Genomic DNA, 113,854 nt, shown 5'->3' with positions numbered 1-113,854 from the left:
CGTGCGTATAGGAGAAATACACGGATCTATCAAATAGATAATTCTAATAAATTATTCCGCATCAATCTGCCAAAAGAAATTGCACAATTATCAAATTACGATAAAGTAGCAAAAAAGGAGGCGGTAATCATGAGCGGTGCGAGTGTCTTGCTGGAGGCCCTGCGCGAGCAGGGCGTGGAAGTCTGTTTCGCCAATCCCGGCACGACCGAGCTGGATCTGGTGCGTGCAATGGAAGAGGTGCCGGGCCTGCGCTGCGTCGTGGGCTTGCAGGAGAACGTATGCACCGGCGCCGCCGACGGGTATGGCCGCCTGGCGGGCAAGCCGGCCGCGACCTTGTTGCACCTGGGGCCGGGCTTTGCCAACGGCATCGCAAATCTGCACAACGCGCGCCGCGCCCGGACTCCCATCGTCAACATCATCGGCGACCACGCCAGCTGGCATCTGGAGTGCGACGCGCCCCTGACATCGGATATCGAATCGCTGGCGCGCCCGGTGTCAGGGTGGGTGCGGCGCATCGCGTCTGCCCAGGACGCGGCTGGCGCTGCGCGCGCCGCCGTGCAGGCCAGCCTTGCCGACGGCGGGCAGGGCGCGACCCTGATCTTTCCGGCGGATTTCCAAGCCGAGAACGTAGCGCAGGAGCCGGCCGGCGCCGCTGCATGCGACGCCGTCCCGGGCTCGGATGAGTTCGATGCCGCCGCTGCATGGCAGCAGTTGCGCCGCGCGAAAAATCCGCTGTTCCTGCTAGGTGGGGGCGGGCCGTCCAGCGGCCTGGGTGGGCGAGCCCAAATCGCCGCCGCGCGCTTGTGCGGCCTATTGGGAGGCAAGGCGTATGCCGAGACCTTCCCCGCGAGGTCGGAGCGCGGCCGCGGCCTGCCGGATTTTGACCGGCTGCCGTATTTTCCCGAACCCGCGCGCGCCACGCTGGACGCCGCCGATCTGGTGGTGCTGGTCGGCGCCTTGCCGCCGGTGACGTATTTCGGTTATGCCGGCCATCCCAGCCGGCTGGTGCCGCAAGAGCGCTTGCTGATGCTCGCCGCGCCTGGCCAGGACGCCGCGTCGAGGCTGGAAGCGCTGGCCGAATTGGCCGGGGCGCCGGCCGCCGATGTTGCCCCGGCGGCGCTGCCCCAAGCCGCGCCGGGCCTCTTGACGCCGCAGTCCATTGCCGCCGTGGTAGCGCGGGCCTTGCCCGAAGACGCCATCGTGTCGGTCGAGGGCGGCACTTGCGGATATCCGCTATACGCGGCGTCCGCGGGCGCGGCGCGCCACACCGTGCTGACCAATACCGGCGGCGCAATCGGCCAGGGCTTGCCGGTTGCCATGGGGGCGGCAATCGCCTGCCCGGACCGCCGCGTCGTGGCGGTGCTTTCCGACGGCAGCACGCAATACACGATCCAGACGCTGTGGTCGCTGGCGCATGAAAACCTGCCGGTCACGGTGCTGATCGCCGCCAATCACCAGTACGCCATCCTGCGCAACGAGCTGCGCCGCGGCAATGCCGTGCTGGGGGAGCGCGCCGCTGAGCTTACCGCCCTGGACCGCCCGCGTATCGACTGGGTGGGGCTGGCCTCTAGCTATGGCGTGCAGGCCAGCCGCGCCGCCACCTCGGAAGAACTGGCCGCGCAGCTGGAATCGGCACTGCGGCAGCCGGGACCTGTCCTGATCGAGATGGCGCTGTAGGCGCGGCGATCCATCCCTCTATATATAAGGAGCATTACAGAATGGACTTGCAACTCAAGGGGAAAGTGGCTGTGGTCACCGGCGGCAGCCTGGGCATCGGACGCGCGGTTACGGAGGCCCTGGCGGCCGAAGGCGTGCGGGTGGCGATCGTGGCGCGCCGCCAGGCGCAGCTGGACGAAGTGGCGGCTGAAATCACCCGGGCCACAGGCGTGGAGGTATTGGGCGTGGCGGCCGACGTGTCGGACACGGAGCAGGTCAACGCGATGATGCAACGCGTGGCGGAGCATTTCGGCCGCGTCGACATCCTGGTCAACGGCGCGGCCCATCCGGGCGGGCTGGTGCGCAGCGAGATCGACGAAGCGGATCCCGAGGGCCTGCTGGAGGACATCAACATCAAGGTGGTGGGCTACATGCGCTGCGCCAAAGCCGCTGCGCCGCACATGCGCCGTGGCGGCTTCGGGCGCATCGTCAACATTGGCGGCCTCACCGGACGCGGCAGCAAGCAACTGTCGGGCATGCGCAACGTGGCCATTTGCCATATGACGAAGACGCTGTCGGACCAGCTTGGTCCGCACGGCATCACGGTCAACGTGATCCATCCGGGCGTGGTCGAAACGCCCCACATCCATGAACTTTACGAAAAGGAAGCCGCCAGGCAGGGGCTGACCCCCGCCCAGGTCGAGGCCAACTATGCCAAGGCCACGCCCATCCGCAGGGTGCTGCAGCCGGCGGAGATCGCCGATGCGGTGCTGTTCCTGGCATCGCCCCGGGCAGGCGCCATTACCGGCGAGTCGCTGGGGGTGGACGGGGGCATCACGCGCGGCATCTTTCTTTGAAACGCTAACCCTCTTTCGGGGAGTCTGGATATGCAAGGCACGATACTGGTCGGCACGGCCGGCCAAGGAATTCTGCGCAGCGTCGACGATGGCGCCACCTGGCACCGCCTGGGCCTCAAGGAAGCCATCGAATTCGACGGCACGGTGCGCAGCCTGGCCGTGGACCCGGCAGATCCGCGCCGCGTGTTCGCCGGGGCCGACGCCGGCATGTGCATCAGCACCGATGGCGGCGCGCACTTCTCGCGGGTGGACAGCCCGATGAACGGCATGACCGTCTGGGCGATCGCCATTGACGCCAAGGATCCACGGCGTCTGTACGCGGGCACCGGCGCGCCGTCGCGCGCGGCCATGTTCCGCTCGGTGGATGGCGGCGCGAGCTGGGAGCGGCTGTCGCCCGAACTGCCGGAGTTTTGCCGCGGCGTGAACCGCCCGCGCATCCTGTCCGTCTGCGTGGACCCGGATGACAGCCGCGAGGTCTGGTTCGGCGTCGAGGAAGGCGGGCTGTGGCGCAGCCGCGATGGCGGCGACACCTGGACGCGCGAGGACGAGGAGGGCAACGCCGCGGCTATCTCCAACCCCGACATCCACTGCGTCGCGGTGCTGCCGGCCACGGCAGCAGCGCCCAAGACCACCATGGTGCTGACCGTGAACTCCGTCTACCTCAGCGAAGACGGCGGCCGGCGCTGGGAGGGCGTGGCGTCCAAATCGCGTTTCGACGGCATGTACTACACCCGCTCGGTGCAGGCATTGCCAGACGATCCCGACACCGTGCTGCTGGCCATAGGCGACGGCACGCCGGGCACGCGCAGCAAGATCTACCGATCGTCCGACCGGGGCCGCAGTTGGCAGCCCGCGTTACTGCATACCGCGCCGAACTCCACGTTCTGGGCCTTCGGCGTGCACGCGGCGGACCCGCGGCTGGCCTTCGCCGGCACCAAATACGGCCATCTGTTCCGCTCCACGGACGGCGGACGCAGCTGGTTCAAGGAGTGGCGCGATTTCAGTGAAATCACCGCGGTGGCCTGGACGCCATACGCCGCGCCCGTGACCGCGCATCCCCAGTCCATCAACTGATACGCACTTCGAGACCGCCATGTCCACGATCACCACGCCCGCGCCGGCCGACCGCCGCCCGCGCATCGCCCGCACCCATCTGGCCCTGTTCGTGCGGGACCCTTACGCTTCGGCGCCCTGGTACGAATCCGTGCTGGGCATGCAGGAAACCGCGCGCGGCGAGCAGTGGGTGTTCCTGTCCTTCGGACGCAAGCACCACGACATCGCCCTGATCCGCGCGGCGGACGGGGAACCGGCCCGCGGCCCTATCAACATGCAGCACTACGGCCTGGAGATCGAGGGCGACGTGGATGAGCTGCGCCGCCTTTACGGCATGTTGCTGGCCAAGGGAGTGGACGTGGTGAAGATCACCGACCACAAAGTGGGCTACGGCCTGTACTTCACGGACCCCGACGGCCACCGCTTCGAGTTCTTCTGCGAAACCGTGCATGGCGACGAAGAGGGCAAGCGGGTCCTGCACGACCACAACGCGCCCAGCGTGCCCATGACGCTGGACCCGCTTTGAGCCCTCCGGGCGCCAACCGATTCCTGATTTCCCATTGACTGGAGCATTCATGAGCAACACCAACTTCGGCCCCTATCGCATCCGCAAATGGTATTTGCAGATCGACGACACCCTGGCCACGGAAACCGGCGAGCCGGCTGACGGCGAACCGCTGCGCAGGATCGTCATCGCGGCGGCCCTGCACAACCCCTACGCGGGTCGCTTCGAGCGCGACCTGTCAGCCTACATCGAGCCTTCGGCCATGCTGGGTGAGGAGTTCGGGCGCCGCATCATCGAGGCAGCGGGAGGGCGCCCGCTGGAAAGCTACGGTAAAGCCTGCTTGGTCGGCACGGACGGCGAGTACGAACACGGCAACGCGCTGCTGACCACCGTCTTCGCCGAACCGGTGCGCGCGGCGCTGGGCGGCGGCAAGGCCTGGGTGCCTTCGACCGGCAAGCGCGGCGGTCCCGGCACCGCGATCGACATTCCGCTGGCGCACAAGGACGCGCTCTACGTCCGTTCGCATTACGACAGCGTGACAGCGCTGTTCGGCGACGCGCCCAATCGCGACGAGGTGCTGATTGCGTTTGCCTTCGCTACGCGCGGCCGTCTGCATGCGCGCCTGGGCGGCCTGAAAGCCAGCGAGATCGCGGGCAAAGACGGACTCTGCTGAAGGAAGCCGCCATGCAACGCCGCGACACCGACATCGCCGTCAATGGCATGAGCCTGCGCCTGACCGAATGGGGCCCCGGGGAGGGGCGGCCGCTGTTCATGCTGCACGGCATCCGTGGCTACGCCGAGACCTTCGCCGGCATCGCGCAGGCGTTGCAGCCGGACTTCCGCGTCCTGGCCTATGACCAGCGTGGCCGTGGCGCCAGCAGTTGGGATCCGGGGCGCAATTACTACACCGACGCCTATGTCGACGACCTGGCCGGCGTGGCCGACGCGCTGGGCGTGGACAATTTCGATTTGCTGGGCCATTCGATGGGAGGCATCGCGGCCATCGTCTTTGCCGCCAGATATCCGGCGCGCGTGCGGCGCCTGATCGTGGAGGACGCCGGGCCCGCCGCCTTCGAGGGCAGCGCGGGTGCTGCGCGCATCCAGCGCGAATTGCGGGAGACGCCGGAGTCCTTTACCGACCTGGCCGCGGCGCGCGCGTACCTGCGCGCCTTGCGGCCCAGCGTTACCGAAGCCGCCCGCGAGGAAAGGTTGCGCCACATGCTGAAAGAGGATGGGGCGGGCGGCTGGACCTGGCGCCATGACCATGCCGGCATCGCCGCCACCCGCCTGAACCCGGACCCGGCGCGCGTGGTGGACCTGTGGCCGCAGGTCGCGGCGCTGGCCTGTCCGACCTTGGTCGTGCGCGGCGGGCGTTCCGATTACTTGCAGGCGCAGACCGCCCGCGAGATGGCGGCGCGCAACCCCAACGTGGAATGGATCGAGATCGAGGGCGCGGGCCACTACATCCACGACGACTGCCCGGCCGCTTTTGCACAGGCCGTCGGCGGCTTTCTGCGGGGCGCATGAGGCGCAATCCGCGGAACGACAACAAGAATCCAAGGGAGAGCCGAGATGGCGCATATCGTAGAAGTGCCGGTGCTCGTGGTGGGCGCCGGGCCGGTCGGCGTGACGCTGGCCAATCTGCTGGGCAACTATGGCGTGAACACGCTGGTGCTGGAGCGCAACCAGGACGTGCTGGATTATCCGCGCGCGGTGGGCCTGGACGATGAGGCCATGCGCACCTTCCAGAGCGCAGGCCTGGCCGACGACATGCTGCGCGACATGATCCAGAACGTGCCCATGCGCATGTACACGCGGACCAAGCGCTGCTATGCCGAGATTCTGCCCGCCACGCGCGAATTCGGCTGGTATCGCCGCAATCTGTTTTCCCAGCCCTTGGGCGAGCGCACGCTGCGCGCCGGCTTGCAGCGCTTTCCCCATGTGACATTGGAACTGGGCACCGAACTGCTGGCGCTGGACCAGGACGCGCGCGGCGTCACGGCGCGGGTCCGCGAGGCCGGCGGAGCGGAGCGCGAGATCCGCGCCCAGTATCTGCTGGCCGCCGACGGCGGGCGCAGCACCGTGCGCGAGCGGTTGCTGCAGCTGCCGTTCGACGGCAATACCCATCCACGCAAATGGGTAGTCATCGAATGCGACCAGGATCCGCTGGACGCGCCTTACACCGCGCTGCACTGCGAGCCGCGCCGGCCCTACGTCTGCCTGCGCCTGCCGTACGGCCTGCGACGCTGGGAATTCATGTTGTTTCCGGGCGAGGACGGCGAGCAGATGCTGCGTCCGGAAAAAGTGCAGGAACTGCTGCGCCACCACGTGGCCGATCCGGCCCGGCTCAATGTCATCCGCGCCCGCGTCTATACCCACAATTCACGGGTTGCGCGTACTTTCGTATCGGGCCGTGTCTGCCTGGCGGGAGACGCCGCGCACCTGACCCCGCCCTGGATCGGGCAGGGCCTGAACGCCGGCCTGCGCGATGCCTTCAACCTGGCCTGGAAGGTGGCCTGGATCGTGCAAGGCCGGCTGGCTCCGGCGGCCTTGCAGAGCTATCACGACGAACGTCACAGCCACGCGCGGGCCATGATCTCGCTGGCCGACATGTTCGGCGCCATGCTGTCGCAGACCAACCCCATCCTGGCAGCGTTGCGCGACACGTTTTTCCTGTCCATCCGGAATATTCCGAAGATCCGGGACTACGTGTTGCAGATGAAGTTCAAGCCCATGCCGCGCTACAGCAGCGGGGTGGTGGGGGACAGCGCGGAGAAGGTCCAGCGCGAGTGCATCGGCCGCATGTTCATCCAGCCGCTGGTCGAATGCGAAAACGGCGCCACCCTGCGCATGGACGAGGCGTTGGGTGCGGGCTTTGCCCTGATCGGCTGGCGCCGGGATCCGCGCGCCGGGCTGCCGCCGGCCTTGCGGGCGCAGCTGGACAAGCTGGGCTGCCGCTACGTCGCCGTGCAGCGCTCGCGTAGCGGCTGTCCTCCCGAGGATCTGCAGGCAGGCGCTTTGCCTGTGCTGCAAGACACGGAAAACGCATTGCACTTCTGGTTCCAGCGTACCCGCGCCGACTGGGTCCTGGTGCGGCCGGACCGCTATGTCGCCGCGTTGGGCCGGCGCGAAGACGCCGCAGATGCCCTGGGCCGCTTTGCCGCCCGTTTCGTGCCGGGCGCGACGCCAGGCGCGAGCCAGCCGGTGGCGCACCTTGCAGACGCGGTGCATACGGCAGGCGCCTTCCTGAACGGGGCGCAGCCATGAACGCGGCCGCCCACAGCGCAAGCCCCCAGGTGCGCAATGTGTTGTTCATCATGTGCGATCAGCTGCGCGCGGACCATCTGTCCTGCTATGGCGGCGCGGGCGCTTTGCGCACGCCCAATATCGGCCGGTTGGCGCGCATGGGGGTGCAGTACGACCGGGCTTACGTCACTTCCGCGGTTTGCGGCCCGTCGCGCGCGTCCTATTACACCGGACGCTATCCCTTGTCGCACCGCGTGACGTGGAACCGGGTGCCGCATCCGGTGGACGAATGGTGCCTCGGCGAATACCTGGCCCAGGCCGGGTTGCCGCTGCACTTGCTGGGCAAGACGCACTTCGTGCCGGACCGTGACGGCTTGCGTGCAAAAGGCTATGCCCCCGAAGACGAGCAACGTTTCCTGCAGGGCGGATTCGTGCCCATCGAGCGCTACGACGGCCATTTCGAGCTGTCCAAGGACAGCCCGTACCGACGCTACCTGCGCGAACGCGGCTACGACAGCGAACGGCCATGGGAAGACTATGTGGTGGGCAGCCAGGCGGCCGACGGCAGCATCGCCAGCGGCTGGTTGATGCGCAACGCGCCGCTGCCCGCCCGGGTGGATGCCGCCGATTCGGAAACGGCCTACCTCACGGACCGCGCCCTGGATTTCATGCGGGGGCAGGGCGAAAAGCCCTGGGCGCTGCATCTGTCCTATATCAAGCCGCATTGGCCCTACAAGGCGCCGGCTCCCTACCACGCGATGTTCGGGCCCGAGGACTGCGCGCCGGTGGTGCGTACACAGGCGGAGCGGGACCATCCGCATCCGGTGCACGCGGCCTACCAGCGGCTGGAGGAGTCGGTCTCTTTCGCGCGCGATGAGGTCTGGCGCGGCATCCGTCCGGTCTACATGGGACTGGTCAGGCAGATCGACGACCAGATCGGCCGGCTGCTGGATTTCCTGGAGCGCAGTGGCCGGCTCAAGGACACCTTGATCCTGTTCACCTCCGACCATGGCGATCACCTCGGCGACCACTGGCTGGGCGAGAAGGAGTATTTCTACGACAGCGCCATGCGCGTGCCCTGCCTGGTCTACGACCCGGCGTCCTCCGCCGACGCGACCCGTGGTACCCGCAGCGACGCCTTCGTGGAGTGCATCGATATCGTTCCCACGGTGCTGGAGGCGCTGGAGCTGCCGGCCGAGGCGCACCGTATCGAGGGCCGCTCGTTGCTGCCCGGGATCCGCGGCGCGTCGGACACCGGGCCACCCGCGCGCGAATATGTGGTGGGCAGCCTGGACTACGCCTACCGCGAAGCGCGCCTGTTCCTGGGGCGCGGCGTGCGCGAATGCACGGGCCTGATGCTGCGCGACGAGCGCTACAAGTACCTGCACTGGCAAGGCTACCGGGGGCAGCTGTTCGACTTGCGCGACGATCCGGGCGAGTTGCGCGACCTGGGCGCCGATCCGGGCATGGCGCCCGTGGTCGATCGCATGCGGTCCGCCTTGCTGGACTGGCACCAGGGTTTGAAGCGTCGCGCCAGCGAAACCGACGCGCAGGTGCGCGAGCGCACCCATGCACACGAACGGATGATGGGCATTCTGATCGGCCGCTGGTGAAGCGCGCTGGTCCTGATCTGGATTTCCAGCCGTGCGGGGTCTTCCGACTCCAGACGGCAAATCAGTCGCCGGACCTGACCGGAACGACAAATACAAGGGGAAGTACCATGGGATCGCCGTACCGTTGTTGTTTTCAACCTGTATTGTGGGCCGCGCTCGCGCTGCTGCCGGCCGGGCAGGCTGCGGCCCAGGCCTGGCCGTCGGACACGGTGAAAATCGTGGTCCCGTATCCGCCAGGGACCGAGCCCGACGTGCTGGCGCGCGATCTGGGCAACCGCCTGTTCAAGGAAAGCGGCAAGACCGTGGTGGTCGAGAACCGCCCCGGCGCCAACGCCATCATCGGCAGCGACTACGTGGCAAAGGCGGCCGGCGACGGCAATACCTTGCTGATGGTGGACCGCCTGGCGCTGGAAACCAATCCCTTCCTGTACGCCAAGGTGCCATATCGGTGGCAGGAGGACTTCAAGCCCGTCACCGACCTGGGGCAGGTCCAGCTCTATGTCGCGGTCAGCAATGCCTTCCCGGCCAAGACGTACAGGGAATTCATCGACTACGCCCGCGCCAATCCGCAACGCATCAATGTGGGCACCGGCGGCCAGGGGCACGTGAATCACCTGGGCATGGCCATGCTGGCCAGCGCCGAGGGCGTGCAATTCACCTATGTCCCGTTCAAGGGCGTGGCGCCGGCCATGACCGCGACCATGGCCGGCGATGTGGACAGCGTGATGGCGGGCGGCCTGGCCGTGTCGGAGCAATACAAGGCGGGCAAGATCCGGGTGCTGGTGGCAGGGGCGGCGCAGCGGGCCGCCATGATGCCCGATGTGCCCACCTTGCAGGAGGCCGGCGGCAAGGCAGGCAGCATACCGTCCACGGTCTTTACCCTGTTCGCCCCGGGCAAGACACCGGACGCCCTGGTGGCGCAGATCAACCGGGCGGTGACGGCGGTCACCGCCGACCCGTCGTTCCGCAAGGCTTACGAGGCTCGCGGCCTCCTGGTGCGCGGATCCAGCCCCGAAGCGACCCTGGCCGCCATGAAAGAGGAGGCAGGCCGCTACGAAAGCCTGATCAAATCCGCTGGCATCAAGCCGGATTGACGCGGCTTGCGGGCGCGGCCCTCAGTCCGGAATGACGGCGGTGACGTCGATTTCCACCAGCCATTCCGGCCGGGCCAGCGCCGACACGATAATGCCGGTGGACACTGGAAACACGCCCTTGAGCCACCGGCCCACCACCTTGTAGACATCTTCGCGATAGCGCACGTCGATGAGGTACACGGTGAGCTTGCAGATGTGCGAAAGCTCGCTGCCGCATTCCTGCAGCAGCATGGCGACGTTGGCCATGGCTTTTTCGGCCTGGGCGGCGACATCGCCCACGCCGACCGATTCCCGGGTGTCCAGGTCCTGGCCGATCTGGCCACGCAGGAAAACGGTGTTGCCGGCGATCACGGCCTGGCACAGGTCGTTGTCCAGCCGTTGTTCGGGGTAGGTGTCGCGGGTATTGAATTTGCGGATGCGGGTGTGTGCCATGTTCGGGTCCTGGTCGTGGCGGATGGGTCTGCCGGCTATCGAGCCGTTCAGTGAGGAAGAATCTTGGAAAGAAAGCGGCGCGCCTGCGGGCTGGCCGCGTCGCGGAAGAAGCGGTCCGTCGGACTGTCCTCGATGATGGCGCCGTCTTCCATGAAGACCACGCGATTGGCCACGCGGCGCGCGAAGCCCATCTCGTGCGTGACGACCATCATCGTCATGCCTTCCTCGGCCAGCTCCACCATCACGTCCAGCACCTCATTGACCATCTCGGGGTCCAGCGCGGACGTCGGTTCGTCGAACAGCATGGCCATCGGATCCATCGACAGCGCGCGCGCGATCGCCACACGCTGTTGCTGGCCACCCGACAGCTGCCCGGGATGCTTGCCCGCATGGGCGGAAAGCCCGACGCGTTCGAGCAATGCGCCGGCCTTGGCGCGGGCGGAGCCGATGTCCCGGCCCAGCACGATCTGCTGCGCCAGGGTCAGGTTGCGCATGATGTCCAGGTGCGGAAACAGCTCGAAATGCTGGAACACCATGCCGACCTTGGTCCGCAGCTTGGGCAGGTCCGTGGCCCCCGTCACCGAGGCGCCATCGATCAGGATATCGCCTGCCTGGATGGGTTCCAGCGCGTTGACGGTCTTGATAAGGGTGGATTTGCCTGAGCCGGACGGCCCGCAGACCACGACGATCTCGCCACGGTTCACGCGCGTCGAGCATTGCTTGAGCACGTGGTGGCTGCCGTAGAACTTGTCCACGCCGCGGATTTCGATGATGGGGGCGGGCGCGTTCATTTGTCGTAGTGCCCCGCGCGGATGGACGCGCCGATCAGGTTCAGGATCAGCCGGCCCGCCGTGATGCAGGAAATCTGGTTCAGATCTTTCTCGGGCTGGATTTCGACGATGTCCATGCCCACCACGCGCCCCTTGCGTACCAGGCCGTGGATCAGCTTGCGTGCCTGCACGAAGGTGACGCCCCCGGGGGCGGGGCCGGCGACAGCCGGCATGGTGGCGGGATCCATGCCGTCGGCGTCGATGGTCAGGTAGTAGTTGCCGCCATCCGGAATGCGCGCCAGCACGGCATCCATGCCGATGTCATGCAGTTCGTAGGCGGTGACCAGTTCGGCGCCATAGGCGCGGGCCGCATCGAGTTCTTCCGGGCGGCCGCTGCCCTGGGCGCGCAGGCCGATCTGGATGATGCGGTCCACGTGCGGCATTTCCGAGGCGCGCCGGATGGGGCTGGACAGCCCGTCGCGCACGCCATTGACGTCGTCGCGCCAGTCCAGGTGGGCGTCTATGTGGACCAGCGTGATGGGGCCTTTCTGGTCCAGGCCGCGCAGGATGGGCGTGGTGATGCCGTGATCGCCGCCCAGCACGATGGGGACCGCGCCGGCGGCGGCGATGCGGCGCACCGCGGCTTCGGCGCGTTCGTAGTGTTCGCCTCGGGGCCGGGCCAGGTCGGGAATGATGTCGCCGCAATCCACGAAGCGGATGTCGTCGCGGCCTTGCAGCAGCGGCCCGTCGATGTCGAAGTCGTAATGGCCCGGGCGGCGCACCACGCGATCGGTCGCCTGGCGGATGGCCGTGGGCGCATTGGTCTGGTCATTGCTGAAATCCGCGGCGGAATAGGGTGATCCATAGGGCATGCCCAGGACGGCGATATCCGCCTGCAGGTTGTCCAGGTCCAGCGCCAGCGTGGAGTACAGCAGGGTCGGATGGCCGGTGCGGGGAGGGACCGTATAGGTGCTCATGTTCTCGTTTCCTTGGTGGAGGGAGGGTCAGGCCTGGCGCGCCTTGCGGCGGACCAGGGTTTCCAGGCGGCGGCCCGCGCCGGCCATCAGCACGCTGCACACCCAGTAGAGCAGGGCGGTAGTGCCGAGCACTTCGAGGTAGGCGAAGGTGTTGGCCGTGAGCAGGTTGCTCTGGTAAGTCATTTCCGGCAGGCTCATCACCGAGAAAATCGCCGAGTCCTTGAACATCATGATGACGAGGCTGGTGGTGGGCGGGATGAGGAAGCCGAACAGTTGGGGCACCACGATGTGGCGCTGCGCCTGCCAATAGGTCATGCCCAGGGACAGGGCCGCGCTGCTTTGGCCCCGTGGCACGCTCTTGAGCGCGGCGCGCAGCACTTCGCAGAAATAGCCGCCTGTGTAGAAGGCGGTGCAACCGATGGCGACCGACATGGCGGTGGCCGGAACCCCCAGCTTGGGCAGCCCGAAGAACGACAGGTAGACGAGGATCAGGTACGGAATGTTGCGCACCAGTTCCACGTAGGCCAGCGCCACGGGCCGCAGCAGCGTGCGGGATTGCGCTGCATACGCCGCGATCGTGCCGATCAGTATGCCCAGGGGAATGCCGATGAGGCTGACCAGGGCCGTGATCCGCAAGCCCTTGAGCAGGACCGGCAAGGACTGCCCGACGAGAGAGAAATCAATGGGCATTGGGCAGCATCCTCGACACGCGGCGCTCGCACAGGCGCGAGGCGGCCGACAGGCAGAAAAGAATGATGAAGTACACGGCGGCGGTGACCGTGAACACTTGCAGCGGCAGATCGCTTTGCAGGGTGGCGTTGCGCGCGACGGTGGCCAGTTCCGGAACCGCGATGATGGACATCAGGGACGATGCCTTGAGCAAAATGGTGAGTTCGCTCGTCAGCGGCGGGATGGCGCGGTAGAACACCTGCGGCAGCAGCACGTGCCGCCAGATCTGCCGGCTGCGCATGCCCAGGGCGCGGGCGGCCGCCACCTGGCCGGGCGACAGCGTGCCCAGCGCCCCTCGCAGGATCTCCACGATGTAGGCGCTGGTGTTACAGGCCAGCGCCCCGATCCCGGCCGCAAGCGGCGACACGGAGATACCCAGCAAGGGCGGCACCACGTAATAGGCGATCAGCATATGGATGAGCGCGGGCGTGCCGCGTATGGCGCTGACCCAAAGCATGACCAGCCCGCGCAATGGCGCGTAGGGAGACAGGCGCGCCAGCAGCAGCGCGACACCCAGGCCGATCCCGATGGCGAATGCCGCCACCGACGCCGCCAGGGTGATCGCCGTGCCCGAGACGACACCGTGCAGGAACGGCGCGAGGGCGCCGTTCTGATTCAACCATTCCAGCATGGGAGGTCCGCCTAGATGGCGCCGTCAGGCAGGTAGTTTGTGCGCGGCGTATCCATCGGGGCACCGAACCACTTCTTCTGCAGTTCCAGCAATTGATTGCTGGCGCGCAGTTCGTCAAAGGTGTCATTGATGAACTGGCGGATCTCCAGGTCCTTGGGATTGGCCACCCAGGCCAGCAGCTTGGCCTGGCCGATTTCCCCGGCGATGCGGAAGGCGCCCGGCTGCTTGCGCATCTGGACGGCCGCAATGTTCGAAGGCATCAGCGCTACGTCCACGGTCTTGTTGGCCAGCGCGTTGGAGACGTCGGGATACGCCTGGAACAGCTTGGTGTCGGCGTAGCCCTTGCCGTTCTTCTCTTTCAAGCGCTTTTCGAACTCTTCGGCCACCGGCTGGGAGGAGGATCCCATCTGCGTCCCGATGATCTTGCCGGCGATGTCCATGTCCTGCTTGATGGAGGCATCGTCCACCCGCACCATCAGCACCGAACGGACCACTCCCACGGGCTGGGTGAAGGCGAAGCGCCGGGCGCGTTCGGGGGTAATGCCCACGCTGGTGGCGACGAAGTCGAACTTGCGTGACATCAGGCCGGGCAACAGGCCCTGGAATGGCAGGTTCATCTGTTCCAGCTCGACGCCGAGCTTGGCCGCCATGAGTTGGAGCACATCGTGGCCATAACCCACGACCTTGCCGTTCTCGACGAACTCGAACGGTTCGTAGGCGGCCTCGGTGCCTACGGTCAGCTTGCCGCGCTTCTTGATGTCGGCCAGCGATCCGCCTTCGGCGAATGACAGCGAGGGCAGGGCCAACGCGGCTCCGGCTGCGAGCGTGGTCGCGACAAAACGCCTTCTGGACAGGTTCTGCATGATTTTTCCCTTGTATATCGTCATGGTTCCCGCACTGGGCCGGCAGGTCTGCGCTGACGGAGCGGCCGGGGTCTACGCCCCTTGGCGCCAGTGCTGGACCCACTGTATCCGTGGGGTTGGGTTGTGAAAAATGATTTTTTTAGTGGTATGGTTTCAAAAAACGATACCTTTCAAGAGCCAGCACTGTGTCCCGTCCAGCGTTCACCGAGCGCGATCTGCGTTCCCTGCGCATCTTCTGCGCCGTGGCCCAGGCCAACGGCTTCGCTGCCGCGGAAAAACAGCTGCATATGTCCAAGGCGTCCATCAGCCGACATGTGCGCGAGGTCGAGGAAACCCTGGGGGTGCGGCTCTGCGACCGCGGCCCCTCGGGCTTCGAACTTACCCAGGCGGGCAAGGTGGCGCTTGAACTGGCGCGCGACGCGTTGAAATCGCTGGAGCGGATCCGCCCCGAGATTGACGCGATCCGGGGGGTGTTGTCAGGCACCTTGTCCATCGGCATGGTCGAGCACGTCATCACGGACGCCGACTGCCATATCCCCGAGGCGCTGGCGGCCATGCGGGCAGAGGCGCCCGACGTGAAGGTGGAACTGACCGTCATGACCTTCAACGAGCTGGACCAGGCGCTGCGCGAGCGCCGGGTGCAGGTCGCCATCCGGGGCATGTACCGGCGCGAAAGCGGTTTCAACTACCAGCGGCTTTTCATCGAACGGCACGAGATCTTCGTGGCGCGCGGCAGCGTGCGCCAGGCCCGGGACCTGCCCTTGATATACCGGTCGCACCCCTTCGTGCACGACGCGCTGGGCGCCTATGGATTCGCGCGCGGGCCGGAGGCCACCGGGCTGGAGGCCATCGCCATGCTGGTCTCGTCCGGCCATTGCGTGGGGTTGCTGCCTGCGCACTATGCCGATTCCGTCTCGCGCCGCCATGCCCTGACGCGTCTGCCGGGCGGGCCCATCTACGAAAACACCATTTGCGCGATTACCGAGGCGTCGCGCCCGGGATCGCGCGCCGTGGAACTGTTCCTGCGCCTGCTGGAGCGTTTCCACCCGGCGCAATAGCGGGGCGCAGCCCCCAGCCCATGCCCCGTGCCGGCAGGGGCGCTAAAATACCGGCTCGCGGCTTTTTGACTGGCCATTCCGGCATTCTTTATTCTGCGCCCGGCGCATCCATAACGATGAAAAAACTGACAGCTGTACTCCTCGCTTCCGCAACCGCGCTGCTGACCGCCTGCGGCCCCAGCGACAATGCGCCCGCCGCCGCCGGCGCGCAGGCGCCTGCCGCCGCCAAGAAGGTCGTGGTCGGCCTGGACGACAACTTCCCGCCCATGGGTTTCCGCGACGCGAACAACCAGATCGTCGGTTTTGACATCGATATGGCCAAGGAAGCCAGCAAGCGCCTGGGCCTGGAAGTGGAATTCAAGCCCATCGACTGGAGCGCCAAGGAGGCCGAGCTCAACGGCAAGCGCGTCGACGTGCTGTGGAACGGCCTGACCATCACCGAAGAGCGCAAGAAGAACATCAGCTTCACCGCGCCCTACATGGCCAACCACCAGATCATCATCGTGGGCACGGAATCGCCCGTGAAGGCCAAGGCGGATCTGGCCGGCAAGGTCGTGGGCGCCCAGGACGGCAGCAGCGCCACCGACGCCATTGCCAAGGATCCGGTCGCGGCCCAGATCAAGGAAGTCAAGAAGTTCGGGGACAACGTCACCGCGCTGATGGACCTGGCCGCCGGCCGCCTGGACGCCATCGTCGTGGACGAAGTGGTGGGCCGTTACCTGATCAGCAAGCGCGCCGGTGAATACCGCGTGCTGGACGAGAACTTCGGCACGGAAGACTACGGCGTCGGCGTGCGCAAGGACGACACCGAACTGCTGGGCAAGCTGGACAAGACCCTGGATTCGATGAAGCAGGACGGCACCGCCGGCCGCATCGCCACCCAGTGGTTCGGCGCCAACATCATCAAGTAAGGGGGCAGCGGCGCCCGCGGCCGGCCGGCCCGGGCGCCCGGCCCTGTATTCCGCACAGCCCGCCGAGGCGCCGACGCGCCAGGCGGGCTTACTCATGAATCGATCTTGCCTTGGCGCCTCTTGCAGGCCCTGACGGCGCGAACCCACCGCATGGACTACGTACTCTCCCTATTGGGACCCTTGGCGCAAGGCGCAAAAGTCACCTTGACGCTGTTTTTCATCACGCTGGCGCTGGCGGTCCCGCTGGGGCTGGTGCTGGCGCTGGTACGGATCTCGAAATGGCGGCTGGCGAGCAATCTGGTCAACGGCTACATCTGGCTCATGCGCGGCACGCCGTTGATGCTGCAGATGCTGTTCATCTACTTTGCGCTGCCGTTCGTGCCCGTCATCGGCGTGCGCCTGCCGGATTTCCCGGCAGCCGTAGTGGCTTTCGCGCTGAACTATGCCGCCTATTTCGCCGAGATCTTCCGCGCGGGCATCCAGTCGGTGGACCGTGGCCAATACGAAGGCAGCAAGGTCTTGGGCATGACCTATCTGCAGACCCTGCGCCGCATCGTGCTGCCGCAGATGGTGCAGCGGGTACTGCCGCCCATGAGCAACGAGACCATCACCCTGGTCAAGGATACGTCGCTCATTTACGTGCTGGCGCTCAACGACATCCTGCGCACGGCGCGCGGCATCGTGCAGCGTGATTTCACCACCACGCCGTTCCTGGTCGCCGCCGCCTTCTATCTCATCATGACGCTGGTCCTGACGTGGTTCTTCCAGCATATGGAAAAGCGCTATGCCAAATATGACCAGTAATTCCCCGTCCACGCGCCCCGTCATGATCGAGGCGCGCGACATCATCAAGTCGTTCGGCTCCAACCGCGTGCTGGACCGGGTTTCTCTTACCCTGGGCCAAGGCGAAGTGGTCGCCGTGATCGGACCGTCCGGTTCCGGCAAGAGCACCTTCCTGCGTTGCCTGAACCACCTGGAAACCATAGACGAAGGCAGCATCGAGATCGAAGGCGAAGCCATGGCCCGGGCCGTGGCCGGCGGGCGCAGCCAGTACGCCAGCGACGCGGACGTGCGCCGCATCTGCCGCAAAATGGGCATGGTGTTCCAGTCGTTCAACCTGTTCCCGCACATGACCGTGCTGCAGAACATCATCGAAGCGCCGGTCACCGTGAAGGGTATGACGCGCGCGCAGATCATTCCCAAGGCGGAGGAACTGCTGCGCAAGGTCGGCTTGCTGAACAAGCGCGACAACTATCCGACGCGCCTGTCCGGCGGCCAGAAGCAGCGGGTGGCGATCGCCCGCGCGCTGGCCATGGAGCCCGACATCATGTTGTTCGACGAGCCCACCTCGGCGCTGGACCCCGAACTGACGGGCGAAGTCCTGCGCACCATGAAGCAGTTGGCCGACGAGCGCATGACCATGTTGGTCGTCACCCATGAAATGGGCTTCGCGCGCGAAGTCGCGCACCGGGTCATTTTCATGGACGAGGGCCGCATCATCGAGGAAGCGCCCTCGGCCGACTTCTTCCGCGCGCCGCGCGAGGCTCGCAGCCGCGAGTTCCTGGCGCACATGCTCTGAGGCGCCGGCCTTGCAGGGAACAGCCCGCTCAGGCGGGCTTTTTCATTTCACGGCCGTTCCGGTCACTACGGGACGATGCCCAAGGAAGAGCGGACCGTCTCCGCAATAAGCGGAAGAGGCAGCTTCTGGGCGCCGCGCGGGAGCTTGACGGCACTGAAGCCCTCAGCCAGCCAGCCCTGCACGACCTGGTCCGGACGCTCCTGCGGAGAGGCCGCTGCCATTGCCTTGGGTATGAAGATGGCAATCAACAAGGACTCTTTCTTCGCGTAGTACCTGGCGGTGGAGGTAAAGCCCTCTGGTCCGTAGTCGGTTATGCTGCCGCCGATCCACAATTCGACGTCGGATGCTGCGGCCGGCAGGCAGGGCGGCGTGCCGGCGGATTCCCCGATCAGTACTGCGCTCGGAGCGTCAGCATAACGTTGCGCGGCGCCCCCCACCAACCCTGGCTGAAAAAGCCGATCTGGTCGTAGTACTTCTTGTCGAACAGGTTGTTCACGTTGAGCGTGGCCGAGACTTGCTTGCTGAACTCGTACCGCGCCATCAGGTTCACGAGCATGTAGCTCCCTTGCTGGACCTCCACGTTGCCGCGCGGGCTGGGGGCGGACTGGTACATGCGGCTCTGCCAGTCCATGCCGCCGCCTACCGTCAGGCGGTTCAGGTTACCGGGCAGGCGATAGGTGCTATAGAGTTTGAAGAGGCTGCGCGGATGGCTGGTGTTGATGGCCTTGCCGTCGGCGTCCTTGGCGGTGAAGTGCGTGTAGCTGGCCGCGATGTTCCAGTTGGGCATGATCTGCCCGGTGGTTTCCAGTTCGACGCCTTCGACCTTAGCGCCAGATGCCGCGCGATAGGCCTGCGTGCCAGGCATGCCTATCACCGATACGCCGGGAATGGCCTGGGCCAGGTTGTTCTGACGCGTCTGGTACAGCGACACGGCCGCGTCCAGCAGACCGTCCAGGTAGGAAGCCTTCAGGCCGATCTCGTAACTCTTGCCGTCGATGGGCGGCAGAATGGAACCGCTGGGCGAACGCGCATTCTGCGGCTGGAAAATCTCGGTATAGCTGGCGTAGGCGGTGTACGTCTCGTCGATGTCGTAGATCAGGCCTGCGTACGGCGTGAACTGGTCGTTGATCTTGTACTGGCGCTTGGTGCCGAAGTAGGTCTGGTTCGTCTCCCAATTGCTCCAGCGTCCGCCCACGATCAGATGCAGCGGATCGGCCAGCGAAAATCGACCCACGGCGTAGGTTCCGGTCTGCTTGACCCGCATGTCGTCCGCTGGCGTCTTGCGACTGGACCAGCTCGGTTCGGCGATATGGTCCTGGCGCCAGTCGAAGAAGCTGCCGATGGCGGGCTTGGCGCCGGTCATGAGGTATTGGCCGATGTCGCTGTGGTCGTCCACGCTCATCCAGCCCAGGGCTAGTTCGTGCTTGCGGCCGAACAGCTGGAACGGGCCCGACAGTGTCAGGTTGATATCGTCGCGCGAGCGCTCTCCGTCATAGTTGTTGAAGCTGCTGCTCATGCCCGTGCCCGTGGTCCGGTCCGGATAGCCGCCGCGGTAAAGCTGCTTCATGCGGTACTCGCCGTCGTTGTGGCTATAGGCGGCGCGCGCCGTCCAGTCATTGGCGAAGCGGTGGCTCAGGTCCACGAAGGTGGTGGTCGATTCGGTATCGATGCGCGCCCAGCGCGTGTTGTTGGCCACCGACCGGTTGAAGTCGGTGCGCGAGCCATCCGAATAGAACAACGGGAAGCCGCTGCCGAAGCCGTTGCTCTGGTTGCGCATGTACTCCATGCCGACGGTGAGCTGCGTGTCGGGCGTGAGATCGGCGCTGATGACGCCGTATAGCGTGCGTTTGCGCGAATCCAGGAACGTGACGTAGCTGTCGCCCTGGCTGTAGGCGGCAACGAAGCGCGAGCGGATGCGTCCATTTTCCGTCAACGACACAGAGAGGTCGGCGTCGCCGCGCACGTAGTCCCAACTGCCGGCGCTGGCGCTGCCCGCCAGCGTGAATTCGCGCAGGGGCTTCTTGCGGACGAAGTTGACTGCGGCGGAGGGGTTGCCCGAGCCGGTCATCAGGCCGGTGGCGCCGCGCACGATTTCCACGCGATCGTAGATGGCGGCATCGATGTCGGTGGAACCGTAGTTCCATTGGCTGAGGATGGGCGCATTCAGGCCGTCGAACTGGAAATTGTCGATCGCGAAGCCGCGCGAGGAGAAGGACAGGCGATTGCTGTCGCTGCGCGTGACGGAAATGCCGGGGGCGCTGCCCAGGATGGAACCGGTGTCCTGCAAGCCCTGGTCTTCGATCTGCTGCCGCGTCACCACGCTGACCGATTGCGGCGTTTCCCGCGGTGACAGCGTCAGGCCGGTTGCGGTGCTCATGGCCTCGGTGTTGTAGGCGTGGGTGCCTTCGGTGGTGCCAGGTAGGCCGGCGCCCCTGACCGTGACGGCTGGGAGTTCGGCGGCCTCTGGCTGGGCGGACGCGGTCTGGGCGGCCGAAGCTGCGGACTGTGCGCTGCCGGCGGTGTGGTATGTCAGCGGCGAGGACAGCAGGGAGGCCTGGAGGGCCAGGGCAAGCATATTCGCCCGGCGCATGAGCGCGCGTGGCGGGGGAGGCACAAAGGGCATGACGACGAACTCCAGCTGAAAGATCTAGCAATGAGAATTATTGTTTTTGCTGAAGGCTTGAACGTATGCGGGAGGATGCGATGCGTATGCTGAATGCCGCCGGCGCGTGCGCGCGGCGCAACGCTGCTCAGCCCAGGTCGCTGGGAGCGACGCCATAGCGCTCGCGGAACGCCGTGGCAAAGTTGGTGGCGTGCCGGTAACCCGCGCAATGGGCCACCTGCTGCACGCTGCAGCCCCGCGCCAATTGCTCGCGGGCGACCTCCAGGCGGCGTTCGCGCAGCCAGGAAAATACGGAGCACTGATAGGCGGCGCGGAACTTGGCGCGCAGGGTGCTGGGACTCATGCAGGCGAGTTTTGCCAATTCGTCCAGCGTGTGTTCCTCGCCCGGCGCGCTGTGCAGCCGTTCGCGCACGCGCTCCAGCAAGCGGCGGTCGCGCGGCGATACCGCGCCGATTTCGGGCGTTCGCTGGTCCATCGCAGCCAATGCATGCGCGAGCAGTTGCGCGCCCACGGCCTCGCGCAACATGGCGCGCAGCGGATCGTCCCAGCGGCATTCCAGCAAGTGCTCAAGCGCCTGCGCCAGGTGCGCCTGCACCTGCCATGGCCGCAGCCGGAAGGCGGGGGTGCGCAGGGCCTTGCGGATCTGGTCGCTGATCGGATCGTCGTCCGCGTCATCTGGTTCGCGCAATGACAGGTTGACGCTGCGCAGCCGCTGCCCGGCATGATGACTGCCGTTCATGGCCACCGTATCGCCATATGCGGCGCTGACGCCGCCCTGGGCGACGAGTCGGAGGTCGTCGTGGCGCCCAACGCGCGCCCGGGCCTGTCCTTGCAGCATGACGATGGCCGAGAAGCGGGGCGTCATGATGGAGGTCGATTCGTAGTGGTGATGCACCAGCACGTCGGACAAGACCAGCGTTTGGCCCGCGCGGATCGCATGCTCCTCGACGCGGCCTTCGGCGATGCAGAAGGCTTCGGGGTCGACGCCCGCCGCATCGAACCCCGGCAGACGGTAGTGGAAACCGTTGGAACTGCCCAGGCGGTTGAAATCGGCGATCGTGAACCGTACGGCAGGGAAGGATGAATTCAAGGGCGTGGCTCGCGCTGCGGGTTGAATCCCCGAAGGTCTGGGTGCGGGGAGGAGCCATATTTTAGATGAGAATAGAACATATTCGCATTTATTTAATGCGTCGGCGCGGTCATTGTGAACGTTCATGGCGGCAAATGCCGGTCTAAGATCTGTACCCATGCCGAACATCACTACCGACGCGCACCCGTTGCTCCGGCTGCGCGGTATCTACAGCGAACGGCTGGCGCCTGCCAGCTTGGACCTAGCCGCCGGCGAATGCGCCGCCATCATGGGGCCATCCGGATCCGGCAAATCCCTGTTCCTGCGGCAGGTCGCGGATCTGGACCCAGGGCATGGCGAGGCTTTGTTGGACGGGCGGCCGCGTTCCGGCATGCGAGGTTATGCGTGGCGCCGCAAGGTCATCTATTGCCAGGCCGAGGCGGGCTGGTGGGAGGACGCGGTGGCGCCGCATTTCGCGGACCGCGCCAAGGCGGCGGCCATCATGCAACGGCTGGGGCTGTCCGTCGATAAGCTGGACGCGCTGGTGAATGAACTTTCCACCGGAGAGCGCCAGCGCCTGGGTCTTGCGCGCGCGCTGGCGTTGGCGCCGCGCGTGCTGCTGCTGGACGAACCGACGGCCGCGCTGGACCAGGCCGCCACCGACAAGGTCGAAGCCGAGGTGCGGCGCTATCTGGACAGCGGCGCGGCCGTGCTGATGGTGACCCATAGCCCGGCCCAGGCTGAGCGCCTGGCGCGCCGTTCCTGGCGCATGGAGCAGGGCAGGCTGGAGCCGTTATGGACGTGATCAAGCTGCAGGCCTCCGATCTGGCCATCGCTTCGCTGCTGGTGCTGCTCAGCGCGGGCATTTCCTTTGCCTTGCGCCTGAACTTGCAGCGCCAGGTGCTGTGGGCGGCGGTGCGCACCGTGGTGCAACTGCTGCTGGTGGGCCACATCCTGCGCATCGTGTTCGCGCACGCCGCCCCCTGGCTGACTGCGCTGGTGGTGGCGGTGATGATGGCGCTGGCGGCCAGGGAAGTGGCGGCGCGTCCCAAGGCCAGGTTGACGCAGCATGGCAATGGCTGGGTCGGCGCCATCGCGGTGGCCGGCACCACGGTCATCACCGTGCTGTTCATTCTGAATACCGCGCTGCGTCCCGATCCCTGGTACGACCCCCGCTACACCATTGCGCTTATCGGCATCGTGCTGGGCAGCGTGCTCAACGCCGCCAGTCTGGCGCTGGACGGGGTGCTGTCCGGCGCCCGGCGCGAGAAGCTGGCGATCGAGGCGCGGCTGGCGCTGGGCGCGACCGTGCGCGAGGCGTTTTCCTCCCTGCTGAAAGAGTCCGTGCGGCGAGGGATCGTTCCCAGCATCAACCAGATGTCGGCCGCCGGCATCATCACGCTACCCGGCATCATGACCGGACAGATCATTGCCGGCATGGATCCGATAGACGCCGCGAAGTACCAGATCCTGCTGATGTTCCTGCTGTGCGGCGCCAGCGGCATGGCGGCCATGGCCGCGGCCTACGGCGCGATGCGCCGGCTGACGGACGAGCGCGGGCGGCTCAGGTTGGACCGCCTGCATCCGGCGTAGCGGCCGCGGTTTTTTGCGGAAATTTCATGAAAGCTTGACGCGCGCCTGGCGATACTGCCCGGAAATTTGCATTTTCCCGAGCTATTTCCGGATTCCCATGTCGCTTGTGTTTAGTTTTGCAGTGCCCGCCCACCCTGTGGCCAGCGTCCAGCGCCGCCTCGCGCCGCGGGAGGATCGGGCATGAGCGTCCCCATGACCGCATCCATGGCGCCGGCGGCCCGGCGCGCGGCCTGGCCCGGCTGGCTGGTGTTGGGAGGCCTGGCACTGTGGCTGGGGGCGCTGGCCTGGGCGCGCTGGCTGACCCTGCCCGACGAGGGGCGCTACGCAGGGGTAGCCTGGGAGATGCTGCGTAGCGGCTCGCCCATGGTGCCGTTGCTGGATGGCATGCCGTATTTCCACAAGCCACCGCTGTACTACTGGCTGGCCCAGATCAGCTACGCCTTGTTCGGCGTGCACGAATTCAGCGCGCGCCTGCCGTCGCTGCTGGGCGCGTGGAGCGCGGGCGCCGGCCTATACGCATTTGTGTCGCGTTATCGCAGTACCGCGCAGGCACGCTGGGCGGTGGCGATACTGGGGCTGATGCCGCTCTTTTTCGGCGCCGCCCAGTTCGCCAACATGGACATGCTGGTGGCCAGCATGATTACGTTGTGCGTGCTGGCCGCAGCCGACACTGCCTTGCGGCGCGCCGAGGGGCGCCCGTTCCGCGCCATGTCGGTGGCGACCGGCGTACTCGCGGCGCTGGCGGTGCTGGCCAAGGGGCTGATCGGCCTGGCGCTGCCGGGCTCCATTGTGCTGGCCTGGCTGCTGCTGCGGCGCGATTGGCCCGGCGTGCGCGCCTTGCTGTGGCTGCCAGCCTTGCTGGTCTTCGCCGTAGTGGCCGTGCCCTGGTTCTGGCTGATGGAGCTGCGCTATCCCGGCTTCAACCAGTATTTCTTCGTCTATCAGCAATTCGAGCGCTTTTCGCAGGGGGGCTTCAACAACGCGCAGCCTTTCTGGTTCTATCTGCCCATTGTGGCGGGCTTGGCGCTGCCTTGGTCGATCTGGGCGGTGCCGCTGTTCAAGCCAGCGTGGTGGCGCGAGTCCGACCCGCAGGGGCTGCGTCGGCTTGCGGCCATCTGGATTGCGGTCGTGGTGGTGTTCTTTTCTATTCCGCATTCCAAGCTCATCGGCTATGTGTTGCCGGTGTTCCCGCCCTTGGCGTTCCTGATCAGCGAACGGGTCGCGCCTGCATGGGCCGCGGGCAAGCGCCGCGGCGCCGGCATCGCCGTTGGGGTGGCCGCCGTCATCTGCGTGGGGGCGATCATCGTGGCGGCAATCAATCCCCGCGGCAGCGCGGGGCCGGCAACGGCTGAGCTGCGCGCGGAGATGCGGCCGCGGGACATTCATATCGCGCTGCACAGTCTGCCCTTCGACCTGGGGTTCTATACCGGCGCGCAAGAGCCCGCCTGGATCGTCGATGATTGGCAGAATCCCGAAATACCCACGCGGGACAACTGGCGCAAGGAGCTGTACGACGCGGCGAAGTTCGATCCTGCGACCGGCAAGCGCGTGCTGATCGGTGAGCAGGACCTGCGCGTTCGCCTCTGCCAGGCCCAGGACGGAGCGCGATTCTGGATATGGGGCCAGAAGGATGACGCCACGCGCTACCCCGTTCTTGCGGGCATGGCGCCAAGGATTGCAGGCGACAAACGGACAATATGGCGCATCGATATCGATCCGGCGTTGCGCCAGCGCATGTGCGGGGAGGGAGGCCCCGCAGCATCCGCCCCGTCGCCGCGTTGAGCTCGTGAAAAAAAGGCCGGCAGCCCGAGGGTTGCCGGCCTTTTCGTAGCCGCGATGCGCGGCGGGCGCTTAGCCGATCGAGGCCAGGGCCTGGTTCAGCGTGGGGCTGGGGCGCATGGCCTGGCTGGCGCGGGCTTCGTCGGGCTGGTAGTAGCCGCCGATGTCCACGGGCTTGCCTTGGGCTGCCTTCAGTTCGGCCAGGATCTTGTCCTCGCCGTCAGCCAGCGCGCGGGCGGGCGCCGCGAACAGGGCTGCCAGCTCGGCGTCGTCCGTCTGCGCGGCAACGGCCTGCGCCCAATACATGGCCAGGTAGTAGTGGCTGCCGCGGTTGTCCAGGCCGCCGACCTTGCGCTCGGGCGACTTGTTTTCGTCCAGGAACTTGGCGGTCGCCTGGTCCAGCGTCTTGGCCAGGACCTGGGCGCGGGCGTTGCCGTAGGTGCGGCCCAGGTGGTCCAGCGATTCGGCCAGGGCCATGAACTCGCCCAGCGAGTCCCAGCGCAGGAAACCTTCTTCCAGGAATTGCTGGACGTGCTTGGGCGCGGAACCGCCGGCGCCCGTTTCAAACAGGCCGCCGCCTGCGACCAGCGGCACGATCGACAGCATCTTGGCGCTGGTGCCCAGTTCCATGATGGGGAACAGGTCGGTCAGGTAGTCGCGCAGCACGTTGCCCGTGACCGAGATGGTGTCCAGGCCTTCGCGGATGCGCTTGAGCGAGAACTTGGTGGCTTCGACCGGGCTCAGAATGCGCAGATCCAGGCCGCTGGTGTCGTGGTCCTTCAGGTACTGCTTGACCTTGGCGATGATCTGCGCGTCGTGGGCGCGGTTCTCGTCCAGCCAGAACACGGCGGGGGTCTTGGTGGCGCGGGCGCGGGCGACGGCGAGCTTGACCCAGTCCTGGATCGCGGCGTCCTTGGTCTGGCACATGCGCCAGAGGTCGCCGGCTTCGACGGCTTGTTCCAGCAGGACCTTGCCCGAGGCGTCCGTGACGCGCACGGTACCCGCGGCGGGGATGACGAAGGTCTTGTTGTGCGAGCCGTATTCCTCGGCGGCCTGGGCCATCAGGCCGACGTTGGGCACGCTGCCCATCGTGACCGGGTTGAAGGCGCCGTTGCGCTTGCAGTCTTCGATGACGGCCTGGTAGACGCCAGCGTAGCTGCGGTCGGGGATGACGGCCTTGGCATCCTGCAGGACGCCTTCGGCGTTCCACATCTTGCCCGAATCGCGGATCATGGCGGGCATGGACGCGTCGACGATGACGTCGCTGGGCACGTGCAGGTTGGTGATGCCGCGGTCGGAATTCACCATGGCCAGCTGCGGCAGGGTCTTGTAGGCGGCGTCGATGTCGGCGGTGATCTCGGCCTGCTTGTCGGCGGGCAGGGACTGGATCTTGGCGTACAGGTCGCCGATACCGTTGTTGGGATCGAAGCCGGCTTGCTTGAGCGCGTCGGCGTGCTTGGCCAGCACGTCCTTGTAGAACACGGACACGACGTGGCCGAAGATGACCGGGTCGGAGACCTTCATCATCGTGGCCTTCAGGTGCACCGAGAACAGCACGCCGGTGGCGCGGGCGTCGTCGATCTGCGCTTGCAGGAAGGATTTCAGCTTGGCGGCCGACAGCACGGCGGCGTCGATGATTTCGCCGGCCTTGACCGGGGTCTTTTCCTTCAGGACGGTCTTGGAGCCGTCGGCGGCGGTCAGTTCGATCTTGACGTCGCCGGCATCGGCGATCAGGGCCGACTTTTCGGTGCCGTAGAAGTCGCCTTCGCTCATGTGGGCCACGTGCGACTTGGAGTCAGCCGACCAGGCGCCCATCTTGTGCGGGTGCTTGCGAGCGTAGTTCTTGACCGACAGGGGCGCGCGGCGGTCGGAGTTGCCTTCGCGCAGGACCGGGTTAACGGCGCTGCCCTTGACCTTGTCGTAGCGGGCCTTGACGTCGCGCTCGGTGTCGTTGGCGGGGGCGTCCGGGTAGTCGGGCAGCTTGTAGCCCTGTTCCTGGAGTTCCTTGATGGCGGCCTTCAGCTGCGGCATCGACGCGCTGATGTTGGGCAGCTTGATGATGTTGGCTTCGGGTTGGACGGCGAGGGCGCCGAGTTCCGACAGGGCATCGCCCAGCTTCTGGCTGTCTTCGAGGTAGTCGGGGAAGACCGAGATGATGCGGCCGGCCAGCGAGATGTCGCGGGTCTCGACCGTGATGCCTGCGGGCTTTGCGAAAGCCTGGACGATGGGCAGCAGCGAACGGGTTGCAAGCGCCGGAGCTTCATCGGTGAGGGTATAGATAATCTTCGGAGTAAGAGACATGATCCTTGAATCTGTTCGGCAGGCGCTAGGCGCAAACCCGAACATGCTATGCGGCCAGAAGCCGGTAGATGTTGTCGGAGAGTGGGTTCGTATGGGCAGGCGCGCGGACGCGTCCAAAGAGAAGGCCGGCAGGCGTCTGTCCAACATGGCCGGCGCCCGCCCTTTTTTATCTGGCCGGCCGGGGCGCGCCGGTCATGCCGGAGCGATTCTGGTCCGCCTAGGGAAGTGCGACTGCCACGAACCTTACATTGTAATACCGTGCTATGCCTGCTGCGCGGCAAAACCCGAGGATTCGGCCGGGATATGGGCACAATCGCACGCAAATTAAACAGGGACGTATTGAGTTGGGCCGTTTTGAGTCCGCGACGCGTTTGACAAAGCGGCTCACAAGGAGGAAGCTACGTCCCCATGAATTTCCGCGCCGTCCGCATTTCGCTGATTATTACCATCATTCCTGGAATGGTGGGTTAGCGCGCGACCGCAACAGTCACAGCCACCCGCCCCACGAGGCGGGTTTTTTGTGGCCGCCTCTGCCGGGCAAGCACACCGAAGCAGAGAGCCAGATGCACCATACCCCGCAAGTCACTCAGCAAACCGCAACCACCGCGGCCGCCTCCGCATTCCAGGACGGCAAGGCCTCGCCGATGGAATACCTGAGGCAGATCCTGACCGCCCGGATCTACGACATCGCCCGGGAAACGGAACTGGATCGCGCCCGCGGGCTGTCGGCCAGGCTGGGTAATCCGGTCTACTTCAAGCGCGAAGACAATCAGCCGGTTTTTTCCTTCAAGGTGCGCGGCGCCTACAACAAGATGCGCAACACGCCGCAGGCAGCGTTGGAGCGGGGCGTGATCACGGCCTCCGCCGGCAACCACGCGCAAGGGGTCGCAATCTCGGCCGCCAAGATGGGCGTGCGGGCCATCATTGTGGTGCCGCAGACCACGCCGCAGGTGAAAGTGGACGCGGTAAAGGCGCATGGCGGCCCCACGGTGACGGTGGTGCAGGCAGGGGATTCCTATAGCGACGCCTATGGCCACGCGCAGAAGCTGGCGAGCGCGCAGGACCTGACCTTCATTCCGGCATTCGACGATCCCTACGTGATTGCCGGTCAGGGCACGGTGGGCATGGAGATCCTGCGCCAGCATGCAGGCCCTTTGCATGCCGTCTTTGTGCCGATCGGCGGTGGCGGGCTGGCGGCGGGGGTGGCGACCTACATCAAGGCAGTGGACCCGGCCGTCAAGGTCATCGGCGTGCAGACCGAGGATTCCTGCGCCATGTCGCTGTCCATGCAGGTGGGAGAGCGGGTCAATCTGCCCGAAATCGGCCTGTTTTCGGACGGCACGGCGGTCAAGCTGGTCGGCGAGGAAACCTTTCGGCTATGCCGGGAATATCTGGACGAGATCATTCTTGTGGATACGGACGCGGTCTGCGCGGCGATCAAGGATGTGTTCCTGGATACCCGCAGCGTGCTGGAACCGGCGGGCGCGCTGGCGGTGGCCGGGCTGAAGAAATACGTGGAGCGCGAAGGTGTGCAAGGTCTGCCCATGGTGGCGGTGACCTCCGGCGCCAATATGAACTTCGACCGCTTGCGCTTCGTTGCCGACCGTGCCGAGGTCGGCGAAGCGCGCGAGGCGGTCTTCGCCGTGACGGTGCCGGAGGAACGCGGCAGTTTCCGTCGCTTTTGCAGCGTGATCGGACAGCGTAGCGTGACCGAATTCAACTACCGCATTGCCGACGCGCGCACCGCGCACATCTTTGTCAGCATGCAGATTTCCCGGCGCGGCGACGCGGCGGAGATCATGGCGGCGTTGCAGGAGCAGGGATTCTCCGTCGGCGACCTGAGCAATAACGAAGTGTCCAAGCAGCACATCCGCTACATGGTTGGCGGGCGCTCGCCGCTGGCCGCCGGCGAACGCTTGTTCCGCTTCGAATTCCCCGAGCGCCCGGGCGCGCTGATGAAATTCCTGTCCGAAATGGCGCCCAACTGGAACATCAGCCTGTTCCACTATCGCAACCAGGGCACGGAATTCAGTTCCGCGCTGGTCGGCATCCAGGCGCCGCTGGCCGACAGCGCGGCGCTGGATGCGTTCCTGCGGCAGTTGGGCTACGCCCACACCGAGGAAACCGGCAACGAGGCGTACCGCCAGTTCCTGATCTGAAGAGGCGGTCCGCGTTCAGCCCGGTGCGCAATCGGGCTTGCGCGGCAGGCTCACGCCTGGCTGCAGGCGCAAAGCGGCGCGCCCCCCCTGTGCCTGGGTCAACTGCAACGTGCTGGCCCGCCATGCCGGCACCTCGTCGAACGCCACCTCGGGCGCGGCCGATGAGCGGGACAGGGCATCCGGCGGGTCGAACTGAATCGCCGGCAGCCGCAGGCAGGTGTCCTTGAAATCCAGGCGCGCGAGCTCATGGCCGTCGCTCATGCGCACCGCGCGGAACGCCAGCGGGGTGTCGACGAATTTGGTGATGGCGGGAACGATCTGCAGGTAGCCGTCCGCATCCTTGATCCGTTTGGTGGGTTCGATCTCGACCACGTCCCGGCCGGGCGGAACGGCCAGGTACGCCACGCCATCCGCCACGTCCAACAGTTTGCCCCGGCCCAGGTTCAGGGCGGCAAGCGGCGCATGGCGGATCATTACGGTTTCGTTCCAGGACGTGTATACCCGCGTCCAGCCAGGCTGCCGGGCGTCCTCGAAGCGGGTGACGGAAATCCGGTCGCGGTCGGGATCGGTGGACAGGCTCAGGCGGTTGACGCGCAGCGCGCCGTCGACCACGCGCAAGTGCGCCAGCACCGTATTGGCGCTGGAGCTGGTGAAGTAGGCAAGCACGGCATCGGTTTCCAACGCCTTGGCCGTGGATGCGCAGAAGAAGGCGCGCGCCTCGATGCGTTGCCGGCCGGGATAGAGCAGGGCGCCCACATCCTTGCCGCACAGCGGCTTGCCTTGATATGTGATGGTGGTGCTGCGGGTGGTTTGCCGCTGGCCGGTGTTCCAGTCGTTGCGGCTGCCGCTGGCAGCTTCGACCACCAGGCCATGGTTGTCGTAGACGACGGCCGCGCCCGCAGGGGCGGCCAGCATGCAAAACAGAAACGCGAGGCTGCGACGGCTCGCCATCGGGGGCTCCCTGGTGTGGCTGGACCGGCCTATATATACCACTGCCAGGGCGCGCGCTTTACTGAGGGCCGAGCTTGCGGATCAGGGCGTCCAGCATTTCCAGTTCGTTGGCTTGCAGGTCCGTCAGGGGCGCGCGCACGGGGCCGGCATCGTGGCCGACCAGTTTGGCGCCAGCCTTGACGATGCTGACGGCATACCCGGGGACGCGGTTGCGGATTTCCAGGTAGGGCAGGAAGAAGTCATCCAGCAGGCGATTGGTGGTGTCGTGGTCGCCCGCGGCAATGGCCCGGTAGAAGTCCATGGCCGTCCTGGGCACGAAATTGAAGACGGCAGATGAATAGACCGGCACGCCCAGCGCCCGGTAGGCCGCGGCATAGACCTCGGCCGTGGGCAAGCCGCCCAGGTAGGAGAACCGGTCGCCCAGCTTGCGGCGGATGCGCACCATGGCTTCGATGTCGCCCACGCCGTCCTTGAACCCCACCAGGTTGGGGCAGCGTTCGGCCAGTTGGGCCAGGCTGTCGGCCGACAACCGGGATTGCGCGCGGTTGTAGACGATGACGCCGATCTTGACGGATTTGCAGACCTGTTCGACGTGTGCGGCGATGCCTTGTTGTGACGCTTCGGTCAGGTAATGGGGCAGCAGCAGGATGCCCTTGGCGCCCAGGCGCTCGGCCTCTTGCGCATAAGCGATGGCCGTGCGGGTCGGGCCGCCCGCGCCAGCCAGGATGGGGACCTTGCCTGCGCAGGTCTGCACCGCAGTGCGGATGACGTCCGCGTACTCCTCGGGCGCCAACGAAAAGAACTCTCCCGTGCCGCCTGCGGCGAACAGGGCAGTGGCGCCATAGGGGGCCAGCCATTCCAGGCGCTGCGCATAGCCTCTGGCGTTGAAGTCGCCGTTCGAGTCGAAGTCGGTGACGGGAAAGGATAGCAGTCCTTCCGAAACGATCTGCTTGAGTTCCTGCGGGGTGGTCATGTTGCGCGCATCCGTATGGTTGCCTCAATGGGCGGAATTTGCCATCTGCCTGTCACGGCTTTGGCGGGCAAGTCATCGTACAACATGAGATAAGCCGAATTCAAGCGAAATACCGCGTGTTATCAGGGGATTATAGGGGCATACCCGATAAGACAAGGGTTCTGCTTTCCAAATATATTTTCACGGTTGTACGATGACATGCGCAGAACCGGGATCCGGTCATTGCGGGCGTGCCCAGGGATTCCCGTGGGTGGACCGCCCGCGCCGGCGCTCAGGGCCGTACGCGAAAAAATTCGAAAGGAGACTCCATGGACCTTAGCAAAAGACATTTCCTGGGCGGCGCCGCGGCGCTTTGCCTGTCGTCATGGCTGCCGGCGTGGGCACAGTCGGGCGACTGGCCGACGCGTCCGGTTCGCATCATCGTGCCGTACCCGCCCGGAGGCTCCTCGGACATCATTGCCCGCATTCTGGCGCCGCGGCTCAGCGACGCCCTGAAGCAGACCGTGGTGGTGGAGAACAAGCCCGGCGCCAACGGCAATCTTGGGGCTGGCCTGGTAGTGCAGGCCGCGCAGGAAGGCCATACGGTGCTGCTGTGCGACGTGGGCGCCCTGGCGATCAGCCCGTCCGTGTACACCAAGCTGTCGTTCGATCCCTCCAAGGATCTGCGCGCGGTAGGCATGCTGGCCTATTCGCCCCATGTGCTCGCCGTGCACCCGGACGTGCCGGCCAAGACCGTGCCGGAACTGGTGGCGATTTCGAAGCAGCGCCGCCTGAATTTCGCTGTGACCGCCATCGGCAGCGCGCCGCACCTGGCCGCCGTGGCCGTGCAGCAGGCCACGGGGGCACGCTGGGAGTACGTGCCATACAAAGGCGGGTCGCAGGCGGTGACCGACACCATAGGCGGACAGACCCAGGTCATCATGAACGGATTGCTGGCCACGCTGCCGCATATCAAGGCGGGCAAGCTCAGGCCGATCGCCATCTCCAAGCGTGAGCGCATGCAACTGGTGCCTGACATTCCAACCATTTCCGAGCAGGGCGTGGCAGGCTTTGAATCCGGCACCTGGCAAGGCGTGATGGCGCCCGCCACCACGACCGACCCGGTTGCGCTGCGCTTGTCGGAACTGATGGCACAGATCGTCAGCCAGCCGGACGTGAAGGCGCAGCTTAACGAGCAAGGCGCTGAAATCGTCACCCGCAATCCTGTCGAGCTGGCGCAATTTTTCAACAGCGAACGCGCGCGCTGGGCCTCGGTGGTGAAAAGCGCGGACATCAGGCTGGACTGACGCGGGGCCTTTCTGGACAGCCGATGACGCTGGGGGGCACACTGGAGCCGTCCCGCGCCCGCCCAGGCCCCGGCGTGGCGCGGACAGCACCCGCGGAAACCCTTACACAGGCCGCGGCGATCCAGGGGCAGGGGTTGCAGCCATGAAAACGCTATGGACGGTCGCGGTGCTGGCGTCGTTTTGGGGGCAAGCCGGCGCGCAAGGCGGCACACCCGCCGTGCCGCCACCGCCGCCATCGGCCCGCGTCATACCGGACGCCTGCGTCGGCGCGTCCTGCCCGCGGCTGGTCAATCCCGGCACCGCCCAGGAACCGTGCCTGGGCACGGGATGCGCCACCGCGGGCAGGCCGCCCGGACCGCCAGCGCCGCCCTCCAGCGGACCCAGCCGCCAACCAGGATGGATGAGCCCCGCGCCGTCACGTCTGCCGCCCATGCCGGCGCCGCGCGGGGTTCCGGCAGGCCCCCTGACCCCGGCGCCGCCGTTGCCGGTGCCGAGGTAAGGTCAAGGGAAATTCACCCAGCCCCGCTGCACGCGCCGGTCATCCGCATGTATGAGCGATAGGGCTCTGCCCGGACCATGTCTTGCAGCAGTTCGCGCAGGATGTCCTGCACGAGCTTCACTGCCTGCGTCAACGGCCGGTTGGATGCGGTGGCCAGCATCAGGCGGGTGCACAGCGCCGGGTTGACGATTCTGCGGGCGACGAGCCGGCCGGACGCGAGTTCACCCACCACTGCGGGCAAGGCCAGCACGGTGTGGGCCAGGCCTTCCAGCACGATTTCCTTCATCAGTTCCAGCGCATCCATTTCGAATACCACGTTCAAGGGTCGGTCCGCCTGGGCGGCCGCCTGCTCCAAGGTGCGGCGCAGGCCATGGCTGCGTGTGGGCAGCGCCAGTGGCAGATCGCCCAATTGCGCGAAATCAATGGTGGACCGGGCGCGCGCGGCGGGCGACAGGTTCTGTGCCGGCGAGACCAGCGCCAGGTCCAGCTCGGCCAGGGGATCGACCACCACATGCTGCGAGCGCCGCGCGTCGTGCAGTACGGCGATGTCGACGCGGGCGTTGGCCAGCCATTCGTGCACATAGCCGCTATAGCCCGTAATGACGTTCAACTGGATGCGGGGATGGCGCTTCCATACTTCCGCCACCAGCGGCATGCCGACCATATGGGAAAGCGTGGGAGTAAGGCCCAGCGTAACCTGTCCGGAAGGGGACTTCTGCTCGTCGTGGAATTCGGTCACGACCTGCGTCATTTGTGTCAGCAAGGGGCGCAGGCGGTCCAGGAGTTTCTCGCCCTCCGGTGTCAGGGACACGCCGCGGCCGTTGCGATAGAGCAGGGCGCAGCCGCATTCGTCCTCAAGTTTTCTGACCTGGCGGCCCAGCGCGGACTGCGCAATTCCCAGCACCGACGCGGCCTTGGAGAAGCTGCCCGAATCGGCCACGTGGATCAGGTTCTCGATCTTGCGTAGGTCCATCGCGATGTCTCGCCGCCCGCGCGGGCGGACGCTCCCTGTGTGCGTTTTTTGTATATCTGATAGGCACAGTATGCCTACATGGCATCGTGCCAGCCACCCTAGAATTCCTGCGTATCCGACCCGCGCTTGTGCGCCTTTTCCTGGTTTTCGGCCATCCATGACGCCTGCTTCCGAATTGAATACGTCTTCCCACGCCTTGCTCGGGGTCTTCGCCCGCAATGGCATCGATCGCGTTTTTCTCGTGCCCGGTGAAAGCTATCTGGGCGTGCTGGACGCTCTGCACGACTTTCCCGGCATCGACGTGGTGACCTGCCGGCACGAAGGCGGGGCGAGCTTCATGGCTGGTGCCGACGGCCGGCTGACGGGCCGGCCGGGCGTGGTCATGGTGTCCCGCGGCCCCGGCGCGGCCAATGCCGCCATCGGCGTCCATGCCGCGCAACAGGATGGCGTGCCGATGATCCTCCTGATCGGACAGGTGCCGCGCAAGGACCTGCGCAAGCAAGCCTTCCAGGAGATCGACTATCAGAAGATGTTCGGTTCCATCGCCAAGTGGGTGCATGAGGTGGCCGCGCCCGAGGATCTGGCCTGGGCCGCCTTCAAGGCACTGCGGGTGGCTACCTCCGGCACGCCGGGGCCGGTCGTGCTGGTGGTGCCCGAGGACGTGCAGCAGGCGACGGCGTCCCGGCCTGAGTGGACGATGGCGCCCTGCAGTCCAAGCCAGCCAGCGCCCGATACGCTGGAGCGGCTGCGCGCCTTGCTGCAATCCGCCAGCCGGCCGTTGATCATCGCTGGCGGGGCGTTTAATGCGCCGGGCGGCCGCGACGCCTTGCGCCTGTTGGCAGAGCGGCATGGCGTGCCGGTGGCGGTATCGTTCCGCCAGCACGACATCTTTCCGAATACGCACCCGCTGTACGCGGGCGACCTGGATCTGGCGACGCAAGCGGCACAGGTGGCGGCCTTTGACTCCAGCGACCTGATCCTGGCCCTGGGCACGCGCCTGGGAGACATCACTACGCAGGGCTACACGTTGCCGGTCTATCCCAGGCCGTCGCAGACCTTGGTGCATTGCCACGTCGACGCGCATACCGTGAACCAGCATTTCGCGGCTGACGTAGGTCTCGTCGCAGACCCGGTCGCCACCGCGCAGGCACTGGCGGCCTTGCCGCCGACGGGCGGCGCGGCGCGCGGCGACTGGGCAGCCTCCTTGCGCGCCATCCGGGAGCGCGTGGCCGCCTGGCCGAGTCCAAAGACGGATGATGGCGTGCCGTTTGTGTCCGTGGTGCGCGCACTGGCTGAACAGGCGCCCGCGGATCTCATGGTCTGCCTGGATGCGGGTACTTTCGCGGCCCCCGTTTACCGTCATTTTCCTTTTGCCTACCCCCAGCGGCTGATGGCGTCGCAGTCCGGCGCCATGGGCTATGGCACGCCGGCGGCGATCGCGTCGCAGCTGCGCAACCCGCAAAGCAAGGTGGTGTGCCTGGTGGGCGACGGCGGCTTCATGATGACCGGCAACGAAATGATGGCCGCGGCCGAACGTGGCTTGCCGGTGTTCTTCATCGTGTCCAACAACAACTGTTATGGGTCGATCCGCGTGCACCAGGCGCGCACCTATCCCGGACGCTACGTGGGCACCAACCTCGCCAGCCCCGATTTCACGATGATGGCCCGCGCGTTTGGCATGCAGACCGAGCATGTCACCCGCCAGGACCAGGTGGACGCGGCCATCGCCCGAGGGCTGGCCGCGACGGCCCCGTATTTCCTGGAGGTCAAGACCAGTCTTGCCGCCATCCTGCCGGACGGCGCGGACAGCGAGGCCGGCGTCGACCTCCTTGGACGGGCGACAGCGCCGACGCTTCACTCCCGGTAGCTCGGATCTTTCCTGTCCATCAGGCGCAACATGGCCGGCCATTCCAGTTCGCCGAAGGGCCGGCGCGTGGTCGGTTGGTACAGGTGCCAGGTCTTTTCGATCACTTCCGGTGGCGGCAGGCACAGCTCGCGGTTGGCGGCCAGGGCATCCACTTGCGCCTTGCATGCCATTTCCAGCCAATACAGCGTATTGAACGCCTGCGCGATGCTCGGGCCCGCCGCCAGCAGGCCATGGTTGCGCAGGATCATCGCCTCGGACTGACCCAGGTCCGCCACCAGGCGCTCGCGCTCGTCCAGGTCGATGGCCACGCTTTCGTAGTCGTGGTACGGAATCTTGGCGAAGCGCATGGCGGTCTGGGTCAGCGGCAGCAAGCCGCACTTCAGCGCGGACACCGCCATGCCGGCGCGGGTGTGCGTGTGGATGACGCATTGCACATCGTGGCGCGCGCCGTGCACCGCGCTATGGATCACGTAGCCGGCCGCGTTGATGCCGTAGTCGCCCTGGTTGCCCAGCACGTTGCCGTCCAGGTCTATCTTCACCAGGCTGGACGCGGTGATTTCGTCGTACATCATGCCGTAGGGGTTGATCAGGAGGTGGCCCTCGGGTCCCGGGATGCGCGCGGTGATGTGGTTGTAGATGAGATCGCTCATGCCGAAGTGGGACACCAGCCGGTAGCAGGCGGCCAGCTGGACGCGGGTGTCGCGTTCTGCAGGGCTCATGGTGGTGGAGGTATGCATCGCTCTGGTTTCCTGTTCAGTCAGTCGCTTTGACGTTGAATTCGCGGACTACCTTGCCCCACGACTCATACTCGGATTTCATCAGCGCGCCGAATTCGGCGGGCGTGGCGGTGGTGCGGACCTGGGCGCCCAGCTCTGCAAGTTTGTCTCGCACGGCCGGGTCCGCCAGCACGGTGTTGAGCTCGGCCGCCAGCTTTTGCTGGATATCGGGCGGGATGCCGGCGGGAGCGATAAGGCCCAGCCAGGCGCCCATGTCGAAACCGGGGAAGCCCTGTTCGGAGACGGTGGGCACGTCCGGCAGGGTCGCCACCCGTTGCGGTGTGCTGACGGCGATGGCCTTCAGGCGGCCGGCCTTCACCAGGGCCAGCGAGGACACCATGGTGTCGAACGTGGCGTAGGTGCGTCCTCCCACGATATCGGTCTGTGCCTGGCTGCTGCCCTTGTAAGGCACGTGGATCATGCTGGCGCCCGCCTTGGAAAGCAGGACCGAAGTTACAAGGTGGCTGGTAGTGCCCACGCCGGTGGTGGCGTAGGTGTATTGGCCAGGCTTGGCCTTTACGGCCGCGAGAAAGTCGCGCAGGTTGTTGGCCGGGTTCTCGGGGCTGACGACAAACAGATAGGGCAGCCAGGTCAAAAGCCCGATGGGCGCGAAATCCTTGCGCGCGTCGTAGTTCAGATTGGGATAGACGTGGGGGTTGATCGCCTGGGGCGCGGAAGCGCCGATCATGAGTGTGTAACCATCGGCCTTGGCTCGGGCACCCAGGCCCGCCGCGATGGAGCCACCCGCACCGGGCTTGTTCTCGACGATGAACTGCTGGCCCAGGCGCTGGCCAAGGCGGTCGCCGACCATCCGCGCTACCGTGTCCGTTGCAGTGCCAGGGGGAAAACCGACCAGGATGGTCACCGGCTTGGAAGGATAGGGGTCTTGCGCGCACGCAGGACCCGCCGCGGCCCAGGCGCAGCCGGCCAGCAGGGCCGCCAGCGTGGCCCGCCGCAATGTTGATGAGACCGTCCCGGGGGCGGATTGCATTCCGCCTCGCTTTATTGCCTTGCGCATCGTTGTCTCCAGTCATTGTTCTGATGGCGGGAGAGCGCCTGCGCCTGCCCGCAACGGCGCCCGCTGGGCAGTCCGTCGCCGTTCAAGGTCGCACAAGGACCGGCCGCCTTCAATGGCGCGCGCGGCCAAGCAGATAGCGCGAAATGGCATGTATGGCGGACGCCGCGCAGGCGTCCGCCGGGAGGGGTCAAGCGGTCAGGCTGATCCAGGTGGTCTTCAGGTCGCTGTACTTGTCCAGCGCATGCAGCGATTTGTCGCGGCCGAAGCCGGACTGCTTGACGCCGCCGAACGGTACGGTGATGTCGCCGTCGGCATAGCAGTTGACCCAGACCAGGCCGGCGCGCAGGCGGCGCGAAAGACGGTGGGCGCGAGACAGGTTGGCGGTCCAGAGGCCGGCGCCCAGGCCGTAGATCGAATCGTTGGCCAGCCGCACCGCATCGTCCTCGGTGGCGAAGCGCTGCGCAGCCAGTACCGGTCCGAAGATTTCCTCGCGCACGAGGCTGCCATTCTGGTCGGCGCAATCGAAGATGGTCGGTTCGATGTAGTAGCCGCCCGTGGCGCTGCGGGCCTGGCGGCCGCCCAGCCGCAGACGGGCGCCTTCCGCGGCGCCGGCTTCAATGCGGGCGAGCACACCGCGCATCTGGCGTTCGTCGACCATGGCGCCCATCGCCGTGGCGGGGTCCAGCGGATCTCCTGGCTGCAGCGTCGCGGCGTAGTCCGCAACCTTGGCCATGAAGGCGTCGTAGATGCCGTCCTGCACGTACAGGCGCGAGCCGGCGATGCAGACTTCTCCCTGGTTGGAAAAGATGGCGAGCGCGGCGGCCTGGGCGGCACGGTCCAGGTCCGGGCAGTCTTCGAACACGATATGCGGCGACTTGCCGCCGCATTCCAGCCAGACGCGTTTCAGGTTCGATTGTCCTGAATATTCCATGAAGCGCTTGCCGGTGGCGGTGGATCCGGTGAAGGCGATGCAATCGACGTCAGGATGCAGGCCCAGCGCCTGGCCGGCCTGGGCGCCCAGGCCCGGCACCACGCTGAAGACGCCGGCAGGGATGCCGGCTTCCTCGGCCAGCGCCGCCAACCGGATCGCCGACAGTGAAGCCTGTTCGGCCGGCTTGAGGATGACGCTGTTGCCGGCGGCCAGCGCCGGCGCGACCTTCCAGGCGGCCATCATCAGGGGGTAGTTCCACGGCACCACCGCGGCCACCACGCCCAGCGCTTCGCGCGTGATGGTGGCCAGCGCGTCGGGGCCGGTGGGGGCGATCTCGTCGTAGATTTTATCGATGGCTTCGGCGTACCAGGCGTAACAACGCGCGGTTTCCGGCACGTCGAAGGCGAGCGCATCGCGTATCGGCTTGCCCATGTCCAGGGTCTCGAGCAACGCGAGTTCCTCGCGGTGCGTGTCGATCAGCGCCGCCAGGCGCAGCAGGCGTTGCTTGCGCTGGCGCGGCGCCAGGCCGCTCCAGACGCCGGCTTCGAAGGCACGCCGGGCGGCCTGCACGGCGCGGTCCACGTCGGCTGCCGAGCAGGCGGCCACGTCCGCCAGCTTGCGCCCGTCGATGGGGCTGGTGGCCGGGAAGGTGGCGCCATCGGCCGCGCCGCAGTAGGCGCCGTCGATGTAGGCCTGGCCGTTGAAGGCGAGCGCGGCGGCGCGGGCGTGCCAGTAGGCGGAATCTGGGTTCATGGCCGGGCCTCGGGAGCGTTGGCTCGCGCCACCATGGCGTCGAGCAATACATTGCAGCCCGCTTCCAGGTCGGCGGGCTTGGCGTCCTCGATCTCGTTGTGGCTGACGCCATCCTTGCACGGCACGAAGATCATGGCGGTGGGGGTGACGGCAGCCATGTAGACCGCGTCGTGGCCGGCGCCGGTGACGATGTCCATGGCAGCCAGGCCGCGGCGGGCGGCGCCGTCGCGTACCTTGCCCACCAGGTCCGGATCGAACGGCGTGGGCGGGAAATACTGCACGTGCTTCACGTCCACGTCGACGTTGTGGCGCCGCGCGATCTCGGCGCAGGTGTCGCGCCAGCGCTGGTCCATCTGCGTGAGCGTGGCCTCGTCTTCGTGGCGCAGGTCCACCGTGAAGCGCACCTGGCCCGGGATGACGTTGCGCGAACCGGGGTGCGCATAGATTTCGCCCACGGTGCCGCGGCCGTGCGGCTGGTTATCGTTGGCGATATCCACGACCGCCTGCAGCAGGTAGCTGGCGGCGTACAGCGCGTCGCGACGGATCGGCATGGGCGTGGGGCCGGCATGCATTTCCATGCCGGTCACCGTCACGTCATACCAGCGCAGGCCCAGCGATCCGGTTACTACGCCGACGACCTTTTCTTCGTGCTCCAGGATCGGACCCTGTTCGATATGTGCCTCGAAATACGCGCCCACGGGGCGGCCGCCCACGGCGTCCGTCCCGGCATAGCCGATGGCAGCCAGTTCCTCGGCCACCGACTTGCCATCGCGGTCGGTCGCGGACAGCGCCACTTCCAGGGGGAATTTGCCGGCGAATACGCCCGAACCCATCATCACGGGCACGAAACGCGAGCCTTCCTCGTTGGTCCAGATGGCCACTTCCAGCGGCGCTTCCGTCACCACGCCATGATCGTTCAGGGTGCGCATGACCTCCAGGCCGGCCAGCACGCCATAGCAGCCGTCGAACTTGCCGCCCGTGGGCTGGGTATCGATATGGCTGCCTGTCATGACCGGCGGCAGGTCATTGTTGCGGCCCGCGCGGCGGGCGAAGATGTTGCCCACCTGGTCCACGCGCAGCGTCAGGCCTGCGTCACGCATCCAGCCGGTGACCAGGTCGCGGCCCTGGCCGTCCAGCGCGGTCAGCGCCAGGCGGCAGTTGCCGCCCTTGGGCGTCGCGCCGATGCGGGCCAGGTCCATCAGCGACTGCCAGAGCCGCTGTCCGTTGATAGAGAGTGTCGTCGTCATGGGGGTTACCTATCTGTCAGTGGCCGGCAGCGGCGTTGCGGGCCAATGCCGCTTCGCGGATGCCCATCAGGGTTTCGCCCGGCGAAATGCCGTTGGCGTCGTAGCGGATTTCCAGCAGGGCGGGCAGGCTCTCGCGCTCGGCGAACGCCAGGGCGCGCTCGAACGCCGGGCCGAAGCTGGCGGTGTCTTCCACGGCTTCGCCATAACCGCCGTAGCCGCGGATGAGCTGGGTGAAATCCGGGTTCTCGAACGACAGCGCGATGGGACGTGCGGGAAACTCGCGTTCCTGATGCGCGCGTATCGTGCCCCAGATGCCGTTGTTGAACACCAGCACGACCACGCCCAGGCGGTACTGCAGCGCCACGCCGAGTTCCTGCATGTTCATCTGGAAGCAGCCGTCGCCGGCGTAGCAGACCACCGTGCGCTTGCGGTCTTCGAGTTTGGCCGAAATGGCCGCCGGCAGTCCGTAGCCCATGGAGCCCACGGTGGGGGTAAGGCTGGTGCCCGGTCCCGCATAGCGCCGATAGCGGTGGGGATATAGCGCATAGTTGCCCGCGCCCACGGTAATGCAGGCGTCGGGGGGAACATGCGCGTCGACGTAGGCGGCGGCCTGGTCCAGGCTCAGCGGCCCGGGCGAGGGCAACGGCTGAAGGCTGTCGACCAATTCCTGGTGCGCGGCACGCACCGCGGCGCCGCGCGCAATCTTGTGGCCGGGAACCAGGTCCGCCACGCTGGCGGCGAAGCTGGCCACGTCGGCGACGATGGCCTGGGTCGGGGAAAACACGCGGCCCAGCTCGGCGGCATCCGGATACACGTGGATCAGCTTCTGGCGCGGCAATGGGCTTTCGATGACGGTGTAGCCTTCGGTCGTGGCCTCGCCCATGCGCGTGCCTACGGCCAGCACCAGGTCGGCGTCACGCAGGCGTTGGCGCAGCTCTGGCGTCATGGCCCAGCCGACGTGGCCAGCGGCGTTGGGGTGGCGCTGGTCGAAGCATTCCAGGCGGCGCCAGGCGGTGCCCACGGGCAGTTCGAAACGCTCGGCGAAGCCGGCGATCTGGTCCATCGCGGTCTGGTGCCAGCCATTGCCGCCCAGCAGCAGGAAGGGGCGCTCGGCGGCGTCCAGCAATTGCGTCATGCAGGCCAGGTCGGCGGCGCCGGGATGGCTGTGCACGCGGGGGTAGCGCGGCAGATCGGCCACGCGGGCGCGGCCCCACAGCGTGTCTTCGGGCAAGGCCAGCACCACGGGGCCGGGACGGCCGCTGGTCGCGACCGCGAACGCGCGCGAGATGTACTCGGGAATGCGGTCGGTGCGGTCGATCTGCGCCACCCACTTGGCCATCTGGCCGAACATGCGGCGGTAGTCGATCTCCTGGAAGGCTTCGCGCTCCATGAAGTCGTTGCCCACCTGGCCCACGAACAGGATCATCGGGGTGGAGTCCTGGAAGGCGGTGTGCACGCCGATGCTGGCGTTGGTGGCGCCCGGCCCGCGCGTGACGAAACAGATGCCGGGTTCGCCCGTCAGCTTGCCATAGGCCTCGGCCATGTAGGCGGCGCCGCTTTCCTGGCGGCAGACGATGGCTTCGATGGCATCGGTATGGTCGTTCAGCGCGTCGATGCAGGGCAGGTAGCTTTCGCCGGGAATCATGAACACGCGGCGCGCGCCATGGATGCGCAATTGCTGCATCAGGATTTGCCCGCCATTGCGTTCGGGAATTGCTGCTGACGTCATGCGGAGTCTCCTTGTTGCGGGACGGCCTGCGCGCGGCGCTCGGCGGCCCATCGTTCGAATTGGTGATGGCGCGCCAGCAGGCGGCGCGCGGTGTTGTAGACAGGCGGATCGATGCGCTCGGCATCGTGGCGGCCGGCGCGCTGGGCTTCATAGCGGGCGACGCAATCATGCGCGGCCGCGACTTCGTCCGGGGCGGGCGTGAACACGGCATGGATCAGCTTGACCTGGTCGGCCACGGTGGCGCACTTGGACTTCAAACCGAGGCGGCGAGCCCAGCGCACGTCGGCTTCCAGCGCCGGCATGTCGCGGTAGTTGAAGGGGCAATCGATGGGCAGGCAACCCGCCGCCGTGCAGTCCAGCAGGAAGCGGGCGCGCAGGTGGTGCAGTTCAATGCCATCCTTGCCGCGTTCGGCGCCCAGGCTGGCGGTCAGGTCCTCGGCCGCCAGCAGGCAGGCGGACACGCGCGGGCTGGCGGTCAGGATGTCATAGGCGCGGTGCACGCCCAACGCGGATTCCAGCGTGGGCACGATCTCGGTGCTGCCGGCTGGCAGGCCAAGTTCGGCCTCCAGCGCGGTGATCGCCTGGTCCAGCGCGGCGATCTGCGCCGGGCTTTCGGCATGCGGCAGGAACACCGCATCGGGCGCGCCGGGCATCACGCCGCGCAGGTCCGCCATGCCGTCGTCCTCCAGCTTGTTGATACGGACGGCGGCAACCACGCCCTGGGCGCGGCAGCTGGCGAACAGTTCGGCGATGCGCGGGCGCGCGGCCGGGCGGTCCGCCGCCGCGGTGAACTCTTCCAGGTCCGCCACCAGCGCGTCGGCGCCGCTGGCCAGGCCGTCGGCCTGCGCGGCGGCGTCCAGGCCGGGAACGAACATCCAGCTGCGGCGCAGAAAGGGGGGACGGCGGGAGGGAGTGATAGGAGTCATTGCACGTGCCTCGGCAGGAACAGCACCAGTTCAGGTACGAAAGTCAGCAGCAGCATGACCGCGGTCATGGCCAGCATCATCCAGGACAGCGGACGCAAGGTCTGCATCATGTTGATGCCGCCGATCTTGCACGCGGCCATCAGGTCGACGCCGACGGGAGGCGTGTTGGCGCCGATGGCCATGTTGATCGACAGGAGGATGCCGAAGTGCACCGGATCGATGTTGTAGTGCGCCAGCACCGGCATGACGACCGGGGCCACGATGATGATGACCGGGATCGCTTCCATGAAGGTGCCCAGGAGCAATAGCACCACGGTCAGCAACAGCAGGACGGCGATCTTGCTGTCGGTCCAGTCCACCAGCAGTGTCGACAGCGCCTGCGGCACCTGTTCGGCCACCAGCACCCAGGCGAACAGGCCCGATGCGCCGATGATGAGCAGGATGGATGCGCTGCTTTCACCGGTGGACTTCAGGTTGTCCCACAGAGACTTCAGGCTCAGCGTGCGGTACCAGAAGAAACCGATCAGCAAGGCATAGATGATGGCGCTGGATGCGGCCTCGGTGGCGGTGAAGATGCCGAACCGGATACCGCCGATGATCAGCACGGGAACCATCAGGGCGGGCAGCGCATCGACAGCGGCGGCGCGCAGCTCGGGCCAGCTGAACGGCTGGCCGCCAGCCCAGTTGTGCTTGCGCGATTGCCAGATGGCCACGCCGATCAGCGACAGCCCGAGCAGAATGCCTGGAATGATGCCGGCCACGAACAGCTTGCCCACCGACGTGTCGGTGATGGTGCCGTAGACGATCAGCACGATGCTGGGCGGGATGATGGTGGAGGTGGCGCCGGCGCTGCCGACCAGGGCGCAGGAAAAGCCCTTGTCGTAGCCGCTGCGGGCCATGGCGGGCAGCAGCAGGCTGCCGATGGCCACCACGTCGGCCACGCCCGAGCCGGACAGCGCGCCGAACATCAGGCAGGCCAGCACCGCCACCACGGCCAGGCCGCCTTTGATGTCGCCAACGATGGCGGCGCACAGACGCACGATGCGCTGCGTCAGGCCGGCGCCGTTCATCAGCTGCGCGGCCAGGATGAAGAGCGGAATCGCCAGCAGCGTGAAGCTGTCCAGCCCCACCACGTACTGCTGCGCCGCCACCATCATGGGCGCGGAATCATAGACCGCCAGATAGGCCAGGCAGGAAAGCACCAGGCCGAAAGCGATGGGCATGTCGATCACCACCGTGACCGCGAACACGCCCATCAGGAAGAGAGCACCCGTAGACATCGTGTTAATCCTTTACAGCGGCGGGAGCGGGGGAGAACAACTGCGCCAGGTGCACCACGATGGTGATGGCGCACGCGAAGGGCAGTGCCAGGTACACCGTGCCGGCCGACACGTCCAGCGCGGGCAGCGTCTGGTCCATGGTCAGCTCGGCCAGTTGCCAGCCGGCGTAGCCCAGGGCCGCCAGGCCGACGATGATGAGAGCCTGGTTGACGCGCTCCACCGCGTTCAGGACTCGCGGGTTGCGCACGACAAAGGGCAGCAGCCCGGCCATCAGGTGCGAGCGCTCGTAGCTGCACGTGACGCCGCCAATGAAGGCCGACCACACCAGCACCAGGCGCGGCAATTCCTCCGCCCAATGCGGCGTGGTGTGCGTGACGAAGCGGGCGAACACCACATAGGAGATCAGGATCGCCAGCAAGGCCACCGCCAGGGCGGCGAAGGCCTTGCTGATGCCCGACAGGATCGCGGACAGTCGATTGAGCATTACTTGGCCTCGCGGTACTTCTGGACCAGCGCCATCAGCTCGGGACCGTAGGTGACCGAGTAGGTCTTCCAGACCGGCTCGACCGCGGCGGCAAAGGCGGGCTTGTCGACCTCGTTGACCTGCATGCCCTTTTCTTTCAACTGGGCGATGAACTGCTGGTCGCCGTCAGTGATCATCTTGCGCTGGGCGTCGCGCCACTTGTCGGCGGCAGCCTGCACGATCTTCTTGTCATCCGCCGAGATGCGGTTCCACACCGGCTTGGAGATGATCAGGTTGGCGGGACCCCAGACGTGGCCGGTCAGCGACAGGTACTTCTGCACTTCGAAGAAGGACGAGGTGTAGATAATGGACAGCGGGTTTTCCTGGGCGTCGAACACCTTCTGCTGCAGTGCCGAATACAGCTCGCCAAAAGCCAGGGGCGCGGGATTGGCGCCCAGGGCGGTGAACGTGTCCAGGCGCATCTTGTCGGGAGTGACGCGGGTCTTCAGCCCGGCCAGGTCGGCGGGTTTGGCGACGGCGCCGCGGTTGTTGGTGACGTGGCGAAAGCCGTTCTCCCACCAGGAGATGATGGTCAGGTTTTTCTTGTCGGCCAGCTTGGCCAGCGCCTCGCCCAGTTCTCCGTCGTACGCCTTGTAGGCTTGCTGGGACGTGGACCAGGTGTAGGGCAGTTCCACCACGCCGAACTTGGGCTCGATGGGCTGCAGCGAGCCCGAGCCGATGATGGCCGCGCCCTGGCTGCCGATCTGCAGGCCTTCCAGCATGGTCTTCTCGTTCCCCAGCTGGCCGCTGGGGAACAACACGAAATTGACGCGGCCGGCGGTCTTTTCCTTGACTTCGGCGGCGAAGCCCTCGGCGGCCTTGTTCCAGCTGTGGCTGGGCGCCAGCACGTGGCCCAGCTTGATGTCCAGGGCGTGGGCCGACAAGGGCGCCAATCCGGCCAGGCAGAGCACGGCGGCGGCGAGCAGGGTCTGTTTCTTTTGAGGAGCGGTGGTCATGGTGGAACTCCGGGAGCAGGGGTAGGGTGGGTTCGGGTGGGCAGGGCGGGTCAATAGGACTGGGCGCGCATCGAGGCGGGCCGTCCGGGCAGGGAAATGCGGGTGCCGGTGTCGGTCAGGCCGGCGTCGTCGACGGCGAGCACCTGCATCTCGGCATCCAGGAAATTGCCGACATACAGGTAGCGGCTGTCGGGGCTGAAGGCCAGGCCTTCGGGCAGCGCGCCGACTTCGATGGCGCCGGCCCGGGTCACGGACTGGCCGGAAATGCGCAGCAGCACGATCTGGCCGCGCGGGTGGTGGAACCATGCGCTGGACGGATTGTTGGAGCCCTGCACGATGGCAACCGCCGCGTAGCGGCCGTCGGGACTGATGGCGATGCCTTCCGGGCCGTCCTCGACCATCACGCGGTCGATCACGCGGGGCGGGTCGGCGCGCAAGTCCACCACGCTGACCGAGTCCGCGTGTCCGTCGGACGCGGTCGGGCTGCCCATGTCCACCACCAGCGCCAAAGCGCCATCGGGGGAGACCACCAGGTTGAACGGCACCAGACCCGTGGTCAGGTCCTCGGCGGGGTCGTGGCTCACGCGCGGAATTGCGCCGTGCTCGTCGATATGCAGCACGCCGAGGCGATGGCTGTCGGTCTTGACCACAAAGGCGCGGCGGCCGTCGGCGGCAAAGGACACGGCCACCACGGGCGTGCCCATGTCCACCTCGCCGCAAAACTCGACATGCTTGCCGTCGATGCGCAGCACCGATACGGAGCAGCCGGCTTTGTTGGCCACCAGCGCCAGCGTGCCGGCGCGGTTGATCGACAGCCCCGAAGGCTGCAGCCCCAGGTCCAGGCGCTGCAGGATGGTCGGCGGACTGGCTTCCAGGTCGATCACGTACAGGCCGCGGCCCGGCTCGGGCTGCCAGCCGCCGTCAGCGCGCTCGCGCCAGTCCATGGAGTCCGCGACCAAGCCCAGGCGCTGGTCGGGAGTCACGGCCAGGTTGACGGGAGGGCCGAACAGCGAATTGGGCAGGGGCAAGGTGGCGACGAGCCTCGGCGCCGCGGGATCGGCTCCCGCGTCATAGACGCACAGGCTGTCGTTGCCGGGCGCCAGGAACTGGATCTGGCCGTCGTTCCAGGTGACTTTCTGGTCATTGCCGACCAGCAGGAAATGGCGCGCGCCTTGCGGGGTCATGCCGCGAGCTCCTGCGCCTGCGGCACCGCCAGGGTGGCGCCGATCAACTGCCGCGTATAGGGATGGACGGGTTCGAAGTACACCTGGGCGGCGGGTCCGCGCTCCACCACGCGGCCGCCTTGCAGCACCACGATCTCGTCGGCGATGTGCTGCACCACGGCCAGGTTGTGGCTGATGAATAGATAGCCCAGGCCGCGTTCGCGCTGCAGCTCCATCAGGAGGTTCAGGATCTGGGCCTGCACCGATACGTCCAGCGCTGAAGTGGGTTCGTCGCAGATAAGCAGCTGCGGTTCCAGCATCAGCGCGCGGGCAATGGCCACGCGCTGGCGCTGGCCGCCCGAGAGCTCCCGGGGGTAGCGGGCCGCGAAGGCGGGCACCAGGCCCACCGCGTCCATCATGCGGCGCACCGAGGCGGCCTGCGACGCGGCATTGCCGATGCCGTGCACGCGCAGCGGGGCGGTCAGGATCTCGTTGATGGTGCGGCGCGGGTTGAGCGAGGAATAGGGGTCCTGGAACACCATCTGGATGCGGCGGGCGCGGGCGCGCGCCGGCATTGCAGCCAGTGGCTTGCCGTCCAGCAGGGCTTCGCCCTGCGTGGGCGCCAGCAGTCCCAGCATCAGCTTGGCGATGGTGGACTTGCCGCTGCCGGATTCCCCCACCAGACCGATGGTCTGGCCGGCGGGCACGTGCAGGTCTATGTCGTGCAGGATGCGCGGGGCGGGCCGGCGAGAAAACAGGCCGGCGCGGCCGTATTGGAAGTTCAGCCCGTTCAGGCTGATGCTGGCGGCGGGCATCGTTCTGCTGCTCATGCCATGACTCCTGGGCGCAAGGCGCCGGGTTTGATGCAGAGGCAGCGGTGTTGGCCCTGCACGCGCGCGGGGAAAGGCTGGGCGCAGCGGGGCTCGGCCGCCGGGCAGCGTTCGCGGAAGGCGCAGCCGACGATGGCCGTGTCCAGCGAGGGCACAGCGCCCGCGATGGTGGGCAGTTCGGCGCGCGGCGCCGTGTGTCCGGGCTGAGGAATGCAGTTCAGCAGCATGGCGGTATAGGGATGGCTGGGATGCTCCAGCACCTCGCGCACGCTGCCGCCCTCGACGATGTCGCCCGCATACATGACGATGACGTGATCCGCAATGCGTGCCACCAGGCCCATGTCGTGCGAAATGAACACCATCCCCAGGCCGAACTCGGCCTGGATGTCGCGCAACAGGTCCAGCAGCTCGGCCTGCACCGTCACGTCCAGCGCCGTGGTCGGTTCGTCGGCGATCAGCAGCTCCGGACCGCACATCAGCGCCATCGCGATCATCACGCGCTGGCGCAGTCCGCCGGACAGCTCGAAGGGATACTGCCGCATGCGTTCACGCGGGTTGGCGATGCCGACGCGGCGCAGCAGGTACTCCGCGCGCTCCTCGGCCGCCCGGCGGCTGACGCGCTTGTGGCGGCGGAGCACGTCCACGAGCTGGGTCCCGATGGGAAACACCGGATTCAGCGAAGTCATCGGATCCTGGAAGATCATGGCGATGCGCGCACCGCGCAGTTGCGCCAGGGCTGCCGGCGAAAGCGAGGCCAGGTCCTGGCCCGCGAATTCCAGCCGGGCTACGCGGCGGCGCGCGGCCGCGGGCAGCAAGTCCAGCAGGGCCAGCGCCGTCAGCGACTTGCCGCAGCCCGATTCGCCGACGATGCAGAGCGTCTTGCCGCGTTCCAGGCTGAAGTCCACCGCGCGCACCACGTGCTTGACGTGCGTGGGCGTGTGGATATCGATGTGCAGGTCCTGGACCCGCAGCAGGGGATGGCTGTGGTCGGTCATGGGATCAGCCCTTCTTCATTTGCACGGCGCGCAGCGATTCGCCCGCGCGGTTCACGCACAGCACCAGCACGAACAGCACCACGCTCGGAATCACGACCAGCGAGGGCTGGAACAGCATGTTTTCCTTGCCCTCGGCAATCATCAGGCCGAGAGACGGCATGGGCGCCGGTACGCCCAGGCCCAGGAAAGACAGTGAGGCTTCCAGCGTGATGGCCATGGCGGCGTCCACCGTGCCGATGATGAGCAGGTTGCCTACCAGGTTGGGCAGGATGTCGCGCCAGATGATCTGCAAGTGGGTGCAGCCCTGCAGGCGGGAGGCCGTGACGAATTCCGCGTTGCGCAGGCCGGCAGCCATGGTCCGGGCCACGAGCGCATAGCGTTCCCACAGCAGCAGCCCCAGCACCAGCACGACTACAGTGAGCGAGGCGCCCACCACGGACACCACGGCCAACGCCACCAGGATGATGGGCAGCGCCAGGCGCGCGGTGATCAGGAAGGACACGGCGCGGTCCACCGCGCCGCCGAAGTACCCCGCGGCCACGCCCAGCGTGGTGCCGATCAGGCCGCCCATCAGCGCGACCGACAAACCGATCAGCGCCGACACGCGCACACCGTAGAGCGCGCGCGCCAGGACGTCGCGGCCCAGCTGGTCGGTGCCCAGGATGTGGTTCCAGCTGCCGTCTTCACCCCAGACGGGTTCCTGCAGCCGGGCCAGCAGGTCCTGCGTGTACGGATCGTGCGGAACCAGGTAGGGGCCCAGCAGGCCGGCCAGCACCAGCAGCGCCAGCACGGCCAATCCGAAGCCGCGGCCGAGGCGCGCTGCGCGTTCGCCGCGCGAGCGGACGGGAAAAGAGGAGGCGATGACGCTGCTCATGAGGAAACTCGCACGCGGGGGTCCAGCCAACCGTTGATCAGGTCGGCGACCAGGGTCAGGACGATGTAGATCAGGGCGAAGATCAGGATCAGCGCCTGCATCGTGGGAAAGTCGCCGCGCAGGATCGAGGTCCAGGCCAGCAGGCCCGCGCCGTTGATCGCGAACACGGTCTCGATGACGACGGAGCCGGCCAGCAGCGTGCCCATTTGCGCGGCCGCCAATGACACCAGCGGCCGCAAGGCGTTGCGCAGCGCATACTTCAGCACCACGCTTGGGCCTCCCAGCCCCATGGCGCGGGCGGTGCGGATGTAGTCGGTGGCCAGGACGGTTTCCATTTCGGACTTCATCAGCCGCAGCATTGCCGGCATGGCGAACAGGCCCAGCGCGGTCACCGGCATCACGTAGTGCTTCCAGCTGTCGAAGCCGGACGCGGGCAGCCATTGGTTGCGCACACTGAAGATGATGATGAGCAGGAAGGCCAGGCAGAACGGCGGCATGGCCTGGGCGCAGGCCGAGAGCAGCATGGTGGCGCGGTCGATCAGCGAACCCTTGCGCAGCCCGGCCAGCACGCCCAGCGGTATCGCCAGCAGCAGCGCGAACAGCATCGCGGCCAGGCCCAGCTTGGCGGTGGCGGGGAAATGCTGGGTCAGCAATTCGGCCACGGGACGGCTGAAGTACAGGCTGTCGCCGAAGTCGCCACGGGCGACGCCAGCCAGCCAACGGCCGTACTGCACGAGGATGGGGTCATCGAAGCCGTGCAGCTGCGCCAGCCGCGCCGCGTCGGCGGCGCTGCCTTCGCCGGCCAGGCGCGCCGCCGGATTGCCCGAGGCGAACACCAGCGAGAAGCTGATCAGCGAGACGAACACCACCAGCAGCGCGGACACCACCAGGCGGCGGAACAGGAATGTAATCATGGGGCTACCTATGACGGTGTGCGCCGCAACGGCCGCCGCTCCCGCCCGCTGGGGGCTGGGATAGCGGCCATGCTGGCGCGGCGGTCAGTTCCAGCGAGCCTTGTAGAAGCGCGGGAACTCGTCGCCGTCGACCGAGAAATTCAGGTCCTTGGACTGCACGGCGTTGAGCGAGTGGTTCCACAGCGGCACCCAGTACGCCTGCTCCGCCACGATCTTCTGGGCGGCGGCGTAGTTCTTGGCGCGCAGGTCGCGGTCCACGGAGGTGTCTGCGGCTTCCAGGTATTTGATGACTTCGGGGTTGCGCGCCTGGTCGTCCGGCCCGCCGCGGAAGAAGTTGCTGGTCGACAACGCCGCGTCGGCAATGCCGTAGGACCCCCAGTTGGACGACAGCATGGCAATCTTGCCCTCGCGCCAATTGGTCATGGCGGTGCCGTATTGCTGCTCGACCAGGTTCAGTTTGATGCCGGCCTGCGCCATCTGCGCGGCGGCCGCGTCCAGGATGGCGCGCGGCGGCGCCGAGATCACCAAGTCCAGCGTCACGCCGTTGGGGTAGCCGGCCTGGGCCAGCAACTGCTTGGCGCGGGCGGGGTCGAACTTGTAGGTCTGCACATCGGCCGCGCAGCCGAACTGCGCCGGATTGCAGGCTGCGTTGATCACCTTGGATGCGCCGCCGACCAGTGCCTTGCGGATGGCTTCACGGTCGATGGCGTAGTTGATGGCCTGGCGCACTTCCTGTTTGGCCAGCGGCGACTTGCCGTCGTCCGCGCGCGGGTTCAGCGAGATGTAGCTGATGCGCATGATGCTGCTGCTCTTGACCGTGACGGCGGGCTGCTTCTCCATGCGCTTGGCCACGTCCGGCGGCACGCGCCAGATCCAGTCCAGGCCGCCGGAAAGCAGTTCGGCGTATTGCGTGTTGGCGTCGGGCAGCACGCGCACCACCAGCTTCTGCACGGCAGGCTTGGGGCCGAAGTAATCCTCGAAGCGCTCATACACGTAGCGGCTGCCCGGCTGGCTCTCGACCAGGCGATACGGGCCGGTGCCAATGGGCTTGGCGCCCATGTCGGACTGGTTGGCCTCGTAATACTTGCGCGGGTAGATCGGCAGGTTTTCCGACAGCATCTCCAGCGCCAGCGGGTAGGGCGTCTTCATCTTGATGCGCACGGTGTCGTCGGAAGCCTTTTCGGCGCTGGCGATCCAGGCGACCTGGTTCTGGAAGCGCGCCTTGTAGCCTTCGGAAGACACCAGGTTCAGCGTGTACAGCACGTCGTCCATGGTCAGCAGCGAGCCGTCATGGAACTTCACGTCTTTGCGGATCGGCAGTTCGATAGTGGTGTCGTCCACGAACTTGTAGCCGGTGGCGATGGCGGGGCCGAACTCGCCCGTATCCTGGTTTTTCTGCAGCAGCCCCGAGAAGACCATGCGCGCCAGCGCCAGGCCGGGACGGTCCGATTCCTTATAGGCGTCCAGCGTGGCGGGCGCCGCGTCGAAGGCGATGTTGAGGGAGTTGTCAGCCTTGTTGGCCTGGGCGGCTTGGGCGCCAAGCGCCAATAGCGCCGCGCTCAATAGCTTCACGGTACGGGTCAGCTGCATGTTTTCACCTTGATATGTTTTAGGTATTTGACTTACGGGCACTGCGGGTCTTGCGGGTCTTGCAGGGGACTGCGGAACTACGGTTTGCGTTGCGGCGGGCAAGCCGCTCCCCTTGCCGCAGGCGGCGCGCTGTCGCGCCGGCGGTGCTTCGCTAGGTCGGTAAGGGAAGGGGCCTGGGCGTCAGGCCAGGGTTCAGGCGTTCATCAAATCATCGGATCCCAGCGCTGCCGAAGTCTTCCCGCAAGCGGGCCAGGATGCCGACCAGATGGTCGTGCATGGCATGGCGCGCGCGGATGGGATCGCGGTCGGAAATGGCCGCGAGGATGCGTTCGTGTTCCTGCTGGGCTTCGCTCCACACCTTGGTGGTCACGAAGTGCTCTTCAAGGCGGTTGAACACCGGGCTCAGCGTGCTGAGGTGCCAGATATGGGAGATCGCCGCGGCCAGCGCCGCGTTGCCGCAGGCCGCGCCGATCGCGCTGTGAAAGGCGCGGTCATGCACGCTGGGCGACTCGGTCAGGGACATGCTTTCGTGTGCCGCGCGGATTGCCGCGATCTGGGCCGGCGAGGCCTTTTGCGCCGCCAGGGCCGCGCACTCGGGCTCCAGCAGCAGCCGGGTTTCCAGCAGGTCGAAGGGGCCGATGTCGGTGACTTCGACGCCATTGGCGGCGACCGGCGCCTGCTGCGGCTCCTGGTACTGGCCGTCTTCGCGCGCCTGGTTCACGAATACGCCCGTGCCCACGCGCACTTCCACATAGCCTTCGATTTCCAGCGCGATCAGGGCTTCGCGCACGGAGGCGCGACTGACCTGCAACTGCTCGGCCAGTTCGCGCTCGGCCGGCAGCCGGCCGCCCGCGGGGAAGTCGCCCGCCTTGATGCGCGTGGCGATCTGGTCGGCAATCATGCGGTAGAGGCGGGTGGAGGCGACGGCCTGGAGAGAAGTCATTGTTGCGATCGGGTGGATGGTCGGGATGTAGAGGGTAATGGGTCTGCCCAGGCTTGTCTTGCATCGCACCCCCCGGGGATGGTTCGGGAGTGTCCGGATATCTGGTGGCCCAGTGGTCAGGCCACTGGACGAAATGTACCGGAGGCAATCCGGCTTGTGAACCGGCCTTTACGATTTCTAGGGAAAACCACTAGCGCAGGTGTGGGCGCCTGCCGGCACGACGCCCGGCAGGCGCCCTGAGGGTGCCGGCCGGGAGCGGAATCAGAACGGGATCAGGCCGAGGCCAGTCCGCCGAAGAAGCGCGAGGCGTTCGACTCCAGGCCTTCGATGTAGTAGCCGCCTTCCTGCACGATCAAGGTCGGTAGCGCGAGGCCGCCGACTTCCCGGCCCAGCCGCTCGAAGCCGTTTTCGCTGACCGCGACCATGGCTTGGGGATCTTTTTCGAAGATGTCGAAACCCAGGGACAGCACCAGGGCATCGGGCTGGAAAAGTTCGATGGCGCGGCGCGCCTCTCCCAGCTTGTCGAAGAACACGGATTCCGGCGAGCCGTGCGGCATGGGCAGGTTGATGTTGTACCCATAGCCGGCGCCGGCGCCGCGCTCGTCCTCATAGCCGGCGACCACGGGATAGAAGTTCTCGGGGTCGCCATGGATGGATACGTACAGCACGTCGCTGCGTTCGTAGAAGATTTCCTGGATACCCTGGCCATGATGCATGTCCGTGTCCAGAATGGCCACGCGCGGAAAGCGTGATATCAGGCGCTGCGCGGCGATGGCCGCATTGTTCAGGTAGCAGAAGCCTCCCGCCGCGTCGCGCCGGGCATGGTGGCCCGGCGGACGGCAGATGGCATAGGCGTGGCGGTCGCCCGCCAGCAGCGCGTCGGCCCCCGCTATGGCGCATTGCGCCGACCAGTAGGCCGAATGCCAGGTATGCGGTCCTACCGGGCAACTGCCATCGGCCAGGTATCGCGCGGCCTGGGCCAGCACGCCGCGCAGGGCATTGGGCTCACGCACGAAGACATTGGAGACGACCTCGTCGCCCCAGTCTTCGGGCAGCTTTTTCCAGGCGGCGTGCGCGCCTTGCAGGAAGCGCAGGTAATCCAGCGTGTGGACCGCCGAAATCGCGCCTGCGCCCTGGTCGGATGGCGCCTGCACCGCGAAGCCGAGGTTGCGCGCGGCCTGCGCCAGCGCGTCCAGGCGCGAGGGCACTTCCTGTGGCGTGCGCATCTTGCCGCGCGAGAAATAGGTCTGCGGATGGTGCAGCTTCTGGTCGTCGTGGAAGTATGCCTTCATGCGGAATGACACCTGGTTGGGTTGAGGGCGCGCGCGCCTGGCGCGCCGGCCTGGAAGGAGACCAAGACGACGTTATACGTCGGCCGCGCCCGGAACGAAAGCCGCCGGCTGCCATTTCCGCGCGGCGCTCAGGGCCGGGCCCCCGTCATTACCACCAACACCGCCAGGCACAGCAGCACGCCGAACGCCGCCAGCGCAAAAGGCAGCAACTGCGCGTACACGCGGCGTTCTTCGCCGCGGCCATGGGCCAGGCCCGCGGCGATCGACATCCGCACGGGCGAGAATATTCCCATCGACGTGCCGGACACGTGCAGCAGCGCCGCCGCGGCCGGCACGCTCATGCCGGCGTTCAGGGCCAGCGAGAGTTGCGCAGGCATGAACAGGCTGTTGGGCGCGTTGCCGCTATTGGCCAGTATGCCGAACACGCCGGCCAGCACGGGCGTGATCAGGATGGTCCAGTCTTGCAGGGCAGCGAACAGGCCGTCCGCGTAGGCTTGCGAGATGCCGGCCCCGGCGAGCACTTCGGCCATCATGGCGAACAGGAACACCGAATAGACCGCATGGCGCCCGGTGCTCCAGGCCGCGCGCGCCTGTGTCTGGAGCAGGCCGCGCTGCCGGCTTGCGGCTGCCATCAGCACGGCCCCGACGATCAGCCAACTGCCGGCATGCAAGAACGGCATCCAGCCGGGCAGGTCCGCAAACGGATTGAACGCGGCCAGTCTGGTCAAGCCGTGGTTCAGGTCGGGGAGCAACCGGGTGGCCACCAACCAGGCAATCATGACGATGTAGGGCAAGGCCGTGCGTGCCGCGGCGGCCATGCGGAGCCGGTCCGGGCGGCGGTCCAGCAAGTAGCGCAGCACGATGATCGGGCCGTAGGCAGAGAGCAATGCGGTCTCCGGTCCCAGCAGCGCGGTTGCGGCGGTGAGCGCGGCCAGGCTCGCGATCATCCAGGCGGCCTCGCGCGCATGTTCCGACGGCGCGGCCTTGAGGCCCGCGCGCCGCGCGGTGCGCCAGTAGAGCAGCAGCCACAGCACCATCAGCAGTGCCACCGGCACCATGCTGTACAGGGCCAGCTGCGATGCCGGGACGCGTGCGTAAGCGGAGGCCAGCAGCGTGCCGCTGCCCATCGCACCCCACGGGATCAGGGTCTGGCTCAACAGCGCGAACACCATGGTTTCGCGCGGCTTCAGGTCCAGCGGGCGGATCAGCAGCACCGTTCCCAGCATGCCCACGCCGAAGCCGGTTGCCGATTCGGCGAACGGCCCCACGAGGAAGCAGGCGAAGAACAGCAGTCGGCGGCGCGCCAAGGGATGGGCCAATGCGGACTTGCCGCTGTCCGCGGCTTGCCGTCGCGCGCGGGTTTGCGCGGCCATGTTCCAGAACAACAGCCCGCCGAGGATGTAGGGCGTGATGATCCAGCCTATCCAGAGTCCGCGTTCCAGGGCCAGCCCGAGCAGGCTTGCGGTGTAGGGAACGGGTGCCGTGAGCAGCGCTATTGGCGCGGCGGCGAGCAGGCCGAGCACGGCTGCGGCCGTGGTGTTCAAGCGCCCGCTGGCGATGGCGCCGATGACCGCAAGCGCGGGTAGGGACCACAGGAGGTACATCATGGATTGAACATCTGCATGGGAGGATCCGGGGCGTGGCGTCGCGCGTAGCAGTGTATGCCGAGAGCGCATGCCCACCGGTCCATGCCTGCCCGATTGCAGGGTCTTGCAGACGGCGCGGTGCCCCCGGTCCTGTCATCGCGCCCGACACGCCCGTATGCCTATGCAAATAGGGTTGGTGCCTCAACGCGCGGCGTTGGCCACCGCTTCAACGGTGATGCGCAGTTGCACCTCGTCGCTTACGTCGGGCGCAAATGCGTCGACGCCGAAGTCGCTGCGCTTGAGAACGGTCGTGGCGTCAAAGCCGATGGCTGGCCGCTGCGCCATGGGATGCATGCCTTGCCGGTTCTTGCGCGCTTGCAGCACCACGGGCTTTTCGATGTTCTTGATGCGCAGAATGCCGCTGATGCGCAGATTCCCATCTCCCTGGTCGGCTACCGAGGTGCTCTTGAATTGGATATCCGGGTACTTGGTTGCCTGGAAGAAATCGGTGCCTTGCAGCATTTCGTCCAGCTTGGGCACGTGCGACGTCAGGCGCGGCACGGGCACGCTCAAAGTGACCGACGATTTTGCGGGTTGGGCGGCGTCATAGCTGAGCACGCCAGTCACGCCGCCCGCATGAGCCGTGGGATTGGAATAGCCCAGGTGGCTCCAGGTGACCACGATTTCCGTGTGCTCGGGATCGATCTGGTAGTCCACGGGGGCGGCGTGGGTCGGCAGGGTGCTCAGGGCCAGGAATGTTGTGGCAAGAAATGCTGCGTAGGCGTGCTTCATTGAGTTCTCTCTCTCGTGTTGCGGCACCGTTGGACCCAGAAGCCGCGCCCGCCGGTTCCGGTGCCGGAGTTCAGCGGATGCTGAAAACGTCCGACAAGCTTAAAGAATGGGACAGTGCGGCACCAGTGGCCAATCGGTGATCGGGATGTCATGGTTTTCCATTTTGGGGAGGGCAACGTCCAAGGTGCCTGTGCCGTCCCGCGCCACTCTGGTCGTCACTCCCGCTGAAGGGCGTTTGTTCTAAAAATAGAACTCTGATAGCAAAAAATCGATCTTCCGCGAATTTTGTTCCATTTTTATTATTTGTGCAGCCATAAGGCTTCTGATTCGGCACAACGCCGCCGACTTTCAATCTAGGAGAACACCATGTCTGCACCCGCCAACTTCAACGGCCAACGTCCCGTCATCAACGCCGACGACGCCGTCATGTTGCTGATCGACCACCAGAGCGGCCTGTTCCAGACCGTGGGCGACATGCCCATGCCCGAACTGCGGGCCCGCGCCGGCGCCCTGGCCTCGATGGCCACGCTGGCCAAGATGCCGGTCATCACCACGGCGTCCGTGCCGCAAGGTCCGAACGGCCCGCTGATTCCGGAAATCCACGCCAACGCGCCCCATGCGCAATACATCGCTCGCAAGGGCGAAATCAATGCCTGGGACAACCCCGAATTTGTCGCCGCCGTGAAGGCGACCGGCCGCAAGACGCTGATCATCGCTGGCACCATCACCAGCGTGTGCATGGCGTTCCCCGCCATCAGCGCGGTGGCCGACGGCTACAAGGTATTCGCGGTAATCGACGCTTCGGGCACCTATACCAAGATGGCGCAGGAAATCACGTTGGCGCGCGTGGTGCAGGCAGGCGTGGTCCCGATGGATACCGCCGCCGTGGCGTCGGAGCTGCAAAAGACCTGGAATCGTGAAGATGCCATGCAGTGGGCCGAGGTCTACACCAAGGTGTTCCCCGCCTATCAGTTGCTGATCGAAAGCTACGCCAAGGCGCAGGACGTGGTGAAGCACAACGAGGTGCTGGATTCGCAGCGCTGATCCGGCGGTCGGCGGCCGGATCAGGCCGCCGGCTTAGGCCGCCACGCCATGGCGCTCGGCGATGCGTAGCAGCAAGGCCTCCAGTTCCTGGAGTATGGGCCGGTGGTCGTCCACCCGCCGCACCAGGGCCGACGGCATGGCGGGCAGGTCTATCTCCACGAAAGCAATCTCGGGCGTCGCGTAGTAGCTGGCGGCGCGCTTGGTCAGCATCAGCAGGCCCTGGCGTGTATTCACGGCCGCGATTCCTTCGCGGATCGTGCGCACCACCGGGCCGTCGCCAATGGGCTTGCCCTTGGGGGTGTGGCGGGGAAAGTGGTAATCCTGCCATTCCTGGTTGACCGAGCCGGGCACCATGCGCACCAGCCGCTCCTCGGCCAGCAATTCCGGGTCCAGCAGCGTCGCCGCGGCGAACGGATGATCGTGTGGGACGCACAGCATGCGCTGGTCCCGCAACACGATAGGCCCATGGCACAGTCCATCCGCGCCCAGCGGCAGGCGGCAGAACGCCACGTCGACGGAACCGTCGGCGACCGCGGCGTAGTGGGTGACATAGGTGAGCTCCAGGAACTCCAGTTCCACGTTGGGGTGGGCCGCCTTGAATTCGGTGACCAGAGGGCGGTACAGCTCATAGAAACCGCCCCCAAGGAAGCCGATGCGCAGATGGCGCGGCTTGCCCGCGGCCTGACGTTTGCAGTCATCCAGCGCGGCTTTCAGCATGATCACGGCGGGCCCCGCGCCCAGCTTCAAGGTTTCACCCAGCGGCGTCAGGGCGACCCGGCGGCTGCTGCGCTCGAACAAGGGGCCGCCCAGCGTCCGTTCCAGCGCCTTGACCGCCTCCGAGACGGAGGATTGGCTCATGTGCAGCGCCTCCGCGGCGCGGCCGAAATGCAGCTTGTCCGCAACGGCCAGAAAGCAATCGAATTGGCGTAGATCCATGGCTCCGGGACACCTCTGGAGTGCAAGCTCGTGTTTCTTTTATCAATCGTTAATACCGATTGATGGTGCGAATAATAGCGCTTGTTCGCGACAGGCCCGATGGGCAGAATTCGACCTGTTCACAAAATATTAGCTCATAAATGAGCAATAAGGAGACAGGCGTGAATGCATCATTGCCAGAAGATACGGTCCCGAAAGGATCGGCAGAACCGATTGAATTCAGGGTGGAGGGGGACCTGATCCGCGGCACCTTCTACTTGCCGGCGAACACTGCCGAGCCGGTGGGCGCGGTGGTGCTGGCGCATGGCTGGTCCATGGTGGCGGGCGGCGATCTGGAAGACTATGCCGCGGCAGTGGTCGCCCGGGGTCTGGCCGCGTTGACCTTTGACTTCCGCAACTTGGGTCGCAGCGAGGGCATGCCCCGCCAGGAGATCGACCCGCAGCGGCAGATCCACGACTTCCGGTCGGCCATTTCCTATTTGCGCCGGCGTCCGGAAGTGGACCGCGAGCGCATCGGCATCTGGGGTAGCAGCTACAGCGGCGGCCACGCGCTGACGGTCGCCGCCATCGACCGGCGGGTCAAATGCGTGGTCAGCCAGGTCCCGACCACCAGCGGGTTTTCTGCGGCGCAACGGCGCGTGCGCTACGACAAGGCGCTGGCGCTGCAAGCAGCGTTCGAAGCCGACCGCGAGGCGCGCGACGCAGGCCAGCCGCCGGCGACGCTGCGCATGGTCGACGCCGACCCCGATGCGCCAGTCGCCTATCCGGGTCCGGACTCCTACAACTACATGACCGGAGAAGCGCGCCGCTGTCCGACCTGGGTCAATGAAGTCACGCTGCGGTCGCTGGAGTTGGCGCGGGCCTATGAGCCGGGCACGTATGTCCGGCGCATCGCGCCCACGCCTCTTTTGATGATTGTCGCGACGGGCGACGGCTTGACGCCCGCCGATCTGCAGCAGGACGCGTTCAATGCTGCGCACCAGCCCAAGCAACTCCTGTTGCTGCCGGGCGGCCATTACTCGGTCTACACGGAGCACTTCGAACGCACCAGCAGCGCAGCGGCCAACTGGTTCGCGCAGCACCTCGGCCGGGACACCCAGGAATAAGAAGATGACAACGACAAAAATGATGGAGACACAGAACCGCCAGCGCCGCCAGGCTTCGCTGCGGGCGGCGGCCGTAGGCAATGCCCTGGAGTGGTTCGACTGGACCTTGTACGGCACGTTCTCCGCGTATCTGGCCATGAACCTGTTCGATCCCTCCGATCGGGGGTCGGCGCTGCTGGCGACCCTGGCCGTCTTCGCTGGCGGATTCCTCGCGCGGCCCGTCGGCGGCTGGCTGTTCGGCCGCATCGGCGATCGCTACGGCCGCAAGTTCACGCTGGTCCTGACGATGTGCCTGCTGGCCTTGACCAGCCTGGCGATCGCGCTGCTGCCTACGTACGAACAGGCCGGGGTGCTGGCATCGGTGCTGCTGTTCGTTTGCCGCCTGATGCAGGGCCTGGCGCACGGCGGCGAGTCCGGCGTGGCCTATACCTACGTGGCGGAGATCGCGCCGCCGGCCAGGCGCGGGCTCTGGTCCAGCTCGGTCTTCGTCAGCGTCACCATCGGCGTCATGGCGGCGACCGCGCTGGCGGCGTTGTTGACCTCCTGGCTGGGCAAGCCGGCGATGGAGGCCTGGGGCTGGCGCGTGGGCTTTGGCGTGGGCGCCTTGCTGGGCGTCTATGCGCTGTTCCTGCGCCGCAGCGCCAGCGAGAGTGAGGTGTTCGAGCACAGGACGGAGCAGGGCGGCGCGCCGAAGATCACGACGCGCCAAGCGTTGAAGATCGCGCGCAACATCGTGATGATCGCCGCCGCCTCCAATGCCACGTACTACACCTGGGTCACGTTCGCGCCGGCCACGGCCATCGCGACCAAGGGCATGGATCCGTCGGGCGCCTACACGGCCAGCCTGATCGCGCAACTGCTGTGCCTGCTGTGGCTGCCGGTTTGCGGCTGGCTGGCGGACCGCTACGGCCGCAAGCCCATGGTCATGGCATTTGGCCTGGGCGTGGCGCTGGCGGTGTTTCCGGTATCGCACATCGTGACCGACCAACCTTGGACGCTATTCGTGGGCCAGTTGATCGGACTGCTGGTTTGGGCGCTCTTGGCGGCGATCTTCCCGGCGGTGGTGGCGGAACAGGTGCCTACCGGCGCGCGCGCCATGGGCGTGGGATTCATCTCGTCGCTGTCGGTCGCGATCTTCGGCGGCACGGCTCCCTACATCAACGCCTGGCTGGGAGCCCAGGGGCTGGACTGGGTCTACACGGCCTACGTAGGGGCATTGGGGTTGATGGCCTTCGCAGGCGCATTCCTGATCAAGGAAACGGCCGGCATGGACCTGAACGACATCCGACTGCCGGGCGAGGACGCAGCCACGGCTGCCGCGAAGCAAGGCGCCAGGCGCGCTGCATACAACTGAACTTCAATCTATCCAACATCACATGAGCAAAATGAATTATCCGGATCTGGCAGGGAAAACCGTGGTCGTTACCGGCGCCGGGGGCGGGATTGGACGCGCCATGGCGGCGGCGTTCAGCCAGCAGGGAGCGACCGTCGTCGCCACCGACCTGGACCTTGAGGCCCTCTCCGGCGTGAATGCCGATTGCCGAAAGCTGGATGTGACGCACGCACAGGCCGTGCGCGATCTGGCCGACGCCGTGGCGGCGCGGTACGGGGCGCTGGATGTGTGGATCAACAACGCGGGCTTCATGGCGCGGGCGCCGGCCATGGAGCTGGACGAGGCCGCCTGGCAACGCACGATCGACATCAATCTCAAGGGCACGTTCTTCGGCGCGCAGGCGGCCGCGCGGCACATGATCGCGCAAGGCAGCGGCGCCATCATCAACCTGTCGAGCTATGCGGGCGTCAAGCCGCGCCCGAATTGCGCCGACTACGCGGCGGCCAAGGCCGGCGTGGCGCACCTGACGCAATGCCTGGCGCTGGAATGGAGCCCCAAGGGACTGCGCGTGAACGCGATCGCGCCGGGGTTCATCGAAACGCCGATGAGCAGCTGGATGCACGGCGATGCCGCCACCTACGCCGAGTACGTCGAGCGCCTGCCGGTGCGGCGCGTCGGCCAACCTGCCGAGATTGCCGATGCGGCGCTGTACCTGGCCTCGCAGGCGTCGAGCTACGTCACTGGCCATGTGCTGATGGCTGACGGCGGAGTCTCCAAGACATGATGAACGGGAACGGCATGGATTCTTACTGGGCGGGAAAGGCGGCGGTCGTCACGGGCGCGGCCAGAGGGCAAGGCGCGGCCGAGGCGCTACGCCTGTTGCAAGCAGGTGCGACCGTCTATGCCCTGGACGTGTTGCCGCAAGACGATGCCAGTTGGGCTGCGCTGCGCGCGGCCGCGGGAGAGCATGCCGGGCGCTTGCATAACCGCGTGGCGGACGTGGCCCTTGAGTCCGATTGGGCTGCGCTTGCGGTCGAAATCGAGCAGGCGGGTGTGCCACTTTATGGCCTGGTCAACAACGCGGGGGTGACCTTGCGCAAGACGGTGACCGAAACCACCCACGCCGAATGGCGGCGCCTGCTGGACATCAACCTGGACGGGCCGTTTCTCGCGATCCGCAACCTGGCCGGCCTGATGCCGGAGGGCGCCGCTATCGTCAACACTTCGTCGACGGCCGGGCTCACCGGGTACTTCAGCGCGGCCTACACCGCCAGCAAGTGGGCCTTGCGGGGCCTGACGCGGGCGGCGTCGCTGGAGCTGGCCGGGCGGGGTATCCGCGTCAACACGGTATGCCCGGGGCTTGTGGAAACGCCGATGATCATGCAGCCCAATGCCGTGCATGACGCTGCGCGGGCGCGGCTGTTCTATGAAGGCAACCGCGACGCCACGCCGCTTTCACGGGGCGCGGAGGCCGACGAGATCGCGGCGGCGGTGATGTTTTTGCTGGGGCCCGAGGCGTCGTTCATCACCGGCGCCGACCTGCCGGTCGACGGCGGGATGACAGGCGGGGGCGTTTACTGGCGGATCGGCAAGTCCACCGGCAATCTGTAGCCGCGGTCCCGGGCGTAGGCCCGGGACCGGGACAGGCGCCAGGGCGCCCGGTTCAGTGCTTATCGCCGTATATGTTGCCGGCGATGCCGCCGGCGGCGGCGCCGATGGCCGCGCCGGTCCAGCCGCTGCCGCCCGCGATGGCGGCAATGCCGGCGCCCGCTGCGGCGCCGATGGCGGCGCCTGACAGGGTGCCTTGTTGCTTGGAACTCATGTTGGTGCAGGCAACCAGCGACCCCATCATGAGGCCTATGGCGATCGATCGGATGACTTTCATGGCGGTCTCCTAGCGGGCGCGCTTGGCGGGAGCGGCGGGAGTAGCGGGAGCGGCTGGCGCGACGATTTCGAACCAGAGCGTTTCAACCACGGGGCGGTCCATCCTGGTCGGGTTGGCTGCATACCAGCTATCCAGGCTTTCGCGCACGGAGTCGAGCGTATGGCTTTGCAGGCCCTTGGCGAAGCGGGGGATCAGCGTCTGGTTGTCCGCCGGGGCGCGGCGTTGCTGATAGGCTTGCTCTACCTGGATGAGGTTCGCCATGCCAAGCAGGTAGGCCTTTTTCAGGCTTGCGTCGGACTCAGTCCATTGCTTGCCGGTGATGATGGGCGCCGGATCTGACGGCGCGGCCACCACCGGCGCGGCGACCAGCAACGACAGCGCGAGCGCTGCCGGACCAAACAGGTGTTTCACTTTCATCGCATCGCTCCTTGGAGGAACAAAAGATAGAAAAACAACCCAATGACGCCATTCGCGCAGCGCGCTCTTGGTGAGAGCGACGGCGACCAGACCAATTTAGGCTTGAACGCATGCTTGCGCAAGGGGCCACGCCGGGGGGCTTGTTGGTTCCCACGCCATGCGGCCCTGCACTTTGCATGGCGGCATATTGGAGCGCCCGTAAACACGTTACCGATTCTGGCAAGCCTGATCAAATGAAACAGCGTTCGCCGACTCCGTGATTTAGCTGTACATATTGCGAGGGCGTTTGCCGCCCTGACTGTCGCGTCGAGCGGCATGGCCCCCTCGATGCCGGCAGGCAGATAGAAGACAGATAAACCCGAGGAGGAGTCAATGCGTACGTTCAAACGCAGGGCCGCGGCATTCTTGGCGAGCGGGCTCGTTGCAGTGCTGGCAGGCTGCGCGTCGCCCGGAGGCAAGAAAGAAACCGTCGATATGAAAGGGCTGTCCCAGCCGGTGGAAATCGTGCGGGATCGGCATGGGGTGTCCCATATCTATGCGCAGAACCAGGATGACCTGTTCTTCGCGCAAGGCTTCAGCGCCGCGCGCGACCGTTTGTGGCAGCTGGACCTGTGGCGCCGGCAGGGCGAGGGCAAGATGGCGGAACAGTTCGGCCCGCGGTTTGTCGAGCAGGATCGCGCGGCGCGGCTCTTCCTCTACCGCGGCGACATGCAGGCCGAATTCGCCAGCTACCATCCCCAAGGCAAGGCCATCCTCACGTCCTTTGCGGCAGGCATCAATGCCTATGTCGACTGGGTCAAGGCAAATCCGGAGCAGATGCCGCCCGAGTTCAAGCTGACCGGCACCGAGCCGGGCTATTGGAGTCCCGAGACTTCACTTATCCGCATCTACGGCCTGACGCGCAACCTCAGCGAAGAGGTCCGGATGGCGCAGCGGGTCGCCGCGCTGGGCCTGAATGCCGTGCAGGGACTCAGCACGTTCGAGCCACCCCTGGCCCTGCAGGTGCCGGCCGGTCTGGACGTGCGCCAGATCGACAGCACTGTCCTGGCCGACTACAACCTGGCGCGCAACGGGCAGAAGTTCGTGGCGGCGGATTTCCCGCGCAGCCCGCTCGCGGCAGCCGAACGCGAGCAGCTCGCGCGTGATCTGTCGGCCAACATGCTGGCGTCGCTGGATCCCGCCTTCGATCCCATGGCAACCCGGTACGAAAGCAATAACTGGACCATAGGCGGCCAGCACACGGCCACCGGCAAGCCCATCCTGGCGGGCGACCCGCACCGGTCCATCACCATGCCGTCGCTGCGCTACATGGTGCACCTGAACGCGCCGGGCTGGAACGTGATTGGCGCGGGCGAACCGGCGCTGCCCGGCGTGTCCATGGGGCATAACGACCGCATCGCCTTCGGGCTGACGATCTTTGCCTTCGGCGACGAGGAAGACCTGTACGTCTACGACACCAACCCGGCCAGGCCCGATGAGTACCGCTACCAGGGCCGCTGGGAAAAGATGCGGCAGGTCGACGAATCGATCCCGGTGCGCGGACAGGCTGCCGCGGTGCGTCAACTGAAGTTCACGCGCCACGGCCCGGTGATCCACGTGGACCCGGTGCGGCACAAGGCCTACGCCTTGCGCGCGGCCTACCTGGAGTTTCCGGGCACCGCGGCCTATCTGGCCAGCCTGCGACTGAACCAGGCGCAGAACTGGAATGAGTTCGTCGCCGGCATGGAAAAGCACTACACGCCCAGCGAGAACATGGTCTACGCGGACGTCGATGGCAACATCGGCTGGTTCGGCGGCAGCATCGCGCCGATACGCCCGCGGGCCGACTGGTCCGGCATGCTGCCCGTGCCCGGCAATGGCGACTTCGAATGGCGTGGTTTCCTGCCGGGCAACGCCTTGCCTCGGGCCTACAACCCTCCCGAGGGCTATGTGGCCACCGCCAACGAATACAACCTGCCGGCCGATTACCGCTACAAGGAAATGTCCGCCCGCACCTGGGCCGAGCCTTATCGCGTGCAGCGCATTCGAGAGGTGCTTGCCGACAGCAAGGGCCAGACGGTGCAGAGCTCGCAGGCCCTGCAGTACGACAACTTGTCCATCCCTGCGCGCACGCTGACCGGCTACGCGAAGTCGCTCAACTCGGCCGACCCCGGAACGTCGCAGGCGCTGAGCCTGTTGAAGGACTGGGACGCGCGCGTCGAAACGGAGTCGCGCGCGGCCACGGTCTATGAGTTCTGGCTGCCCGAAGTGGTCAAGCGGGTGTCTGAACTCTACGTGCCAGCCAACGGCCGAGCGGCTTTTGGCAACCTGTCGACGGCCAAGACGCTGGAGAAGCTGGCGAACCCGGACAGCGCCTTCGGCCCGCAGCCGCAGCAGGGCCGCGACGCCTTGTTGCTCCAGGCCCTGAACGATGGCATGCAGAAGCTGCGCGCCAAGCTGGGACCGGACGCTTCGCAATGGCAGTGGGGCAAGCTGCACCACATCCAGTTCGAGCACAGTCTGGCCAGCCTGCTGCCCGAAGCCACCGCCAAGGCCTACGGCACGCCGCGCTATCCGGTCAGCGGAGACAACGACACCGTGCACCGCGCCACATTCCGGGCCAGCGACTTCCGCCAGATCAGCGGTTCGTCGTACCGGCAGGTGATCGACGTGGCCGACTGGGACAACTCGCGCGTGCAGAACGTGCCCGGGCAGTCCGCCGATCCGCGCAGTCCGTACTACAAGAACCTGCTCAAGGACTGGGCCACGGGCGAATATTTCCCCATGGCCTTCAGCCGCGCCAAGGTGGATAGCGAAAAAGCCGATACGCTGAACCTGCGTCCGGTCCAGCGCTAAAGGGCAGGGGGCGGGAATCGGGTCCGGCAATCGCTCGCACTGAGCGCTTGCCGGTAACGCCCCCCAAAGCCGGTCGGGCATCAATAATTAATTGACACCCAGGCAAATAATTCATAAATTATTTGCCTGGGTGTTAATTATTGGGAGATGCTCGTGGCGGAGAAGGACATTGCCGCAGTGACGGCAGGCATGCGGGGCGCGTCCTGGGACGCGGAGTTGATGCGGCGGCCCTACAAGGTCGTGCCCTACGCGTTGGCCACGGCCGACGGGCAGCGCACGTTGGGCTTCCTGTTCACGGCGACGGGCAAGGAACGGACCGTGGTGTCCCTGATGCACCCGCGCGAAATGTCCGTCACGCACTACATGGTGCCGGCGGTGCTGGACGCGGGGTGCGCCTGCTGGGTGCAGGGGCCGCGCTCCATCGGCAACGACTTGCGGCTGGAACATGAGATCGCGCTGTTCGACGTGGCCGCGGGCATGAAGCATCTGCGCGACCTGGACTATGCGCGCATTGTGCTCCTGGGCAATTCCGGGGGCGCCGGGCTGTATGCGCTTTACAACCAGCAGTCGCTTTTGGCGCCGGAGGCGCGCATCGCCAAGACGCCGGCAGGCTGGCCCACCAGGCTTGCGGAACTGGATATGCCCATCGTGGATGGCCTGGTGCTGCTGTCGCCGCATCCAGGGCAGGGCAGGCTGCTCATGGCGGGCCTGGACCCCTCGGTTTTGGACGAAGGCGATCCGATGCGCTCCGATCCGGCGCTGGATCCGTTCTCCGCTGAGAACGGCTATGACGCGCAGACGGGCCAGGCGCGGTATGACCCCGCGTTCCTCGAGAAATACCGGGCGGCGCAGACCGAGCGCGTCCGGCGGATCGACCGGCACGCGCATACGCTGCTGGCCCGCAAGCAGGAGGCCCGCGCCAAGGTCAAGGCGGGCTCGCAGCACCCCTTGGAGCGGCAGCAGGCCGCATTCGCGCCGATTTTCAACGTGTGGCGCACGGACGCCGATCCGCGTGCGTGGGACGTCACGCTGGATCCCTCGGACCGCAAGACCGGGTCGCTCTGGGGCAAGGATCCCTTCGTGTCCAACTGGGGCAGCGTGGGCTTTGCGCGGGTTGTGACTCCGGAGTCCTGGCTGTCGACCTGGTCGGGCCTGTCGTCCAACGCGTCGTTGGAACAGACTCTGCCCGCGGTGCGCCAGCCGACGCTGCTGATCGAGTACACGGGCGACCAATGCACGTTCCCGGCCGACATCGCCGCGATCTTCGGCCAGCTCGGCACCCAGGCCAAGACACACGTGCGGGTGCGCGGCAACCATCACGGCATGGCGCTGGCCAAGGATGAACCCGCGGGCAGGACCATTGCTTCCGCGCACCTGGAAGAATGGCTGCGCGCGCATTTCTGAATACGCAGGCAGGGGACACGCCCGTTACGGGCGCAAGAGGATGAATCAATGACGAGTTTGGAAAGCATCTTGCCGGCAGAGCGCCTGCAGGGCGTGCGCTACCCGGACGAAGACCGGCTGCGCGGCTATGTGAGGCAGGGCGTACTGACCGGGGAAACCCTGGCGGGCGGTTTACGCGACGCGTTCGCCGCTCATGCGGACCGGCTGGCGCTGGTAGGACCGGACGCCCACTACACCTACCGAGAGCTGGATGAACGCAGCGACAGGTTGGGCGCGGCGTTGCTGGAGCTGGGGCTGCGTCCGCTGGACCGGGCGATATTCCAGTGCGGCAACAGCCACGAACTGCTGGTGGCGTTCTGTGCCTGCCTGAAGGCGGGGATCATTCCCATCTGCTCCCTGCAGGCGTTTCGCAGGCTGGAGATCGAATACCTGGGGAACCTGGCGCAAGCGCGGCTGCACGTGGTCCAGGGTGACGACCCGAAGTTCGACGACGTGGCTTTTGCGCAAGATATGCGGCAATACGTGCCCACGCTGGAGTACGTGCTGCAGGCGCGCGGACAGGCCAGGGAAGGCGCCGTCACCCTAGACGGCCTGATAGCGGCCACGCCGCTGGCCGCCGCCCGCGCCCGCCTTACCCAAGTCGAGATGCATCCCTTTCAGGTCGCCGTGTTCCAGCTTTCGGGCGGGACGACCGGCGTGCCGAAGATCATTCCGCGCTTTCAATCGGAATACCTCTACAACATGCGGGCCGTGGCGGCCTGGAACCGCTACACCTGCGAGGACGTGCTGTTCTTCCCCACGCCCTACATGCACAACCTGAACATGGGGTGCTTTTTTGGGCCGTTCCTCCTGAGCGGCGCGCAAGTCACCGTGTGCCGCAGTCTGGACGAAGCCACTTTGCAGGGCCTGGTGCGGACGTATCGTCCAACGTGGTTCGGCGTGGCCGGCCCGATCCTGACGCGCATCCTGCCGGAGCTGAACCGTGCGGGCGACAGCGAAAAAGCGCGCCGCCGCTTCATCACTCCGCGCAATGCGGCGGGTTTGGCCCGGACTACCGGATCGCCGGCCTTTCATATTTTCGGCATGACCGAAGGCGTGATCATGTTCGCCAAGGAAGGCGACAGCGCAAGCGTGCTTGAAAGCTCGGTCGGCAGGCCCGTTTCCGCCTATGACGAGGTCAGGATCGTGACGCCGGGCACCGATGCCGAGGTGCCCGATGGAGAAACCGGCGAAGCGCTCTTCCGGGGGGCGTACACCATACGCGGCTACTACAAGTCGGAAGCCGAGGACGCAGGCCGCTTCACGCCCGACGGCTTCTACCGGTCCGGCGACCTGATGCGCTGCGAAGTGCACGACGGCCAGCGCTACTACTACTTCTGCGGGCGCATTAAGGACGTGGTGGACCGCGGGGGCGAAAAGATCAATGCCGAGGAAGTGGAAAACGTGCTCAACGGGCACCCGGCCATCCTGACCTCGGCCGTGGTGGGCATGCCGGATCCCATGTACGGGGAGCGCGTGTGCGCCTTCGTCATTCCCCGCGCGCCGGGCGCAACGCTGACGCTGCCCATGGTCTGCAGCTATCTGCAGGAGGTCGGGCTGGCCAAGTTCAAGTGGCCGGAACGCCTTGAAGTCGTGGACGAATTCCCCCTTTCCGCATCCGGAAAGCTGAGCAAAAAGGCGCTGCGCAGCGCGATCGCGGCAACGTTAGAGGCCGAACGCGGCCAGCACCTGCATGGAGACCCAGCCAAATGAATCCTTCCCTGCCTGAAGTTTCTGCCCCGCCGTCCGTACGGCTGCATGGCGTGCACCACACCGCCAGGCCGACCTGGAAATTGTCGGAAACCGTGCGTTTCTATCGCGATCTGCTGGGCCTGCCGCTGGTGCACGCGATTTCCGCTAAGGGTTGGGGGCCCCAGAACCATCCGGATTTTCTGCACTTCTTTTTCGATAGCGGCAACGGCAGCACCATCGCCTTCTTCTACTACATCGGCACGCAGCGACCGGACCGCCTGGTGCCGACCGACCATTACCAGGACCGCGCCACGCACACCGCCTGGCGCGTCGACAGCGAGGCCGAATTGCTGCAGTGGCGCGCCCGGGTGGAGGCGGTGGGAATTCCATTGCGCTATCAGATCCGCCATGAGGTGATCGAGTCCATCTACTTCAATGATCCCAACGGCTATCCCATCGAAATCACCTGGCAGGTGCGGCCCTTCAGCGCGGAAGACGGACAGGACGCGCAGAACACCCTTGAAGCGGCGATGGCGCTGGAAGAGGAAGGATTTCATGGCATCGAGCCGGTATGGCAGGCGAAGGGCGCCGCCCTGGGCGGGCAAGTACGGGACAAAGCGGCCATCTACGTGCTGGACGTGCCAGAGTTCAAAGCCTTGCTGGACGCCGCCACCGCCACCTCGGGATACGCGACCCAGGCCGCGGGCAACGGTTACGTACGCATCGTGGGGAACCCGGGACTGCGCTTTCAGCGCAAGGAACTGGGCTTCAAGCCGGCCGTCTGGTACGGGGCGCTGACAGGGGGGCTGAACGGCCGGATCGCGCAGTTCGACATGGATGTCCTGGCCATCGAGCCGCTGGAGCAAGCATGAAAGCCGCCATTATCGGAGGCGGGCCCTCTGGCCTGTTCCTCGCCATCCTGCTCAAGCAGCGCCAGCCCGCGGCGGAGGTCACCGTATATGAACAGAATCGGGCTGATGCCACGTTCGGCTTCGGCGTGGTCATGGCCGACAAGGGGCTGGATCGGCTGCGCGACGCCTCGCCGGAGGTGTTCGATGCGCTGACCGGCGCCATGCGCTTCAGCGACCGGCAGGTCATTGTCTCGAACGAGACGCCGATCACGGTGCAGCGTCCGGGCAGCGGGGGCGCAATACCGCGCATCGAATTGCTGCGCATCCTGGGTGTTCATGCCAGGCGCCTGGGCGTGGACGTGCGCTATGAGCAGCGCATCGAGGATTTCCTGGCCCTGGACGCGGATGTCGTCGTCGGCGCGGACGGCATCAACTCGCGATTGCGCGACAACGATGAAGTCGCGTTCGACGTGCAACGGCATAGCCTCACGAATCATTTCGCCTGGTACGGCGTCGAGAAAGCCTTTCCGCATCCGAGCCTGGTGTTCCGCAAGCACGGCGCCGGCTACTTCGTTGCGCACTACTATCCGTACTCGGCTTCCATGAGCACCTTTGTCGCGGAGTGCGACCATCGCAGTTGGCAGGACCTGGGCATGGAGCAAATGAGCGCCGACGAACGGCAGCACCTGTTCGAACAGGTGTTCGCGCCGGAGCTGGACGGGCAGGCCTTGGTCTCCAACCACTCCAACTGGCGGCAGTTTCCGGTCATACGCGCGCGCAACTGGCATGTCGGCAACCGCGTGCTGATCGGCGATGCGCTCAGCAGCGCGCATTTTTCCATCGGATCGGGCACGCGTATCGCCATGGAGGACGCTATCGCCCTGGCCGATGCATTGAATGCCTCGCCGGACAACATCCCCCAAGCGCTGGACGACTATCGCCGCAGGCGGCAGCCCCAGAAGCAGAAGCTGATCGGCGCTTCGGAGGCTTCCTTCAACTGGTACGAGCGCATCCGGGACTGGATGGACCAATATGGCCCCCACGAATTCGTATTCCGTTTCATGACGAGGACCGGCCGGGTCGATGTCGGCCGCCTGCGCGAGCAGTACCCGGCTCTGGTGCGGGACTTCGAGGCAGCGGGGCTGATTCCGGCCGAGTGCGAGGGGCAGCCATGAAAGCAACCGAGATGATCTTGAGCACGGAACCGTTCGTGGTCCGCCGGGAGGTGCGGTGGGGGGATTGCGACCCCGCCGGCGTGGTCTACACGGGGCGCTTCACGGACTATCTGCTGGGCGCGGTGGGGCTCTATACCGAGCATCTGGGCGAGGGGAGGCGGCTGGGCGAAGCGCACGGCGTAGGCACGCCGTGCCGGGGCATGTCGTTTGATTTCACCGGCACGCTCTGGCCCGGCGATGTCGTCCACATCGCATGCAGCGTGGGGGCGCTACGCACGCGTTCCTTCGACATCCAGGTGCGCGCCAGCCGTCCCGACGGCAGTCCGGTTTTCTCGGCGGTGTTTTCTCCCATCTGCGTGCGGCTGGATGCGCGCGTCGGCACGGCGGTTCCCGCCTCCTTGCGCGCGGTGCTGTTGCGGCATGGCGCGCAGGCGCAAGGGGGCTGAGGCGCAAGGATCGGCGGGTTATTTGCCAGGGGGGCAATAAAACCTTAGGATGCCCCGGTCATCCAGCTTCCCCAGAGTGTCGATATGCCCGCCACAAAAAAGCCCGCCGCCAGCGATGCCGCGCCGCGCAAGCGCGGCCGTCCGCCCCGGGTCGAGTCGCCGATCAATGACCAAGCCACGCTCAGCCGGGCCACCATCATCGAACGCGCGATCGCGCTCGCGCGCGAGACCTCGCTGGAACAGATATCCATGGTGCAGTTGGCCAGGGACTTCGGCGTTGCCCCGGGCTTGATCCACTATTACCTGGGCGGGCGCGACAAGCTGATATCGGGCGTACTCAACAACTATTACCGGGAACGCCTGGCGCGCATGCCGCCGCTGACCGGCAACTGGCGCGCAGATATTGAAACCATCGCGCGGGTCAGCCTGAACTATGCGGTGGAGAATCCCGGCGTCAGCACCTATGTGGCATCCCACAACCGTTTTCGCTTGTTCCAGGACGTCGAGTCCGGCGAAACCGACTTCGGCGCGGCGTTCTTCAACCACGTGACCACGGCCTTCATGCAAGGCGGCTTTTCGGCGGAGCAGGTGGCCTTGGCGTACCACCTGCTGGCGCAGTTCCTGGTGGCCAGCAGCCGGGCCGAGGCGTCCAAGCAACTGCCTGTCTATCATCGCGATTTCATACGCAGCCGGCTCGATGCGATGCCGGCTGACCGCTATCCGGGCGCGCGCTACGTCAGCGACGCATTTTCCAGCCTGAACACCGAACTGGCTTTTGATGCCGGCCTGGGGATCTTGCTGGACGGCATTGCGCAATGGGCGGCGGACCCCGCCGCCAAGGCGCCACCCAGGCGCAAGACAGCCCCGCGCAAGCCGGCCTGATTCCCGACGCGCGTCCGCGTCGATTCGTGGTGTAAACCCTTATTTAACAGTCTATCAATTAAATCTATATTTAATTGATAGTATGGCAATTAATAGGCCGCCGCGCGCATCGCGCAGCCCAAGGCCAGATAAGGAGACATCATGAAAGCACGACGCTGGCTGACGGGATTGGCCATGGTTCTGGGTTGCACCGTCTTGGGCGCCGCGGGGGCCCAGCCGTTTCCCGACAAGCCGGTCAGGATCATCGCGCCCACGGCTGCGGGCAGCGCCCCGGACATCATCACGCGGCTGATCGCCGACCGGCTGGGACGCCAGTGGGGGCACCAGGTCATCGTCGAGAACCGGCCCGGCGGCAACGGCATCATCGGCATGAATGCATTGACCCGCGCCGATCCGGATGGCTATACGCTGGCCATGTTCCACGCGGCTGCCGCGGTCACCACGCCGTTCCTGTACCAGGCCGCCAAGTTCGACATCGAGCGCGATACCGAAGTCGTGGCCACGCTGGCCTACACGCCCATGATGCTGGTCACGACGCCAGGCACGCCTTACCGTTCCGTGGCCGACCTGATCGCGGCGGCCCAGGGGGGCGAGGCGTCGGATCTGGTGATAGGCAGCCCGACGCGGGGCTCGATTCCCAACCTGTCGGTGTACCTGATTGGGCAATTGGGCAGCCGCGAATTCCGCCAGGTCAGCTTCAGCGGCACGTCGCAGGCGCTGCAGGCCCTGATCAAGGGCGACATCCCGGTCTACATCGACGGCGTCGCGCCGCTGGTGCCCCTGGTGCGCGCAGGCAAGCTCGTGCCGGTTGCGATGAGCGCCGACCGGAAACTGCCGGGCTTCGAGAGCATTCCGCTGGTCAAGGAGACCTTGCCCGGCATGGTGACATCCGGCTGGTTCGCCGTCTTTGCGCCCAAGGGCACGCCCGCGCCCGTCCTGGACACCTTGCATGCCGCTATCAACAAAGCGCTGGAGGAGCCCGAGGTGCAAAGCCGTCTGGCCGACCTGGGTACCTTCGTCATGCCGCAAAGCCGGGCGCAGGCCAGTGCGTTCGTCCGGGACGAAAAGGCGAAATGGGGCAAGGTGATTTCCACTGCGCACGTCAAGGCGGAATAGGGGATGGGCAGGAAGCGTTATGCAACCTGAGTTGTCCGGCTGCCGGGCCGCGCGGGCGCGGCGGACTGCGCGGGCATCGCTTAATTGACAAGGGTGCTTACCGACGGTTGCGGGCGCGCGCCGCCTGGCGCAGTTAAGGTTTGCGGGTCGCACGGAATTCCCGATCCAGGAGACTGAGGCCCCATGCATTCTTCTCATCCCTACAAAACCATTGTTCCGCGCAAGCCTGCAGCCCGTACCGCAATGGGCTGGTTGCAGGAGCGCACGCAGTTCGTCAGGGCGCTATTGTCCAATCCCACCGCCATCGGCGCGGTGGCGCCGTCCGGTCCGGCCTTGGCTGCCGCTATCACCGCCTGCATTCCGCCATCCGCCGGCAAGGTCCTGGAACTGGGCTGCGGCACGGGTGTCTTTACGCGAGAAATGTTGCGCAGGGGCCTGGACCCCGCCAGCCTGGTGTTGGTCGAGCAGGATTCGGCCATGAGTTCGAGCTTGAGGAGGCAGTTCCCGGAAGCTGCGGTGCTTCAGGTGCCAGCCCAGGACCTGTCACGCCACCGCCACCCGGAACTGGATGGCATCGGCGCCGCGATCTGCGGGCTACCGCTGCGCAACATGAGCAAGGCCCTTCATCATCAATTGCTGTCGGCGGTATTCGATGCCTTGCCGGCGGACGGTTCGATGGCGCTGTTCACCTATGGCGTGAAATGCCCGATATCCACGAGCGTGCTGGACGCTTGCGGGCTGCGGGCGCGCAAAGTCGGCTTTGTTCCACTGAATCTGCCGCCGGCGTCGGTCTACAGCCTGGGCCGCCAAGCTTGAGGCGCGCCGCTCGCATCCCGCGACGTTCGGCCTATCCAAATGGGTTAGGGCGACGTATTGCAAATAACTAATTGACACGTAAAGGCCGCTCAACCAACATCGCAGTCATAACTAATGGCGGCTTGAAACACGTGTGCGCGCGGGGTATATAGCCACGTCGTTGCAGGCCGGCAGGGTTTCGGAACAACCACGATTCCAGACCCCAACGAGGAGACTGCAATGCGTTCATCCCTGATCGAGAGCGCGGCGCGCCGACGCCTTCTTGCCGGCGGCGCAAGCGCCCTGGCCGCCGCCAGCCTGGGGCGCGCGGTGCAGGCCGCGGAGCCCAAGACCGCGCCTGGCGCCGCCGCACCGGCACCCGCTTCGGCGTCCGCCGCCAAACCGCTGCCTGCCTATGCGGCCTGGAAGCAGCCCGAGGCGATGATCGTGCATAGCGCCAACACCATCGAAACCCGTCGCGAGGCATTCGGCAGCGGCGTGGTCACGCCGTTGCGCCAACTTTACGTACGCAACAATCTGCCGCCGCCCGACGAAGCGATCGTGGCCGATCGCGACACCTGGATGATAGAAATCGCGGGCGTGGCCAAACCCATGTCGCTGAGCCTGGCCCAACTGAAGACGATGGGCTTGCAGACGCTGGCGATGGTTTTGCAGTGTTCGGGCAACGGCCGCGGCTATTTTCCCAACAAGCCCAGCGGCACCCCCTGGCAGGTCGGCGCCGCCGGCTGCGTGATCTGGAGCGGCGTGCCGGTGAGCGCGCTGGTTGAACATTGCGGCGGATTGACGGCTGGGGCCATGTTCATGACGGGCACCGGGGGCGAAAAGCTGCCGGATGGCCTGGATCCGAACATGGTGATGGTCGAACGTTCCGTGCCCAAGGAGGCCATGCAGGACGCCTTGCTCGCATGGGAGCTGAACGGCGAGCCGATACCGCTGGCCCATGGCGGCCCCTTGCGCCTGGTGGTGCCGGGCTATACGGGCGTCAATAGCGTCAAGTACATCAAGCGGCTGGCGTTCACCGAAAAAGAGAGCCCGGCCGCCATTCAGCAGACGGGCTACCGCCTGGCGCCTGCCGGCCAAAAAGGCGATCCCAGCCATCCCTCGGTGTGGGCCATGGGCGTGAAGTCGTGGATCAATACGCCCAATCCGTCCGCCTCCAGCCTGAAGCCTGGGCGTGTCGTGGTCCAAGGCGTGGCCTTCGGCGGCGTCAATGCCATCAAGCAGGTCGAGGTGTCGATCGACGGCGGCAAACAATGGCAAAAAGCCGAACTGGTCGGTCCCGATCTCGGCCGCTACGCGTGGCGCCAGTTCGCGTTGCCGGTGGAACTGACTGCCGGAGAACATGTGCTTGTCAGCCGCGCAACCGACACCGAAGGCCGGGTGCAGGAAGAAGACCGTCCACAGAATTCCGGGGGCTACATCAACAACAGCTGGCGCGATCACGCCGTGGCCGTGGCGGTCAAGGCATGACGGTACGAATGCTGGCGTTGCCCGTGAAAATTGCGTTTTGCATCGGTTTGGCTGCCGCCAGTCTGTATGGCGCCGCGCGCGCGGCCGGCCCCGACATGGAGGCGGGCCGCGCGCTGTTCGTCGGCGCGACGCCAGCCTGTGCGCTATGCCACACCCTGAATGACGCGCAAACCAGCGGCGCCATCGGTCCCAAGCTCGACGAAATCAAACCCGACGCCGCCCGCGTCGAGACGGCCATCCGCAATGGCATCGGCCAGATGCCGGCCTACACGACACTGTCCGACAAGGAAATCGAGGTCTTGTCGACTTACGTGGCCAAGGCTACCGGGGCGCAGCAGTAAACGCGTTCGGGCGTGATGCCCGGACACGCAAGCCAGCCTGAATGGGGAAGAGCAGGGGGCTTGCTAGCCCCGCCCATACAGGACGCCGCGCATTTCCGTGGACGCCCCGAGCCGCCGCGACAGTTCGTCGGCGCGGTCGAGTATCAGGGCTTCGAATCTGGCGGCGTCGACCGTCTTCAAGCGTTCGGACGGCCCGGCGACGGTGAGCGCGCCGACGAACAAGTCGTCTTGGCCGATCACGGGAACGGACCACGACGACGTGTAGGGGTCGCGCGCCCCGCAGGAAAAGATGGGCAGGTTGGTGTCGGCACGTTGCTGCGTGCCTTGCGCCCAGATTGCAAACACTTGGCCAGTGGAAGATTTGTCGGGCGGCATGACGCTGCCGGCGATGACCTGGCTGTGCAAGCCTTCGTGTGGTTGATGGCGGAACAGACATAGCCGTTGGCCCGGTTCGCCGCCTTCGACGTAGTAGGCCGCGCTTTCTCCCGTATCGGCCGAGAGCTTTTCCAGGATAGGCATTACGACGGCCGACAGGTCGAAGCCGCGCTCGTACACCCGGGCAAGGAACAGCACGCGCGGCCCCAGCCCATAACGGCCATCGGCTTCACGCACCACGTAGCCGCAACGCGCCAACGAATTGAGCAGGCGGAAGATCGTGGTCTTGTGCAGCGGTAGGCGCTGCGCGAAATCCGCCAGCGCCAAATGCTCGGCGCCAGGCCGGAAACAGTCCAGCACGCTTAGCGCGCGTTCCACCGCCACCACTCCGTCGTTACTCAACATAATCTCCAAAAGCTGCGTATTTATTGGCTTATTGTACTAGATACAACGTCATTTCATAAAAATATAATGAGGCCATTCCCAATTCGGAGATTGAGATGGCGAGTTCGATGCTGGTGGTTACGGCACATGTGGGCGACTTCGTGTGGCGTTGCGGTGGCGCGATGGCGCTGCATGCGCAGCGTGGCGTGGACGTGCACCTGGTGTGCCTGAGCTATGGCGAAAACGGCGAGTCCAACGCGGCATGGCAGGGCGACGCCCAGCGCGATGGCGTAAAGGCCTTGCGGCGCGCCGAGGCCGAGAGCGCTGCGCAGATCCTGGGCGTGAGTTCGCTCGATTTTCACGATCTGGGCGACTACCCGATGCCGGATTCGGCAGATTCGGTACGGCGCATTTCCGACACATTGCGCCGGATTCAGGCGTCGGTGGTGCTGACGCACCCGGAGCACGATCCGTCCAACCTGGATCACTGCCGCACGTTTGAAATGGCATTGCGCGCGCGCATGCAGGCCATGGCGCCAGGGCATGGCGGCGACTTCGTGGTGCCGCCCCAGGTGCTGTGCTTTGAGCCGCACCAGACCGAGCTTTGCGGCTTCAAGCCCAATTTGCTGCTCGACATTACCGAGGTCTGGGACCGCAAGTGGGCCGCCATGCAGGCCATGCCGACCCAGCGCAACCTCTGGGCCTATTACGAGCGTGTGGCGCTGCAACGCGGCGCCCAGGCGGGCCGGCGAGGCAAGACGGCCGGCACGCGGTATGGCGAGGCCTTCCAAAGTATTTTCCCGGCCGTCGTTTCGGCCCTGATGGAGTGAGTGTCATGTCCGATGTGTTTACCGAAGGGCTTTGCAGCACCTTGTTGGCCGATGTGGGCGCCCGCGTGATGCGCGCGGCCGTCAAGCCGTTAAGGGCAGGGTGGTTGTTGCGAGGGCGGGCGCTGACGGTGTCCGTGCCGGCAGGCGACAACCTGGCGATCCATGCCGCGCTGGCGATGGCGCAGCCAAGCGAGGTGCTTGTGGTGGACGCCCAGGGCTACGCGGATCGTGCCGTGATGGGCGGAATCATGTGCGCGCAGGCCGCGGCCGCCGGTATTGCCGGGGTCGTGGTCGATGGCGCCATGCGCGATGCCGCCGAGCTGCGCGAGGGCGCCTTGCCGGTGTTCGCCGCGGCGCTTTCGCCTGCGGGTCCGCACAAGGCAGGCGGCGGCAGCGTCGGCCGTTCGATCCAGTGCGGTGGTGTCACCGTCAATCCGGGCGATTGGATCCTGGGGGACGACGACGGCCTGGTGGTGTTTGGCCCTGCCGAGAGCGATGGATTGATTGCCGCCGCGTTGGCCAAGGGCAAAGCCGAAGCGCTTCGCATGGCTGCCATTGCGCGAGGCGAACTCAGGCCTGCCTGGCTCGATGACGCGTTGGCCCGCGCCACGCTGGACATCGGGCCCGCGCGCTAGCGCTTCGCTGTCCAGAAGAAGAATCCAGCATTACGTACTACAGGAGGAAGACAATGTTGCTGAAGCAAACCCTGGGCGCAATCGCCCTTGTCGCGGGTCTTGCGCCCATGTCCCAGGCGCTCGCCGAGTACCCGGAGCGGCCCATCCGCATGGTCGTGCCGTTCGCGGCCGGCGGCCCCGCGGATATGGTCGGGCGTGAATTCGCCAAATTGTTCGGCGACAAACTGGGTCAGCCGGTGGTGGTGGTGAACGCCGGCGGCGGCCATGGCGTGCCGGCCCTGAATCAGGTATTGGGCGCTGAAGCGGACGGCTACACGCTGCTGATGCCGGCATCGGGCAACATGACCGTGCCGTCCAAGGCCATGCAGGGCAAAAATGTGCTGGAGCTGCTGGCGCCCATCAGCCTGCTGACCGAGAGTCCGCATGTCTTGGTGGTCAACGCCAAATTGCCGGTGGATTCGGTCCAAGGGCTCGTGGATTACGCCCGGACCCATCCCGGCAAGGTCAATTTCGGCTCGGCCGGCGTAGGCGGCGTGGCACATCTGGGCATGGAACTCTTCAAAAGCAAGGCTCAGGTCGATGTCGTGCACGTGCCGTACCGGGGGACGTCCCAGGTACTGACGGACCTGGCGTCCGGGCAGGTACAGGCGCTGTTCAGCAGCATGCCGTCGCTCAAGCCCATGATCGACAAGGGGTCGGTCAAGGCGCTGGCCATGAGCGCGCCGAGCAAGGGCGCCGATACGGCCAAGCTTCCGCTGGTATCGCAGACGTTGCCGGGAGTGTCGTACACAACCTGGTATGGCTTGTTCGCGAAGGCGGGCACGCCGCCCGACGTTCTGGCCAAGCTGAACCAGGCCGTGATCGATACGCTGAAAAATCCCGAGCTGAACCAGAAGTTCGAATCCCAGGGCGTGGAGTTCGTTTCCAGTTCGCCCGAGAGATTGACCGAGATCGTGCAGCGGGACACCAAGCAATGGACCGCGCTGATCGAGCAAGCGGGAATCGAGATCGAATAATGGCAAAAAGATCGGCGCAGCGTCGAAATCCGGATGCAGCGCCGATCCTGAAAGCGGATGGAGCCAGGGACGAGCACGGGGGCTCGGCAAGGCCTGCGCTGCCATAGGCTTAATGCGCATAATGTGTATTATGTAAAGTGATAAATAGAGGAAGCCGATGGCCTTGCCCCTCTGCATCTGCCAATCGGAATGCTTCAGTTGCGGGAGTCTTGCCATGGAGCGTTGAGTCCAGGCTTTTTGCTCAATGATTCAATAGTCGTTGTACGATTGAACCATGCATGAAGATCAAGCCGTCTCCGCTCTCAGTGCTCTGGCCCACGCCCAACGTCTGCGGGTATTTCGCGCCCTGGTTGTCGCCGGCCTGGGCGGTCTTACGCCTAGCGTCGTGGCCGACCAGCTTGGCATTGCTCGCAACGCGTTGTCCTTCCATCTGAAAGAACTGGCGCGCGCCGGCCTGGTCAGTGTCGAGCAACAGGGGCGCAATCTGATATACCGCGCCGATTTTTCACGGATGAATGGGTTGCTTGGCTATCTCACCAAACATTGCTGCCAAGGCACTCCCTGCGAGGTTTCCGATCCTGGCGCCTGCGCCAAGCGCTGACCAGGAGCCGGCCAATTGCTGCGCTTCGAATGCCAACTTTCACTCTCGGTTAACAGGAACTCGGATGTTGCACTCCCCTTTCAATGACAACGCCGGCGCCATGCCGAGCTGATTCGTGCAAAACGCCTCTCTACGAGTCGTCGGCGTTCTCGGCACCGCCCAAACGCTGGCCTGGGCGTCCTCCTATTATCTGCCTGCGATGCTGGCGGACCCGATGGCGCGCGACTTGGGCGTGTCCGCGCCCACCGTCTATGCGGCTTTCTCCGTCGCCATGGTGGCCTCGGCGTTGGTCGGCCCTTGGGCGGGGCAAGCGATCGATCGCCGTGGCGGCCGTGCCGTCCTGGCCGGTACAAGCCTGTTGTTCGCACTGGGGCTGGGCATGCTGGGCGTCGCTCAGGGGCCGTGGATGATGTTTGCCGCCTGGCTCGTCATTGGCGTGGCAATGGGTTCGGGACTCTACGAGGCCGCTTTCTCCTGCCTGGTGCGGCTCTACGGCCATCGGGCCCGTGGCGCCATTACCGGCATTACGCTGATTGCCGGATTCGCTAGCACCGTTGGGTGGCCGCTATCCGCCTGGATGGAAACCCAATTCGGGTGGCGCGGCGCATGCTTCGGTTGGGCGCTCATGCATCTTGCTATCGGCCTGCCGCTGAATGCCTGGCTGCCTGGAGCGCCAGCGGTAACGACAGTGGCACGCCCCGAGGCCGCCGAGGCGCAAGGGCCTGAACACTCCCCTGCCCCTGAACCGAAACAGCAGAAGGGCGCCACCGCCCTTCTTGCCTTCGTGTTCGCGGCAACGTGGTTCATCAGTACGGCGATGGCCACCCATCTGCCGCGAATGCTGGAGTCTGCGGGTTCCACGCTTGCGGCAGCCGTGGCCGTGGGCGCGCTCATCGGTCCGGCGCAGGTCGCCGGCCGCCTGCTCGAATTCGGTTTCCTGCGGCAAGTCCACCCCTTGCTGTCAGCCCGCCTGGCCGCGCTGGCGCACCCGGCTGGCGTTGTTGTGTTGTTGACCGCCGGCCCAGCCATGGCGGCGGTCTTCGCCATTTTGCATGGAGCGGGCAACGGCATCCTGACCATCGCAAAAGGCACCTTGCCGTTGGCGCTGTTCGGCCCTCGGGGCTATGGCGCGCGCCAGGGATGGCTAATGATGCCCGCGCGGGTCGCGCAAGCGCTGGCCCCGCTGCTCTTCGGGCTGGCGCTGGACGCCTGGGGCAGCAAGGCGCTGTGGCTGTCCGGGGGAATAGGTTTGGCAGCCTGTGCCGCGCTGCTCCTGTTGCGCGCGCGGCCTGCGGCCGATTGAAGTTGTAGTCGTTTCAATAGAGGTATTGCATGAGTTCCATCACCAGTTCGCCTGGGGCCCAGGCGCCAGGCTCCCGGTTCGACGATTTGCCCAACATCGATCCATTATTGTTTGCCCCACCGAACATAGCCGAGCTGTTCTCTCCGCCCAGGGCCACGCATGCGCCGCGCTTTCTTCTGCTTTACGGATCGCTGCGCGAACGGTCATACAGCCGCCTGGTCGCTGAAGAAGCTGCGCGCCTGCTGCAGGCCCTGGGCGGTGAAACCCGGATCTTCAATCCTTCCGGGTTGCCGCTGGTCGATGACGCGGGCGACGATCACCCGAAAGTCCGCGAATTGCACGAGCTCGTCCAATGGGCGGAAGGCATGGTCTGGAGCTCGCCGGAACGCCACGGCGCGATGACGGGGTTGATGAAGACGCAGATCGACTGGATCCCGCTGTCGGTGGGAGCGGTGCGCCCAACCCAGGGCAAGACGCTTGCGATCATGCAGGTTTCAGGCGGATCGCAGTCCTTTAACGCCGTGAACCAGATGCGGGTACTGGGACGCTGGATGCGCATGCTGACGATCCCGAATCAGTCGTCGGTGGCCAAGGCTTATCAGGAATTCGACGATGCGGGGCGCATGAAGCCTTCCCCTTACTATGATCGGGTCGTTGACGTCGTCGAGGAATTGATGAAGTTCACGCTGCTGACGCGGGATGCGGCGCCGTATCTCGTGGACCGCTACAGCGAACGCAAGGAAAGCGCGGCGGCGTTGTCCCGCCGCATGAAGCAGGCGTCCATTTAGGGGCTCAGGCCGGCAGGCAGTACGCCGACACTACCGCGCGGGCATGCCAGGCGTACGGTAGCCAGACCGACATCCCTGCCGGCCATTTTCCGGCCGCGTCCCAGTCGCGGGTCAAGGTCAGTTGCACGCGGTCGGGCGCTGACGCGGTGACCGCGACGGCATCGAAATCCTGGAAGGTCCGCAGTTGGGGATACAGCGCTTTGTAGAAGGCTTCCTTGGCGGAAAACAACAGGGTCAGGGCGTGCTGGCGATCGCGCGCGTGCCGCAGGCTGGCGAGTTCACCTTCCGTGGCCACCAGGGGTTGTACGGCTGTCATGGTCTGCGGGCTGATCAGGTCCTGGATATCCACGCCCACCGCTACATACTTCGCGCCTTGCGCCGCGGCGGCGATCGCCCATTCCTTGCCGTGACTGATGCTGCCCAACCAGCCGGCCGGCCATTGCGGCAGCCGGTCCGCGCCTACCGCCAGGCAGCCGGGCCACGTCGCGCCGGCGGCAGTCAGCGCGCGCGCGGCGCACAAGCGGCCGGCGACGAATTCGTTGCGGCGTTTTTCGCTCAGGCCGGCAGCAATGGCCAGAAAGTCTTCCAGGTCCGGCGGCGCGCTGGTGTCATATCCGCCATGGGCCACTGGCGCCGCGGCCAATCCAATACCGTCATGCCCGGCCATCGCGCGGCGCAAGGCGTCGAGCACGCCGTGGGGTTCCATCGACATTCCGTTCCGTTGTTTTGCCAGCGGTCAATGGTACAGCCCCGCGCCAGCATTGATCCGCGTCTCCGGGATCCGCGACACGCAAGGCAAGCCTGCACCGCAGGCCTCCCGCCGGGACTCAGAACGGCACCATCACCTTCACGGTGCCGCGATGGCTTTGTATGTGGGACGAAAAGTCTCCGTCGTACTGCAGCCGGAAGTCGATGCCGCCCGCGTTCGACACTTGCAGGCCCGCGCCGATCCGGCCGATGACGTCGTCCATGGGCACCGAGGTCTCGAAGGCGCCCGAACCTGCCGGCGCTCCCTGCAAACGCGCCTTGACCGTGTATTCGTCCTTGGACAGGAACGACACGCCGCCATACATATACGGGCGCATGGTCGCGCCGTTCTTCAGCGCTACCTTGCCGCCCAGTTCCAGCGTGGGCGACAGGGCCATGACGAACTGGTTGCTGCTCTCCACATCCAGATGCAAGGCATTCCGGGATTCGCTATAGCCCGGCATGTGCGTGTAGAAGGCGTCCAGGTCCACATAGGGCTTCAGATAGACCCGCTCCGTGGCGAAGGTGCGCGCCACGCGCAGGCGCAATGCGGCACCGTAGACATCCAGGTCGGAGTCCGCCGTGCTCTGCATTCCGGGAATGCGGATGCTGCGGTCGATGTCGTATTGGCCGTAGCCGCCGCCCAGGGCCGCGGACAAGGTCCACGGCCCGGCCTCGCGCTTGACCACGACGCCGGCGTAGCCGCTATCGCCCTTGCCGCTGACCCGCCCGTCATCGCCACGGAGATGGCTGTTCTCGTACGCGACGGATCCGCCCAGGAACCAGCCTGGACTTACCTGGCGCTGGCCGCCGAACTGGTAGGTGACGCCGTTGAACGAAAAGCCGGAAACTCCGCCTTCGCCGTCCTGGTTGGTATTGATGCCGGACACCTGGCCCCACAGGCAATCCTGTTCGCCGGTCAGCGCGTCGCCACCCTGGAAGGCGGGGCAGGACATCATGGCTCCAGTGAAGCGCGCCATGCCGGCCTGCATCTGCGCGGCGGGCGCGACCATGACGCCGGGCGACAGGTCGGACAGCCGGCTTGAATACGTGTCCGCGCTTTCCCGGGACGCCATGTCGAGCGCGGCGAACAAAGGCGCCATGTCGGCATTGCCGCCCAGGTTCCAGGCGCCTTGCAGATGGCGCGCCACCGCGCGCGGATTGGAGGCCAGCTGCATCGACGGCGCTGCGAAGTCGGCCAGCACGGCACGCACGCGCACGTTCTGGCCGTCCAGCCGGGCGTCGTAGTCGATCACGGGACTGTCCTTGGCGACTGGGCTGCCCTCGATGCCGCCCTGCAACGTTGCCACGGTGACTTCGTAGTCGGGCAGCAAGGTAACGGGCTGCACGTTTACCTGGCCGTTCAGGCGGGCATCGCCCTGCACCACCATGCGGGGCGACCTGAGGTTGGCGAAGTCCACGTCCGCCTGCAGGATGCCGCCGGCTTGCAGGTCGAAGTGCCCTGCCACCGTCAATCGGTCGAATGCGCCCGGCCGGCCTATCGCCACCACGCCCGCATTGTCGATATTGGCTTGGTAGAGGGTGGCGTCGCTCAAGGTGCCAGTCGCTGCGTTCCAGACATCGCACGCCAAACCGCCGGCGCCGCGGCCGCATTCAATATTGCCCAGTATGGTCCCCGCATTGTTGATGGACAGGCCGGTGCCGGCTGTGCTGCTGGCAACACGCAGCGCCGCGCCGGTTTCCTGTAGAGCGGCGCCGTCGTAGCGCACCGCGCTGCCGCCAGCGCCGGCCGCAATCGCGCCCGCCACGCCCACGGTCAGCGTGTTCTGGTTCTCGCCGGCGATCCAGACACCGTATGCGCCGGAACCGGTGCCGCCGCTGACCGAGCCGTTGACGGTGACCGCAACCTGCCCCGAACCCTGCGGGCCCGCGCTTTGCGCAAAGATGCCCGTGGCGCCAGCGCCGGCAGCGGTAATGTTGCCGCTCTGCGTTACCGTGACGTCGCCGCCCGAACCCGTGCTGCCCGCGCCTGCCGTGCTGCCCGCGAAGCCGCCAGCGGCATTGCCGCCCAGCCCGCCCCCGCCTCCGATCGATTGGGCGATCACGCCAAACGCGTTGGTTCCGTGGGTCGTTATATCGCTGGCGATATTGAGATTGACCGATCCGCCGCTGCCCTTGCCGCCGGTCTGGCTTGGGTCCGGCGTCCAGCCGCCCGAGCCCAGTTGCAGCCTCTTGCTGGTATCGCCCGCGATGCCGCCTCCGCCGCCGATGGATTGCGCAACCAGGCCATGGGAGCCCGCGCCGCTGGTCGCGATGTGGGCGCCGGCATTCAGCCCAAGCGTCACGGCCCCGCCATCACCAGCCGCGCCGCCGCGCCCGCCCAGCGAGACGCCGGTCAGGTTGCTGGCGTCGCCCGCGCCTCCCAGGCCGCCCCCGCCGCCGATGGATTGCGCCAGCACGCCATAGGCGCGGTCGCCTTGCGTGGTGGCGGCGATTCCGGTGGCGACATCGATGACGCCGCCAGAGCCGGACAGACCGCCGGTGCCGCCCACCGAAACACTCATGGAATGACTGTCCTGTTGGAGCTTGGAGCTGCTGTTGCCCGCGCCTGCCGTGCCGCCGCCGCCCCCTATCGATTGCATGGCGAGCGCGGGCGCGTCGTCGCCGGATGTCTGGACATTCAGCCAGCCTTGGGCGCTGGAGGTCAGGATGTTGCCTCCATTGCCAGCGACGCCGCCCGTGCCGCCAAACGATGCGCCGACGGTGATGGTGCCCTGGGCCTGGTCCGAGCCGTCGCCGCCCTGCCCGCCGCCCCCGCCGACGGATTGCAGCAGCACGCCGTAGGCGTTGTAGCCTGTGGTGGAAATGCTGTTGCCATGGTTGTCGTCGAAGTAGAAGTTCAGGTTGCCGCCATTGCCTCCGGCCCCGCCGCTGCCGCCCACGCCTATGATCGCGTTGGCTTTGATCTTGCTGCCCGATGCGCTGGAGGAACCGCCTACGCCGCCGCCTCCGCCTATCGATTGGGCGACCAGGCCGTCGGCCCAGTCGCCGCTGGTGGCGATCTTGCCGGCGTAGTTCACGGTGACATTGCCGCCATGGCCCGCGGTGCCGCCGGTGCCGCCTACATCCACGCCGAATTCGTAGGTGCTGTTTTCGTCGTCGAGCCGTTCCTTGTTGTCCCCATGGTTGCCGATCCGATCCAGGATTGGGTAGGACGACGCGTCGGCCCCGAGTGATCCGCCCAGGCCGCCACCGCCGCCTATCGATTGCAGCAGGACCCCATCGGCGTCGCCGCCTTCGGTGCGGATGGCGCCCTGCAATGTTGCGTTGAGGGTGCCGCCCGTGGCGCCAGACCCACCGGTGGCGCCGAGCCCGACCTGCAGGCGCGCGGAGGGCCGCTCTTCGGCGCTGCCCGCCACGTTCAGCGTTCCGCCCTGCGAGGCTCCGCCGCCACCGCCGATGGATTGCGCCACTATGCCGCGCGAGCCGGATCCCAGGGTACGAATGGTGAAATTGGGATTCAGCGTCACGTCCACGTTGCCGCCGGTGCCGCCGGCGCCGCCCGTGCCGCCCAAGGCCAGGGTCAGCTTGACGTTGGTGGGGCCGCCGTGGGTGTAGGCGTTGCTGCTGCCCACTCCGCCGTTACCGCCGCCGCCGCCAATGGATTGCGCGAGCACGCCGTCCGCATAGTCGCCGTAGGTGACGATGGTGGACGCCGGCGGCGCCTGGACGCCGGGCGGGGTCAGCAATGAAGGCGGCAAGGCCGCGTAGGCGCCGTTGGCGTCTCCCAGGCCGATGTTCACCGCGCCGCCGTTCCCGCCCGCGGCGCCCGTGCCGCCCAGCGTCATGCCGGCCGACAGCGAGATCGTGGTCGCATCCCCCAGCACCGTGGACAGCACAGAGGAATCCCCGCCGTTGCCGCCGCCTCCGCCTATCGACTGCGCCATCACGGCATGGGATCCATCGCCCAAGGTGGCGACCGTGGAGCCGTTGCTGAGATTGACCTGGGTGACGCACGCGGCATCTCCTGGCGGGCAGGCGCTGCCCCCCGCGCCGCCGCTGCCGCCCACGGCGGCCTCGAAGTTGAACGCCAGGGAGGCTCCTTCGCCGGTGGGCACCGCCACCACCAGGTCGCTGGCGCTGGAACTGCCGCCATTGCCGCCCCCGCCGCCGATGGTCTGCGCCAGGATGCCGAATGCATCGTTGGGCGCATAGGTGTCCGGGTCTATGTTCGGGCTGGCGTAGTCCATGCCCGTGGCGACGTGGGAGCCGCTGAGGTTCACCGTGGATGAATAACCCGTGCCGCCCGAGCCCCCGCTGCCACCCAGCACGACGGCGGCATTGAATCCCAGGGTGACGTCGTAGTAGCTGGCATCGCCGCCATTGCCGCCTCCCCCGCCGATGGATTGGGCCAGGATGCCGACGGCGTGAGCGCCGCCGGTATTGATGTTCAGATTGCTGTAGCCGACCTTGACCCCGGCTGCCTTGCCGCCGGCGCCGCCGCTGCCACCCAGCTGCAGGGCCGCGAACGATGCGACGCTGGCGTTCTTTACGCTGCCGCCCGTCCCGCCGCCGCCGCCGATGCTCTGGGCGATGATGCCAGGCGCGTAGTTCCCATGGGTCGTGATGGCCGCTGGCGAGTACGTAAGCGTGCTGTCGCAGCCTCCCTGGTTGCTCATGCAGACCGAACCGCCATCTCCGCCTCCGCTGGCGCTGCCGCCGATCGCAACCGACACGCCCACCGATGCCGTGAATGTGTCGCCGCCGTTGCCACCCCCGCCGCCCACGGACTGGGCCAGCACGCCCGCGCCGAAGTGGCCCGCGGTCTGGATCGACCCCAGGTCCTGGATGATGACGCTACCGCCCGAGCCTCCCCCCGCTCCGCCGCCGCCCACGCCCAGTACGCCGATGCTGTCGCCGCCGCTGCCGCCCCCGCCGCCGATCGACTGGGCCACAAGGCCAATGGCCGCGTTGCCTGCCGTGGTGATGGATCCGGTGTTGCCGATCACCACCGAGCCGCCCGCGGATCCCGTGGAGCCCGCCGAGCTGCCGCCCACGCTGAGCAGCCCCGTCGCGCTGCCCGAGGCCCCCCCGCCCCCGCCGATGGACTGGCCGATCATGCCGTGCGAGTTGTAGCCCGATGTACTGATGGAACCCGTATTGCCCATGGTGACCTGGCCGGCGGCGCCGCCGCCCGCGCCGTCTCCGCCCAGGGACACCAGTTCGGCGGTATCGGCGCCGCCAGCGCCTCCGCTGCCGGCAATGGACTGGGCCAGCACGCCGTAGGCGTGGTCGCCGCCCGTACTGACCGTTCCGGCGGTCGAGGTGCTGACGGAGCCTGCGTTGCCGCCATTGCCGCCGTTGCCGCCCTGGCCGCCCAGCACCGATACGAAGTCGCTGCCCGTGCCGCCGCCGCCGCCCACGGACTGGGCGACGATACCGGTCGAAAAGCTGCCCGTGGTGCTGATCGTGCTGCCGCTCAAGGTCGAGACACTGACGGCGCTGGCGTCGCCGCCGAACCCGCCGCCGCCGCCCTGGCCGGCCAGCGCGGTGCTGTCGCTGCCGTCACCGCCCTGCCCGCCCACGCTCTGCGCGGCCAGGCCCGGAAGATTGTCCCCGCGCGTGGCGACACTGGCTCCCTGGTAGAGGTTGATGGCCACGGTGCCGCTTGAGCCGCCATTGCCGCCCGAGTGGTCTTTGTCCGGCCCGGCACCGCCTTTGCCGCCGATGGCGCGAGCGGCTACGCCCGCGCCTTGAACCGCGGCGCCGCTCGCCGATCCCGCGACATCAAGCAGTACCGAACCCTGCACGTCCACCGTGACTTTCTGGGTCCAGGTGCTGGAGTTGCCGCCGCCGTTGCCGCCGTTATCGCTATTGTCGGTCGACGCCGTGCCATCCCCGCCGATGCTCTGAGCGTAGATGCCGAACACCGTGGCGCTGTCCGCGACTTGCCAGTAGCTGTTCGCCTGGCCTTGGTGGGTGACCTGGACGGTGCCGCCCGTGCCGGCATTGCCGTTGTTGTAGCCGCCCATGCCTCCCTGGGAATTCGCGTAGATGGCGGCGCCGCTTGCGTAGGTGCGCAGGCGCGACCCGCTGCTGCCCAGGTTGATGGCGCCTGAGTTGTTGACGATGACCGTGCTGGCGTTGCCGCCGTTTCCGCCGACTTGGTCGCCATATTCCAGCGTGGGATCGTTCTGGTCTCCGCCGGCGCCGCCCACGGCGCGCGCATTGATGCCGAACAAGCCCTGGCGGGGGGTGGGCAAGCTGCCTGACATCGTCAGGCTGCCGGAGTTGGTTACGGTCACGGTCTGGCCCAATCCGCCGTGCCCGCCATTGGAGTCGTTGTTGTCGTTGGCGGGGTCGCCGATCCCCCCGGACGAAACCGCCATGATCAGGCTGTTGAAGTTGCTGAGCGCAGTGCCATTCAAGCTGACGCTGCCGGTACTGGACACGACGACATTGCCGCCATCGCCTGCCGTGCCCTCGTCCACCCCGTCTCCGCCGCGCGATATCGCCGTCAGCACCCCCTGTGCGGTCAGGCCGGATCCATTCATGTCGGCGTTGAAGGTGCCGGCGGAGGTCAAGGTCACGTCCGGTCCGTTCTGGCCATCTTTTTCATCGTTATGGTCGACGCCGCTATCGCCTTCGCAGATGGCCTGGGCGTAAGGGTAGTTGCCGGCAGGCACGTTCTGGGTGGGGCCGGCGCTGCAGGCATAGCCGGCTTGGGCGCTGCCCGCCGGAGCCCAGGCGCAGGCACCCAGCGCTGAGATGACGGCCAGTCGCAAGGTGTTCTGGCGCAGCAGAGGAAAAGGCATGCCGGGGGCGCGCGGAGGGGATGATGTGGGCTTCATGAATGACCGGATTCTGTTGGGCGTGCGCAAGGACCGCCCTGCTCGCCGGGCGTGCGCTCAGTAGTAACTGGCAAAGTTTCGCCACTAGAATCCGCAGCTCGCCCGCGGGGTGCAATGCTTTTTCGACGAAACGGGGATTTTTTTCGACGAAATCCGCAATCAAATGCAGATCGTTACACCGTGGGCGGCTTGCATGTAAGTGAAAGCATCTTGCGCCCTTTGGGCGTCAGGACGACCACGGGCTGGGCCTGTGGATCGTCACCGGCCGGAGACAAGTCCACCAATCCATTGGCCGTCGCGTCTTCCCAGGCGGACAGCCGCGGGCAGGAACTTCGCCAGGCGTCCAGGGTTTGCGCATAGGTGCGCGGCCGTTCAGCGATCCAGGCCAGGAATTGCAGCAGGTTCCCGATCTGGGAGACGCCGGCCTCCAGCATGGGGCTTTCGTCGTGTGTCTTCATCGCCATGCGCTCCCGACTTGAATGTAGAAGGCGTTCTGGTCCTTGCTGTGGGCAATGTCTATTCCCACGGCCAGGCCCAGTTTGGCCGCGATCAGATACCGGAAACCCGTGCCCACGCTGACGACGTTAGTGGAATCTGCAAAGGAGTTCCAGTTGCCATATGCCTTGCCCACGCCGCTGAACCCCAGTATGGACCAGCGCGGCGTGGCGTCCCAGCGCAGCTCGGCCTCGAAGGCCAGCGCATCGCGGTCCTGATAGCGGCCGCGTGCGACGCCGCGCAGGTCCACGTAGGGCTGCGCGTAGAACGGCACCGTGCCGCGCGTGAACTGCCCGTCGCCGCGCAGCCCCAGCGTCCATCGCGGCGCCAGCGGAAGCCAGGTGTAGCCGCGGGTGCGGTAGCTCTCGAAAGATTGGTCGCTGCCCAGCCAGCCCCGCGCGAACTCGGCTTCCAGTTCGGCGTAGCTGCCCCGGTTGGGGTAGAACATATTGTCCCGGGTGTCGTAGTCCACTACCACGCCGGCCTTGCCGATGTGCCCGGCCATCTCTGCCTTGGACAGCTCGCCTGCCGCCTCGCCCGTGAAACGGGTGTTTGAACGGAAGTACGTGTAGCGCGGGCCCACGTACCAGGGCGTGTCCCCGACCCGGGCCAGGACCTGCTGCATCAGGAAGGTGCCTTTCACCTCGTAGCTGCGTCCGTGGCTGGAGGCGCCGTAGTACTCGAGGTTGGCCCGCCCTTGGGCCAGCGCGCCCAGGTAGCGGTAGCGGTCGGCGTCCCAGCTGCGGAAATGGAACAGCGCGCCGCCGCGGGTGCCGTTTTCGGTAGCCATGGCGCCGATACCCGTGACGGTGGGCGGCGCCTTGTGCTTGTCGGCCGACGGATCTGACCGGTCCGCCTGGCCGGCATCCGGTGCCGCCGGTTCGGAAAAGTACAACAGCATCAGGCCGCCGCCATAGCCTACGGCAGGCTCGGTGATGATGACGGGCACGGGCAGCGCGCCGTTCTCGCGCAGCAGGAAGTTACCCATGTCCAGGCCGCCGCCGTCGGCGTCCGCCTGGGCGCGCGCCGTGCCAAGAAAGACCTGGCTGGCGCATAGCAGAATCAGGAGCCGTCCGGCCAAGGCGGCTGCGCGGTCTCGCGCGGGCAAGGCGCGCCTGTCGCGCTTGCGGCGGGATCCTTGAACGTATCTGCATTCCTGGCGCACGGAGTGTTTCCCCGCAGTAGCTGCCGCCGTCCGGCGATGTCGGGCGCGGCTTGCAAGAATCAGGCTGGCGCCGCGCGTTCAGTCGTGCTCCGCCGATGATGACACGGCGCCGGATCTTGCGCACTACTTCGAGGAGACGGCTCGCGCTGCCGGAGCCTAGACGGGCAGCTTGCGCATGGTCAGTGCGACGACCGCCGTCGCGACGACCTGCATGCCCGCCACCACATACAGGCCGGCGGCCACGCCCCCCGTCCACTCCTTGAGCCAGCCCATCATGAAAGGCGTGGCAAAGCCGGCCAGGTTACCGACCGAATTGATGAAGGCGATGCCGCCCGCAGCCGCGGTGCCGGTCAGGAAGGCCGCGGGAATGGCCCAGAACACCGGAAAGGAGCCCAGCACGCCTATGGCTGCGATGCTCAACGCCGCCATCGCCAGCACGGGGCTGCCGATGTAGATTCCTGTCAGCGACAGCCCCAGGGCGCCGATCAGGGTGGCGCCAGCGCAATGCAGCCGGCGTTCCCGAGTCGAGTCTGAATGCATGCCGTTGATCACCATTGCGGCCGTGCCCAGGATGAACGGAATGGCCGACAACAGGCCGATGTTCAGCGCGCCCTGCACACCCAGTTCACGAACGATAGAAGGCATCCAGAAGGCCAAGGTCGCGTTGCCGCCCACGATGCAAAAGTAAGCCGCGGTGCACAACCACAATGCAGGCTGGCGCAAGGCTTGGGTGAAACTGGAGTGCTTTGCGGAATCGAGGCGCTCGCCCTCCAATTCCGCCACCAAGGCGGCCTTCTCCGCCGCGCTGAGCCAGCGCGCCTGTTGCGGCCGGTCCGGCAGGTACGCCAGCACCACGAATCCGGCGATGACGGAAGGAATGCCTTCCAGCACGAACAGCCATTGCCAGTTGCGCAATGGAGCCACACCGTCCATGCCGCTCATGATGAGTCCGGCGATGGGCCCGCCCACAATGCCCGCGATCCCGAATGACGTCATGAACCAGCCATTGATGCGCCCTCGCCTGCCTGCGGGGATCCAGTACGTCAGATAAAGCATGACGCCGGGGAAGAAACCTGCTTCGAAGGCGCCCAGCAGAAAGCGCAGGACATAGAAGGAGGTCGGAGTCGTGACGAATGCCATCGCCATCGAGGTCAGGCCCCACAGGATGGTGATGCGCGCCAGGGTCTTGCGCGCGCCGATCCGCTGCAGCAGCAGGTTGCTGGGCACTTCGAAGATGAAATAGCCAATGAAGAAGATACCCGCTCCAAGCCCATACACGGCTTCGCTGAAGCGCAGATCCTGCAACATCTGCAGCTTGGCGAAACCGACATTCACGCGATCGATCCACGCCAGCAGGAACAGGAAGATCAAGAACGGTATGAGGCGCCAGGCGACCTTGCGGTGCATCTGGCCGGGATCGGCGGCCGACGCGGCGCCATGCGCCGGCGTGGAAAGGGGTTGCGGTGAAACAGCATCCATAGCGGGTTCCTCGGTGGAGCGGATCAGGGGAAAGCGCCCTAGCCCGCCGACACCGGGGCAAGGTCACGCGAGCAGATGTTTTTGTCTGCTATAAATATATTTTGCCATTTTGAAAAAATACAATAATAAGGATTTACCCGCAGGTATCCCTGCGGGCGCCAGGCTCCCGGCAGCCCGCTGAACGTCAGGCAAGCAGGTTCTTGGGCAGCGCGGCGACAAAGGAAGCGAAGCTGGTCGCGCCTTGTCCGGGACTCATGTGCTGCGTCATGACGGCCGCGGCGCGGACCGAGTCTTGCGCCTGGATGGCCTCAAGCAGCTGGCCGTGCTGTTCCCATGACGTGGCAAGGCGGCCAAACGCCGAGAAAGCATGGAGCCGGTAGGCGCCCGTCCGCGACCGCATCCGCAGGATTTCCTGGCGCAGATAAGGATTGCGTGCGCCCATGTACAGGGCGTCGTGGAACCGCCGGTTGTGTTCCTGCCAGGCGTCTGTGTCTTCTCGCCGCACTACTGCGGCGGCGCGCTCGTGGATGACCGCCAGCTCATCGCGTTCCGCGGGAGTCATGCGCTCGCAGGCCAGTCGCGCGCCGATGCCCTCCAGCTCGGCCAGCAGTTCCCACATGGCCAGCAGCTGGGCCACATCCATCTTGGCCACCACCATGCCGCCGCGCGGCAGGCTGGCCACCAGCCCTTGCGCCTGCAATTGCAGCAGCGCCTCGCGCACGGGCGTGCGCGACACGTCGTAGGTCTGCATCAGCATCTGTTCGTCTACGGGATCCCCGGGCAGCAGGCTGCCGTCACGGATGGATTCTTCGACGGACAGGCGGATGCGCTCAGCGGCTTTCATGGCGGACTCCGGTCAGGGGTTGAAGAAAACTGAACTGCGGCATAGTATTTTCTTGACTTCTATAAATATATTTATGAGACTAGACTTTTATTTTACCGAGCAAAGTGCGGCAGGAGGTAATGCGCATGGAAGACGCCACCAAACAGGAATGGCAGGCCTGGGTTGCCCTGGTCTGCAAAATGCACGGCCTGGCTGTGCCAGTGGAAACTCAGCAGGCGGTCGCGCGCACCCTGCTGCGCCTTGCCGCCATCGAAGCTGACATCGCGGATTGCGGGAGCGGGCATGCCTGAATCCCTGCTGCATCTTTCCGTGGAAGACATGCGCCTGCGCCATGCCCTGGCCGAGCCGGGCGAACGCGCTGGGCTCATTGACGCGCTGGCGGCCGCGTTCCAGCGCCGCGCGGGCGAACTCCACTGCGCCATCCGGACCTATCTTCCGCCTGCGTCGGTTCGGCCCGGCGGCCTGCTTGAAGGCGTGGCGCTGGCGCACAAGGATGTCTTTGAGACGGGGGCGCACACGCCCGGCTGCGGCCGTCCGCCGCGCGAGGGCACGCCGGGTCCGATCGCGACCGTGCTGCAACGCCTGCAGGACCAGGGCGCGCTCAATCTTGGCGCGTTGGCGATGGCCGAGCATGCCTGCGGTGCGACGGCCGAGAACCCTCACGGGCCGACGCTGGCCAACCCGCTGGACATCGCCGCTGCGGTGGGCGGGTCGTCCAGCGGCTGCGCGGTCGCGGTGGCCGCCGGGCTGGTTCCCGCCTCGCTCGGCACGGACACGGCGGGATCCGTACGTATGCCGGCGGCAACCTGCGGCCTGGTAGGACTGAAACCGACCCGGGGAGCAATTCCGGCCGATGGCGTGGCCGCGTTGGCGCCGACGCTGGACACGGTCGGGGTGATAGGCCGCGGCGCGCTCGATGTTGCCTGCGTCTACGCCGCGCTGCTGCCCGCTGGCATGGCTGCCCCTGCGCTGCCCGGCGACATGGCCGGCATCGCAGAGTATCTATCGCGGCCAAGACGTTGGCGGGTTGCGTCCACGCTAGGCACGGCCGGTGCGCGCGCCGACGTGGCGGCCGAGATGACCCGCTTTGAGCAGCGCGTGGACGCGCTGGCGCGCGTCGATGCCTGTCCGGCGCCGGACCTCGACCGCCTGAACCGTCTGGCGCAGATCGTTCTGCACGCGGAAGCCGCGTTGACGCTGGCTGGCAGCGTGCGGCGCGAGCTGGCCACGCTGGCGCCGGCAACCCAGGCCATTGCGCTGCCGGGCTGGGCCATGCCCGCCATCTGGTATCGCCATGCGATGGCGCGCATTGCGCCATTGCGCGCCGCGTTTCTCGCCAGCCACCTGGGCGGCGCAGATCTGTTGCTCACGCCCTGCCTGCCGCAGGGCGTGCCGGACCGCGCCGCGGTCACCACCACCAGCCCGGCCTTCGACCCGCGCGCGCTCGCGGCGCTGCATCGCCATCACGCTTATATCAATTACCTGGGACTGCCGGCCCTGGTGCTGCCCGCGGGCATCGACGCGCAAGGCCGTCCCGTCTGCGTGCAGGCGATCGGCGCGCCTGGCAGCGAGCCCTTGCTGCTGGCTTTCGCACACCAGTTCGCCCTGCCCTTTTCCGCCCTTCTGCAACGCTAATCCACGGAATCATCATGGCCAGAATCAATGCCTCCTCCACCCTCTCCCGCTTTCGCGTGCTGGATCTTTCGCGCGTGCGCGCCGGCCCGACCTGCGTTCGTATCCTGGCCGATTTCGGCGCGGACGTGATCCGTATCGAACCGCCGGCCGGGATCGATCCCAACGAAGCCATGTTCGCCGCGGACCGCACCGGCGGCGATTTCCAGAACCTGAACCGCAACAAGCGGTCGATGACGCTGAACCTGAAGAAGCCCGAAGGGTTGGCGGTGTTCAAGCAACTGGTAGCGTCCGCCGACGTGGTGGTGGAAAACTGGCGTCCCGACGTCAAGTCACGGCTCGGGGTCGATTACGAAGCGCTGCGCGCCATCAATCCCCGCATCATCCTGGCCAGCATTTCCGGTTTTGGCCAGGATGGCCCCTATGCGGACCGGCCGGGTTTCGACCAGATCATCCAGGGCATGGGCGGGCTTATGTCGGTCACGGGCTTCGCTGGCGGCGGCCCGTTGCGGGCCGGGCTGGCGGTCGCTGATTGCGGCACCGGCATCTACGCCGCGGTCGGCGTATTGCTGGCCCTGATAGAACGGGAACAATCCGGCGTAGGCCAATGGGTCCACAGTTCCCTCTTGCATACCCAGATCGCACTGATGGACTTCCAGGCGGCGCGCTACCTGAACGATGGCGACACGCCGGTACAGGCGGGCAATGACCACCCGACCAGCAGCCCGATGGGCTTGTTTGAAGGCAGCGATGGCGCTTTCAACCTGGGCGCTTCCGGAGAAGGCAACTGGCGCCGCCTGTGCGCCTGCCTGGAGATGCCGCAGTGGTTGGAAGATCCGCGCTACGCGACGGAGAAGCTGCGGGTGGCAAACCGGGCCTCCCTCAATGAATCCCTGGCGCAGCGCTTTCGCGAACATCCCGTAGCGCACTGGGTCGGCTTGCTGAACCAGGCCGGCGTGCCCGCGGGGCCGGTCTACAGCATCCCGCAGGTATTCGAGGACGAACAGGTGCGGCATCTCGGCGTGGCCCAGCCGGTCGAGGACGAGGCCGGACATGCGTACCGGCTGATCTCGCAACCCGTGGCCTTGACGCGCACGCCCGCGCGCATCGCCCGCCCTGCGCCCGGATGGGGCGAACATACCCGGGAGATGCTGGGGGAAATCGGCTATGCCGCGGCCGACATCGAACGCCTGTACGACGAGGGCGTGGTATGAGCGGGGGCCAGATCCAGGTGGAACGCCAGGATGGCGTGGCCACGTTGACGGTCTGCCATCCTGAACGGCGCAACGCGATGACGCTGGCCATGTGGCAGCAATTGGCCGCCGCATTGCGGGAGCTCGAGGGTACCGGCGTTCGGGTACTGGTGCTGACTGGCGCGGGTTCGCGTGCGTTCGTGTCGGGCGCCGATATCAGCGAGTTCGACCAGGCGCGCGATGGCCAGGCCGCCGTGGCCCGGTACAACCAGGCGGTGGCGCAAGCGCAACGGATGCTGGCCGAGTTCTCGGCGCCCACCGTGGCGTTGATCCAGGGCGCCTGCATGGGAGGCGGCATCGGTCTGGCGCTGGCCTGCGACCTGCGCTATGCCAGCGCCAGCGCCCGCTTTCGCATGCCTGCCGCGCGGCTGGGCCTGGGTTACAGCCTTGCGGACATGCGCAGGCTGGTGGACGTGGTGGGCGCGGCCTCCGCGTTCGACCTCTTCTATACCGCCCGCATCCTCGATGCCGAACAGGCAGAGCGTCGTGGCCTGGTCCATGAACGCTATGCCGACGATGACTTTGCCCGCCAGACCCAGGCACGCGTGCGCGGCATCGCCGCCAATGCGCCCCTCTCCCTGCGCGCGGCAAAGGCGGCCATACTGGCGACCATGAATCCGCCGGCGCCGGCCGGGACCGAGGCGATCGACGCCCTGGTGCGGCAGTGTTTCGATAGCGCGGACTATGCCGAAGGCCGGCGGGCGTTCGCTGAAAAGCGCGATCCGGTCTTCCTCGGCCGCTGAGTCATTTTTGAACCATGAGCAAAGTGCCATGAACAACCCACGCATTCCTTTCATGCTTTCCAGCCAGCGCCCGCCCTTGGCGGGCCTGGATGGCCGCGCCATCCTGGTGCACCTGGTGGTCAATGTCGAGCACTGGCCGTTCGACCAGCCCATGCCTCGCACCCTGCTTACCCCGCCGCACGGGCGCGAGACGGTTCCGGACGTGCCGAACTTCAGCTGGGCCGAATACGGCCTGCGCTGCGGCCTGCCCCGGATGATCGACGCCATCCGCAGCCGCGGCCTGCCGGCCTCGGCCAGCCTGAATGCTTCGGTCATCGATGCCTATCCTCAAGCGGCGCAGGCGCTGCTGGAGGCGGGCTGGGAGTTCATCGGCCACGGGATTCACCAGCGGGCGCTGTCGCAGGAAGATGGCGATGGACAAGCCCGCACCATCGTCGCGGCCCTCGACCGGATCGAACGCTTCAGCGGCCGCCGTCCGCGCGGCTGGCTATCCCCGGGACTGCGCGAGACGCAGGATACGCCGGACCTCCTGGCGCAGGCCGGCATCGACTATCTGTTCGACTGGTGCCTGGACGATCTGCCCAACTGGATGCGGACCTCGGGACGTCCGCTGCTCGCGCTGCCCTATGCGCTGGAGCTCAACGATTCGGTCATCCACGCGGTGGAAAAGCACGCCACGGGGGAATTCGGCCGGCGCCTGGAGCGGACGCTGGACCTGTACGCCGAGGAGGCGCGGCATAACGGCAGGCCTCGCGTCCTCACATTGGGGCTGCATCCGCACCTCATGGGCGTGCCACACCGCTATGCCGATCTGCTCGACATGCTGGACCGGCTGCAGCGGCATCCGATGACCCGCTTCGTCACGGGCGCCGGGATATACGAATGGTATGCGGGCCAGATACGCCCGGACTTCGGCGGGGCGCAGGCATGAGCGCCGTCGACACCCTGGTTTCCCATTTGCTGCGCACGCGCTATGAAGATTTGCCGGCCGCCGCGGTAGAGGCGGCCAAGACCTTCATTCTCGATGCGGTCGGCGTGGGTCTGTCCGGTTCGCGCCATCCGCGCATGCCGTCGTTGCGGCAGGCTGCCCAGGCGCTCGGCCCAGGCTCGGAAGCCACCGTCTGGGGCAGCGGCGAGCGGCTGCCGCTGGCCAGCGCCGTCATGCTCAACGCCTATCAGGTCTTCAATCAGGAATTCGACGCGATCCATGACCGCGCCGTGGTGCATGCGTTTGCCTGCATCGTGCCGGCGGCCCTGGGGTATGCCGAACGCGAAGGCGGTGTGGACGGCACCCGGCTCATCACCGCCGTCGCCACGGGGCTGGACTTCGCCATCTACGTCGCATTGGCCCAGCGCGCGCCCATGCGGTTCTTCCGGCCGGCCATGTGTGGCGGCCTGGGCGCCACGGCCACGCTGTGCAAACTGGCCGGACTGGACGAAGCTGCCACTCGCGATGCGTTGGGACTGGCGTATAGCCATCTGTCGGGCACCATGCAGGCGCATATCGAGGGATCTCCGGCAGTCGGCCTGCAGGTCGGCCTGAATGCCAGGGCCGCGGTCACGGCCTTCGAGTTGGCGCGGGCGGGGTTTCCCGGTCCGCGCGACATTCTCGAGGGGCCTTATGGTTACTTCGCGCTCTATGACGCTGGCCAGGCCAACTGGGATGAGGTGCGCGCAGACGTGGGCCGCGTGTTCCAGATAAGCCGCATGAGCCATAAACCCTACCCGACCGGCCGGGCCACGCACAGCGGCATCGGCGCCGTGCTGGAACTGATGCGCCAGCACGCGCTGCGGCCCGAGGACATAGACCGCGTGACGGTCCGCGCGTCCTCGCTCATTGTGCGTCTGGTTGGCCGTCCGGCGCAGCTTGGCATGGACTCCGCCACCGCCCGGCTCTGCATGGGCTATGCCATGGCCACGGCCATATTGCGCGGGCGGGTCGGCATTCCCGATTTCGATCCACCCGCGCTGGCGGAGGCGGCGACGTACGAACTGGCCGCCCGCATCCAGGTCGTGGATGATGGCAACCCCGATCCCAACGCCATGAGTCCCCAGCGCGTCGAACTGCGGCTCAAGGACGGCCGCGAATTCGCGGTCGACATGCCGGCCTTCCCCGGCAGCCCGGAAAAGCCCTTGGACATGGCGCAACAGGACGCCAAGTTCGAGGCCTGCTGCGCCTCCGCGTGTCCGCCCTTGCCCGCCGCGCAGACGCGCGAACTGGCACGAAGGCTGCGCGGCCTGGATGCCGAACGGGATTTGCGGGAAATCGTTGGCCTCTTGAAGGCACCGCGCGGTATTGGAATCACGGGGTGATCAGGCTACCCTGTAGCCGGCAGCCCTCAGGGGCGACATGGCTTTTCAACCGTTGAAAGAAGAGGATGCAGATGTCCCGTTGGACTTTTTACTCCGCCCCTGGCACCTGTGCGCTGGCAACGCATATCGCGCTGCGCGAGGCGGGCGCCGATTTCGATCTGGTCAAGCTTGATATGGGCGCCGTGCAGCAGCAAAGCCCCGAGTACCTGCGCATCAATCCCAAGGGCCGAGTGCCCGCGCTGGTTACCGAACAGGGGGTGCTGACCGAGACGCCCGCCCTGCTCGCGTTCGTTGCGCAGCGCTTTCCGCAAGCGCAATTGGCGCCGCTGGACGATCCCTTCGCGTTCGCCCGCATGCAGGAACTGGCGAGTTATCTGGCGTCCACCGCCCACGTGGCGCATGCGCACAAGCGGCGCGGCGCCCGTTGGGCGGACGATCCCGCCGCGCACGCCGCCATGCAGGCCAAGGTGCCGCAGACCATGACGGCCTGCGCCGCCTACCTGGAGTCGCAGATCGTCGGCCCCTGGGTGGCCGGCGACCGCTACAGCGTGGTGGACGGTTATCTGTACACCATCGGCAGCTGGCTGGAGGGCGACGGGGTCGATCTTGCACAGTTCCCGACATTGACGGCCTACCTGGCCCGCGTTGCCGCCCGGCCGGCCGTGCAACGCGCGCTGGCCGAAGCGCAGCCCGCTTGATTCTTCTGGGCCTGCCTCTCGGGGCGGGCCGCCTGCGCCGCAAAGGCGCAGGCGCATAAGCCTCAGGGCCTGTTCTACAAGAACCCGATCCAGCGCCCCGCAACCAGGCAACCCAGCCACAGCAACAGCGAGGCGCCGGCTCGCGCGCGCATCCCGCCCGTCGCCCTGCCCTGATCCAGTACCGTTTGCCAGGCTTTGCTGCGATGCACGAGCAATGCATTAAGCGCGCCGGCGGCCAACAAGCCCATCTTGGCGCCGAAGGCGGGATTTGCCAGGTACTCCAGCGGCCGGACACTAAAGAGCATGGCCCCGGTCATGATTGCCAGGCCCAGGCCCACGGCCGCGGTGCGCGCCAGCACCGGCGCCAGCGAGGCCAGCGGCCCCGGCTTCATGAGCCCCAGCAGACGCAAATCCAACGGGACGATGGACCCTATGAGCAGGCCGATTGCGCCGATATGGGCCGCATTTACCAATAGGTAAAGCGTCGCCGACCGCCGCAGCCAGATCGACGGCGGCAGGGATTCAAGGTGTTCCAGCGCAAGGCGCAGCAGCTCGGGCATGGATCGCGCTGGCGCGGTTCAGGGTTTCTGGATGCGGCTGGGATAGATGTCGTAGGTCTTGCCGCCCACCTTGATCTGGACGGCCTTCATGCGTTTGGTGCCTGCCTCGCGGTCGCGATTGCCCACCGCGACGATAGCGTCGCCCGGCTTGGCGGATCCTTCGACGAAGCCGGCGTCCTTGGTCTGGGTGGGATTGCCGAGCTCCACCCGCCAGACCCCGTCTTCGGCGCGTACATCCAGCCAGGGATGCGGGGGCGCGATCTGCACTTGTTGAACGGTGCCTTGCAGCGTCATCTGTTCGGACTCCGCCCACGACCAGCCATGATGCGCCAGCGTGGCCGGCGCCACGCTCGCCAGTCCGGAAAGCACCAGCCCTGCCACAGCCGTACGTATGGAAAGCTTCATGTCGATCCCCTGAATTGCGGTTGGCTCCCCTTCCCCTTGCGGCGGCCGCTCGTGCGGGGCGCGTCCTGCGCAACCAGCATAGCGTGGGTTCATGCCATATCGATCAATTCCGTTTCTAAGAAATCACTTTAACTAAAGCACTTTAAGTGCCATATTTAGGTGATATTAATCAATTACTTAAAAGCGTTATTTCCGGCGAACAGGATGCCGGATTCGAGCTGAATTCCGTGAAATTTGGCTGTTTTGGGGAAAACCCGAAGAAACTTTTCGCTCTAGCCAGGGGTCGCAAATTGTTCAGGTGATTGTCAGGCACCGTCCCCCAAATGGCGCTGCCGCCCGCCACTCGCCGCACCCAACCGTGAGCCTCCGATGACACAGCCCACCTTGCGCTCGTCCGCGAATCCGGCCCTGCTGCTTCAGGCGCGCGCGCCCACCGGTTTGTCGGTCATGGATGCCACCATGGTGTTGGTGGGCGTGGTTATCGGGATTGGCATATTCGGATTTCCCCCGCTGGTGGCGCAGCACGCAGGTTCCGAGGCGGTTTACATCGCGCTGTGGTGCGCGGGCGGCCTGGTAATGCTGGTGGGCGCGCTTTGCTACGCGGAACTGGGGTCGGCCTATCCCGGCTCGGGTGGCGAGTACCTGTATCTGACGCGCGCCTGGGGGCGGCATGTGGGAATGATGTTCGCCTGGGCGCGTTGCTCCGTCATCCAGACCGGCGCCATTGCCGTCGTGGCATACATCTATGGCGATTACGCGCAACGGCTTGCGCCGCTGGGCGCGTACGGCCCGGCGTTGCACGCGGCGATATCGGTGGTGGCGCTGACTGCTCTGAACGTGGCGGGCACGCGCTACTCCAAGCGCCTGCAATGGCTGTTCACGGCGCTGACGGTGGCGGCGCTGGCCGCCGTGCTGGTGGCCAGCCTGGCCGCGGCGGGCGACAGTCCGTTGCGCGTCGACACCGCGCCCGCGCCGCTGGCGGGCAATACCGCCGGCTTGCTGGGCATGGGCATGGTGTTCGTGCTGCTTACCTACGGCGGCTGGAACGAGGCCGCCTATCTCAGCGGCGAGCTGCGCGATCCGGGCCGCAACATGAGCCGGGTACTGCTGATTGGCACCGCGCTGGTAACCGGCGCCTACGTGCTGACCAACCTCGCGTTGCTCGAAATCTTCGGCTTGCAAGGACTGCGCGACACGCCGGCGCTGGGAGCGGACGTGATGCAACTGGCCGCCGGACCCTACGCCGCCGCCCTGCTCAGCCTCACGATCTGCGCCACGGCGCTCAGTACCATCAATGGCACCATCATCACCGGCGCGCGGGTGTATTGCGCGCTTGGCCGCGATGTGCCGCGCCTGCGCGTACTGGCGGCGTGGAGCAAACAGGGCGAAACCCCGACTTCCGCGTTGCTGGTCCAAGGCGCGATCACGCTGGCATTGATCGCGCTGGGCGCCTTCAGCCAGAACAGCGTGCAGACCCTGGTCGCCTACACCGCGCCGGTATTCTGGCTGTTCATGCTCCTTGTTGCGGCTTCGGTATGGCGTCTCAGGCGGATCGATCCCGACTGCCCGCGACCATTTCGTGTGCCGCTTTATCCCCTGCCCCCGTTGCTGCTGGCCTTGACGTGCGCCGGCCTGGTGTATTCCAGCGCCATGTACGCCGGCGCCGGTGCGCTGATCGGCCTGGCGGTGCTGGCCGCGGGCCTGCCTATGCTGCGCCTGCTGGGGCCGCCACAGGCGCGGATCTAGCCTTCTTTTCCCGGGCGGCCAGCCGCGCAAGGCCACCCCGTCCGCAAGCCACCGCTGCAAGGAGCCCACATCATGCAAATCGCGATTCCTTTCTTCAGACCCGTTGCCCAGGCAAGCGCGCCGCAACTGCGCGCCGCCTTGCTGGCGTCGGCCGTGGCCTTGGCCCTGGCCTGCGCGCCGTTTCAAGCGCAGAGCGCTTCCGCCGCCGCCCAATCCGCCGAACAGAAAGCCGGACAGAAAGAATATGTGCCCGACGTCGGCCAGGACGGCAAGGACGTCATCTGGGTGCCCACGCCCCAGGCGTTGGTCGATACCATGCTGGACATGGCCAAGGTCACGCCCAAGGACCGCTTGATGGACCTGGGTTCTGGCGACGGCCGCACGGTGATCACGGCGGCGCAACGCGGCCTCAAGGCCCAGGGTATCGAATACAACCCGGACCTGGTCGAACTGTCGCGCCGCAATGCCGAGCGCGCCGGCGTCGCGGACCGGGCCACCTTCGTAACCGCGGACCTGTTCACGACCGACCTGACGCAGGCGGACGTCATCACCATGTTCCTGCTGTCGACCATCAACGAAAAGCTGCGGCCCAAACTCCTGGAGTTGGCGCCGGGCACGCGGATCGTGTCCAACTCTTTCCGCATGGGCGACTGGGAGCCGGACGCCGAGGAAACGATCCGGCAGGACTGCAACACCTATTGCACCGCGCTGCTGTGGATCGTGCCCGCCAAGGTGGCGGGCAAATGGGAGGTCGACGGCCAGCCCTTGCAACTGGAGCAGCGCTACCAGCGCCTGTCCGGCATGCTGGGCAGCGCGCCTTTGTCGGAGGCGCGCCTGAACGGCAATGAAATCTCGTTCGTGGCCAACGGCGTGCGCTACACCGGCACGGTCAACGGCAAGCAGATGAGCGGCAGCGCCGCAGGCCGGGGCAATTGGTCGGCCAAGCGGGTCTAGCGCGGCGGGCGCTGCGGGAAGCTGCGTTCGAAGATGCCCTCGGCGATGCGATTCTTCAGGATCTCGATCGAGCCGCCCGCTATCATCCAGCCGCGGCATCGCCGCACGCAGTATTCGACCAGCGATTCGCGGCTGTAGCCCAGCCCGCCCAGCACCTGTAGCGCGTCGTTGGCGACCTCGAAGCCGATCTGGTTGCAATAGGCTTTGGCGATCGCGGTGTCCGTGGCCGAGGGAAAGCCCGTATCGGCGGCGCTGGCGGCCCGGTACAGCAGCAGTTGGGCGGCGTCCAGCTTGATGCGCATGTCGGCGAACTTCCATTGCAACCCCTGGAACTCGCACAGCAGGCGCCCGAACTGTTTGCGCTGCATGGCCCAGTTGCGCGCCTCTTCGTAGGCATAGCGGCCCAGGGCCAGCGAACGCGCCGTGTTGCCGATTCGCTCCACGTTGAACCCGGCGATCTGTTTTTTGAAGCCGCCTTCGCCCAGCACCACCATGTCGTCCGCGACAAATACGTTGTCGAAGAAGATCTCTACCCATTCCTCGCCCGACATGAAGGCGGAGCGTTTGCCCAGTTTCACCCCGTCCGCCTTCGTGTCGATCAGCACCGAGCCGATACCGCCCGTGCCAGGGCCGAAGCGCACATAAGTCAGGATCACGCTGGCGTGCGGACCGTGGGTCGTGAAGATCTTGGTGCCGTTGATGCGCCAGCCGGCCTCCGCGCGCGTGGCGCTGGTCTTGAGCTCGGTCACGGCCGAACCGGCGTCGGGCTCCGTCATGCCGACCGAGATCAGTCCTTCGCCAGCCAGGAGCGCGCTCAGGTATTTCTGCTTTTGCAGGCTGCTGCCGTATTCGGCCAGCACGCGGATCGCCCCAAAATTGCCCGCCTGCACGACATCGGCGCTGCGCGGACACACCGAGGCCACCGTTTCGATGGCGATGACGGCGTCCATCAGCGAGCCGCCCACGCCGCCGTCCGCTTCGGCGATGGTGATGCCGAGCAATCCCTGGCGCGCCATTTTGCGGGCAACGTCCCATGGGTAGTCGTCGGAGTGCGCGCGCTCGACCGCGCCGTCGCGCAGTTCGCCCTGCGCAAAGCGCCGCACCGCGCCTTGGAAATCCAGTTGTTCCGGGGTCAGGTTGAAATCCATCTTTGTTTCCTGGTAGAGGGGGAATCTGATTTGGCGTCAGGCCAGCCGGGCCAGACCGTCCACGGCGACCACGCCGTCGGCGCGGACAAACAAGGGGTTGATCTCGGCTTCTTCAATTTGCACGCCGGTGGCGCAGGCCAGCCGGGAGAAGGCTGCGATGGCACGCGCCAGCGCCTGGCAATCGCCCTGCGGCAGCCCGCGAAAGCCGCGTATCAACCGGGTCTGCCGCACTTCGTGCATCATCCGAAAGGCCTCTTCCTCGTCCACCGGCGCCAGGCGCACCGCATAGTCAGGCGACAGTTCCGCGGCAATGCCGCCCGCCCCTAACAGCACGGTGGGGCCGACCAAGGGGTCGTGGCGGTAGCCCAGGATCATTTCGATCAGACGCGTTTCCATGGGCTGAACGAGAATGCCGTCGATGCGGGCGCCGGGCGCCTGGCGCCGGACGTTCTCCAGCATTTCTTCCGTAGCGCTGCGCAATGCGTCGCTATCGGCGATGCCGACTCGCACGGCGCCCAGTTCCGTCTTGTGCGCCAGATCCCGCGAACAGACCTTGGCGACCACGGGATATGGGACGGAATGGTCCAGCGTCGCCGGGTCGGCCAGCTGCCCGCGCGCCACGGGCACACCCAGGCGGCCGAACAATGCGCCGGCCTCGTGTTCGCTCAACATGCCTGAACGCGGCAGCTCCGCCGGCCAGGCGAAAGCCTTGCCAGGGGCTGGCGGCCTGCTCCCTTGGGCAAAGTACACCGCCAAGGCGTCCGCGCATGCCTCCGGCGTGCGGAAGGCCGCAATGCCACCTGCGCGCAGCAGCGCCAGCGATTCCGGCGCCTCGGGAGCCAGGAACACGGCCAGCGGCTTGTCTTCGGGTTTGTCGGCTTCCAGCAGCGGCTTGACCGCCAGCGCGGGATGGAACTGGGCGGACGACCCGACCACGCTCAGTACCGCGTCGCACCAGCCAGCGCGCAGCAGCTCCTCGAGCAACATCTTGTACTGGGCGCTGCTTGCCGCCAGGGTCAAGTCGATGACGGGCGTTTCGCGGATGCGCAACCCCTGTTGCGCCATGCGGTGCACGAAGTCGGGAGGCGGCGCCACCGCGACCATGCCGTGCAGTCCCAGGTTGTCGACCACCGTCGCTGCGCCGCCGCCCGTGGTGGTAATCACCGCGACCCGGGCTGGCTGGTCCGCGGCGCCAGGCGCGGGCCGCCTGCGGGTATGGCGGGATGCCAGCGGCGCGATTTCGAACAGCGTCTCCAGGTGACGCACACGCATCACCCCGTATGCCTTAAGAAAGGCGTCCACCGCGACATCATTGCCTGCCATGGCGCCGGTGTGCGATTGCGCCAGTGCGTCGCCCTGCTCCGAGCGCCCCAGTTTGTATGCGATTACCGGTTTGCCCGCTGCTTGCGCCCGCGCCAACGCCCGGGCCAGGGTGGCGGCGTCGCGCAAGGTTTCCAGGAACAGCAGGATGACCTTGGTATGCGGATCGTCCACCAGCGCATGGACGACCTCGCCTACGGTAATGTCGCTTTCATTCCCGACGGAAACGGACTTGGCGAAACCGAAGCCCCGCGCCGCCGCCCGGGATAGCAGCGATCCCATCATCGAGCCGCTTTGCGACACCATGCTGATTTCGCCGGCCAATAGCGTTTCGGCCTCGAATGCCGCATTGACCGAGACAATCCCGCCGGTATGCAGATTGGCGGAGCCGATGCTGTTCGGGCCCAGCAGCCGCAAACCCAAGGCGCGGGCCTGCGCCACCAGCTCCGCCTGGCGCGCCTGTCCTTCCGGTCCGGTTTCGCCGAAGCCGTCGGAGTAGATCGTTACCACCCGGGCGCCGGCCCGGGCGCACTGGGCAAGCATGGCCGCGACCTCGCGGCCCGGGATCATGATGAAAACGTGGTCGACAGGTCCGGGCACGTCGGCCAAGGAGGGATAGGCTTTTTCGCCCAGGATTTCGGCGCGTCCGGCATTGATGGGATAGACGGCGCCGGCGTATCCGTGCTTGCGCATGAAGCGCAATGGCCGGGCGGTGTTCTTGCCCAGGTCGCCGGAAGCGCCCACCAGGGCGATGGATCGGGGCGACAAGAGCGCGTCTGCAAAAGAAGTGTCTGACATGGATGAGGCTGGTGTCATGGATAGGCTGAGGGGAAAGCGTCAGGGCCGAGGCATGTCGGCTGCCAGGCGCAGCGCGCGCACCGGCATGCCGTCCAGGCGCCAGACGGCGTCGCGCAGCGCCAGCGCGCGGTCGCGGCCCAGCACCGGGCCGGCAAGTTCCTCGAACTTGTCGTTCAGGTCGGCATCGGACAACGGCGATTCGGGGTCGCCCTTGCGGTAGGGAGAATGGTGTTCCAGCGTCTGGCCGCCGGTGGTGGTGATCGCTATGCGTGCTGAGCGCGACTTCGGAAAGCCCGCGGTCAGCGTTTCGTCGGCACGCAGCTCCAGTCTTTGCATCAGTTGGCGCACTTGCGGGTCTTGCAGGCGCTGGGGCTCGAAGGCATTCAGGCGCACCGAGCCGTGTACCAGGGCGTGCGCCACGACATAAGGCAGGCTGAACTTGGCTTCAAAGGCCGTGCCGGGAGCGAAGTTGCCCGTCACGTCCAGCGCGGTCTGGTAGGTGTCCACGCGCAAGCGCTCGATTTGCTCGGCACGCACGCCGCGTTCCCGCAGCGCCAGGGCGCCGTCGATCGCTGCAAAGGTATGGCCGCAGCAGCCATGGTTCTTCTGGGTGATGTCGAGGATGTTGTAGCGAGTGCCCAGGCCGTCGACCGCCAGGCTCCAGTCCGGATCTTGCGCCAGTGCCGCCCCGAATCCGACTTTGCCTTCCAGGATGTCGGGCACGCCGGTAATGCCGTGCGCGGCGCCCTGCCCCGCCCGCACGCCGACCGCGGCCGCATGGCCTGCGTGCAGCGCCTTGCTCATTGCGTCGGAACGGAAAGCCTGTTGCAGGCCGCTGGCAAGCGTGCCGGCGGTGGCCAGCGCATGCAGCATGGTCTCGGGGTCGCCGGGCGCGCACAAGGCCGCCGTCGCTGCCGCGCCGCCGAAGCAGCCGACGGTGCCAGTGGTATGGAAGTACCTGTAATGCGCTGGCTGGACCGCGGCGCCGATACGGGTCGATATCTCGTAGCCCACCACGATGGCGTTCAGGAACGCCTGGCCGCTGGCGTCGGCGTCCTCGGCCAGGGCCAGCGCCGCCGCGATGGTCGGGCAACCCGGGTGGTAGATCGCGTCGCGAAAGATGTCGTCGAACTCGACGGCGTGGGAAACGCTGCCGTTGATCCAGGCCGCCGTGGCTGGGAATGCGGTCGTGGCGCAGCCTGGCAGGCTGGATCGGCCCGACCCCAGCTCCGCGCCATGCGCGCCCAGCAACTGCAGGCAGGGCTGGGTGCGTGTTCCCGGATACAGGGCCGCCAGCCAGTCGAGGAAGGCGCGTTTGGCGTGGTGGATGACCTCTTCCGGCAGCCTGGTCCGGGTGTCGTGCGCGCCATAGGCGGCAATCGTGTCCAGCAACATGCATGTCTCCGTTGTTGTCGCGGCGCGTTGGCGCATCGCTCGTCTCTGCCGATCACTCTATGCGTCCGGGCGCGTCCAGCGTTGATAAAAAGGAAAACGAGCGTTCTTGTTCCCGAGGGGGCGGAATTGGAGAACGTTGCTTTGCCAATTTTTCATACCGGCCGTCCCGCGCACTCCGTAAGCTGCATGCAACAACTAAAAAACCCGCAACACAAAGGAGGAAGTAATGAGCGACAGTAAGACCCCGCTGGGCTTCATCGGGCTGGGCGTCATGGGCGAGCCCATGTGCGCCAATCTGGTCCGCAAGTCCGGCCATCCCGTCTATGTGACCGACATCAGCCCCGAACCGGTCGCCCGGATCGGGGCGCTGGGAGGCCATGCCTGCGCCTCCATCGTCGAGGTGGCCCAAAGCGCGGAAATCGTGTTCCTGTCCCTGCCCAGCATCGTGCAGGTGGAACAGGTTTGCACCGGACCTGGCGGTCTGGTGGAGGCGGCCGGGCGTGTGCGCATCGTCGTGGACATGAGCACCAGCGACGTCACCCGCACGCGCAAGCTGGCCGAAACGCTGCGCGGCCACGGCATCGTGCTGGTCGACGCGCCGGTCGCCCGCATGCGCGAGGCCGCCAGGCTGGGCACGTTGATGATTACCGTGGGCGCCACGCGCGAAGACTACGAAACCGTATTGCCCTATCTGTCGTGCATGGGCACGGACGTGATGCTTTGCGGCGGCGTGGGCAATGGCCAGGTGGTCAAGATCATGAACAACATGGTGGTGTTCATGACTGTGCACGCGCTGGCCGAGGCCATCACGATAGGCCGCAGCGCAGGCGTGGACGGGACGCTGCTGCTGGACGCCCTGAGCAAGGGGTCGGCCGATAGCTTCGTGCTGCGCAATCCGGGCCAGAAGGCGCTCGCTGCCGAGAACTACCCGGAAAAGACCTTCCCCACCGAGTACGCGATCAAGGACATCCTGCTGGCGCTGGAACTGGCCAGGCAGGGCGAGGTGGACGCCCGCTCCGCCAAGCTGACGCACGACCTGCTGGAACGCACCCGCGCGGCAGGCTACGTCAAGGAGTACTACCCGGTGATGGTCAAGCTGATCGAACGCGGCTACCAGTAAGCCGGCCGGCCCACCGGGCGGCGCAGTCCGCGCCGCTCCTCCTATTCCGAGAAAACCATGAAATCATTATTTGCCAGGTGGGCGCTGCCCGCGTTCGCCGCAGCAATCGGCTTCAACTCGGCCGCGGCCGACTATCCGACCAAGCCCGTCACGCTGGTGATCGGCTTTACGGCGGGCGGCCCCACTGATGCGGTCGGCCGGTACCTTGCCCGCAAGCTCGAGGCCGAACTGGGCCAGACCGTGGTGGTCGAGAACCGCGCGGGCGCCAATGGCGTGGTGGCCGTGCAAGCCGTCAAGCGCGCTGCCGCCGATGGCTACACCCTCATGCTGGGCAGCAGCGGCACGCTGTCCATCGAGCCCGTCTACAAACAGAAGGTCGACTACCAGGTACTGAAGGACTTCCAACCCATCGCCCTGGTGGCGAGCTATCCGTACTTGCTGGTGGTGCCGTCCGGCTCCCCCTTCAATACCGTGCAGGAACTGATTGCCGGGGCGCGCAAGAAGCCCGGGACCCTTACCTTCGCGTCCGCCGGAAGCGGCGCGGTGAACCATCTTGCGGGCGAATGGTTCAAGAGCGCCGCCAAGCTTGATATCACGCACGTGCCCTACAAGGGCGACTCGGCCGCCATCGCCGACCTGGTCGCGGGCCGGGTCGACATGGCGTTCCTGAGCGCGATCGCCGCCATGCCCCAAGTGCAGGCGGGCAAGATGCGCGCCCTGGCAATCGCCAGCGCGGCGCCCTCGCCCGTCGCGCCTGGCGTGCCGACGGTGGCGCAGGCCGCGGGAATCCCGGGATTCACGGCCGAGCCCTGGAATGGCGTGCTGGCGCCACGAGGACTGCCGCCGGAAGTGACGCTGCGCCTTAACACGGCAGTCAACAAGATCATGGAGACCGCCGAATCCCGCGAAGCCTTGCTGAAACTGGGTCAATTTCCCATGACGGGCAGCGCGGACGATTTCGGGCGGCACATCCGTACCCAGACCGAGCGCTGGGCGCAAGTGATCCAGGAAAGCAACATCGCCAAGGCGGAATAAATGGACAACTCCCTGCAGTACCCCGAACTGAACCTGTTGATCGGCGGGCAGGCCCTTGCAGCGGGCAGCCGCCGCACCCTGGACGTCACGGATCCGGCCACGCTGGCCGTGCTGGGCCGCCTGCCCGTCGCAACATCCGACGATATCGACGCGGCCCTGGATGCCGCGCACCGCAGTTTTCCGCGTTGGCGCGATACGCCGGCGTTGGAACGGGCCGCAATCCTGCGCCGCGCAGCCGCCCTGATGCGCGAGCGCGCGCCGCGCCTGGCGTGGTTGATCACGCGCGAACTGGGCAAACCGCTGGCGGAATCCGAAAAGGAAGTGGCCACGGCCGCGGAAATGTTTGAATGGGCCGCCGAGGAAGCCCGCCGTACCTATGGCCGGCTGATTCCAGGACGCGTGGCGGGCATCCGCCAGATGGCGATTCCCGAACCTGTCGGGCCGGTGGCGGCGTTTTCGGGGTGGAATGCCCCCGCCATCACGCCTTCGCGCAAGATCGCGGGCGCCTTGGGGGCCGGATGCTCCATCGTCATCAAGCCGTCCGAGGAAACGCCGGCAATCGCGCTGGAAATCGGTCGGGCGCTGGCGGACGCAGGCCTGCCCGCGGGCACGCTCAACATGCTGTTCGGCGATCCGGGCGAGATATCGCGGCGGTTGATCGAGTCGCCGCTCATCCGCATGGTGACCTTTACCGGGTCGACTTCCATCGGACGCGAGCTGGCCGTGATGGCGGCCGCGGGCCTGAAACGCGCCACGCTGGAACTGGGCGGCCATGCGCCGGTGCTGGTGTTCGATGATGCGGATGCCGAAGCGGCCGCCGATACCGTGCTGGCGGCCAAGCTGCGGAACTCCGGCCAGATCTGCACCTCGCCTACGCGCATGTACGTACAGCGCGGCGTGTACGAACGTTTCGTGGCGCGCCTGGCGGAGCGCGCCCGCGGATGGCGCGTCGGCAATGGCCTGGATGCAGGTGTACAGATGGGGCCGCTGGCCAATCCCAGGCGGCTGGCTGCGATGGAATCCATGGTGGCGGACGCGCTGGCGCATGGCGCGCAGTTGGCGGCCGGCGGCACGCGGCCCGATCTGCCTGGCTGGTTCTGGGCCCCTACCGTGCTGCGCGATGCCGGGACCGACTGTATGGCCGCCCATACGGAGCCTTTTGGCCCGCTGGCGCTGGTCAGTCCTTTCGATGACCTGGACGAAGGCCTGGCGCTGGCCAATCGCCTGCCATTCGGGCTGGCGGCCTACGTCTTCACGCGGGATTCCGCCATTGCCCGGACCGCCACGGAACGCATCGAAAGCGGCGTCGTCTGCGTGAACCACTGCCAGGCATCGCTGCCGGAGACGCCCTTTGGCGGTTTCAAGGACAGCGGCCTCGGCAAGGAAGGCGGCATCGAGGGCCTGCAGGAATTCATGCAAATCAAATACGTAAGCCAGATATAGGCCAACCTAGGGAGACAAACCATGAACAAGAAGATTACCGTCCTGCTGGCGTTTGCCGCCGGCACGGGATTGGCGCAAGCACAGGCGCCTTCGGCGGACGGCATATCGGACGGCGTCGTGCGCATCGGGGTGTTGACGGACATGTCGGGCGCCTATTCGGGCAACGTCGGCCCGGGGTCGGTACTTGCGACCAGGCTCGCTATCGAGGACTTTGGCGGCAAGGTGCTCGGCAAGCCGGTGGAAATGCTCTCGGCGGACCACCTGAACAAGACGGACGTCGCAGCGGGCCGCGCCCGCGAATGGATGGACCGCGAGAAGGTCGACGTGGTGACCGAGCTGGGCAACAGCGCCGTGGCCCTGGCCGTCATGAACATCGCTCGCGAAAAGGGGCGGATGACCATGGTGACCGGCGCGGGCGCCACCCGGATCACCGGTGAGGACTGCTCGCCGAACAACGTGCAATGGGTTTATGACACCTACGCGCTGGCCAAGGTGGGCACCCTGCCCCTGGTCGAGGCCGGCGCCAAGAAATGGTATTTCGTCACGGCCGACTATGCGTTCGGGCATTCGCTGGAAAGCGATGGTACGCGCTTCGTGAAGGACGGCGGCGGCACGGTCGCGGGAACGGTCCGCTATCCCTTCCCCGGCACGGACTTCGCTTCCTTCCTGTTGGCTGCCCAATCCAGCAAGGCGGATGCCGTGGCTTTCGCCAGCGCCGGCGCGGACCTGCAGAACGAGATTAAGCAGGCCCGCGAGTTCGGCTTGGCCGAGCGCCAGAAGTTGGTCGCGATGCTGATGAGCATCACCGACGTGCATGGCGTGGGCCTGGAGGCGTCGCAGGGCATGACCTTTGCCGAAACCTTC

The 113,854-nt window shown here is 66.4% G+C and carries 101 protein-coding genes (1 of these 101 running past the window's edge); 55 read left to right on the top strand and 46 right to left on the bottom strand.

Annotation, left to right across the window (positions count from 1 at the left end; all coding sequences use genetic code 11):
* Positions 1-129 precede the first annotated feature (129 nt).
* The 9 genes from CEY08_RS12540 (at position 130) to CEY08_RS12500 (ending at position 10,024) form a co-directional block, all read left to right on the top strand.
* Complete coding sequence (locus CEY08_RS12540) at positions 130-1,677, top strand: acetolactate synthase large subunit (RefSeq protein ID WP_076813389.1); 1,548 nt, start codon at positions 130-132, stop codon at positions 1,675-1,677.
* A gap of 41 nt (positions 1,678-1,718) precedes the next feature.
* Positions 1,719-2,513: an SDR family NAD(P)-dependent oxidoreductase gene (locus CEY08_RS12535; RefSeq protein ID WP_076813391.1), complete on the top strand. Its 795-nt coding sequence runs from the start codon at positions 1,719-1,721 to the stop codon at positions 2,511-2,513.
* A gap of 30 nt (positions 2,514-2,543) precedes the next feature.
* Entirely contained in the window at positions 2,544-3,587 is a 1,044-nt protein-coding gene (locus CEY08_RS12530; RefSeq protein ID WP_076813393.1) for a WD40/YVTN/BNR-like repeat-containing protein, read from the top strand.
* Between the two features lie 19 nt (positions 3,588-3,606).
* The gene (locus CEY08_RS12525) at positions 3,607-4,092 is read left to right on the top strand and encodes a VOC family protein (protein ID WP_042793508.1); all 486 of its coding nucleotides are present in this window, start codon (positions 3,607-3,609) and stop codon (positions 4,090-4,092) included.
* 49 nt (positions 4,093-4,141) lie between these two features.
* Positions 4,142-4,744: an amino acid synthesis family protein gene (locus tag CEY08_RS12520; protein ID WP_042793509.1), complete on the top strand. Its 603-nt coding sequence runs from the start codon at positions 4,142-4,144 to the stop codon at positions 4,742-4,744.
* Between the two features lie 11 nt (positions 4,745-4,755).
* On the top strand, positions 4,756-5,598 hold the full coding sequence (locus CEY08_RS12515; RefSeq protein WP_076813395.1) for an alpha/beta fold hydrolase: 843 nt from the start codon (positions 4,756-4,758) through the stop codon (positions 5,596-5,598).
* A gap of 45 nt (positions 5,599-5,643) precedes the next feature.
* The gene (locus tag CEY08_RS12510; protein WP_076813398.1) at positions 5,644-7,338 is read left to right on the top strand and encodes a bifunctional 3-(3-hydroxy-phenyl)propionate/3-hydroxycinnamic acid hydroxylase; all 1,695 of its coding nucleotides are present in this window, start codon (positions 5,644-5,646) and stop codon (positions 7,336-7,338) included.
* A complete protein-coding gene (locus CEY08_RS12505) occupies positions 7,335-8,930 on the top strand; it encodes a sulfatase-like hydrolase/transferase (RefSeq protein ID WP_076813400.1) in 1,596 nt (531 codons plus the stop codon). Before CEY08_RS12510 ends, CEY08_RS12505 begins: the two co-directional genes overlap by 4 nt.
* Positions 8,931-9,037: 107 nt before the next feature.
* Positions 9,038-10,024, top strand: a complete 987-nt coding sequence (locus CEY08_RS12500) for a Bug family tripartite tricarboxylate transporter substrate binding protein (RefSeq protein WP_042793513.1) — start codon at positions 9,038-9,040, stop codon at positions 10,022-10,024.
* Between the two features lie 21 nt (positions 10,025-10,045).
* Here the strand turns inward: CEY08_RS12500 and CEY08_RS12495 are convergent, their stop codons facing one another.
* The 6 genes from CEY08_RS12495 to CEY08_RS12470 are packed head-to-tail and all read right to left on the bottom strand — an operon-like array spanning position 10,046 to position 14,426.
* Complete coding sequence (locus CEY08_RS12495) at positions 10,046-10,456, bottom strand: RidA family protein (RefSeq protein WP_042793514.1); 411 nt, start codon at positions 10,454-10,456, stop codon at positions 10,046-10,048.
* 47 nt (positions 10,457-10,503) lie between these two features.
* Entirely contained in the window at positions 10,504-11,247 is a 744-nt protein-coding gene (locus CEY08_RS12490) for an amino acid ABC transporter ATP-binding protein (RefSeq protein ID WP_082884598.1), read from the bottom strand.
* Positions 11,244-12,203, bottom strand: a complete 960-nt coding sequence (locus tag CEY08_RS12485) for an agmatinase (protein ID WP_063640687.1) — start codon at positions 12,201-12,203, stop codon at positions 11,244-11,246. Before CEY08_RS12485 ends, CEY08_RS12490 begins: the two co-directional genes overlap by 4 nt.
* A gap of 27 nt (positions 12,204-12,230) precedes the next feature.
* Positions 12,231-12,893: an amino acid ABC transporter permease gene (locus CEY08_RS12480; protein ID WP_076813403.1), complete on the bottom strand. Its 663-nt coding sequence runs from the start codon at positions 12,891-12,893 to the stop codon at positions 12,231-12,233.
* Complete coding sequence (locus CEY08_RS12475; protein WP_076813406.1) at positions 12,883-13,563, bottom strand: amino acid ABC transporter permease; 681 nt, start codon at positions 13,561-13,563, stop codon at positions 12,883-12,885. The genes CEY08_RS12480 and CEY08_RS12475 overlap by 11 nt, the downstream gene beginning before the upstream one ends.
* An 11-nt stretch (positions 13,564-13,574) precedes the next feature.
* Positions 13,575-14,426, bottom strand: coding sequence for a transporter substrate-binding domain-containing protein (locus CEY08_RS12470; protein WP_063640910.1), 852 nt, complete (start codon positions 14,424-14,426; stop codon positions 13,575-13,577).
* 185 nt (positions 14,427-14,611) lie between these two features.
* Between CEY08_RS12470 and CEY08_RS12465 the strand changes: the two genes are divergently transcribed.
* The 4 genes from CEY08_RS12465 (at position 14,612) to CEY08_RS12450 (ending at position 17,974) form a co-directional block, all read left to right on the top strand.
* Positions 14,612-15,484 (top strand): LysR family transcriptional regulator, encoded by an 873-nt coding sequence (locus tag CEY08_RS12465; RefSeq protein ID WP_063640685.1) that lies wholly within the window; start codon positions 14,612-14,614, stop codon positions 15,482-15,484.
* Positions 15,485-15,600: 116 nt separating this feature from the next.
* Entirely contained in the window at positions 15,601-16,395 is a 795-nt protein-coding gene (locus CEY08_RS12460; RefSeq protein WP_063640684.1) for an amino acid ABC transporter substrate-binding protein, read from the top strand.
* Between the two features lie 150 nt (positions 16,396-16,545).
* Positions 16,546-17,199 carry an amino acid ABC transporter permease gene (locus CEY08_RS12455; RefSeq protein WP_042797018.1) on the top strand — a complete coding sequence of 218 codons (654 nt, stop codon included), beginning with the start codon at positions 16,546-16,548 and terminating at the stop codon, positions 17,197-17,199.
* Positions 17,200-17,221: 22 nt separating this feature from the next.
* Positions 17,222-17,974: an amino acid ABC transporter ATP-binding protein gene (locus CEY08_RS12450; protein ID WP_042797019.1), complete on the top strand. Its 753-nt coding sequence runs from the start codon at positions 17,222-17,224 to the stop codon at positions 17,972-17,974.
* 388 nt (positions 17,975-18,362) lie between these two features.
* On the opposite strand, the gene fauA is transcribed toward CEY08_RS12450, so the two are convergent.
* Together fauA and CEY08_RS12435 are read right to left on the bottom strand one after the other, a co-directional pair.
* On the bottom strand, positions 18,363-20,597 hold the full coding sequence (fauA, locus tag CEY08_RS12440) for a TonB-dependent alcaligin siderophore receptor FauA (protein WP_088607684.1): 2,235 nt from the start codon (positions 20,595-20,597) through the stop codon (positions 18,363-18,365).
* Positions 20,598-20,724: 127 nt separating this feature from the next.
* On the bottom strand, positions 20,725-21,687 hold the full coding sequence (locus CEY08_RS12435) for a helix-turn-helix transcriptional regulator (RefSeq protein ID WP_042793516.1): 963 nt from the start codon (positions 21,685-21,687) through the stop codon (positions 20,725-20,727).
* 157 nt (positions 21,688-21,844) lie between these two features.
* Here CEY08_RS12435 and CEY08_RS12430 point away from each other — a divergent pair, with 157 nt between their 5' ends.
* The 3 genes from CEY08_RS12430 to CEY08_RS12420 all read left to right on the top strand — a co-directional run bounded on the left by CEY08_RS12430 (position 21,845) and on the right by CEY08_RS12420 (position 25,041).
* Positions 21,845-22,471, top strand: a complete 627-nt coding sequence (locus CEY08_RS12430) for an ABC transporter ATP-binding protein (protein ID WP_084738536.1) — start codon at positions 21,845-21,847, stop codon at positions 22,469-22,471.
* Positions 22,462-23,259, top strand: a complete 798-nt coding sequence (locus CEY08_RS12425) for an ABC transporter permease (protein ID WP_042793517.1) — start codon at positions 22,462-22,464, stop codon at positions 23,257-23,259. The genes CEY08_RS12430 and CEY08_RS12425 overlap by 10 nt, the downstream gene beginning before the upstream one ends.
* 180 nt (positions 23,260-23,439) lie before the next feature.
* Entirely contained in the window at positions 23,440-25,041 is a 1,602-nt protein-coding gene (locus tag CEY08_RS12420; protein ID WP_084738537.1) for an ArnT family glycosyltransferase, read from the top strand.
* 69 nt (positions 25,042-25,110) lie between these two features.
* Here CEY08_RS12420 and CEY08_RS12415 read toward each other — a convergent pair whose 3' ends face one another.
* A complete protein-coding gene (locus CEY08_RS12415; protein ID WP_076813410.1) occupies positions 25,111-27,339 on the bottom strand; it encodes an NADP-dependent isocitrate dehydrogenase in 2,229 nt (742 codons plus the stop codon).
* 644 nt (positions 27,340-27,983) lie between these two features.
* On the opposite strand from CEY08_RS12415, the gene ilvA reads away from it, so the two are divergent.
* On the top strand, positions 27,984-29,498 hold the full coding sequence (gene ilvA, locus CEY08_RS12410) for a threonine ammonia-lyase, biosynthetic (RefSeq protein ID WP_232033885.1): 1,515 nt from the start codon (positions 27,984-27,986) through the stop codon (positions 29,496-29,498).
* A gap of 15 nt (positions 29,499-29,513) precedes the next feature.
* Here the strand turns inward: ilvA and CEY08_RS12405 are convergent, their stop codons facing one another.
* Both CEY08_RS12405 and kdgD read right to left on the bottom strand, forming a co-directional pair.
* Positions 29,514-30,449: a hypothetical protein gene (locus CEY08_RS12405; protein ID WP_076813414.1), complete on the bottom strand. Its 936-nt coding sequence runs from the start codon at positions 30,447-30,449 to the stop codon at positions 29,514-29,516.
* A gap of 58 nt (positions 30,450-30,507) precedes the next feature.
* Positions 30,508-31,422, bottom strand: coding sequence for a 5-dehydro-4-deoxyglucarate dehydratase (gene kdgD, locus CEY08_RS12400; RefSeq protein ID WP_063640678.1), 915 nt, complete (start codon positions 31,420-31,422; stop codon positions 30,508-30,510).
* Positions 31,423-31,730: 308 nt separating this feature from the next.
* On the opposite strand from kdgD, the gene CEY08_RS12395 reads away from it, so the two are divergent.
* Complete coding sequence (locus CEY08_RS12395) at positions 31,731-32,708, top strand: Bug family tripartite tricarboxylate transporter substrate binding protein (RefSeq protein WP_076813417.1); 978 nt, start codon at positions 31,731-31,733, stop codon at positions 32,706-32,708.
* A 142-nt stretch (positions 32,709-32,850) separates the two neighbouring features.
* The gene (locus CEY08_RS12390) at positions 32,851-33,207 is read left to right on the top strand and encodes a hypothetical protein (protein ID WP_076813419.1); all 357 of its coding nucleotides are present in this window, start codon (positions 32,851-32,853) and stop codon (positions 33,205-33,207) included.
* Between the two features lie 13 nt (positions 33,208-33,220).
* On the opposite strand, the gene CEY08_RS12385 is transcribed toward CEY08_RS12390, so the two are convergent.
* Entirely contained in the window at positions 33,221-34,180 is a 960-nt protein-coding gene (locus CEY08_RS12385) for a LysR family transcriptional regulator (RefSeq protein WP_076813423.1), read from the bottom strand.
* Between the two features lie 157 nt (positions 34,181-34,337).
* Between CEY08_RS12385 and CEY08_RS12380 the strand changes: the two genes are divergently transcribed.
* Entirely contained in the window at positions 34,338-36,047 is a 1,710-nt protein-coding gene (locus CEY08_RS12380; protein WP_076813426.1) for a thiamine pyrophosphate-binding protein, read from the top strand.
* Here the strand turns inward: CEY08_RS12380 and CEY08_RS12375 are convergent.
* The 19 genes from CEY08_RS12375 to CEY08_RS12285 form a co-directional block, all read right to left on the bottom strand.
* On the bottom strand, positions 36,035-36,784 hold the full coding sequence (locus CEY08_RS12375; RefSeq protein WP_063640675.1) for a class II aldolase/adducin family protein: 750 nt from the start codon (positions 36,782-36,784) through the stop codon (positions 36,035-36,037). The genes CEY08_RS12380 and CEY08_RS12375 overlap by 13 nt on opposite strands.
* Positions 36,785-36,800: 16 nt before the next feature.
* Positions 36,801-37,814 (bottom strand): Bug family tripartite tricarboxylate transporter substrate binding protein, encoded by a 1,014-nt coding sequence (locus CEY08_RS12370; RefSeq protein ID WP_076813428.1) that lies wholly within the window; start codon positions 37,812-37,814, stop codon positions 36,801-36,803.
* A 214-nt stretch (positions 37,815-38,028) separates the two neighbouring features.
* Positions 38,029-39,525: an aldehyde dehydrogenase gene (locus tag CEY08_RS12365; RefSeq protein WP_076813430.1), complete on the bottom strand. Its 1,497-nt coding sequence runs from the start codon at positions 39,523-39,525 to the stop codon at positions 38,029-38,031.
* On the bottom strand, positions 39,522-40,772 hold the full coding sequence (locus CEY08_RS12360) for a Zn-dependent hydrolase (protein ID WP_088607683.1): 1,251 nt from the start codon (positions 40,770-40,772) through the stop codon (positions 39,522-39,524). Before CEY08_RS12360 ends, CEY08_RS12365 begins: the two co-directional genes overlap by 4 nt.
* 16 nt (positions 40,773-40,788) lie before the next feature.
* The gene (locus CEY08_RS12355) at positions 40,789-42,501 is read right to left on the bottom strand and encodes a thiamine pyrophosphate-binding protein (protein ID WP_088607682.1); all 1,713 of its coding nucleotides are present in this window, start codon (positions 42,499-42,501) and stop codon (positions 40,789-40,791) included.
* Positions 42,498-43,427, bottom strand: coding sequence for an HpcH/HpaI aldolase/citrate lyase family protein (locus tag CEY08_RS12350; protein ID WP_076813434.1), 930 nt, complete (start codon positions 43,425-43,427; stop codon positions 42,498-42,500). The genes CEY08_RS12355 and CEY08_RS12350 overlap by 4 nt, the downstream gene beginning before the upstream one ends.
* Positions 43,424-44,707 (bottom strand): TRAP transporter large permease, encoded by a 1,284-nt coding sequence (locus CEY08_RS12345; RefSeq protein WP_042793527.1) that lies wholly within the window; start codon positions 44,705-44,707, stop codon positions 43,424-43,426. The genes CEY08_RS12350 and CEY08_RS12345 overlap by 4 nt, the downstream gene beginning before the upstream one ends.
* Positions 44,708-44,711: 4 nt before the next feature.
* Positions 44,712-45,191, bottom strand: coding sequence for a TRAP transporter small permease (locus CEY08_RS12340; protein ID WP_042793528.1), 480 nt, complete (start codon positions 45,189-45,191; stop codon positions 44,712-44,714).
* Positions 45,191-46,186, bottom strand: a complete 996-nt coding sequence (locus CEY08_RS12335) for a TRAP transporter substrate-binding protein (RefSeq protein WP_063640669.1) — start codon at positions 46,184-46,186, stop codon at positions 45,191-45,193. The genes CEY08_RS12340 and CEY08_RS12335 overlap by 1 nt, the downstream gene beginning before the upstream one ends.
* Before the next feature lie 50 nt (positions 46,187-46,236).
* On the bottom strand, positions 46,237-47,370 hold the full coding sequence (locus CEY08_RS12330) for a lactonase family protein (protein ID WP_063640668.1): 1,134 nt from the start codon (positions 47,368-47,370) through the stop codon (positions 46,237-46,239).
* The gene (locus CEY08_RS12325; RefSeq protein ID WP_063640667.1) at positions 47,367-48,179 is read right to left on the bottom strand and encodes an ATP-binding cassette domain-containing protein; all 813 of its coding nucleotides are present in this window, start codon (positions 48,177-48,179) and stop codon (positions 47,367-47,369) included. The genes CEY08_RS12330 and CEY08_RS12325 overlap by 4 nt, the downstream gene beginning before the upstream one ends.
* Positions 48,176-49,174: an ABC transporter ATP-binding protein gene (locus tag CEY08_RS12320; protein WP_042793532.1), complete on the bottom strand. Its 999-nt coding sequence runs from the start codon at positions 49,172-49,174 to the stop codon at positions 48,176-48,178. Before CEY08_RS12320 ends, CEY08_RS12325 begins: the two co-directional genes overlap by 4 nt.
* A gap of 4 nt (positions 49,175-49,178) precedes the next feature.
* On the bottom strand, positions 49,179-50,048 hold the full coding sequence (locus CEY08_RS12315) for an ABC transporter permease (RefSeq protein WP_042793533.1): 870 nt from the start codon (positions 50,046-50,048) through the stop codon (positions 49,179-49,181).
* Positions 50,045-50,962 carry an ABC transporter permease gene (locus CEY08_RS12310; RefSeq protein WP_063961682.1) on the bottom strand — a complete coding sequence of 306 codons (918 nt, stop codon included), beginning with the start codon at positions 50,960-50,962 and terminating at the stop codon, positions 50,045-50,047. Before CEY08_RS12310 ends, CEY08_RS12315 begins: the two co-directional genes overlap by 4 nt.
* A gap of 84 nt (positions 50,963-51,046) precedes the next feature.
* Entirely contained in the window at positions 51,047-52,552 is a 1,506-nt protein-coding gene (locus tag CEY08_RS12305; RefSeq protein WP_076813436.1) for an ABC transporter substrate-binding protein, read from the bottom strand.
* 208 nt (positions 52,553-52,760) lie between these two features.
* The gene (locus tag CEY08_RS12300; RefSeq protein WP_063640663.1) at positions 52,761-53,495 is read right to left on the bottom strand and encodes a FadR/GntR family transcriptional regulator; all 735 of its coding nucleotides are present in this window, start codon (positions 53,493-53,495) and stop codon (positions 52,761-52,763) included.
* 272 nt (positions 53,496-53,767) lie between these two features.
* The gene (locus tag CEY08_RS12295; protein ID WP_063961684.1) at positions 53,768-54,787 is read right to left on the bottom strand and encodes a histone deacetylase family protein; all 1,020 of its coding nucleotides are present in this window, start codon (positions 54,785-54,787) and stop codon (positions 53,768-53,770) included.
* 128 nt (positions 54,788-54,915) lie between these two features.
* A complete protein-coding gene (locus CEY08_RS12290) occupies positions 54,916-56,394 on the bottom strand; it encodes a hypothetical protein (protein ID WP_076813438.1) in 1,479 nt (492 codons plus the stop codon).
* Between the two features lie 180 nt (positions 56,395-56,574).
* Positions 56,575-57,165 carry a YceI family protein gene (locus CEY08_RS12285; RefSeq protein WP_063640661.1) on the bottom strand — a complete coding sequence of 197 codons (591 nt, stop codon included), beginning with the start codon at positions 57,163-57,165 and terminating at the stop codon, positions 56,575-56,577.
* A 366-nt stretch (positions 57,166-57,531) separates the two neighbouring features.
* Between CEY08_RS12285 and CEY08_RS12280 the strand changes: the two genes are divergently transcribed.
* A complete protein-coding gene (locus tag CEY08_RS12280; protein ID WP_042793544.1) occupies positions 57,532-58,209 on the top strand; it encodes a hydrolase in 678 nt (225 codons plus the stop codon).
* Between the two features lie 33 nt (positions 58,210-58,242).
* Here the strand turns inward: CEY08_RS12280 and CEY08_RS12275 are convergent, their stop codons facing one another.
* Complete coding sequence (locus CEY08_RS12275) at positions 58,243-59,145, bottom strand: LysR family transcriptional regulator (RefSeq protein ID WP_042793545.1); 903 nt, start codon at positions 59,143-59,145, stop codon at positions 58,243-58,245.
* Between the two features lie 173 nt (positions 59,146-59,318).
* On the opposite strand from CEY08_RS12275, the gene CEY08_RS12270 reads away from it, so the two are divergent.
* The 4 genes from CEY08_RS12270 to CEY08_RS12255 are packed head-to-tail and all read left to right on the top strand — an operon-like array spanning position 59,319 to position 63,195.
* Positions 59,319-60,251 carry an alpha/beta hydrolase gene (locus CEY08_RS12270; protein WP_317629806.1) on the top strand — a complete coding sequence of 311 codons (933 nt, stop codon included), beginning with the start codon at positions 59,319-59,321 and terminating at the stop codon, positions 60,249-60,251.
* A gap of 22 nt (positions 60,252-60,273) precedes the next feature.
* Positions 60,274-61,605: an MFS transporter gene (locus tag CEY08_RS12265; RefSeq protein ID WP_076817673.1), complete on the top strand. Its 1,332-nt coding sequence runs from the start codon at positions 60,274-60,276 to the stop codon at positions 61,603-61,605.
* A gap of 22 nt (positions 61,606-61,627) precedes the next feature.
* On the top strand, positions 61,628-62,368 hold the full coding sequence (locus tag CEY08_RS12260) for an SDR family NAD(P)-dependent oxidoreductase (RefSeq protein ID WP_232033725.1): 741 nt from the start codon (positions 61,628-61,630) through the stop codon (positions 62,366-62,368).
* 14 nt (positions 62,369-62,382) lie between these two features.
* Entirely contained in the window at positions 62,383-63,195 is an 813-nt protein-coding gene (locus CEY08_RS12255; RefSeq protein WP_082884616.1) for an SDR family NAD(P)-dependent oxidoreductase, read from the top strand.
* 52 nt (positions 63,196-63,247) lie between these two features.
* Here the strand turns inward: CEY08_RS12255 and CEY08_RS12250 are convergent, their stop codons facing one another.
* Together CEY08_RS12250 and CEY08_RS12245 are read right to left on the bottom strand one after the other, a co-directional pair.
* Positions 63,248-63,469 carry a YMGG-like glycine zipper-containing protein gene (locus CEY08_RS12250; RefSeq protein ID WP_013393765.1) on the bottom strand — a complete coding sequence of 74 codons (222 nt, stop codon included), beginning with the start codon at positions 63,467-63,469 and terminating at the stop codon, positions 63,248-63,250.
* A 9-nt stretch (positions 63,470-63,478) separates the two neighbouring features.
* Positions 63,479-63,886, bottom strand: a complete 408-nt coding sequence (locus CEY08_RS12245) for a hypothetical protein (RefSeq protein WP_042793546.1) — start codon at positions 63,884-63,886, stop codon at positions 63,479-63,481.
* A gap of 372 nt (positions 63,887-64,258) precedes the next feature.
* On the opposite strand from CEY08_RS12245, the gene CEY08_RS12240 reads away from it, so the two are divergent.
* The 11 genes from CEY08_RS12240 (at position 64,259) to sorU (ending at position 76,953) form a co-directional block, all read left to right on the top strand.
* Entirely contained in the window at positions 64,259-66,721 is a 2,463-nt protein-coding gene (locus CEY08_RS12240; RefSeq protein WP_088607679.1) for a penicillin acylase family protein, read from the top strand.
* Positions 66,722-66,874: 153 nt separating this feature from the next.
* The gene (locus tag CEY08_RS12235; RefSeq protein ID WP_408609550.1) at positions 66,875-68,125 is read left to right on the top strand and encodes an alpha/beta fold hydrolase; all 1,251 of its coding nucleotides are present in this window, start codon (positions 66,875-66,877) and stop codon (positions 68,123-68,125) included.
* Between the two features lie 48 nt (positions 68,126-68,173).
* The gene (locus tag CEY08_RS12230; RefSeq protein ID WP_088607678.1) at positions 68,174-69,877 is read left to right on the top strand and encodes an AMP-binding protein; all 1,704 of its coding nucleotides are present in this window, start codon (positions 68,174-68,176) and stop codon (positions 69,875-69,877) included.
* Entirely contained in the window at positions 69,874-70,728 is an 855-nt protein-coding gene (locus tag CEY08_RS12225) for a VOC family protein (protein WP_063961690.1), read from the top strand. The genes CEY08_RS12230 and CEY08_RS12225 overlap by 4 nt, the downstream gene beginning before the upstream one ends.
* Positions 70,725-71,882, top strand: coding sequence for an FAD-dependent monooxygenase (locus tag CEY08_RS12220; RefSeq protein ID WP_063961691.1), 1,158 nt, complete (start codon positions 70,725-70,727; stop codon positions 71,880-71,882). The genes CEY08_RS12225 and CEY08_RS12220 overlap by 4 nt, the downstream gene beginning before the upstream one ends.
* The gene (locus tag CEY08_RS12215; protein WP_076813445.1) at positions 71,879-72,328 is read left to right on the top strand and encodes an acyl-CoA thioesterase; all 450 of its coding nucleotides are present in this window, start codon (positions 71,879-71,881) and stop codon (positions 72,326-72,328) included. Before CEY08_RS12220 ends, CEY08_RS12215 begins: the two co-directional genes overlap by 4 nt.
* 84 nt (positions 72,329-72,412) lie before the next feature.
* Entirely contained in the window at positions 72,413-73,210 is a 798-nt protein-coding gene (locus CEY08_RS12210; protein WP_084738540.1) for a TetR/AcrR family transcriptional regulator, read from the top strand.
* A gap of 141 nt (positions 73,211-73,351) precedes the next feature.
* A complete protein-coding gene (locus CEY08_RS12205; RefSeq protein ID WP_063961694.1) occupies positions 73,352-74,326 on the top strand; it encodes a Bug family tripartite tricarboxylate transporter substrate binding protein in 975 nt (324 codons plus the stop codon).
* A 183-nt stretch (positions 74,327-74,509) separates the two neighbouring features.
* Complete coding sequence (locus CEY08_RS12200) at positions 74,510-75,142, top strand: class I SAM-dependent methyltransferase (RefSeq protein ID WP_042793554.1); 633 nt, start codon at positions 74,510-74,512, stop codon at positions 75,140-75,142.
* 219 nt (positions 75,143-75,361) lie between these two features.
* Complete coding sequence (sorT, locus tag CEY08_RS12195; RefSeq protein WP_076813447.1) at positions 75,362-76,612, top strand: SorT family sulfite dehydrogenase catalytic subunit; 1,251 nt, start codon at positions 75,362-75,364, stop codon at positions 76,610-76,612.
* Positions 76,609-76,953 (top strand): SorU family sulfite dehydrogenase c-type cytochrome subunit, encoded by a 345-nt coding sequence (gene sorU, locus CEY08_RS12190; protein WP_084738541.1) that lies wholly within the window; start codon positions 76,609-76,611, stop codon positions 76,951-76,953. The genes sorT and sorU overlap by 4 nt, the downstream gene beginning before the upstream one ends.
* Before the next feature lie 63 nt (positions 76,954-77,016).
* Here the strand turns inward: sorU and CEY08_RS12185 are convergent, their stop codons facing one another.
* Positions 77,017-77,730: an IclR family transcriptional regulator gene (locus CEY08_RS12185; RefSeq protein ID WP_042797041.1), complete on the bottom strand. Its 714-nt coding sequence runs from the start codon at positions 77,728-77,730 to the stop codon at positions 77,017-77,019.
* Between the two features lie 98 nt (positions 77,731-77,828).
* On the opposite strand from CEY08_RS12185, the gene CEY08_RS12180 reads away from it, so the two are divergent.
* From CEY08_RS12180 to arsH, 6 genes are all read left to right on the top strand, one after another.
* The gene (locus CEY08_RS12180; RefSeq protein WP_063961697.1) at positions 77,829-78,542 is read left to right on the top strand and encodes a PIG-L deacetylase family protein; all 714 of its coding nucleotides are present in this window, start codon (positions 77,829-77,831) and stop codon (positions 78,540-78,542) included.
* 5 nt (positions 78,543-78,547) lie between these two features.
* Positions 78,548-79,177, top strand: coding sequence for an RraA family protein (locus tag CEY08_RS12175; protein WP_076813450.1), 630 nt, complete (start codon positions 78,548-78,550; stop codon positions 79,175-79,177).
* Between the two features lie 53 nt (positions 79,178-79,230).
* Positions 79,231-80,193, top strand: coding sequence for a Bug family tripartite tricarboxylate transporter substrate binding protein (locus CEY08_RS12170; protein ID WP_076813453.1), 963 nt, complete (start codon positions 79,231-79,233; stop codon positions 80,191-80,193).
* 274 nt (positions 80,194-80,467) lie between these two features.
* Entirely contained in the window at positions 80,468-80,794 is a 327-nt protein-coding gene (locus tag CEY08_RS12165) for an ArsR/SmtB family transcription factor (RefSeq protein ID WP_076813456.1), read from the top strand.
* Between the two features lie 115 nt (positions 80,795-80,909).
* Positions 80,910-82,097 carry an MFS transporter gene (locus CEY08_RS12160; protein ID WP_076813459.1) on the top strand — a complete coding sequence of 396 codons (1,188 nt, stop codon included), beginning with the start codon at positions 80,910-80,912 and terminating at the stop codon, positions 82,095-82,097.
* Between the two features lie 29 nt (positions 82,098-82,126).
* Positions 82,127-82,885: an arsenical resistance protein ArsH gene (arsH, locus tag CEY08_RS12155; protein ID WP_076813461.1), complete on the top strand. Its 759-nt coding sequence runs from the start codon at positions 82,127-82,129 to the stop codon at positions 82,883-82,885.
* A gap of 4 nt (positions 82,886-82,889) precedes the next feature.
* On the opposite strand, the gene CEY08_RS12150 is transcribed toward arsH, so the two are convergent.
* From CEY08_RS12150 to CEY08_RS12125, 6 genes are all read right to left on the bottom strand, one after another.
* Positions 82,890-83,597, bottom strand: coding sequence for a 4'-phosphopantetheinyl transferase family protein (locus tag CEY08_RS12150; RefSeq protein ID WP_084738542.1), 708 nt, complete (start codon positions 83,595-83,597; stop codon positions 82,890-82,892).
* A gap of 115 nt (positions 83,598-83,712) precedes the next feature.
* Positions 83,713-90,408, bottom strand: a complete 6,696-nt coding sequence (locus CEY08_RS12145; protein ID WP_232033724.1) for an autotransporter outer membrane beta-barrel domain-containing protein — start codon at positions 90,406-90,408, stop codon at positions 83,713-83,715.
* Positions 90,409-90,617: 209 nt separating this feature from the next.
* Positions 90,618-90,902 (bottom strand): hypothetical protein, encoded by a 285-nt coding sequence (locus CEY08_RS12140; RefSeq protein WP_084738543.1) that lies wholly within the window; start codon positions 90,900-90,902, stop codon positions 90,618-90,620.
* On the bottom strand, positions 90,899-92,047 hold the full coding sequence (locus tag CEY08_RS12135) for a BamA/TamA family outer membrane protein (RefSeq protein ID WP_408609549.1): 1,149 nt from the start codon (positions 92,045-92,047) through the stop codon (positions 90,899-90,901). Before CEY08_RS12135 ends, CEY08_RS12140 begins: the two co-directional genes overlap by 4 nt.
* 213 nt (positions 92,048-92,260) lie before the next feature.
* Positions 92,261-93,583, bottom strand: coding sequence for an MFS transporter (locus tag CEY08_RS12130; protein ID WP_076813467.1), 1,323 nt, complete (start codon positions 93,581-93,583; stop codon positions 92,261-92,263).
* A 184-nt stretch (positions 93,584-93,767) separates the two neighbouring features.
* On the bottom strand, positions 93,768-94,427 hold the full coding sequence (locus CEY08_RS12125; RefSeq protein ID WP_042793566.1) for a GntR family transcriptional regulator: 660 nt from the start codon (positions 94,425-94,427) through the stop codon (positions 93,768-93,770).
* Between the two features lie 125 nt (positions 94,428-94,552).
* On the opposite strand from CEY08_RS12125, the gene CEY08_RS29965 reads away from it, so the two are divergent.
* The 7 genes from CEY08_RS29965 (at position 94,553) to CEY08_RS12095 (ending at position 101,066) form a co-directional block, all read left to right on the top strand.
* Positions 94,553-94,717: a hypothetical protein gene (locus CEY08_RS29965; RefSeq protein ID WP_157123402.1), complete on the top strand. Its 165-nt coding sequence runs from the start codon at positions 94,553-94,555 to the stop codon at positions 94,715-94,717.
* A complete protein-coding gene (locus tag CEY08_RS12120) occupies positions 94,710-96,062 on the top strand; it encodes an amidase (protein ID WP_084738544.1) in 1,353 nt (450 codons plus the stop codon). Before CEY08_RS29965 ends, CEY08_RS12120 begins: the two co-directional genes overlap by 8 nt.
* 14 nt (positions 96,063-96,076) lie before the next feature.
* Positions 96,077-97,273, top strand: coding sequence for a CaiB/BaiF CoA transferase family protein (locus CEY08_RS12115; protein ID WP_076813469.1), 1,197 nt, complete (start codon positions 96,077-96,079; stop codon positions 97,271-97,273).
* On the top strand, positions 97,270-98,055 hold the full coding sequence (locus tag CEY08_RS12110) for an enoyl-CoA hydratase (protein WP_063640638.1): 786 nt from the start codon (positions 97,270-97,272) through the stop codon (positions 98,053-98,055). The genes CEY08_RS12115 and CEY08_RS12110 overlap by 4 nt, the downstream gene beginning before the upstream one ends.
* 28 nt (positions 98,056-98,083) lie before the next feature.
* Positions 98,084-98,986: a polysaccharide deacetylase family protein gene (locus tag CEY08_RS12105; protein ID WP_076813472.1), complete on the top strand. Its 903-nt coding sequence runs from the start codon at positions 98,084-98,086 to the stop codon at positions 98,984-98,986.
* The gene (locus CEY08_RS12100; RefSeq protein ID WP_076813474.1) at positions 98,983-100,368 is read left to right on the top strand and encodes an MmgE/PrpD family protein; all 1,386 of its coding nucleotides are present in this window, start codon (positions 98,983-98,985) and stop codon (positions 100,366-100,368) included. Before CEY08_RS12105 ends, CEY08_RS12100 begins: the two co-directional genes overlap by 4 nt.
* A 71-nt stretch (positions 100,369-100,439) precedes the next feature.
* A complete protein-coding gene (locus CEY08_RS12095; protein WP_042797048.1) occupies positions 100,440-101,066 on the top strand; it encodes a glutathione S-transferase family protein in 627 nt (208 codons plus the stop codon).
* Between the two features lie 74 nt (positions 101,067-101,140).
* Here the strand turns inward: CEY08_RS12095 and CEY08_RS12090 are convergent, their stop codons facing one another.
* Together CEY08_RS12090 and CEY08_RS12085 are read right to left on the bottom strand one after the other, a co-directional pair.
* The gene (locus CEY08_RS12090; RefSeq protein WP_076813476.1) at positions 101,141-101,626 is read right to left on the bottom strand and encodes a DUF6644 family protein; all 486 of its coding nucleotides are present in this window, start codon (positions 101,624-101,626) and stop codon (positions 101,141-101,143) included.
* An 18-nt stretch (positions 101,627-101,644) separates the two neighbouring features.
* Positions 101,645-102,031: a DUF6152 family protein gene (locus CEY08_RS12085; RefSeq protein WP_063640634.1), complete on the bottom strand. Its 387-nt coding sequence runs from the start codon at positions 102,029-102,031 to the stop codon at positions 101,645-101,647.
* 369 nt (positions 102,032-102,400) lie between these two features.
* Between CEY08_RS12085 and CEY08_RS12080 the strand changes: the two genes are divergently transcribed.
* Together CEY08_RS12080 and CEY08_RS12075 are read left to right on the top strand one after the other, a co-directional pair.
* Positions 102,401-103,777, top strand: a complete 1,377-nt coding sequence (locus CEY08_RS12080) for an APC family permease (RefSeq protein ID WP_076813479.1) — start codon at positions 102,401-102,403, stop codon at positions 103,775-103,777.
* 72 nt (positions 103,778-103,849) lie between these two features.
* Positions 103,850-104,731: an SAM-dependent methyltransferase gene (locus CEY08_RS12075; protein ID WP_197723185.1), complete on the top strand. Its 882-nt coding sequence runs from the start codon at positions 103,850-103,852 to the stop codon at positions 104,729-104,731.
* Here the strand turns inward: CEY08_RS12075 and CEY08_RS12070 are convergent.
* Genes CEY08_RS12070 through CEY08_RS12060 form a run of 3 tightly spaced genes read right to left on the bottom strand, consistent with a single transcriptional unit; the run spans position 104,728 to position 109,392 of the window.
* Positions 104,728-105,879, bottom strand: a complete 1,152-nt coding sequence (locus CEY08_RS12070) for an acyl-CoA dehydrogenase family protein (protein ID WP_076813482.1) — start codon at positions 105,877-105,879, stop codon at positions 104,728-104,730. The two genes, CEY08_RS12075 and CEY08_RS12070, sit on opposite strands and share 4 nt — an antisense overlap.
* Before the next feature lie 36 nt (positions 105,880-105,915).
* Positions 105,916-107,997 carry an acetate--CoA ligase family protein gene (locus CEY08_RS12065; RefSeq protein WP_082900747.1) on the bottom strand — a complete coding sequence of 694 codons (2,082 nt, stop codon included), beginning with the start codon at positions 107,995-107,997 and terminating at the stop codon, positions 105,916-105,918.
* Between the two features lie 39 nt (positions 107,998-108,036).
* Positions 108,037-109,392: an MmgE/PrpD family protein gene (locus CEY08_RS12060; protein WP_076813484.1), complete on the bottom strand. Its 1,356-nt coding sequence runs from the start codon at positions 109,390-109,392 to the stop codon at positions 108,037-108,039.
* Between the two features lie 226 nt (positions 109,393-109,618).
* On the opposite strand from CEY08_RS12060, the gene CEY08_RS12055 reads away from it, so the two are divergent.
* The 4 genes in view from CEY08_RS12055 to CEY08_RS12040 are tightly spaced (at most 57 nt apart) and all read left to right on the top strand, a layout consistent with a single transcriptional unit that may run on beyond the window.
* Positions 109,619-110,512 (top strand): NAD(P)-dependent oxidoreductase, encoded by an 894-nt coding sequence (locus tag CEY08_RS12055; protein WP_063640629.1) that lies wholly within the window; start codon positions 109,619-109,621, stop codon positions 110,510-110,512.
* Between the two features lie 57 nt (positions 110,513-110,569).
* Positions 110,570-111,547, top strand: a complete 978-nt coding sequence (locus tag CEY08_RS12050; RefSeq protein WP_042793574.1) for a Bug family tripartite tricarboxylate transporter substrate binding protein — start codon at positions 110,570-110,572, stop codon at positions 111,545-111,547.
* On the top strand, positions 111,548-112,990 hold the full coding sequence (locus tag CEY08_RS12045) for an NAD-dependent succinate-semialdehyde dehydrogenase (protein WP_076813487.1): 1,443 nt from the start codon (positions 111,548-111,550) through the stop codon (positions 112,988-112,990). It begins immediately after the preceding gene.
* 21 nt (positions 112,991-113,011) lie between these two features.
* A protein-coding gene (locus CEY08_RS12040) for an ABC transporter substrate-binding protein (protein WP_042793575.1) crosses the window boundary here: on the top strand, positions 113,012-113,854 show its 5' portion. 375 nt of this gene lie beyond the right edge of the window; 843 of the gene's 1,218 nt are visible here — the first part of the coding sequence; it begins with the start codon at positions 113,012-113,014; its stop codon lies off the right edge, out of view.

It is taken from the genome of Achromobacter insolitus, from assembly GCF_002209555.1.
Classification (GTDB): Bacteria; Pseudomonadota; Gammaproteobacteria; order Burkholderiales; family Burkholderiaceae_B; genus Achromobacter; species Achromobacter insolitus.
The sequence above is the reverse complement of the archived record's forward strand: the minus strand, read 5'-3'. Positions and strand labels throughout refer to the sequence as shown.

Bases quoted from the DNA above. Each gene is read 5' to 3' on its own strand.
- CEY08_RS12260 (WP_232033725.1), top strand. From the start codon at position 61,628: ATGAGCAAAATGAATTATCCGGATCTGGCAGGGAAAACCGTGGTCGTT.
- CEY08_RS12515 (WP_076813395.1), top strand. From the start codon at position 4,756: ATGCAACGCCGCGACACCGACATCGCCGTCAATGGCATGAGCCTGCGC.
- CEY08_RS12125 (WP_042793566.1), bottom strand. From the start codon at position 94,427: ATGAAAGCCGCTGAGCGCATCCGCCTGTCCGTCGAAGAATCCATCCGT.
- CEY08_RS12295 (WP_063961684.1), bottom strand. From the start codon at position 54,787: ATGAAGGCATACTTCCACGACGACCAGAAGCTGCACCATCCGCAGACC.
- CEY08_RS12245 (WP_042793546.1), bottom strand. From the start codon at position 63,886: ATGAAAGTGAAACACCTGTTTGGTCCGGCAGCGCTCGCGCTGTCGTTG.
- CEY08_RS12530 (WP_076813393.1), top strand. From the start codon at position 2,544: ATGCAAGGCACGATACTGGTCGGCACGGCCGGCCAAGGAATTCTGCGC.
- CEY08_RS12385 (WP_076813423.1), bottom strand. From the start codon at position 34,180: ATGGACCTACGCAAGATCGAGAACCTGATCCACGTGGCCGATTCGGGC.
- CEY08_RS12340 (WP_042793528.1), bottom strand. From the start codon at position 45,191: ATGCTCAATCGACTGTCCGCGATCCTGTCGGGCATCAGCAAGGCCTTC.
- CEY08_RS12480 (WP_076813403.1), bottom strand. From the start codon at position 12,893: ATGCCCATTGATTTCTCTCTCGTCGGGCAGTCCTTGCCGGTCCTGCTC.
- CEY08_RS12210 (WP_084738540.1), top strand. From the start codon at position 72,413: ATGCCCGCCACAAAAAAGCCCGCCGCCAGCGATGCCGCGCCGCGCAAG.
- CEY08_RS12095 (WP_042797048.1), top strand. From the start codon at position 100,440: ATGTCCCGTTGGACTTTTTACTCCGCCCCTGGCACCTGTGCGCTGGCA.
- CEY08_RS12165 (WP_076813456.1), top strand. From the start codon at position 80,468: ATGCATGAAGATCAAGCCGTCTCCGCTCTCAGTGCTCTGGCCCACGCC.
- CEY08_RS12285 (WP_063640661.1), bottom strand. From the start codon at position 57,165: ATGAAGCACGCCTACGCAGCATTTCTTGCCACAACATTCCTGGCCCTG.
- CEY08_RS12370 (WP_076813428.1), bottom strand. From the start codon at position 37,814: ATGCAATCCGCCCCCGGGACGGTCTCATCAACATTGCGGCGGGCCACG.
- sorT (WP_076813447.1), top strand. From the start codon at position 75,362: ATGCGTTCATCCCTGATCGAGAGCGCGGCGCGCCGACGCCTTCTTGCC.
- CEY08_RS12080 (WP_076813479.1), top strand. From the start codon at position 102,401: ATGACACAGCCCACCTTGCGCTCGTCCGCGAATCCGGCCCTGCTGCTT.
- CEY08_RS12315 (WP_042793533.1), bottom strand. From the start codon at position 50,048: ATGAGCAGCGTCATCGCCTCCTCTTTTCCCGTCCGCTCGCGCGGCGAA.
- CEY08_RS12065 (WP_082900747.1), bottom strand. From the start codon at position 107,997: ATGTCAGACACTTCTTTTGCAGACGCGCTCTTGTCGCCCCGATCCATC.
- CEY08_RS12350 (WP_076813434.1), bottom strand. From the start codon at position 43,427: ATGACTCCTATCACTCCCTCCCGCCGTCCCCCCTTTCTGCGCCGCAGC.
- CEY08_RS12050 (WP_042793574.1), top strand. From the start codon at position 110,570: ATGAAATCATTATTTGCCAGGTGGGCGCTGCCCGCGTTCGCCGCAGCA.
- CEY08_RS12425 (WP_042793517.1), top strand. From the start codon at position 22,462: ATGGACGTGATCAAGCTGCAGGCCTCCGATCTGGCCATCGCTTCGCTG.
- CEY08_RS12330 (WP_063640668.1), bottom strand. From the start codon at position 47,370: ATGACCCCGCAAGGCGCGCGCCATTTCCTGCTGGTCGGCAATGACCAG.
- CEY08_RS12100 (WP_076813474.1), top strand. From the start codon at position 98,983: ATGAGCGCCGTCGACACCCTGGTTTCCCATTTGCTGCGCACGCGCTAT.
- CEY08_RS12490 (WP_082884598.1), bottom strand. From the start codon at position 11,247: ATGAACGCGCCCGCCCCCATCATCGAAATCCGCGGCGTGGACAAGTTC.
- sorU (WP_084738541.1), top strand. From the start codon at position 76,609: ATGACGGTACGAATGCTGGCGTTGCCCGTGAAAATTGCGTTTTGCATC.
- CEY08_RS12090 (WP_076813476.1), bottom strand. From the start codon at position 101,626: ATGCCCGAGCTGCTGCGCCTTGCGCTGGAACACCTTGAATCCCTGCCG.
- CEY08_RS12380 (WP_076813426.1), top strand. From the start codon at position 34,338: ATGACGCCTGCTTCCGAATTGAATACGTCTTCCCACGCCTTGCTCGGG.
- CEY08_RS12430 (WP_084738536.1), top strand. From the start codon at position 21,845: ATGCCGAACATCACTACCGACGCGCACCCGTTGCTCCGGCTGCGCGGT.
- CEY08_RS12070 (WP_076813482.1), bottom strand. From the start codon at position 105,879: ATGGATTTCAACCTGACCCCGGAACAACTGGATTTCCAAGGCGCGGTG.
- CEY08_RS12355 (WP_088607682.1), bottom strand. From the start codon at position 42,501: ATGACGTCAGCAGCAATTCCCGAACGCAATGGCGGGCAAATCCTGATG.
- CEY08_RS12200 (WP_042793554.1), top strand. From the start codon at position 74,510: ATGCATTCTTCTCATCCCTACAAAACCATTGTTCCGCGCAAGCCTGCA.
- CEY08_RS12265 (WP_076817673.1), top strand. From the start codon at position 60,274: ATGGAGACACAGAACCGCCAGCGCCGCCAGGCTTCGCTGCGGGCGGCG.
- CEY08_RS12540 (WP_076813389.1), top strand. From the start codon at position 130: ATGAGCGGTGCGAGTGTCTTGCTGGAGGCCCTGCGCGAGCAGGGCGTG.
- CEY08_RS12205 (WP_063961694.1), top strand. From the start codon at position 73,352: ATGAAAGCACGACGCTGGCTGACGGGATTGGCCATGGTTCTGGGTTGC.
- CEY08_RS12390 (WP_076813419.1), top strand. From the start codon at position 32,851: ATGAAAACGCTATGGACGGTCGCGGTGCTGGCGTCGTTTTGGGGGCAA.
- CEY08_RS12360 (WP_088607683.1), bottom strand. From the start codon at position 40,772: ATGACGACGACACTCTCTATCAACGGACAGCGGCTCTGGCAGTCGCTG.
- CEY08_RS12145 (WP_232033724.1), bottom strand. From the start codon at position 90,408: ATGCCTTTTCCTCTGCTGCGCCAGAACACCTTGCGACTGGCCGTCATC.
- CEY08_RS12320 (WP_042793532.1), bottom strand. From the start codon at position 49,174: ATGACCGACCACAGCCATCCCCTGCTGCGGGTCCAGGACCTGCACATC.
- CEY08_RS12305 (WP_076813436.1), bottom strand. From the start codon at position 52,552: ATGCAGCTGACCCGTACCGTGAAGCTATTGAGCGCGGCGCTATTGGCG.
- CEY08_RS12415 (WP_076813410.1), bottom strand. From the start codon at position 27,339: ATGTCTCTTACTCCGAAGATTATCTATACCCTCACCGATGAAGCTCCG.
- CEY08_RS12175 (WP_076813450.1), top strand. From the start codon at position 78,548: ATGTCCGATGTGTTTACCGAAGGGCTTTGCAGCACCTTGTTGGCCGAT.
- CEY08_RS12475 (WP_076813406.1), bottom strand. From the start codon at position 13,563: ATGCTGGAATGGTTGAATCAGAACGGCGCCCTCGCGCCGTTCCTGCAC.
- CEY08_RS12520 (WP_042793509.1), top strand. From the start codon at position 4,142: ATGAGCAACACCAACTTCGGCCCCTATCGCATCCGCAAATGGTATTTG.
- CEY08_RS12470 (WP_063640910.1), bottom strand. From the start codon at position 14,426: ATGCAGAACCTGTCCAGAAGGCGTTTTGTCGCGACCACGCTCGCAGCC.
- CEY08_RS12460 (WP_063640684.1), top strand. From the start codon at position 15,601: ATGAAAAAACTGACAGCTGTACTCCTCGCTTCCGCAACCGCGCTGCTG.
- CEY08_RS12255 (WP_082884616.1), top strand. From the start codon at position 62,383: ATGGATTCTTACTGGGCGGGAAAGGCGGCGGTCGTCACGGGCGCGGCC.
- CEY08_RS12420 (WP_084738537.1), top strand. From the start codon at position 23,440: ATGAGCGTCCCCATGACCGCATCCATGGCGCCGGCGGCCCGGCGCGCG.
- CEY08_RS12180 (WP_063961697.1), top strand. From the start codon at position 77,829: ATGGCGAGTTCGATGCTGGTGGTTACGGCACATGTGGGCGACTTCGTG.
- CEY08_RS12290 (WP_076813438.1), bottom strand. From the start codon at position 56,394: ATGATGTACCTCCTGTGGTCCCTACCCGCGCTTGCGGTCATCGGCGCC.
- CEY08_RS12110 (WP_063640638.1), top strand. From the start codon at position 97,270: ATGAGCGGGGGCCAGATCCAGGTGGAACGCCAGGATGGCGTGGCCACG.
- kdgD (WP_063640678.1), bottom strand. From the start codon at position 31,422: ATGACCACCCCGCAGGAACTCAAGCAGATCGTTTCGGAAGGACTGCTA.
- CEY08_RS12310 (WP_063961682.1), bottom strand. From the start codon at position 50,962: ATGATTACATTCCTGTTCCGCCGCCTGGTGGTGTCCGCGCTGCTGGTG.
- CEY08_RS12140 (WP_084738543.1), bottom strand. From the start codon at position 90,902: ATGAAGACACACGACGAAAGCCCCATGCTGGAGGCCGGCGTCTCCCAG.
- CEY08_RS12075 (WP_197723185.1), top strand. From the start codon at position 103,850: ATGCAAATCGCGATTCCTTTCTTCAGACCCGTTGCCCAGGCAAGCGCG.
- CEY08_RS12240 (WP_088607679.1), top strand. From the start codon at position 64,259: ATGCGTACGTTCAAACGCAGGGCCGCGGCATTCTTGGCGAGCGGGCTC.
- CEY08_RS12060 (WP_076813484.1), bottom strand. From the start codon at position 109,392: ATGTTGCTGGACACGATTGCCGCCTATGGCGCGCACGACACCCGGACC.
- CEY08_RS12230 (WP_088607678.1), top strand. From the start codon at position 68,174: ATGACGAGTTTGGAAAGCATCTTGCCGGCAGAGCGCCTGCAGGGCGTG.
- CEY08_RS12495 (WP_042793514.1), bottom strand. From the start codon at position 10,456: ATGGCACACACCCGCATCCGCAAATTCAATACCCGCGACACCTACCCC.
- CEY08_RS12085 (WP_063640634.1), bottom strand. From the start codon at position 102,031: ATGAAGCTTTCCATACGTACGGCTGTGGCAGGGCTGGTGCTTTCCGGA.
- CEY08_RS12325 (WP_063640667.1), bottom strand. From the start codon at position 48,179: ATGAGCAGCAGAACGATGCCCGCCGCCAGCATCAGCCTGAACGGGCTG.
- CEY08_RS12345 (WP_042793527.1), bottom strand. From the start codon at position 44,707: ATGTCTACGGGTGCTCTCTTCCTGATGGGCGTGTTCGCGGTCACGGTG.
- CEY08_RS12500 (WP_042793513.1), top strand. From the start codon at position 9,038: ATGGGATCGCCGTACCGTTGTTGTTTTCAACCTGTATTGTGGGCCGCG.
- CEY08_RS12130 (WP_076813467.1), bottom strand. From the start codon at position 93,583: ATGGATGCTGTTTCACCGCAACCCCTTTCCACGCCGGCGCATGGCGCC.
- CEY08_RS12405 (WP_076813414.1), bottom strand. From the start codon at position 30,449: ATGGCGAGCCGTCGCAGCCTCGCGTTTCTGTTTTGCATGCTGGCCGCC.
- CEY08_RS12225 (WP_063961690.1), top strand. From the start codon at position 69,874: ATGAATCCTTCCCTGCCTGAAGTTTCTGCCCCGCCGTCCGTACGGCTG.
- CEY08_RS12105 (WP_076813472.1), top strand. From the start codon at position 98,084: ATGAACAACCCACGCATTCCTTTCATGCTTTCCAGCCAGCGCCCGCCC.
- CEY08_RS12120 (WP_084738544.1), top strand. From the start codon at position 94,710: ATGCCTGAATCCCTGCTGCATCTTTCCGTGGAAGACATGCGCCTGCGC.
- CEY08_RS12525 (WP_042793508.1), top strand. From the start codon at position 3,607: ATGTCCACGATCACCACGCCCGCGCCGGCCGACCGCCGCCCGCGCATC.
- arsH (WP_076813461.1), top strand. From the start codon at position 82,127: ATGAGTTCCATCACCAGTTCGCCTGGGGCCCAGGCGCCAGGCTCCCGG.
- CEY08_RS12375 (WP_063640675.1), bottom strand. From the start codon at position 36,784: ATGCATACCTCCACCACCATGAGCCCTGCAGAACGCGACACCCGCGTC.
- CEY08_RS12055 (WP_063640629.1), top strand. From the start codon at position 109,619: ATGAGCGACAGTAAGACCCCGCTGGGCTTCATCGGGCTGGGCGTCATG.
- CEY08_RS12335 (WP_063640669.1), bottom strand. From the start codon at position 46,186: ATGACCACCGCTCCTCAAAAGAAACAGACCCTGCTCGCCGCCGCCGTG.
- CEY08_RS12215 (WP_076813445.1), top strand. From the start codon at position 71,879: ATGAAAGCAACCGAGATGATCTTGAGCACGGAACCGTTCGTGGTCCGC.
- CEY08_RS12395 (WP_076813417.1), top strand. From the start codon at position 31,731: ATGGACCTTAGCAAAAGACATTTCCTGGGCGGCGCCGCGGCGCTTTGC.
- CEY08_RS29965 (WP_157123402.1), top strand. From the start codon at position 94,553: ATGGAAGACGCCACCAAACAGGAATGGCAGGCCTGGGTTGCCCTGGTC.
- CEY08_RS12220 (WP_063961691.1), top strand. From the start codon at position 70,725: ATGAAAGCCGCCATTATCGGAGGCGGGCCCTCTGGCCTGTTCCTCGCC.
- CEY08_RS12275 (WP_042793545.1), bottom strand. From the start codon at position 59,145: ATGGATCTACGCCAATTCGATTGCTTTCTGGCCGTTGCGGACAAGCTG.
- CEY08_RS12505 (WP_076813400.1), top strand. From the start codon at position 7,335: ATGAACGCGGCCGCCCACAGCGCAAGCCCCCAGGTGCGCAATGTGTTG.
- ilvA (WP_232033885.1), top strand. From the start codon at position 27,984: ATGGAATACCTGAGGCAGATCCTGACCGCCCGGATCTACGACATCGCC.
- CEY08_RS12280 (WP_042793544.1), top strand. From the start codon at position 57,532: ATGTCTGCACCCGCCAACTTCAACGGCCAACGTCCCGTCATCAACGCC.
- CEY08_RS12455 (WP_042797018.1), top strand. From the start codon at position 16,546: ATGGACTACGTACTCTCCCTATTGGGACCCTTGGCGCAAGGCGCAAAA.
- CEY08_RS12485 (WP_063640687.1), bottom strand. From the start codon at position 12,203: ATGAGCACCTATACGGTCCCTCCCCGCACCGGCCATCCGACCCTGCTG.
- CEY08_RS12365 (WP_076813430.1), bottom strand. From the start codon at position 39,525: ATGAACCCAGATTCCGCCTACTGGCACGCCCGCGCCGCCGCGCTCGCC.
- CEY08_RS12045 (WP_076813487.1), top strand. From the start codon at position 111,548: ATGGACAACTCCCTGCAGTACCCCGAACTGAACCTGTTGATCGGCGGG.
- CEY08_RS12170 (WP_076813453.1), top strand. From the start codon at position 79,231: ATGTTGCTGAAGCAAACCCTGGGCGCAATCGCCCTTGTCGCGGGTCTT.
- CEY08_RS12510 (WP_076813398.1), top strand. From the start codon at position 5,644: ATGGCGCATATCGTAGAAGTGCCGGTGCTCGTGGTGGGCGCCGGGCCG.
- fauA (WP_088607684.1), bottom strand. From the start codon at position 20,597: ATGCCCTTTGTGCCTCCCCCGCCACGCGCGCTCATGCGCCGGGCGAAT.
- CEY08_RS12300 (WP_063640663.1), bottom strand. From the start codon at position 53,495: ATGACTTCTCTCCAGGCCGTCGCCTCCACCCGCCTCTACCGCATGATT.
- CEY08_RS12115 (WP_076813469.1), top strand. From the start codon at position 96,077: ATGGCCAGAATCAATGCCTCCTCCACCCTCTCCCGCTTTCGCGTGCTG.
- CEY08_RS12250 (WP_013393765.1), bottom strand. From the start codon at position 63,469: ATGAAAGTCATCCGATCGATCGCCATAGGCCTCATGATGGGGTCGCTG.
- CEY08_RS12450 (WP_042797019.1), top strand. From the start codon at position 17,222: ATGATCGAGGCGCGCGACATCATCAAGTCGTTCGGCTCCAACCGCGTG.
- CEY08_RS12535 (WP_076813391.1), top strand. From the start codon at position 1,719: ATGGACTTGCAACTCAAGGGGAAAGTGGCTGTGGTCACCGGCGGCAGC.
- CEY08_RS12150 (WP_084738542.1), bottom strand. From the start codon at position 83,597: ATGTCGATGGAACCCCACGGCGTGCTCGACGCCTTGCGCCGCGCGATG.